The following is a 115343-nucleotide window of genomic DNA, read 5'->3' as shown; positions in this document are numbered from 1 at the left end:
CGCAGCCGGTGAGGAGGCGATAGCGCGGGCCGGTTCGCTCATAGAGGGCGCTGTAGCGGCTGGCGCCCCATCCTCCCCCTACTTTGAGCCGACGGGCGGAGTCGCGCGTGGCCGCGGTCTCGTCAGTCGTGTCGCCGTCGTAGCTCGAGTAGTCGATTTCCGCCTCGGCTGCGAGCCTGCCGCCGAAGGGATCGACGGCGGCGACCAGCCCCAGCACGTCACCCTTTTCCGCGCCGGACGGCCAGCGCCCCTCGCTGTACAGGGACCTGCGGCCGCTCAAAAGGATGGTCTTGAACCGGGCGCTATCCCCCATGAGAGAGAGTTCTCCCGTCGCACCCACCAACAGGTCGTCGTGTGTGGCGCCGTGCTGGCCGGAGGCGGCGAAGGTCTCCAGTTTCGCGGTGTTGCCTGAGTTGCCGGTAAGAAGGGCGAAACGACCGCCGCGACCGGCGGCTTCGTTAAGGGTGTTGGGAGTCTGCTTGATGCGGATGTCCCCCATCTCGGCAAGGACGGCGTAGCCGCGGCCGCCGTACTCCCCCTGTTGCAGGACGAACGAGGGCGTAAGGTCGCCGAGCGCGGTCCAAGGCTCGATGGGGTACTCGGCGCGGAACTGGCTGCGAAAACGTGCGGTTTCAGCGTCCCGCGGCGCGGGGGCGAGTTGGAATCCGACGGCGTCGGCAGGCGCGGGCGACGCTGCGGCTTGGGAAGCGGATGCGGCAGGTGGGGAGGGTGCTGCGGTTTGAGGCGCGGATGCGGCAGGTATTGGAGGCAACTCCAGATAGGACGAGGAGGCCGGGCGCGCCGGGGCCAGAAGCGCCACGAGAAAAAGGGCAAGGGACGCGGCGAGGCCTCCCCATCGCAGGATGCTTCGACGGTCGGATTCGGGGTTTGACAGCTCTCTCATCCTCATGCGTCGCACCAGCGGTTCTTTGCGGCCTCGCACCGGCAGGTGCGCGGAGTTACCTCCAACCTCCATTGCATCCCCCGGGGGGGGGAAATTGAGTGCGGCGGGCTCCCGTTCGGGTGCTCGCCGCTGTTGCAGGTGCTGCAGGTAAGGCCTGTATATGTACGGATTGCCCCCGACGCGTGCGCCCTCTTCTCCCAACTCTCCTTCCCCCGGAGGGTGGAGGTCGGGAGGGGGGATGAACAGGAGGCCCCCTCCCTGACCCTCCCCCTCCGGGGGCGGGGACGTGTAAAGGGGGACTTTCCGCCGAAGCTCAACGGTAGCAGAGCAGCGATAGATCGAAGTTTATCGGCTAACTACTTAAGGAACCCGAATTTCTTCATCCGGTAACGGAAGGCGTCGATGCCCAGGTTCAGCTTCTTGGCGGCTTTGGACTGGTTATAGTCGGTCATCTCCAGCGACTGCTTGATCAACTCGCGCTCCACCTCTTCGATGTCGATCCCCTCGGGGGGGAGCTTGAAGGTGGTGAGCGGCACGGTGACTTGACTCGCCTTGGCGACGATCTCCAGCGGCAGGTTCTCCAAAAGGAGGTTCTCGTCGTTACCCAGGATGATGGCGCGCTCGATGACGTTCTTCAACTCGCGGATGTTGCCGGGCCAGTTGTATTCCACCAGGAGCTTCTCCGCCATGCTGGAGATCCCTTTGGTCGGCTTGCCGAACTCCTTGGAGAAGACCTCGATGAAGTAGTTGGCCAACACCAGGATGTCCTCCTTGCGCTCGCGCAGCGAGGGGAGGAAGATCGGAATCACCTGGAGCCGGTAGTAGAGGTCGTTCCTGAAGCTCTTGTCCTCGATCGCCTTCAGGAGGTCCTTGTTGGTCGCTGAGACGATCCTGACGTCGACCGGGATCATCTTCGAGCCGCCGATGCGCCGGAAGGTCCGGTCCTCCAGGAAGCGGAGCAGCTTCGCCTGCATCCCGATTTCCATGTCCCCGATCTCATCAAGGAACACGGTCCCGCCGTCGGCCAGCTCGAAAAGACCCTTCTTGGAGTTCTTCGCATCGGTAAAGGCCCCCTTCTCGTGGCCGAAAAGCTCGCTCTCCAGAAGGGTGGCAGGTACGGCCGCACAGTTGATGGCCACGAACGGCTTTTCGGCCCGGGCTGACTCGTAGTGGATGTACTTCGCCACCAACTCCTTCCCGGTTCCCGATTCCCCCTGCACCAGCACGGTGGAGGCGTCGCTCTTGGCGACCTTGGCCATCATCTCCAGCACGTTTTTCATGTGCTTGGAATTACCCAGGATTGTGGGCGGTCCCTGCTTCTTGTGCTCGCTCCTTAACTGCACCACCTCGCGGCGCAGCTCCGAGGTCTCCAGCGCCTTGCGGATCACCAGCGCCATCTCGTCCAGGTTGAACGGCTTGTTGATGTAATCATAGGCGCCGTGGCGCATGGTGTTGACGGCCGTCTCCAGCCCCCCCTGCGCCGTCACCATGATGACCAGGATGTCCTCGTCGAGCTCCTTGATCCGCTGCAGGACCTCCAGACCGTTGATCCCGGGAAGATGGTAATCCAGAAGCACTAGGTCGGGCTGCTCCTCGCGGGCCAGACGGAGCGCGTCTTCGCCGGTCCCCGCGGTGACCACTTCGTATCCCTGCTTCTTCAGGTTTTGCTCCAAAGACCAGCGGATCAGGTGCTCGTCATCGACGACCATAATCTTTATCTTGCGCATTCCGGCTCCTTAAGGTTATTTCCCGCTGCAACTGATCCGGTGGCGGACCGGTTGTTGTCGTTTCTGCTGGCGCTCTTTACTGGCACACCGTCGGGGGGGGCGCGTCAGGCCCGGAGTACCCCGGCTGCCCGGGGCAGTAGGCGGGGAGTTCCACGGTGAAGGTGGTTCCCATTCCGTCCTGGCTCACCACGGAAAGCCTCCCGCCGTGCTGCTCGATGAGGCGGTGGCTGATGGCGAGGCCGAGACCGGTCCCCTGCGCCTTGGTGGTGAAAAACGGGGTGAAGATCTTCTCCAGGATCTGCGGCGGAATCCCCTGGCCGGTGTCGGTCACCCGCACCTGCACCATGTCGACCCCCTCGACCTTGGCCAGCCCGCTCTTCACGGTGAGCGTCCCCCCAGCCTGCATCGCCTGGACCGCGTTCAGGAACAGGTTCAGGAAGACCTGCTGGATCTGCTTCGGGTCCACATAGACGGTGGGGAGATTTTCGGACAGTTCCAGGCGCTTTTCGATGTTCTTGCCGCCACGGTGCTGCGAGGCGAAGACCAGTATCTTTTTGAGCGCCGAGTTGATGTCGGTGCAGGTCGGCTCGGCGACGGTGGGCTTGCCGAAGAAGAGCAGGTCGTTCACCGTCTTGTCCAGCCGGGAGATCTGCTCCAGCACCTCGCCGATGATCTGGATGCGGCCGTCTTCCGGGGCGAAGTCGTCTTTGAGCACCGTGATGGCGGCGGCGATGCCGGTAAGCGGGTTCTTGATCTCGTGGGCGATGCCGGCGGCCATCTCTCCCACCGAGGCGAGGCGGTCGGCGCGCTCCATCTGCTGGAAATGGAAGTTCTCCAGCTCCTTCTTGGCCCGGTCCAGCCGATCCACCATGGAGTCGAAGGAGACGATCAGGCGCCCGATTTCGTCCTTCCCCTCGGGGGTCATGCGCACCGAGAGATCCCCCGCCTCCACGCGCGCCATGTTCTTGGCAAGCTGGGTTAACGGCTTCTTGACGAACTTCAGCATGACCAGCGAGATGGCAAGGGAGAGAAAGCCGATGATGGCGACGGTGGACATCACGAAGAGCTTGGTCAGTTCCACGATCCGGTTCCGTGTCTCGGTCAGGGAGTAATTGACGTTCAAAAGACCGATGATCCGGCTCTTGGAACCATGGCAGAGGTTGCACTGACGGTCGTTGTAGATCGGCTTAACCATCCCCAGCACCTCGCCGTGCCCGTCAAGGTTGAAGACGCCTTCGCGCTTGTTGTCAAGGAAGAGCTTGTAGTCGCGCTCGTCGACCACCCGCCCGACCTCGTTGGGGTTGGAGGACTTCAGGATGACCCCGTGGGGATGGAAGATGCGCACCCCCACCAGGTTCTCGCTCTGCCCCACCATCTCCAGGATCACCTTCACGTCCTCGGTGTTGCCGATCCTCATGGAGTTGTAGAGGGAGCGTTCGATGGTGTTCAAGAGGAGTTCGCTCGATTCGCGAGCGGAATTGACGAGCTGCATCTGCTCGCGCCGAAGCGTCAGGAAGGCGAAGGTCCCGATACCGAAGACGAGCAGACAGATGGAGAGCACGATGACCCGCGATGTCAGACTCTTGAAAATCAGGAGTGCCTCCGGTTGAGTGGGTGAATCTTTTCACAACGCCCCCGGTTCCAGGATTGGACGGGGGCGCGGCATCAGCCTTTGCTTCTTTTATCTTCCAGCGTTCCCCGGGAGTGCCGGCTGGCCGGCGGGCGTGGCGCCTGGGATGGCTGTCGTCTTGGTGCCAGGGGGGGGAGCAACGCGTTTGTAGCGGAACTCCCACTCGCTGTACTTTTTCTTCTTCTCGAAGTCGGCCGGGTGCAGGTCCAAGGGGAAGTTCCCCTGCTTGAGCGGCTCCTTCTCGCTGCTGCTCTTGACGCCGACGATCTTGCCGTTTTCCCTGATGACGTCCCATTCCTTCTCGGGCTTCTCGCTCATCGGGTCGATGAGGGCGATGGGCCTGAGGTATCGTACGTTCCCGGGGAGGTTGGGGTCCTTCAAGAGCGCCTTCAGCTCCGGGGGGCTTGGAGGTTCTGGCACCCGTGGGTCGATCTGTGTGACTTCCGTCGCCCCCGGGACCACCTTCACCTTGTACCAGCGCCTCAGCGCGTCCCGGATTTGCGTGCCGCGGGAGAGGAGTTCGATCTCCTTCTCCCGCTGCATGGCTGTCTTCCAGACGATGGCGCCACGCGACGCCGCGATGCCGACCACGACCACGATGACGAGAACCGTCATGTAGGTGAAGCCGCCGCTGGACGCAAGCACCCTGCGCATCATTTCTTCCTCGAAACGATCTCCCTCGCCTGCTCGATCAGCGTCTCGGCGTTCAGCCCGAAATACTTGAGGAGTTCGTCGGATTTGCCGGAAAGCCCGAACCGGTCGTAGATGCCGACCCGCTTCATCAGGGTCGGGCATTCCTCGCCCAGGAACTCGGCTACGGCGCCGCCGAGCCCGCCAACGACGGAATGCTCTTCGGCGGTGACGATGGCTCCGGTTTCCTGTGCTGCTTTAAGCACCAGCTCCTTGTCGAGAGGCTTGATGGTCCCCAGGTGCAGCACCCGCGCCGAGATCCCTTCTTCCTTCAGCTTCTCCGCGGCGATTACCGCCTGGGCGGTCATGAGGCCGGTGGTGATGAAGGTTAAGTCCTTCCCTTCGGCAACGACGTTCCCCTTGCCGATCTCGAACTTGTGACCTGCCGGGAAGACGTTGGCGACCTTGTTGCGCCCAAGGCGCACGTAGACCGGCCCCTTGTAGGCCGCGGCGGCGCGGATGGCCCCCTTGGTCTCCTCGCCGTCGGCGGGGACGATAACGGTCATGTTGGGGATGGCGCGCATGATGGCGATATCCTCGACCGACTGGTGGCTCCCCCCGTCCTCGCCCACGGTGACGCCGCCGTGGGTGGCGACGACCTTAACGTTGGCCTTCGGGTAGGCGAGCGACTGGCGGATCTGCTCCCAGGCGCGGCCGGCGGCGAAGATGGCGAAGGTGGAGAGGAAAGGGATCTTCCCTACCGAGGCTAAGCCTGCGGCGGTTCCCACCATGTTGGCCTCGGCGATTCCCATGTTGAAGAAGCGGTTGGGGAATTTCTTGGCGAAGACGCCGGTCTTGGTGGACCCGGAGAGGTCCGCGTCCAGCGCCACTATCTTATCGTTCTCGCCTCCCAGCTCGGCCAGCGCCTCGCCGTAGGCGTCCCTCGTTGCGATCATATCGATTCCCTTTCTGGTATGTGGTCTGCCGCCCAACGTCCCCGCCCCCGGAAGGGGAGGGTCAGGGAGGGGGCTGTTTCCTGTCCCGGCAGCATGCCGATGAAGTTTAGTCGCAGCAGCCAAGGCACCTGAGCGCCTCGGGAAGCTCCTCGTCGTTCGGGGTGACGCCGTGGTAGGAAGCCTTGTTCTCGAACAGGTGAACCCCCTTGCCCTTGACCGTCTTGGCGATGATGGCGGTGGGTGCCCCCTTGTGCGCCTCGGCCTTATCCAAAGCGGAGATGATCTGACCCATGTCGTGCCCGTCGATCTCGATCACGTTCCAGCCGAAGGCCTTGAACTTATCGCCGATGGAGGCCACGTTCATGACCTTGGAGACGTCGCCGTCGATCTGCAGGCCGTTGGAGTCGATCAGGGCGCAGAGGTTGTCGCTCTTGTAGTGACCGGCGGCCATGGCGGCTTCCCAGATCTGCCCTTCCTGGAGCTCGCCGTCGCCCAGGACCGCATAGACGCGGTTGTCCTTGCCGTCGAGCTTGAAGCCGAGCGCCATGCCGTTGGCCATGGAAAGCCCCTGCCCGAGCGAGCCGGTGCAGACGTCGACGCCGGGAGTTCCCTTGCTGTCCGGGTGCCCCTGGAGGTGGCTCCCCAGGCGGCGCAGCATCATCAGATCCTCGGCCGGGAAGTAGCCGCACTCCGCCAAGGTGACGTAAAGCGCCGGCGCCGCGTGCCCCTTGCTGAGCACGAAGCGGTCCCTACCCTCCCAGGACGGGTCCTGCGGGTTATGGCGCATCTTGTGGAAGTACAGGGCGCACACCATGTCGATGGCCGAGAGCGACCCGCCGGTGTGGCCGGACTGCGATTTGTGCAGCGTCTTCACGATGGCGACGCGCAGGCGCCTCGCCTTTTCCTCCAGATCTGCAATCTTTTCTTTCACGAAGGTTCCTTTCAGGCTGGCTTTATTTGTCTTCGCCCGTGATGAGGTAATCGAGGATCACCTCGTCCAGGCTACGGTTGGCTGATTGTGCCGGGGGTATGACTTTGGCTGCGGGCGCGGACTGTTGCTTGGGCGCCTGTTCTGCCGGAGGGCTCTGCTTTTCGGGGGGCGGCTCCTTGGCGGCGGGTTCCTCCGCGCAGGCCGGAGCCCCGTCCGGGAAGATCCTGGCGTCGAACTCCCCGTTTTTAAGGCGCCGCATCATCTCCTTGTGCTGCTCTTTCATGATCGATTCGACCACCAGCTCAAGCTGTTCGGTCTTGATGATGTCGGCGTAGCTCGTTTTCGCCGAGGCAAGGATGGTTCCGCCCCGGTAAAGAAGGGTGATGATATGGGGGTTTGCTATGCCGCTGTCCTCGGTCTGGACGTGGAACAATTCCCCTTTGTACCTGATGTTATGGTTGAAACCTACGACCATCGTGTTACCTCTACGCCAAATGGCGGAACCCGACCGCAAGTTAGCACAGCAGAAGGATCGTTGCAAGCGATATTAGGGCGCTCCCCCAGCCGGGTTGCCGCCGAAAAGCTTTATTTTGCCAGCAGTTTCTTGATGCGGGCTACCGCCTCCATGGCGTCCTTGGCGTAGAGGTCGGCGCCGATCTCGTCGGCGTATTCCTGGGTGACCACGGCCCCGCCGACCATGGTGAAGCTCTTCACCCCTTCGGCCTTCAGGAGTTTGACCACCTTGTCCATCTGCGCCATGGTCGTCGTCATCAGCGCGGAGAGCCCGACGGCATCCACCTGGTGGGCACGCGCCTCGTACAGGATGCGGTCGGCCGGGACGTTCTTGCCCAGATCTATCACCTCGAAACCGTTGTTCTCCAGGAGGGTGACCAGGATGTTCTTGCCGATGTCGTGAATGTCCCCCTCGACGGTCGCCATCAGGATCTTGCCGATGCTCTGCAATCCGCCGGTGGAAAGTTCCATCTTCAGCCGGGCGAAAGCGGTCTTCATGGTGTCGGCTGAGACCATCACCTGCGGCAGGAAGAATTCACCGGAGCCGAAACGCTTTCCCACCTCGTCGAGCCCGACCAGGAGCGCCTCGGAGCTGATCTGCATCGGGGTCAGCCCCTCGGCCAGCGCCTCTTCCACCAGCGCCACCACGTTGTCCGCTTCGCCGTTGATGACCGCCTTGGCCAGGCGCCCGCGGACACCTTCCGGCTCGACGGCTGCGACCCGGGTTCCGGTTGCGCCGGCGGCAGCGGCTGGCTCCACCGTGGCGCCGACCGCCTGCCCCTTGTAGGCCTCGATGTAACAGGCCGCGTTGACGTCCTTTTCCAGCAGCACCATGGAGCTTCTCCAGGCCGCCATCATCGGCGCCTCCTTCACGTTGACGATGGCCGAGGTGAGCCCGGCGGCCATGGCCAAGGAGAAGAAGGTGGAGGAGATGAGGGGGCGGCAGGGAAGGCCGAAGGAGATGTTGGAAACGCCGAGCGTCGTGTTGAGCCCGAGCGCGCTCACCTGGCGCACCGCTTCCAGCGCCACCAGCGCCCCCTTGGGCTCGGCGCTCACCGTCAGGGTGAGGCAGTCGACCACGAGATCGCTTCTTTTCACCCCTGCGGCCTTAGCGGCAGCGGCGATCTTCTCGGCGACGGCGACCCGCCCCGCAGCCTCCGCAGGGATCCCCGCCTCGTCCAGCGTGAGGCAGACCAGCGCCGCGCCGTACTTCTTGGCCAGGGGGAGGACGGCGGCGAGGCTCTTTTCTTCGCCGTTCACCGAGTTGATGAGCACCTTGCCGTCGGCGGCCTTAAGCCCCGCCTCCAGGGCGGCAGGGGAGGATGAGTCGAGTACCAGCGGCGTCTGGACTGCGCCGGTGATGCAGAAGACGGCGCGTTCCATGGCGGCCGGCTCGTCGATCCCCGGGGTGCCGACGTTCACGTCGAGAAGCGTCGCGCCGAGCCCGGTCTGCTCCAGCGCCTCGCGCCGGATGTAGCTCACCTTCCCTTCCCTGAGTTCCTGCGAGTAGAGCTTTTTGCCGGTCGGGTTGATGCGCTCGCCGATGAGCGCCACCGGATGGGCGGAGCCGACTGCGGCGAAGCTGCCGCGGCTGGAGAGCCAGGTGGTGCCGTCCTCCTTCTTGGGGACGAAGGGAGTCTGCTTCGCGGCGAGCGCTTTCTTGATGGCGGCGATGTGGGCGGGGGTGGTGCCGCAGCAGCCGCCGATGATGCGGACGCCGAGTTCGATCAGCCGGTCGTGGTAGGAAGTCATCTCGTCCGGGGTCGCCGGGAAGATTGTGACTCCGTCCTTGAGGATCGGGAGCCCCGCGTTCGCCTGGGAGATGAGCGGGAGCGCGGTGACCTCCCTCATGCCGGAGAGGATCTGGTAGATCCCTTCAGGGCCTAAGCCGCAGTTGGAGCCGACGATGGTCGCGCCCACCGCCTCCAGGGTGATGGCGGCAGCCTCGGGCGGGGTGCCGAGGACGCTTCTCCCCTTCTCCTCGAAGGTGAGCATGGCGATGACCGGGATCTCCTTGGAGATCTCGCGCACCGCGATGACACCGGCGCGGATCTCCTTGATGTCGAGGAAGGTTTCGAAGCTGATCAGGTCGCAGCCGGCGTCGACGAGCGCCTGTGCCTGCTCGCGGAAAAGCGAGACTGCCTCGTCGAAGCTCATGTCGCCGACCGGCTCCAGGAAGCGGCCGGTGGGGCCGATGGAACCTGCCACGTAGGCCTTTTCGCCAGCCACCTCGCGGGCGATCCTCACCGCCTCGGCGTTGATGCGCGCCACTTGGTCGCCGAGGCCGTAATGTTCCAGCTTCGCCTTGGTCCCGCCGAAGGTGTTGGTGACGATGATGTCGGCGCCGGCGTCCAGATAAGCCTGGTGCACCCCGGCGACCACGTCGGCTGCGGTGAGGTTCATCTCCTCCGGGGACTGCCCCGGCTTCAGCCCGCGTTCCTGCAGCATGGTCCCCATGGCGCCGTCCAGAACCAGCACCCGCTCTTTAACCGCCTGCATAAAAGGCATCTTCATCTAACCTCCCAAAATCCGTTCAAGGTTCAAGGTTCAAAGTTCAACGTTCGACGCGCTCACCCCGTCCGGCCACCGGAGGAGGTACGGCGGCTGCCCCGCAGGTCCCCTAACGTCTCCTGGTTTCCAAGCTCCAGCTTGGGAACCCAATGCGGCGCAAAAGCTTCAGCTTTGCCTAGGGAGACATTGCCAAGGGGGACAGGCACCTGGCGGAGCCAGTCCCCTGGAAGCTGGAGCTTCGGCAGGCCTTGCGTTCCCAAGGTGGACCTCGGGAACGAGATCAAAAAATCCGTTCAACGTTCGAAGTGCAACGTTCGACGCGTTCACCCCGTTCCGGCCACCGGAGGAGGTACGGCGGCTGCCCCGCAGGTTCCCTAACGAGAGGAAAAGCTGCTGGCAACGTTGAACGTTGAACCTTGAACGGTAGTTATTTTTTCTCCAGCGTGTAGTCGGGCGAGATAGGGGCGGAGAGGTCGAGATGCCCCTTGAGCTCCTTCGCCGGCTGGCCGTCGATCAGGAACCGCACCCCCTTCACCTGGGGAAAGTTGGTGGCAACCGTGTCGACCACAGAGTAGACCGCAGTCATCTCGGCGGAACTTCCCTCAGGAAGCCCTTCCACCAGCTCGTGGCTGAAGTTCACCTCCGCCAGGTCCCCTTTCAGGTGGGCACCTAGCACGCGCGCGTTATGCGGCAGGGTGGGGGCGAGGCTCCCCAAGGGGCCCACCACCAGCTCGTCCACTACGCTGGCAAGCATGTCGTCCGTCGTGTCCTCGACCGCGATCTCGCGCCCCTCGCGCAGGAGGCCGGAGCCGTCGGGCGCGCCGAAGAAAAGCGCGACCAGCCGGATGTCGGGTGCCCGTTCCGCGGGAGCGGGCGGCTTCACCCGCGTGGCCGTCTCGTATTTCCTGAACACCAGCAAGCCGACCACGACCGCGAAGACCAGGAAGGCTATGAGCAGGGTCCCTTTGGCTCTGTTAGTCCGTTTCTTCAACTTCTTCCTCCTGCTGTTCCTGCTCCAGGTTCACCTGGTAGACGTCTCCGAAATCCCCACCCAGGAAGCGGTTGCCGATCCTGATGAAACCTGCAGGGATGTCGGTCACGTAATAATGGTGGTTTCCCCGCTCCCCCTTGGGGCGCAAAAGCCCCTGCTCGGCCAGAATCCCGGCCACAGTGAGCGCCGTCTGCTCCGCAGCGTCGACCAGGGTCACTTCCGGCCCCATCACCTCGGCGATCACCTTCCTGAGGATCGGGTAGTGGGTGCACCCAAGCACCAGCGTGTCGACGCCGTGCTTCTTGAGGTCCTCCAGGTAGATGCCGGCGGTCAGCCGGGCCACCTCGTTATCCACCCACCCCTCCTCGGCCAGCGGCACGAACAGGGGGCAGGCGCGGCTCACCACCTCGATCTCCGGATTGATCCGCTTGATCGCCTTGGTATAGGCTGAGGAGGCGACCGTCGCCGTGGTGCCGATGACGCCGACCTTGCCGCTCTTGGTGACGGCGGCTGCGGCGCGCGCCCCGGGCTCGATCACCCCAACGATGGGGATGGAGAACTCCTGCTGCAGAGCCGAGAGCGCCACGGCCGATGCGGTATTGCAGGCGACCACCAGGACTTTAATGTCGCGGCTCAACAGGTAACGGGTGATCTGGCGCGAGTAGCGCACCACCGTCTCCGGGGACTTGGTCCCATAGGGGACCCGTGCCGTGTCGCCCAGGTAGATGGTGTCCTCCTGGGGGAGCGCGCGCACCACCTCCTTAAGGACGGTGAGTCCGCCGACGCCGGAATCAAAAATGCCGATTGCTTTCCAAGCCAAAGTTATTCTCCCTGCATTTACTTAATCTAAGCGACAGCCTGTCGCTACCGATGGGTGTTGCACGCTACCCACCTGAAAAGGGGACTTCTGCGGAGCCTCAGCGAAAGCGTCGCTGGTTCTGAAAGAGTCATCTTAGCTCACGAGTCCCCGCCCCCGGAGGGGGAGGGTCAGGGAGGGGGCAGCCATCTTCTTCACCCTGTTCTTCCCGCTGGCTCTTCCCCCCTCCCGACCTCCCCCCTCCGGGGGGAGGAGAGTTGGACTAAGGGCGACGTGTCCACCGAAGCCCGTAGGCGAAGGTGGAACGCCGAAGCAAACACGGCATGTTATTCAATTGCACAAGTGATTGTCAAGGTTTTGAGTCCCGCGAGGCGGGTCAGGAGGAGGCAAAGAGCATGACCAGGGGGGGCGCCAGGAACACGGCGGGAAGAAGGTTTCCCACCGGAACCCGTTTCATCCCCAAAAGATCGAGTCCTATGGCGAGGATCAGCAGCCCTCCTACGGCGTTCATCTCCTGCACCACTGCAGGCGTCATCAGCTGCTGGGCCAGCGTCGCGCTCAGGGTGATGGCCCCCTGGTAGACGAAAACGGCCAATGACGAGAAGAGGACGCCGACGCCTAGTGTGGAGGCGAGAGCCACGGAGGTGATGCCGTCGAGGGCGGCCTTGGCGTAGAGGATCTCGGGGCGGGAACCCAGGCCGTCCTGCAGCGACCCCATGATGGCCATGGCGCCGACGCAAAAAAGAAGGCTCGCGGTGACGAACCCCTCGGCCACCTGCCCGCTTCCCTGGAAACGGTCGCCGATCCAGTTCCCCAGCTTCTCCAGGCGCTCCTCGATGCGCAAAAGCTCGCCGATGATGCCGCCGCCGATCAGGCAGCCGATGATGATCATCGGTTCCCGGCTCTTCAGGGCCAGTTGGCACCCGATGAGAAGTACGGCGAGCCCCACTCCCGCCATCACGGTGCCCCGCACCCGGGTGGGGATCAGGTGCCCGGCCTTTAGGCCGACTACGCTGCCGATAACAATTGCCACCGCGTTTACCGCTGTTCCTTGCATGATCATCGCGCCAAGATAGATAGTCGGCCGCCTAAAGGCAAGCAAAATTGCCTTCCCTGTTTCGGCTGCCGGAAAACAAGTACGGCAAGACGGAAGGTATACAATAAAACACAGTTCCAAGTTGACAAAGGGATTGCAAAAATGCTTATATGGGCCGGCCTTCTGGTAGGGTACTAAGCCCTCATTTTTTAAACGGAAATTGGCTTTACCAATCTGGCCACTTTGTTTTATTCTCGTAAAAAAATTGCCCTCAAACTTTTACTCACGGTAAAAAAATTACCCCCAAAGGAGAAGCAATGGAAGCAAGGAAATTCAGGAAAGTGATGGCGGCAAACCGCGGAGAGATCGCAATCAGGATCTTCCGCGCCTGCACCGAGCTCGGCATCAGCACGGTGGCCATCTACTCGGAAGAGGACAAGCTATCCCTGCACCGCTACAAGGCGGACGAGGCGTACCTGGTCGGCAAGGGGAAAGCGCCCATCGACGCCTACCTCGGCATCGACGAGATCATCGCGCTGGCGAAGAAGCGCGAAGTCGACGCCATTCACCCGGGCTACGGGTTCCTTGCCGAAAATGCCGAATTCGCCGAGAAATGCGAGGCCAACGGCATCGCCTTCATCGGACCGACCGCCGAGATGCAGCGCGCCCTGGGCGACAAGGTCGCCGCCAGGAAGGTCGCCAAGGCGGCGGGCGTCACCACCGTGCCCGGGACCGAGGAGCCGATCACCCACGAGGAAGACGCCCTCATCTTCGCCAAGAATCACGGCTACCCCATCATCATCAAGGCGGCGGCGGGAGGCGGCGGCCGCGGCATGCGCGTCGCCACCGACAAGAAGGAACTCCTGGAGGGGCTGCAGTCCGCCTCCAGCGAGGCAAAGGCCGCCTTCGGCGACCCTTCCGTCTTCCTGGAGCGCTACCTGAAAAACCCCAAGCACATCGAGGTGCAGGTTCTGGGCGACGCCTACGGGAACCTGGTGCACTTCTACGAGCGCGACTGCTCGATCCAGCGCCGCCACCAAAAGGTGGTCGAATTCGCGCCGTCGCTGGCGCTTCCCGGCGCCACCCGCTTAGCGCTTTGCACCGACGCGCTGAAGATAGCGAACCAGGTGGGGTACCGTAACGCCGGCACCGTGGAGTTCCTGCTCGACGAGGACGGCAAGTACTACTTCATCGAGATGAACCCCCGCATACAGGTGGAGCACACGGTGACCGAGATGATCACCGGCAGAAACCTGGTGCAGGCCCAGATCCTGATCGCGGAAGGGAAGAGGCTCTCCGACCCGGAGATCAACATCCCGAATCAGGGGTCCATCGAGATGCGCGGCTACGCCATCCAGTGTCGCATTACCACCGAGGACCCGGGGAACAACTTCGCCCCCGACTTCGGGACGCTCTCCACCTACCGCTCCTCGGCCGGATGCGGCGTGCGCCTTGACGCCGGTAACGCCTTCACCGGCGCCCAGATCACCCCGCATTACGACTCGCTGCTGGTCAAGGTGAGCGCCTGGGGCCTTACCTTCGCCGAGGCCGCGCACATCATGGACCGAAGCCTCCAGGAGTTCAGGGTGCGCGGGGTGAAGACCAACATCGGCTTCCTGGAGAACGTGATCACGCACCCGGTGTTCCTCGCGGGGGGCTGCAACACCTCGTTCATCGACCAGCACCCCGAGCTCCTCGTCATCCCGGAGAAGAAGGACCGCGCCAACAAGGTGCTGCAGTTCCTGGGGGACGTCATCGTCAACGGCTCCCCGGGGGTCGCGAAGCCTTTGCGCTCCGCGGAGCTCATCGAGGCCACCGTGCCGCAGATCGCCCCCTTCGCCCAAAGGCCGAAAGGGACCCGCGACATCCTGCGCGAGAAGGGTGCCGAGGGGCTTTCCAAGTGGGTCATGGAACAAAATCACCTGCTCTTGACCGACACCACCATGCGCGACGCGCACCAGTCGCTGCTGGCCACCCGCGTCAGAACCCACGACCTGTTGAAGATCGCCGAGCCGACCTCGCACCTGGCCAGCGACCTCTTCTCGCTGGAACTCTGGGGCGGGGCGACCTTCGACGTCACCATGCGCTTTTTGAAGGAAGACCCCTGGCAGAGGCTGCACGCGCTCTCCGAGGCGATCCCCAACGTGCTGTTCCAGATGCTCCTTCGCGGCTCCAACGCCGTGGGGTACACCAACTACCCGGACAACGTGGTGCAGCGCTTCGTGGCCCAGGCGGCCGAATCCGGCGTCGACGTCTTCCGCGTCTTCGACTCGCTCAACTGGACCCGCGGCATGCAGGTGGCCATGGAGGCGGTGCAGAAATCGGGCAAGATCTGCGAGGCCGCCATCTGCTACACCGGCGACATCTCCGACCCCACCCGCACCAAGTACCCTCTCTCCTACTACGTCTCCATGGCAAAGGAGCTGGAGAAGATGGGGGCGCACATCCTCGCCATCAAGGACATGGCCGGGCTCCTGAAGCCGTACGCCGGCTACCAGCTGGTCAAGGCGCTCAAGGAGGAGATCGGCATCCCGGTGCACCTGCACACCCACGACACCTCCGGAAACGGCGGCGCCCTCCTCGTGATGGCGGCGCAGGCGGGTGTCGACATCGTCGACGCGGCGCTTTCCTCCATCTCCGGCCTCACCTCGCAGCCCAACCTGAACGCGCTGGTGGCGACCCTCAAGGGGACCGAGCTCGATCCCAAGGTGAACGAGCACGGCCTGCAGCAGCTCGCCAACTACTGGGAGACGGTGCGCGACTTCTACGCCCCGTTCGAATCCGGGCTCAAAAGCGGCACCGCCGAGGTGTACCACCACGAGATCCCGGGCGGGCAGTACTCCAACTACAAGCCGCAGGTCGCGGGACTCGGGCTTTTGGAGCGCTGGGAAGAGTGCAAGGAGATGTACCACAAGGTAAACGTGCTCTTCGGCGACGTGGTGAAGGTGACCCCTTCCTCCAAGGTCGTCGGCGACATGGCGATGTTCCTGGTCAAGAACAACCTGGAGCCCGCAGACGTCTTCGTGCCGGGCGCGGATCTCGCCTTCCCCGAGTCGGTGGTCGGCTTCTTCAAGGGGATGATCGGCCAACCGTACCAGGGGTTCCCCGAGGAGCTGCAGAAGATCGTCCTGAAAGGGCAGGAGCCCATCACCTGCCGCCCGGGCGAGCTCCTGGAGCCGACGGATTTCGAGAAGGAGCGCGCCACGGCTGAAGCCAAGGCGGGGCACCCGGTGAACGACGAGGAACTGATGTCCTACATCATGTACCCGAGCGTCTACGTCGAATACGCGAAGCACCGCCAGGAGTACTCCGACGTCTCCGTGATCCCGACCCCGGTCTTCTTCTACGGCCTTGAGCCGGGGCAGGAGACCTCCATCGAGCTCCAGCCCGGAAAGACCTTGATCGTCAAGCTGAATGCGGTCGGCAAGACCCAGCCCGACGGCACCAAGCAGATCTACTTCGAGCTCAACGGCAACTCAAGGAGCGTCACCGTGCGCGACCAGTCGGTGCAAAGCGACGACTGCGGCCACGAAAAGGCCGACAAGTCGAACCCCAAGCACGTAGGGGTGCCGATGCCGGGGAAGGTGATCAAGATGAACGTGAAGACCGGCGACTCCGTCAAGGCGGGGGATATCCTCGCCGTCACCGAGGCCATGAAGATGGAGACCAACATCAAGGCCAAGGAAGACGGGACCGTCTTCGAGGTGCGCTGCAAGGAGGGGGGCAAGGTCGAGAAAGAGGAACTTCTGATCGTGATGGCCTGACTTTTGAGACATAAATGAAGTGGAAAAGGGGGGCGGCCGCCCCCCTTTTTTTACGCCGTGCCCAAGCGTCAATGGAATGTCAGAGCCCCATTCCGCGCGGTTTTGGCGTGCCTAAATTTGCGGCAATTTGCTGGAGATGTCTCCATTACTGAAACTTCCCGGCACAAGGGGTGTGTTATCAACATGGTTTTCCACATCTGCAGTGGATACGAGAGCTACTCCCACCACTGCTCTACGCGTAAACACCTGGAATAGCCTGAAGGTTGTCCACTTTAGGCCACAAAAGCAGGGATGGCGACAGATTGTTGACGGTTTTGCTGCGTAGGCCTTCGAGCGCCACTCCCGCTGCCGCGCCGCCCCGCAAAATAAGCTCAAGCATTCACTGTTTGAAGCCGTATCTTTATTGAATATGGTTAGGCATCACTGTCAAACCGTCTACCGCCTGACCCTTCATTGTGTTTCATTCTGTGGCATAAGCTGATTCAAATTATAGTATTGTTATTTCTTCAAAAACGTATATAACGTGTTTGGTATTGGTTGAAGCCACTTCCGTGAGGCACTGAGACAGTGGTGCCTGCCTCTGTCCCATCTACGCCGTGTGAACACACTGGGTCCTCCGTCTGGCCCAGCCTAGCCGATTTGGAGTTTCCGTGCTCGTCACCAGCATGAAAACCAAAATGACACTAGCCGTCTTCCTGCTGGTCGGCTTCCTGATGTCGGTGACGGCCGTGAGCTCGGTGCTGTACTACGAGCAAAGATTCAGACGCAACATTTCCCTGCAGCAGTCCACGCTCCTCGATTCCCTGGCCTATCAGGTAGACAACCGCATCTTCGACTTCATGTCGGACCTAGACCAGCTCGCCGCCGGCATCACCCCTGAAACGCTGGGCAGCCAAAAGCTGGCACAGCAGCTGCTCGATGCGCATAAAAAGCAGCGCGCTTTCTTCGACAATTCCCTCTTCATCTTCTCGAACACCGGGAGGCTCATCGCCGCCAACCCGGAGGGACTCAACTTCATCGGCAAAGACTTCTCCTTCCGGGACTACTTCAAGCAGACCATGCAGACGGGGAAGATGTCCGTCTCAGCGCCTTTCGTCTCGATCCAGAAGCAAAGCTACCCCATCATCATGTTCAGTACCCCGGTATACGATTCCAAGCACCGGATCATCGGCATATTGGGGGGGAGCATCGACCTGCGCCGGCAGCGGTACCTGCAGTCGCTGGCCGCGCTGAAACTGGGGCAGAAGGGTTTCCTCTCCCTCTACGACAGCAACCGCTACGTGCTGATGCACCCGAACCCCAAGCGGGTGCTGCGCCGCGACCCCCCCGGAAGCAACGACATGGTGGACCGGGCGATCGCAGGGTACGAGGGGACCAGGGAGAGCGGCACCGTAGCCGGGCTGCCGGTGCTGCGCTCGGTGAAGCGGTTGAAATCCACCAACTGGATCATGGCTGTCAGCTACCCGCTGAGCGAGGTGTACGGGCCGCTTTACACGGCGAGGAACTACTTCCTGGCGGGCTCGCTCGCCGCGTCGCTTCTCTCCATCCTGATCGTCTGGCCCTTCATGGGGTACCTGACCCGGCCTCTTTTGTCGTTCACCCGCCACCTGGAGCAGCTCCCCTCGCTTAAGGGCTCCCGGCGGCTCGCGCCGGTGATTTCCGACGACGAGATCGGTCAGATGGCGCGGACCTTCAACAAGATGCTCTTGGAACAGGAACGCTCCCGCGACTTCTACCTGACGCTGTTCGAGAACTTCCCCGCCATGGTCTGGCGCGCGGGAACCGACGGCAAGTGCGACTACTTCAACCAGACTTGGCTGGAGTTCACCGGGCGGCCCCTGGAAGAGGAACAGGGAGACGGCTGGATGCAAGGGGTGCATCCGGAAGAGCTGGATTTTTGCTGCCGCACCTACCTCGACGCCGTCGAAAACCGCAGGCCCTTCCAGATGGAATACCGGCTGCGGCACAGAAGCGGCAGCTACCGCTGGATCACCGACATGGGGCGCCCCTTCTACGGTATCGACGGCGAGTTCGTCGGGTACATCGGCACCTGCTACGACGTGACCGAACGGCAGGAGGCGGCCGACAAGATCCTCAAGCTGTCGCGGGTGATCGAACAAAGCCCAAACGCGGTGCTGATAGCGACGCTCGACGGCACCATCGAATACGTCAACCCCATGACGGTCGAGGCCACAGGATATGAAGTCGCGGAGCTGGTGGGGAGCGACATGAAACGGCTCCTGCCGCACGAGGCCCAGCTCGGCTTCAAGCTGGCATTGCGCGAACTGGTGCGGCGAGGCAAGGAATGGCGCGGCGAAATCCCGGCCCGCCGGAAAGAGGGCGCCATTTTCTGGGAACAGGTCACCCTTTCCCCCATCAAGACCATGGACGGCAAGGCCACGCACCTCGTCTGCATCAAGGAGGACATCACCCAGCGCCGGCAGTTCGAGCTATCGCTCAAGGAGTCGGAAGAGCGATACCGCCTGCTGTTCGAGAACAACCCGCACCCGATGTGGGCCTACGACCTGAAGGCCCTCTCCTTCCTGGCGGTGAACAACGCGGCGCTCAGGCACTACGGTTACTCCATGCAGGAGTTCCTGGAGATGAAGCTGAACGACCTGTCGGCGCACTCTTCTGAGGGGTTGGAACTGCTCCCCCAGGGGGAGACAAGCACAGCGGGTGCCCCGCTCAAGCGCCACGTGAAAAAAGACGGTAGCGTCATTTTGGTGGAGACCATATCGCAGGTGATGAAATTCGCCGGGGTCGACGCCGAGATCGTCATGGTGCACGACGTAACCGAGAAGCTCCGGGCGGAGCAGGAGAAACTGGCGCTGGAGCACCAGCTCACCCAGTCCCAGAAGATGGAGGCCATCGGCACCCTGACCGGCGGCATAGCACACGACTTCAACAACATCCTCACCGCCATCATCGGCTACACCACCATGATGCAGCTGGAACTGGACGAGGAGCACCCGCTGCAGCGCAAGGTAGGCGAGATCCTGCGAGCTTCCGAGCGCGCGGCGAGCCTGACCCGGAGCCTTTTGGCCTACAGCAGGAGGCAGGCCGGCAACCCCGCGCCCACCGGGCTCAACGCCATCATCAACAACGTCGACATCCTTTTGCAGCGCCTGATCCCGGAGAACATCGAGTTGAGGTCGCAGCTTGCGCCGGAGGAGCTCTCCATCATGGCGGACTCCGGCCAGATCGAGCAGGTGATCATGAACCTGGTGGTGAACGCCCGGGACGCCATGCCGGAGGGGGGGGTGCTGAGCCTGTCGACTGAGAGCATGGCTCTGGACCGGGAGTTCGTGGCCAAGCACGGCTACGGCCGCCCGGGGAGCTACGCCCTTTTGGCGGTCGCCGATTCCGGGGTCGGCATGGATGAAAAGACCAGGGACAGGATCTTCGAGCCCTTCTTCACCACCAAGGCGCCGGGCAAGGGGACCGGCCTGGGGCTGGCCATGGTGTACGGGATAGTGAAACAGCACGCCGGCTTCATCAACTGCTACAGCGAGCCGGGGCACGGCACCGTTTTCAGGATCTACCTGCCGCTCATCGATGCGCCTGCCGAGATGGAGGCGGCCCAGGCGGACCAGGAACTGCGGGGTGGGGACGAGACCATCCTGCTGGTCGAGGATGACGCGGTAATCAGGGAGATGGTGGGAGAGCTCCTGGAGGAATTCGGCTATCGGGTGATCAAGGCAGTGGACGGGGAAGATGCGGTGCAGACGTTCCGGGGGGCAGCCGCGGAGGTGCAGTTGGTGATCCTGGACGTGATCATGCCCAAGCGAAACGGCAAAGAGGCGTACGACGAGATCTCCCGGATCAGGCCGGGGGTGAAGGCGTTGTTCATGAGCGGTTACACCGCGGACATCATCACCGACAGCCTGATCAAGGGCGACCCGCGCCACTTCGTGTCCAAGCCGATCAGCATCAGCGAATTGCTGGGTAAGGTGAGGGACCTGCTGGACGAGCAACTTAACTGCAGATAAAGATAAAGATAAAGAAGGCTTTTAGGCTTTCCTCAATCTCTATCTCTATCTTTATCTGCTTTTCGGTTTTGAGAGCTTTTGGGGTTTTCTTTATCTCTATCTCTATCTTTATCTGTTTTTCAGATTTTCTTCACCTCCGCCAAAAGCTGCGGCAGGGTGAGCCCCTGCTGCACCGGCTCGGCAAAGGGGCCGGCGCCGGGACGGTACAGGTCGAAACGCGACGCACGCCCGGCCGGATCGGTCACGAGGCGGGAGGAGACGATACCCGCCTGCGCCAGCTGGGGCTGCGCGCAGCAGTTGGGGCAGCCGGAAATGGCCCAGGTAAGCCCCAGCGCCTCCTCCCCCATCTGCTCCACCACGGCCGCCGCGACCTCGCGGGTCGCAGAGAGCCCCATGACGCACTCGTGTGTCCCCGGGCAGACCCGGAAGATTACTTTCTCCCTGGCGCTCTCCCCGGCAAACCCCGCTGCGGCCAGGGCGGCGACAGCCTTCTCGCGCTCCCCACCCTCGGAGAGATGCATCTTCACGTTCTGGTCGCCGGTTATCATCAGGATCCCGCCGCAGTACTCCCGGGTGATCTCCGCCAGCGCAACGAGACCTTGGCAGGAAAGTTCGCCGGCGAAGACATGCGCCTCCAGGCGCCCCGACGTGTCCGCCGGCACGGGAACGAGGCTCCCCGTCAGGGTCGGCGCGCTGGAAATCTCCTCTGCGTCTCCCAAGACCCTCAGCCGAAACTCGTCCTGCCCGATCTCGCGTATCAGGTGCTTCAGACGCTTCCCCGCCGGGGTATTGGCCTGGTAAACCCGGGCCACCCGCTCGATCAACGGAATCAGCGCATCCTCGGCCACGTCCCGCGCCAGCAGGAAGCCGGGGATCGGCTCGCGCCCAAGGCCGCCGGCCGCCCAGACGTCGAAACGCGAAGGTTCCCCCGACGCCGCCGGCACGAGCCCCAGATCCTGGATCAGGTGCCGCCCGCTTGAGACGTCCGCCTCCACGCCCACCTTGAACTTCTTGGGGAGTTTTTCGAAGCGCGCGTTGCCGGTGAAGTGCCGGTGGATCCTACGCACCAAGGCCTCCAAGGCAGGGGCCCCGGCCGCCGCCAGGCTGCCGCAGACCACGCCGCGTACCGCGCCGCCGCAGGCACCCCGGTTGTAAAGCCCCACCATCGCCAGCTGGCCCGCCACGAACTCAAGATCGCCTTCGGTGAGCCAATGCAGCTCGATGCTCCCCCTGGTGGTCAGGTGCACCAACCCTTTGGCGAAGCGCTCTGCGAGTTGCGCCACCTTGAGCGCCTGCTCCGCGGATATGATCCCCGCGGGGAGCTTCACCCGCTGCATGTAAAATTCCTTCTGGCGCTGGGGGTAGATCCCCTCCAGGCGCAGGTTCTTCTCCACGGTCATGATCTGTCTCTCCTTCCAAGCTCTGCCGGCTGGCTGCGGTGGCGGTGGCTGACGATAGTAACAGTGTTGCTCCCCTCCTGTCATCCGAAAACCCGCTCACAGCCGCCGCTCAGGAGGCAGCGCCTGCGAGACCTGCGCGGCACGCGGCGAAGGGTTCCTTGCAGACAAAGGTTCATCGGGGAATTCCCGGAAAGGTCGCTTTGGTCCCCCCTCCCCTTGCGGGAGGGGGTCAGGGGGTGGGGGAAGGTGCCATCGGGGTGAGAAACGGGTGAAAAGAGGCGGCGGGGAAGGCTCGCCGAGCCTGTAGGCGATCAGACTACCCGGTCGCGCCCAGCGCTTTTAGCGGCGTAGAGCCTCTGGTCCGCCCGCTTGAGGACATGGAGCAGGTCGGCGTCCCCCTCTTTGACGGCGGCGGCGCCGAGGCTCGCGGTCAGGTCGATTTCACGCCCATCGACGAGGTAAGGCTCTTCCCGAAGCAGGGACCAAATTTTCTGCGCGACTGCCCGCGTCTGCTCGAGGTCGGAGCCTGGGAGCATCACCAGGAATTCCTCGCCGCCGAAACGCCCGATGGAATCGTAGTTGCGCAGCGAGCGCGCGATCCTGGCCGCGAACTGCTGCAGCAGGACGTCCCCCGCCAGATGCCCGTAGTTGTCGTTTACTTCCTTGAACCGGTCGATGTCGATCATGATGAACCCCAGGTCCGCGTCCCCGAGCCCTTTCTCGTTTCTGCGGACACAGCGGGCGAACTCCTTGCACGCCAAAAGCTCGATTTGGCCCTTGTTGAAGGTCCCGGTGAGGGCATCGGTCATGGTCTGCTTTTTCAGCACCTCCTGGATCTCCTTGATCTCCCTCGTCCCCTTTCGGACCAGGAAGTAAGAGATGCCGAAAACCACGACCAGGATGCCCGCCAGGGCGCCGAGCGCCAAGGACGCGGTATTCGCCGTATCGTGGCGGTACTCGGTGACGTCGATGTAGACCTCGAAGCTCCCGATCACTTGGCCGTTATCCCAGATCGGGATGTACGTTTCCACTACGTCCACGTTGAACTTCATCTCGGAGGCCAGGTCTTTCACCTCTTCCTTCCTCTCCAGCTTCGAGTCGAAGAGCCCCTCCAAGGCGTGGTCCAGCCGGGAGTTGTGGTTGTCGACCTTGCCGATGAGGCTTGCCTCGGTGCTGTAGACGATGGTGCTGTCGGCGGAGTAGATCTTGATCTTGACGATGTCGAAGGGGGAAAGGAACTTCCTGAAGTGGCGGTCCATCTCCGGCAGGTCGGCCGAGGCGACCGCAACCTTGACGCTGCCGTCGGCCTGCCTGGCGGTAAGGCGCGCACGGTCAGTCGCGAGGAGGGCGCTGCTTACCTTTATGGCATCTTCTTCGGCGTTGCGGATTACATGGCGCTGCAGCACCTCGACGAAGACAAGACCCGCCGCTATGGTGATGACGAAGGTGGAAACTAGCGCGATGATAACGAAAAGGCGCAGCAGGGAATCGGGATTTCTTATGGAACTGCTCTTGGGGAAAATGCGGAGTTGCTTCACGACCCTTCCTTCTTCCCGGTTTTGCCGGGGATCTATCTAAGCCCAGCGCCAAAGGGCAAGTATCAGCACCACGAGGAAAACGATGCTGAGATTCATGTAGGCCATGAAGAAGAAAACACGCTCGTGCAGCGGAGCCTTGCGGTCGGTCTGCGCCACGAGCGCCCCTACCGCAGGCATGATGGCTACTTTTTCCGATCCGTGCGGCGCGAGCTTCAGCGCTTCGGTCAGATCTTCCCCGGCGTTGTGCCGCCCCATGTGCACACCCTGCTTCCAGAGCCTGCTCGCGGTGGCGTCATAGAGCTTCCCCTGGTAGGCGAACCAGGCGGGACGCCCCTCCTTGCCGTCGCAGGAGGCCAGCTCGTCGATGGTCAGGTCCCCTCCCTGCGGGAGCGTCGCCGGTTCCCTGCGCTTTGCCTTCAGCTTGGGGCCGATGAAGAGCACCACGTAAGCCGCGGTGCAGACCATCACCAGGTACAGGCCTATCTTGATCATGAGCAGCACCCCGAAGCGGGTGTGCAGCAGCATGTCCCACGAGGTTACGCGGAAGTAGGTAAGGACTATTCCGGTGATTCCCATGACCGCCATGGAAAGCACCCCCACGCGAACCTCCCCGCGCGGCAGGCCGCCGGCCGCGTAGGCGGGCTTCAACACCAGGTGCACGTATAGGATGGTGCCGAACCAGAGGATCGCGGTCAGCATATGGATGTAACCGATGACGAATCGGAAAACCTTGGCGGCTGCGGTGATGCCGGAGGCCTGGGCGGGAGCGGAGACATTAGGGGCCTTGGCAGGTGCGGAAACGCCGGGAGCTTTGCCGGGCGAAGCTTTCGAGGCCGAAAACGCCTTCCCCTCGGCGGTGAGCTCGCCCCCGCCTGCCGGGTCCAGATGGCAGGCCGAGCAGCTCTTGCCGGTCTGGGCGGCGTATTGCTCGGTGGCATGACAGGGCCAGGAGAAAAGGGCAAGAAGCAACAGGGCTAGGACGATTTTCATGCGGCAACTTATAGCCTTATCGCCTGACAAAGTCAACATCGCTATGACAGTAAGCCCGGTTATTGAGGTGCCTTTGCCACCGCTTCATCATGGCCGGCCCGCGAGTTAAGTACGACTAAGCCGCAAATGCCGCGCTGAGGCTCGCTGAAAACCAACCCCTCGACGTGCTAAGACATTGAAAACAATTGCTCGCGCCGGTACAATACTTCCTTTGCCATTCCTACATCCTTTGAGAGGGAGCCTATGCATACCTGCCAGCACCAGACCGTTTACCAGAAAGATTATTCCGCGCCTGACTACCTCGTTGAGACAGTTGAATTGTCCTTCGACCTGGACCCAGAACTGACCTGGGTTGCGTCCCGGCTCAAGATCCGCTCCAACTACGACCGGGCGCAAGGCTTGCGGCCGCTGGTTTTGGACGGAGAGGAGCTGACCCTGGTGTCGCTCAAGCTGGACGGGGTCGAACTGGAGCCGGCGCGATATACGGCAGGGGACGGCGCGCTCACCGTGACCGATCCGCCGGAGAGCTTCCTTTTGGAGGTGACCACGCAGATAAGCCCCAAGGCGAACAGCGCGCTCTCCGGGCTCTATGCCTCCGGCCCCATGCTCTGCACCCAGTGCGAGGCCGAGGGGTTCCGCCGCATCACCTACTTCACCGACCGCCCCGACGTCATGGCGGTCTACACCGTCATCTTGAAAGCGGACAAGGGGTCCTGCCCGGTGCTCTTGGCCAACGGCAACCTGGTGGAAAAGGGGGATCTCCCGGACGGGCGGCATTTCGCCACCTGGCACGACCCGTTTAAAAAGCCGAGCTACCTCTTCGCCGTGGTGGCGGGGGACCTGGTCCACATCTCGGACCGCTTCACCACCATGAGCGGCCGGCAGGTCAACCTGGAGATTTACGTCGAAGAGAAGAACCAGGGGAAGTGCGACCACGCGCTCAGGTCGCTCATTGAGGCGATGCGCTGGGACGAGGAGCAGTTCGGCCGCGAGTACGATCTGGACACCTACATGGTCGTCGCCGTGGACGACTTCAACATGGGAGCGATGGAGAACAAGGGGTTGAACGTCTTCAACTCGCGCTATGTCCTCGCCAGCCCCGAGACCGCTACCGATGACGACTACCAGGCCATCGAAGAGGTGATCGGGCACGAATACTTCCACAACTGGACCGGCAACCGGATTACCTGCCGCGACTGGTTCCAGCTCTCCTTAAAGGAAGGGCTCACCATCTTCCGGGACCAGGAATTCTCCGCCGACATGCAGTCGCGCCCGGTGAAGAGGATCGCCGACGTGAGGCTATTGCGCTCCTCCCAGTTCCCCGAGGATGCGAGTCCCCTGGCCCACCCGGTCCGCCCCGACTCCTACGTGGAGATCAACAACTTCTACAGCATGACGGTCTACCACAAGGGTGGCGAGGTGATCAGGATGCTGCAGACCCTCCTGGGGCGGGAGGCCTTCCGCGCGGGAATGGACCTGTACTTCGAACGGCACGACGGCCAGGCGGTCCGGGTAGACGAATTCGTCCAGGCCATGGCGGACGCGGGAAAGCGCGACCTCTCCCAGTTCATGCGCTGGTACAACCAGTCCGGCACCCCGGTCCTTACCGTGAGTGACGATTTCGATCAGGCAAGCGGCGTCTACACGCTGACCGTGACGCAGAGCTGCCCCCCCACCCCGGGGCAGGCCGAGAAGGAGCCGTTCCACATACCGCTCTCCATCGGGCTTTTGAACCGGCAGGGGCGCGAGCTGCCGCTGCAGCTTGAGGGAGAGAAGAGCCAGGGAGCGATCACCAGGGTGCTGGAGCTGCGCCAAGAGACGCAAAGCTTCCGGTTCACCGGGATAGCCTCCAAGCCGGTGCCGTCTCTCTTGCGGAACTTCTCCGCCCCGGTGAAGCTCGTGTACCCCTACAGCCAAGACGACCTCACCTTGCTGATGACCAGCGACAGCGATCCCTTCGTGCGCTGGGAGGCGGGGCAGGTGCAGGCGGTGCAGGTGATCATGGGGCTGGTGCGCGAGATACAGGCGGGGGGGACTCCGACGGTGCCGGAAGCCTTCATCGGCTCCTTCGGCACGCTCCTTACCGACCAGCGGCAGGACCGCGCCTTCCTAGCCGAGGCGCTCACCCTCCCCGCCGAGGGCTATCTCGCCGAGCAGATGAAGGTAATCGACCCGGCCGCCATTCATGAGGCGCGGGAACTGGTGCGCGCGACGGTGGGCGAGCGGCTGCGGGCGCAGTTGGTGGGGGCGCGCGCGGCGTGCGCCCCCAAGTCCCCTTACCACCCCGACGACGGCCTCGCCGGTTGCCGCAGGCTCAAGAACCTCTGCCTCTCCTACCTGATGGCGCCCGGATCCAGGGAGGCGATAGGCATGGCGATGGAACAGTTTAAGAACGCCGACAACATGACCGACAGCCTTGGCGCGCTCGCCACGCTGGCCGGCTGCGACTGCCCCGAGCGCGAGGAGGCGCTGGAGGCCTTCTACCGGAAATGGCGCGACGACCGCGGCGTCATCGACAAGTGGTTCAGCCTGCAGGCGACTTCCCGTCTGCCGCAGACGCTCGACCGGGTCCTCGAGCTTTTGGACCACCCCGACTTCGACATCCGGAACCCCAACCGGGTCCGCTCTTTGGTCGGCGCCTTCAGCCAGGCGAACCAGGTCCGCTTCCACGACGCCGAAGGAAGGGGGTACCGCTTCTTGGGCGACCAGATCCTGCGCCTGAACGGCATCAACCCGCAGATCGCGGCCCGCATGCTGACCCCCTTCAGCCGCTGGCGGCGCTTCGACGCGGGGCGGCAGGAGTTGATGAAAAAGGAGCTGGAGAGGATCTTAGCCGAACCGGGCTTGGCGCGGGACGTCTACGAGCTCGCGGCGAAGAGCTTGTAGATAGGGTTACATCGCAGACGCAAAGAGGGCCGGAGATTTCCCCGGTCCTCTTTGCTTTTGTGGAGAGCGTTCCTAGATCCACCGTCTCTTTTTGAAATAGACCAGCATTCCCCCACCGATGAGGGCGGAAAGGAACAGCACCATATAGTAGCCGTAATGCCATTCCAGCTCGGGCATGTATTTGAAGTTCATGCCGTACAGCCCGACGATGAAGGAGAGGGGCATGAAGATGGTGGCGATGATGGTCAATACCTTCATGACTTCGTTGAGACGGTTGGAAACGCTGGAAAGGTAGATGTCCAGCATCCCCGAAAGCATCTCGCGCAGGGTCTCCAGAGTATCCAGGACCTGCACGGTGTGGTCGTACAGATCCCTCAGGTAGATGACGGTGGTGTCCCGGATCAGCTGGGAGTCGCGCCGCTGCAGGCTGCTCACCGCTTCGCGCAGCGGCCAGAACGCCTTGTGCAGGAACAGCAACTGCCGCTTCAGGCGGTAGATGGCCTGGACCGTCGCGGTGGTCGGGTTGTCGATCAGCTCGTCCTCGATGTCCTCGATGCGGTCCGATATCTCCTCCAGCACCAGGAAGTAGTGGTCCACGATGACGTCGAGAAGCGCGTGCAGCAGGAAGTCGGGACCCATTGCGCGCAGCCGCGCCTTCTCGTTGTTGAGCCGGCTTCTCACCTGCTCGAAGACATCACCCTCAAGCCCCTCCTGGAACGAGACGAGGTAGTTTTGCCCCAGGACCAGGCTCACCTGTTCCGACTTCAACTCGCCGCTCTCACCATCCAGCGTGATCATCTTGAGAACCACGTACAGGTATTCCCCGTAGTCCGCGGCTTTCGGCCTTTGGTCGGTGGCAAGGATGTCCTCCAGCACCAAGGGATGGATGCCGTAGCAACTGCCGAAATGCCGCAGCACCTCAAGGTCTGCCAGCCCGTCCACGTTGACCCAGGTCACCGTGGGGAGCGGCTTCTTCACCAGGCATTGCTCGATCGACTCGACCGACCGCGCCTCCAGGTGCGACTCGTCGTATTCGACCAGGTCGATCCTGGTGGCGCCGGTCTTGGCGCGCCCCATGTGGATCAGGGTTCCGGGGGCAAGTCCCGCTTTCTTCGAACGCTTCCTTATAGACATGAGTTCCTCGGTCAGGTTGCCGCGATCACAGCTATACTGCGGCCAGCTTAAGTATCAGGTCCCATTCTTCCTTGCGGACCGGTTGGATGGAGAGGCGGCTCCGGTTCAGGAGCGCCATGCCGGAGAGCTCCGGCACCGTTTTCAGTTCGGACAAGGTGACCGGGCGCGGCAGTTCGCGAACGAATTTCACGTCCACCATGAACCAGGCGGGCTTTTCCGGGTTGCTCTTCGGGTCGAAGTAATTGCTCTCGGGGTCGAAGGCGGTGAAGTCGGGATACCCCGCCCTTACTACCTCGGCGATCCCCACCACCGCCGGCTCGGCTATGTTGCTGTGATAGAAAAGCACCTGGTCGCCTACCTGCACCTCATCGCGCAGGAAGTTGCGTGCCTGGTAGTTGCGCACCCCATCCCAATGCTCGGTCGCGTTGGGTCGGTGTTTCAGGTCCTCCAGCGAGAAACTGGAGGGCTCGGATTTGAATAGCCAATAGTTGGGCATGGTCTTGTTCACCTTTCTTGGTTCGTACACTGCCGAGGCAAAATCCCCCCTGTCCACAGCGTTGTCCGGTTAGGTATTGCACAAGCAGTTTCCAGCTCTCCCCCAGGGGGGTGGGTGAACTTGGCAGCAGCTCAAAAGGTGGCACCTACCCCCACCCCCTAACCCCCTCCCACCGGGGGAGGGGGGACCTAGAGCGACGTTTCCCGATGACCTTTATTTTCGAGCCATCCTCTTCCTTTTCTCTCTGAGCTTCTTCAGCAGCTGGTCGGGATCCAGCGTGTTCAGCACGTCCGCAGGTTCGAGCCAGCCGCGCTGGGCGACCGAGATCCCGTAGGGGAGAAAATCGAATTGCAGCTTGGCATGGGTGTCGGTGTTGACGGCTATCATGATGCCCAGCTCCTTGGCGCGGCGCACGTGCTTATCCTCCAGGTCCAGCCGCATCGGGTAGGCGTTTATCTCCAGCGCCGTCCCGGTCTCCTTGGCTACCCGCAGCACCTCGTCCATGTCGATCTGGTACCCTTCCCTCTCTCCTAGGATGCGCCCGGTCGGATGCCCGATGATCGAGATGTAGGGGTTACGCATGGCGGCCACTATGCGCGAGGTCATGACTTCCTTCGAGTTGTTGAACCCGGAGTGGATGGAGGCGACTACTATGTCGAGACCCTTCAGCACCTCGTCGGGAAAATCGAGCGCTCCATCCCCCAGGATGTCCATCTCGGTGCCGTGCAGGACCCGGAATCCCTTGAGCTCCCGGTTCAATTCCTTTATCTCCGCGGCCTGTTCCCGAAGCCGCTCCACCGTAAGACCGCGGGCCACTCCTAGCCCCTGCGAATGATCGGTTACCGCGATGTAGGACAGGCCTCGTTCCCTTGCCGCCTCCACCAGCTCGGCGATGCCGTGGGCGCCGTCGCTCCACCTGGAGTGGACGTGCAGATCCCCCCTGATATCGGCCTGGGTCACCAGCTGCGGCAGCTTCCCCAAAAGGGCCGCTTCGATCTCGCCGCGGTCCTCACGCAGCACCGGGGGGACAAAGGCCAGGTCCAGCAGGCGGTAGACGTCTTCCTCGTCCACGCCCCCCAGGCGCTGGTTGTCCTCCTCACGGAAGATCCCGTATTCGTTGATCTTCAGCCCCCGTTTCTGGGCCATCTCGCGCAAGCGCACGTTGTGGGCCTGGCTGCCGGTGAGGTAGGCAAGGGCGGCGCCATAGGAGGCAGGATCCACCACGCGCAGGTCCACCTGCACCCCCTCGCGAATAGTGACGCTGGCACGGGTCGGGCCGCGCATGATAACGTCGTGCACCTGGGGCAAATCGACAAAAGCCGCCATGACGGCGGCCGGATCGGGCGAGGTGGCGACAATGTCGATGTCCTTGATGCTGTCCCTGCGCCTCCGGATGCTTCCGGCGACCTCGATCCGCTCCACCGGAGCCCGCTCTTTGAGCGCCTCCACCAGGTCCTGCGCCGCAGGGAGCATGCGCCCCAGCGGCTGGCGCTCGCGCCCGCGCTTCACCGCCGCTATCCCCTTGAGGATGTTCTCCTCCGTCTTCTGCTTAATCCCCTTGATGCCGATCAGCTTGTGTTCGAGTGCGGCCTTTTCCAGCTCCTCGATGCTCGCTATCTGCAGGGCGTCGTAGATCGCCTTCGCCGTCTTAGGGCCCAGGTCCGGGATGGCCAATAGCGCGAAGACGCCGGCGGGGACCTCCTGTTTCAACTCCTCGTAGGCAGCCATGGTGCCGGTCTGGAGGTATTCCTCTATCCTCCCGGCAAGGTCAGCCCCCACCCCCGGAATCTCCAGGAGTTCCTTGTGGGAGAGCTGCGCCAGGTCCCTGCTGAAGCCGTCCAGGTTGAGCGCCGCGCGCCGGTAGGCCCTTATCTTGAAGACGTTCCCTTCCTTGATCTCCAGGATGTCGGCGATCTCGGCAAAGATCCGTGCGATTTCCCTGTTTTTCATAGCCTCTCTCGTTAACGCCCCCACAGCTCCTTCAGCCGCCGGTCGCGCCCGCAGCTCGAGCGGTAGTAGAAGTAGCGGATCGGGTTCTTCTTGTAGTAGTGCTGATGGTACTCCTCGGCGGGGTAGAACACCCCCGCCGCCACGATCTGGGTGGCGATGGGTTCTTTGAACCTCTTGCTTGACTCCAGCGCCTTCTTGGACTGGAGGGCCAGGCGTTGCTGCTCCTCGTTATGGTAAAAAATGGCACTCCGGTACTGCTCGCCGCTGTCGCAGAACTGCCGGTCCTTGGCCAGCGGGTCGATGTTGTGCCAGAAGACGTCGAGGAGCTTGTCGTAACCTATCTTCGCCGGGTCGTACACCACCTGGATTGATTCTGCATGCCCGGTGGTCCCGGAGGAGACCTCCTCGTAAGTGGGGTTTATCTTATGGCCGCCGGTATAGCCTGAGGTGACGGAGACGACACCGGGCAGCTCGTCAAAGGGGTGCTCCATGCACCAGAAGCACCCCCCGGCAAAGGTCGCCTTCTCCAGGTGCCCGGCGGACTGGGTACCCTTGCCCCCAGGCGCCGTGGCGCTTGCTGCCAGGGTTGGTCCCGCCGCGCAGAAAAGCGCAGTTAGGGTAAGAATTGCGAATCGAATACGTTTCATCACTCTTCTCCTCTGCCAGACCCCGCCGTAGCTCCTGCCCCCCCCCGGCATCGGATTCCTTCCGGCGCGGCAGGTGGGCTGGGGAGCCGCAGCTACTTCGTGGCCACAAACTGCAGCGCCGCCGAGTTCATGCAGTAGCGAAGCCCGGTCGGTTTAGGCCCATCGTTGAAGACGTGCCCCAGGTGTCCGCCGCAACGGCGGCAAAGGATCTCGGTGCGCGTGCTGAACAGGCTGCGGTCCACCTCGGTCTTGACGTTCTCCTTGGCTATCGGCGCGGTAAAGCTGGGCCATCCGGTACCGGATTCGAACTTGTCCTCGGACCGGAAGAGGTCGAGGCCGCATCCCGCGCAACGGTAGATGCCATGCTCATGGCTGGTCGCGTATTTACCTGAGAAAGCGCGCTCGGTCCCCTTCTCCCTCAGTACATGGTACTGTTCCGGAGTCAGTATTTTCTTCCACTCATCTTTGCTTTTCACTATTTCGTCGCTCATGACATAGGTCCCCTTCTCGGCTGAAAAGACCTTGATCCGCGAAGCAGCGTTAACTATTGCCGAATCTTTACCAGATTCAAGAACAACCAGAACTGACGCCACTAAAACTGTCAGCAATCCTGCAAAAAATGTTGCTTTCCTCATGGCTTTTTTCTCCTATAGGCTCTTCGTTGCCCCTTTTCTCATAGCCCTTAGGATATCACAATGGGGTTAATTATTCATGACAGTTGCACTGAGATGGAGCTAAGGCATTGCTGGATATTGCCGATACCTTTTAGGTCTATTTTTAGGTTGAACGGACGCCGGTTATCCTCAATAATAACCAGGTTCAGATTGCAGGCCCTGGAGGAACAATGAAGACACTCGTGATGCTGCTGGCTTTCGCCCTGACTGCGTCCGCCGCCGCGGCGGAGATGTACACCTGGAAGGACTCAAAGGGAACCACCTTCTATACCAACAGCCTCCACGAGATCCCGGCCCGGTACCTCAAAAGAGCGCGGGTGCTCGACGTTGCGACCGGCAAAAAGGGGGGACCAGCCCTCGCCAGCCCGGGCACGCCGACGGCACCGACAGCGCCGGGCGGCGCAGCGTCCTCCCCGCCACAGGCACCTCAGTTAGTGCAGTCGGCGCAGGTCCCTCAGCCTCAGCCCATAGCGCCCGCGGCCGCGCCCATCGCAGCTCCTGCTCCGGCGGCCGCCGTAGCGCCGGTACCGGCGGCACCTTCCCGCTCCGTTTCCGCGGAACGGCAGCAGCGGTCGGCAGGGGGAGACCAGAGGGCTCTCAGGAGGCATCGCCGCACCCTGGAAGAGTGACCCAGCAGGATAAAGGAGCTCAGATGACCAAGATATTACCGATAGCGATACTCCTCCTTACGGCCGGGGCCGCTCAGGCCGAAGAGCTGGTCTGCCAGGGGAACATCGTCAGCACCCAAGGGGAAGGGATAGTGGCCCGAAAGCACCGGTTCGAGGTCAGCGGCATCGCCGGTGCCGATATTGGGGCCGTACTGGAGCAGTGCCGGAAAATTGCACTGGAGCGGCAGGTGCGGGCAGCCAGGAAAAACCCGGGAGGGAGTTTCAGGAGAATCTCGGAGGTCGAGTTGGAGTGCACCCGGGGGCCGGAGAAAACCAAGGTTCGCCGCAATATCCAGACGGAGTAGGGGGGCTGATGAAGGCGCGACCTAGGGGACTGGCTCCGAAGGTGCCTGTCCCCCTGCGATCCGGTCCCTTTCCCGTAGACGCCCCCCTTTGACGGCACCTTCCCCCCCACCCTGTCCCTCCCCCGCAGGGGGGGAGGGGACTCTGAGTTTACCGGAATCACAGATGAGCTTTTTACTGCCACTCTTTTGCTCTAATGGGAAGAGCGGTTGCTCCCCCCTTGTCACTCCCCCTACCAGCTTCTAGTTTTTCACTCCTATTCCAAGACCTTACGCGACCTCCCCTGCCCTGTCTGCCAGTCCGGGATAAAATTAAAAGGCTGCGCCACTTTTTTTCTTAGAAAAGGCTGGTAGAACAATAACGTGCGGCGCCGTCCGGTCCGCAACCGAACCACAAGCTGCAGGACAGGAGATCATGATGAACATCCATGAATATCAGGCGAAGGAAATACTGAGCACATTCGGGATCCCGGTGCCCCGCGGGCGTGTGGCCCTGACCGCGGACCAAGTCGAGCGCGCCGCGAAGGAGATGGGCGGGCGCTGCGTGGTCAAGGCCCAGATCTACGCCGGCGGACGCGGGAAGGCCGGCGGGGTCAAGCTGGTGCACCACCCCGAACAGGCCCAGGACCTCGCCAAGGAGCTGTTCGGAAAGACCCTGGTGACCCCGCAGACCGGGCCGGAAGGGCTCAAGGTGAGGCGCATCCTGGTCGAGGAGGCGGTCGACATCGCCCGCGAATTCTACCTCTCCATTACCCTGGACCGCGGCACTTCCCGCTACATCCTGATCGCCTCCGCAGAGGGGGGGATGGAGATAGAGGAAGTGGCGACGAGGAGCCCGGAAAAGATCCACACCCTAACCATCGACCCCTTCACCGGGCTCAGGTCGTTCCAGGCGCGCCACATCGCCCTGCAGCTGGGCCTCTCCGGGAGCGTCTGCGAGGACTGCGTCAGCCTCATCCTCAACCTCTACCGCGTCTGCCTGGAGAAGGACTGCGCCCTGGTGGAGATCAACCCGCTGGTGGTGACCCGCGCCGGTTGGCTCATGGCCATGGATGCCAAGATCACCTTCGACGACAACGCCATCTTCAGACACCGGGAATACCCCGACATGATGGACTACTCCCAGTTGGACCCCCTGGAGATCAACGCAGGGAAATACGATCTCGCCTACATCAAGCTCACCGGCACCATCGGCTGCCTAGTGAACGGCGCAGGCCTCGCCATGGCTACCCTAGACGTCCTGAAGGAATTCGGCGGCGAGCCTGCGAACTTCCTCGACGTCGGAGGGGGGGCCACCCGCGAGAAGGTGGCCGAGGCGTTCAAGATCATCCTTCAGGACAGCGACGTGAAAGGGATCTTCGTCAACATCTTCGGCGGGATCATGCGCTGCGACGTGATCGCCCACGGCATCATCGAGGCCGCCAGCGAGGTGAACTGCACCCTCCCCATAGTAGTCCGCATGGACGGGAGCCAGGTCGAGGAAGGGAAGAGGCTTCTTACCGAGAGCGGCCTCAACGTGCAATGCGGCGACAACCTTGGGGACGCGGCCGCGCGAATCGTGAAGATGCTGGCGGGGTAGCTTCGGCGACTGCGACAGGTCTTCCCTCACCCTGTCCCTCCCCCAAAGGGGGAGGGGACGCCAGGTTCCGAGGAATCCCGTTTATGACCCATACTTAACCGGAGAGTTCATATGTCCATATTGATCAATAAGTCGTCGAGAATCGTGGTGCAGGGGATCACCGGCCGCAGCGGGCTCTTTCACACCCAGCAGTGCCGCGAGTACGGCAGCAACGTGGTAGCGGGGGTCACCCCCGGCAAAGGGGGGATTCACATCGAAGGTATCCCGGTCTTCAACACGGTGGCCGAGGCGGTGAAGTACACCAGCGCCAACGTCTCCATGATCTTCGTGCCGCCTCCCGGCGCCGCTGACGCCATCCTGGAAGCGGCTGCCGCCGGTCTTGAACTGGCAGTTTGCATCACCGAGGGGATTCCGGTGCGCGACATGGTGCCGGTGAAGGCGGTCCTGCAGCAAAGCAAGCTGCGCCTGGTCGGCCCCAACTGCCCCGGCGTCATCACCCCCGGGGAATGCAAGATCGGCATCATGCCGGGTCACATCCACAAGCCCGGCAAGATCGGCGTCGTCTCCCGCAGCGGCACCCTCACCTACGAGGCGGTCAAGCAGCTCACCGACATGGGGCTCGGCCAGTCGACCTGCGTCGGCATCGGGGGGGATCCCATCATCGGGATGAACTTCGTGGACGTGCTGAAGATGTTCAACGAGGACCCCGGCACCGAGGGAGTTTTCATGATCGGCGAGATCGGGGGAGCCGCGGAGGAAGAGGCGGCGGTCTGGATTCAGACGCACATGAAGAAGCCGGTCGCGGCGTTTATCGCAGGCGTGACCGCGCCGCCGGGAAAGAGGATGGGGCATGCCGGCGCCATCATCACCGGCGGCAAGGGAAAAGCTGCGGACAAGATCCGCACCCTCACCGAATGCGGCGTAACCGTCGCGACGAGCCCCACCAAAATGGGGGAGGCGATGCAGACGGCGATGGGTTCAAAGGGAAACGGCAAGAAGCAGAAGTGACGTTGGGCTGCAGTCGCGGCAAAAAAAGGGGGACAGGCTACTTTTTCAAATCAAAAAGTAGCCTGTCCCCTTTTTCTCGTTCAGCTTCCAGTAGATGCGAAGCTGGAGCTTCGCGCCGCATTGGGTTCCCAAGCTGGAGCTTGGGAACCAGGAAAAGGCCTGCCGAAGCTCCAGCTTCCGGAAAAACCTTTCCCCCTCCCGCGGCCTTCCCCCCTCCCGACCTCCCATACCATCTCATCACGCTGCGGCTGTCTCGTCCCCTCCCCAGGAGGGGGAGGGACAGGGAGGGGGCATCCGATGGCAACGCAGCGGTTGCACGCCTTTCCCCCCGCAACTGGGAGGGGTCCCCTTTTGGCAGCGCCCGGTTACGGAATCTTTCCCTCGCAGGGAACCCTGGTCTGGCAGAGACCGCAGCCGGTGCTGGCGACCTGGTATTGCTCGGCCACCTTGGCAGGGATGGTGCCGTAGACGTGGTCGCGGCAGATCCGCTTGTCGTGCCCCTCCTTGGAAAGTGCCCCAACCGGGCAGCGGCCGATGCAGGCGCCGCAGGTCCCGTTGCGGTGCCACAGGCAGTTGATCTTGTGGTGCAGATAGGGGCGCGGCGAAGGCGTGAGGGCCAGGTCGGTAATCACCGTTCCCAACCGGTGCGCTATGCCGCGCTCGGTTATGAGCGCGTCGTTCAGGCTGAAGGTGCCGAAACCGGCGGCGTAGGCGGCATGGCGCTCGGACCAAGATGAAGCGATCCCGACCGGAGTTTCGCCGTACTCGCGCCAGCCTGGGTGCAGTTGCGGTGCTAAAGCGCGGTGGCCGCGCTCAACCAAAAACCGGACCAGGTGTCGGCGCAGCGAGGTGTTGAAGGTTTCGCCGTGGTGCCGGGTTTGCGCCCAGGCACGTGACGGGTACATCGTCTCCGGCCGGTTGCTGGCGCGCGTGGCCTCGGTGATAGGAAGCACCCAGCAGATCACGGTACGGGGATGCCAGCAACCTCCTTCCGCGGTTTCAGCCAGTTCCTCAGGGGTTAAGTGGAATTCCCCGATCACCTCTTTGTATTTGAGGAAAAGGGGATCGTCCGCCGCGGCGAACCCGACTAGGGGGTCGTCGAAATAGCGCTCCCCGCTCTCACCGAACCGGTTGCCGCTTTCTTCCTGAACGAAGCGGCGTATCTCTGCAGAAATGATCTCGTCCATTCCCGACCTCCCTTCAACCTCTTGGATTCCCTGGCGGCGTCTAGACTACCATGTTTTGCGGGCGCCAAGGCACAACTTTTTCCCGGACCCGGCTTGTTTTTTGCCTCAGCTCTAAAACAGCTCCCCCCTCCCCCTTGCCAGATTATTTTATGCAAATTCGCCATCTTTTGTTTACATGACCCGTCAAGTTTTCTCGACCCTCCCCGATAAGGCAGACGTATCAAAACATCGTTCGCCACCTGTAACGCGTTGGCGCATCACCGGCAAGGAGAAAGGCATGAACCGGATCTGGAACTATTATCTCGACCTCACCATTAAATTCAGGCTGGGCCTGCTCTGCGTCTGCTACAGCCTCTGCCTCGTTGCTTCGGTGATTGCCTCGCAGGCCGACTCGCCGCTGATCAAATACGGCTCCGTCACCCTCTTCATTGTCGCCGGGGGACTGTTTGGCTGGGTCAACATCTGGTCCATCAGGAATCCCCTCGCCAGGGCCGTCTGTTATCTGGAGACCATGGGCCACGGGGACCTGAGCGAGCAGATCGTAGTGAACCGCCATAACGAGATCAGCCAGATGCTGCACGCGGTGAAGAAACTTCAGGAATCGATGCGGGGGATGCTCGCCGGCATCAAGCAGACCGCCGACCATCTCACCCTGGCGTCTTCCGAACTGAGCGCCACCTCGCAGCAGATGGCGCAAGGAACCGAGCATGCCTCGCGGCAATCCAACTCCGTCTCCAGCGCCGTGGTCGAGATGGCGGGGGTGAGCAACGACATAGCTTTGAGCTGCCAGCAGATGGCGGACCGCGCGGGTAGCACCAGCAGCGCCACGACAAGGGGGGAGGAGACCATCACCCGGATGACCTCGGTCATGGAGGAGATAGAGCGGATGGTGATCGGGACGGTGGACGCGGTCAAGGCGCTGGGAACCAACTCCGACAAGATAGGCGACATCGTGGTGGCCATCGAGGACATCGCGGACCAGACCAACCTTTTGGCCCTCAATGCGGCGATCGAAGCGGCACGTGCCGGGGAGCAGGGTCGGGGCTTCGCGGTGGTGGCCGACGAGGTGAGAAGGCTCGCGGAACGGACCACCGCCTCGACCCATGAGGTGCAGAGCATCATCCGCAGCCTGCAGGGCAACGTGAAGAACGTGGTGGGGCTGATGGAGCGGAGCGCCGGCAGTGTCAGAAGTGGGACGGAGGACGTGCAGCATTCCAGCCGCGCCATCGGGACCATCAAGGAGCAGATAACGCCGCTTCTGGAGTACGTGTCGCAAGTGGCGATCGCGGCTGAGGAGCAGTCGGCGACCACGTCAAACATCACCGACAGCATGAGGGAAATAATCGGGGTGGTCGAGGAAGCGGCGAGCGGAGCGCAGAACTCGGCCCGCGCGGCGGCGGAACTGGCCGCTTCGGCGCGCTCGTTACAGGAGATGGTGAACCGGTTTAAAACCGTCTAAAACCAATTGACAATTGACAATGGATAATTGACAACGAAAAACCGAAACCCCGGTTCGTCGGGCATGGCATAGGCTGGCGAGGGAGGCTTCAGGACCAAAGACAAAGGGGAATGACCGCTGCCGGAGGTTGGCTGTCATTCCCCTTTCTTTGATGTCCAGGTTTTAGTTGTCAATTGTCAATCGTCAATTGTCAATTGCTTCTAAACGTGGAACTTGCGGGCGAGGTCGTTGTCTATCACGTAGACGCAGATTTCTTTGGCGAACTGCTTGGTGTACTTGAACTTCTCTGAGCTGAGGTTGTTGATCAGGAAGGTGACGTCGTCCCGGATCCTCTTGTCGTAGGTCTTAAAAGCTTCGGTATCGAAGTCCTTGATGGCGCGCCGGAAGTTGGCATTCTCCAGGAAAGGCTCCAGCACCTTCTCCTTCAGGTTGAATACGTAGCGGTCGTGCAGCGACTGGAACAGCGTCGTATCCTGTGCGGGCTTACCTTCGACCATGATTTCTTGGGTCAGGGTGCGACCGGTGTACTCCCTCTGGGTCTCCTGCCGGAACGCCAGCCTCGCCTCGTCCTCCGCCTTGGGCCCAATGAGCCGCCTTTCAATGCCGGCCAGGAAGTCCTCGGTTATCTCCAGCTTCTCTCCGGTGAAGCGGCAGACCTCGACCGCGCCGGGCTCGAAGTTGACGGCGAACATGTAGTGCAGGATGTCGCGCTCGATCTGGGACTCGTTGTAGTAGTAGAGCGCCTCCTTCACCTCCTGGAGCACAACGTAATCGTAGTTGTGCACCAGCGACTCCATGAAACCATCGGGGATCGATTCCTTGAGCTCCTTGTGCCACCTGGTGAAGAAGGTGGAGAGGTGGCTCATGGTGATCATTTTGTCTTTTCTGGCGTAGGCGGCGTAAAAGTCGGAGAAGATCTTGATCGATTCACGCCCGGAGAAGCCGTGGTCCCCCTCGTGCTCGCTCTCGGCGATGATCTTCTTCCTCCGCTTGGCGTTGAGCCTCTTTCTGTCCTCTTCGGTGAGCCAGTCGGGGATGTGCCCGGTGTAAATCTCCATTTTCAGTATCTGCAGGTTCTCGTCGCAGTAGAACCTGTACTTCTCCGGGTCACCGATCCATTCCAGGAGGGCGTCGGACTTCACGTTCATCCGGGTCGAGATGATGACACGCGCGAAGTTGTGCAGCACCCGGGGGAGGAAGCTCCCGTCGATATGCTTGCCGAAGATGTTGCGGTAGATCTCCACCTCGGTGTTCAAGTCCATGACATAAGGGATGTTGATGAACTCGATGCGGTCGGAGAATGACTGCACCCCCTCGATGCTCCGCTCGTCTTCCGGGTTCATCAGGGCGATGAAGAGGCTCCTCACGTTCTCCTCGATGTCCTCGACCTTGTGGATCCCCTCGCTGATGATGTTGTGCAGCTCCAGCAGGCGCTCCGCGTTGTGGGACTTCACGTCCATGAGCGCGTAGATGCCGTTGTTGGTCTTGGCGAAGTTGGAGAAGATGTATTTCACCTCGTTGCTGTCGCCCAAAAGGAGGTCGATCTTTCTCTGCAGCATGTCGTTGGTGAGGATGTTCTGCTTCATCGACTTGTCGCCGGGGTTGAAGACGGTGATCCCCTCACCCAGCCTGCGGTTGAAGCGGTAGGGACGAACCTTGATCATGCTGAAGATATCGGCCGGGTCCTCCAGCCTCGCCGAAAGCGCCTGGAAGATGGAGGTGCAGATGGTGCAGGGGGAATCGCGGAAGACCCAATCGTACTCTTTCTCGGTGAAGAGTTTCCACTTGAAAGAATCGTTCTGGAACAGGTCGTCGAAAAACGCCCTGCGCTGCGCCTTGTCGATCATCAAGAGCGGGGAGTCGTGCGAAGGGCAGGGTACCTCGACCACATCGCCGCCGCGCAGAAGGGCCCGGGTGTCGATATGCTCGTGCGACTCCAGCTCGTACTCGTCCAGGAGGTGGGAGAGCTTCTCGACGAAAGCGCTCACCTGGTGCTCCTTAAAGCTCCCCAGCACGCGGCGGTCCAGGTGCCACACCACCTCGTGGCAGGTGCCCTGCTCCGTGCTCGCATACTCCTCGAACTTCATCAGGATGTTGTTCAAGAAGGTGCTCTTGCCGGAGCCTGGGGGGCCCTCGAAGATGTAGATCTTGTTCTGGCGTGCCCCGCTCTTCATGGCGGCCACGTGGTTGATGAAGCGGTTGGCGAACAGGCGGTCCGCGAAGAAGGGACGGTCCGAGTTTTCCACGAAGAGCTTCCGGGTATCGTAGGGGACGAAGTTGATTGATTCCGGATCCTCCGGATACTCGTCGGTCCCCTCGCTGACGTAGTTCTTCACCATGTCGTGGAAGAGCTGGAAGATGTTGCGCATCACCCTTTCCGGCTGCTCGGTGGCGAGCTGCATAAACTCCTCGAAGGACATGTGCGCCGCGTTCTTGTGCTCCACGATGGTGCGGCTCAACTGCTTTATCACTGTCTGTAGATCTGGCATGAGCTTATCCGCCTGTCACAGTACCTGCCGGCTCAAGGTTTTTTCGTTCATGGTATAGACTACGCGCTGCCAGGTGATGTCCGCTTCCTCACCACCCTCCTTGCCGGCGGTGCCGCGGGTCTGTTCGATCACCGCCTCGCTGGTCTCAAGCTGTACCGGCGCCCCCCAGAGGTACTCTATACCCACCATGGTGTTGGCGATGTACTCCGAGACCAGTTGTTTCCCCTCGAAGTGGTGCACGAGGTACAGAGAGCCGTCCTCGCCCCGCTCCGGTGCTATCTCTATATGCGGCGGGTGGTACAGCGAGGCAAGCACCATGTCCCGGTACTCGCGCGCGTCGCGGCTCTTCACGTAGTACTGCCAGACCATGCGCTGCGGGTCCAGCCTCTTTCCGGTGACGAAGAGGTCGTAGCGGTTGGTGAAGTCCTGGTCCACGAACTCCTTGATGAAGAGGTAGTCGCAGTAGTTGCTCCTGACCTTGAACAGGAACTCGTCCCCCTGCTCGGTCTTCGCGTCGAACTCCTTCCGCTGGTTCGCGTCGGAGAGGCGGTGGAAGTCGTACCCTGTCCTCCCCTTGTCCCCCATATCCTTCAACTGGTACATGAGGCGCATGCCGAGCGCGTACGGGTTCATACCCACTCGGGGCATGGACGTGACCCCGGCATGCACGCGGGCAAAGTCGACCTCGTGCCCCTTGATGCGGTCATCCACAAGGAAAAGCTTCTCATGCCAGTAGCTCGCCCACCCCTCGTTCATGATCTTGGTGCGGATCTGCGGCTGAAAGAAAATGGAGGTTTTCCTCACCACCTCGAGCACCGAGCGCATCCAGCGGTTCTCGTCACGGGCCAGGAATTCCGAGTTCTCGATCAGGAAGCGAAGCAGGTCGCGCCGCTCCACCCTTTTCACGTTCCGGCTCTTAGCGAAATGCGCCTCCATTTCCGGATACTTGGTCGTCACCTCCGCGAAGAAGACCCGCTCCCCTTCCTCTTTGTCCTGGAGGACCGCTTCGTTGTAGCGCGCCACCTCCTTCAGGTATTCGGCCACCGGCAACTTCTTCTCCACCTGCAGGAAGACGTCGAAATAGTAGTCGAGCCGGCTCGAAGTAACGGTATCGGGAGACTTGAAGAGCGGCGACAGTTCATCGTGGTAGGCGACCAGGTTGTCGATGGATCGGGCGAACTCAAGGATGTAATCCACCCAGCGCCCCTTCTCTGCGCGCAGCTTGGCGATCACCCTCTTGTCCGAAAGCGCCTGCCCGGTGAAGTCGTACTCCCAGGTATGGCGGAAGTAGAGGTTGTTCTGGAAGAAATCGATGTGCCCCAGCACGTGGTAGAAGATCATCACGTTGAGCCAGTCGGGATTGTTGTCGTTGTAGAACGAAATCGGGGGACGGGTATTGATCACCGTCTCGTAAGGGTTATGAGGGTAGAGTTCGTACTCCCCCTTCCCCCGGAGCACCTCGACGTCGTGCACCCAGTAGTCGTAAAGAGTAGGGATCATGACCTTGGGGGAGAGCTCGATCAGGTCGCGGTTGGTCACGATATATTCGAGGCTCTCGTCGGTGAAAGAGAGTCCGGCGGCGCGCGCCCGCTCCTTGCACCCTTCCATGATCTCTTTGGTATGTTGGTTGATCAGTTCCATAACGGCCTCAAAGGCTAACAGCGAGATTAAGATTAAGATTGAGAAGAAGCGTTATAAGTCGGCCTTATCTTGTCTCAATCTGCTTCACCTCTTATTCTTAATCTGCTTTACCTGCTCACCGGCTCATTTGCTCACCCGCGTCACCTCTTAATCTCAATCTGCCTCACCTCTTAATCTCAATCTGCCTCACCTCTTAATCTCAATCTGCTTCACCTCTTAATCTGCCTCATCTCTGTCTCTAAGAGATGAGCTTTTTGATCCCCTCGATCACCCGCGACTCCTCGGCGTCCTCGTGCATCACGTCCAGCCGCAAGAGGTCCGGCTTGTCGCGCAAAAGCCCAGAGTTCTCCAGGTAACGCGCCACCTCGGTCCATTGGGTCCCCGCGTGCTCGGCGATGGTCACCCCCATGCGGCTCACGTAGGAAAGGATCTTGACCAGCTCCGGGATTGACTTGTCTCCGCCGGTGTCCCAGTCGTCGCCGTCGGTGCCGTGGAATACATAAATGTTGTAGTCGGCGGCGAGGTTCTCCTTGGCCACGATCTCGTTGACCAGCTTGTACGCGCTCGCCACTTCTGTCCCCCCGGCGACCCGGGAGTTGTAGTAGGTGTCGAAATCGGGAACCTCTTTGGCCTCGGTATCGTGCAGGATGAAGCGCGATTCTACCTGCCCGGCGTACTGGTACAAAAGCCAGCTGTAGATCATCACGTGCTGGGTCGCGACCAGTTCGGTCACCTTGCCGGCCATCGAACCGGAGTAGTCGCGCAGGAAAAAGACCATAGCCTGCGGCTCGTAATCCTTTTCCTGGGAAAAGATGCGGTACACCTTGTCGCGCGGCGAGATGAGAAAGCGGGTCGGATCCATGTCGCCTGGGTCCGGTACGTTCCCGAGCGAGATATTGGTCTCCACGATCTTTCTAAGTGTCGCCTTCTTGTCCAGCACCTGACCGGAGCCGCGGTTGCGGTCGGTGAGATCGTAGATGTAACGGGTGAAGGAGCGCTTTTTCCCTTTTTCCTTCAGGTTGGGGAGCTGGAACTGCTCGGTCAGCACTTTGCCCAGCTCGTAGGCGGAGGCCCCCATCTCGTGGGATTCCCCCTCTCCCTGTCCCGGACCCTGCCCCGGCTCCTCGCCGGTCTCCCGCACCTTCTGTTCGCCGATGACCTCCCCTTCGTCACCCTTGCCGCTCCCCCCGGTGGAACCACCCTCTCCCGGAGGCCGTATGGTGGGGTCGTGCAGGAACTTCTCCTCTTCGGTGGAAGGAACAACAACGATCTTCCCCTTCCCCCCTTTGCCCGGCTTGATCAGCCGCCCCACTTTGATCTTCCTGGGGAAGCCGTCCTTCTCGCGCTGCCGGTCCCGCTCCAGGAGTTCGTCCAACGCCTTCATGTGGCACTGGTAAGAGTTAGGGACCCTCCCCTGGTCTTGCAGCACGGCCAAGTCCTGCCAGGAGTAGAGACTCTTGGAGAAGTTTGGAAAAGGACCGCGCCTGTCGGACGTTGGGACGTCGCGAGTGACCGCGAGTTCGTCGAGATACCGCGCATACCGCTCGGGATCCAGGCCCTTCTCCTTCAGTTCTTCGAGGTATTTTCCCAGATCTTTCATCCGCCTTCGCCTTATCAGGCTACGGTGGACAAGTCCTTCGTCCGCCTTCGCCTTATCAGGGTACGGCGGACAGGTCCTTTCGTTGCCCGTGTCCGCCGTCAGCCCCTAGTCCCTCAGTCTCTAGCCCCTAGCCCCCAGTCCCTAGCCCCTGCTTTACCCCCGCCTTTAGCTCTCGTCTTCCTGGGTGCAGAAGTACTCTATGGTCTTCTGGGCGCAGGTGCGGCAGTAGCCGAGCTTGCCGAGCATGGTGACGATCATGCGGTCGTAGAGCTTCTGATTCTCCTCGTTGGTCCGGTTGGCGAGCGCGCCGATCAGGCTCCCTGCGCCGGCGATGTCGGATTTGAGCCGCACGTCGGTTACCGCCTTCACCAGCTCCAGGTTGTCCATAAAGTCGTAGCTCGGATCTACGGAAATCTTTTGACCGTAGATCTTGCGGATTGAGGTCCTGAAAGAGGCGCGCTGCTCCTCGGTCTTGAGCCCTATGCGCTCCTCGACGCTCTTCACGTAGCGCTCGTCGATCTTCAAGGCCTTCAGCTCGCCGGTCTGGGGATCCTTGTACTTCCACATCCGGTCCGGCCCCAGGTTCTCGGCGTCGATCCCGATGATCATGTTGACGTAGTTCTGCACGTCCTTTTTGATGGCGAAGGGCTCATCCATGTAGGCGTTGAACATCTCAGTCATGATCCGCTCGCGGTAGAGCTGCTTCCCAGTCTTCAGATCCTCCAGGTATTTGGCCCGCTCGTTGGGCTCCACCACGTAGTCGAGCACCACCCGCTCGAGGCTCCTGAATACGTCGTAGGCCACCATGCAGCGCCCCTCGTTGGTCTCGGAGCTCTCTTTGAGGATCTGGATGCTGCGCCCAAGGCTCCTGTGCCCCAGGCCACGCTGCCCGAAGCGCTTGGTTATGTCCGGCTCCTGCCCAAGTGTGTCGATCACCTCGGCCAACGCCTTGATGCTCTTCTCGCCGGCGACCTCGCCAGCCGCAAGCTTCATGGTCTCGATGGGAGTGAGCTTCTCACTCCTGGGAAGCCTGGTCAGCACCACGCCGACGGAAGCTGCATAGTTGAGGTTCGGGTCCTGGTGCAAAACTTCCCGGGTCAGGGTGGTCTTGGAGTCGCTCCCGATGGCGTAGCCGGTGAGCCCTTCCTGCATCCGGTAGTTGGTGTTGTGCGAGACGTAGCAGATCCTGCAGCGGTCGACGATAGGTGCTTCTTCCTTCTCCGCCAGGAAACGGTTGAACTCGGAGTTGTTGCTGGTGGCGATGATCATGGAGTCGATCGGCCACTTGTAGCCGTCGATCTCGATGGCGCGGTTCTGGATCACCCCGAGGTACACCTGGACCAAGTCCTTCTTGTTCTTGAAGATCTCGTCGCTGAAATGTACGCCACCCCCGGCCACGCGCGCCAGTGCTCCGCGGCGCAGGTCGAAGCGGTACGGGTTGTTGGTATCGGAGAGGTGCAAAAGCCTCTGTATAGATTCCTCTCCCAAAAGGTCCACAGCCGACGAGGTGATCTTATCCTTGGCCGGGTATTTGCCGGTGAGGGTGCCGAGGCTCTCGCTCATCGGAACAGGCATGATGGCGATGCTCTCCAGGATCTTGTCGACGTCGTTGTCCAGGTAGTCCCGGATCTCGTTCAGTATGTAACCGGTGCTGGCGCCAAGCGGCCGGTAGTTGCGGTAGAGGGTGTCCAACTCGGCCTCGGAGAAACCCTGCTCAGCGATGAAACGGCGGCTCTCGTCCGGGTCCTCGAAGAGGTTCATCGCCAGGATCATCGGGTCCTCGTAGGTCTCCGAGTCGATTTCCCGGATCCTGCCGTAGTTGCCGAGCCGGTCCATATTGAGGAACCGGAAGCTGTATTTGCGGTTTTTCCCCTGGAGGAAGTTCCGGTACTTGCCGCACAGGAACTCGACGAAGAAGGTCTTGCCGTTGCCCGGCTCTCCCACCAGAACGAAGGCCATCTCCTTGCTGGACCCCCCTTCGGCTGCATCCTTGACGAAGGAGACGAAACTGTTGATCTCGTCGTACATCCCGATGGTGTGCTTGCGGCCGGTCCGGAATATGTTGAAATCGTAGGTCGTCTTGCCGTTGACGACCACCTTTTCGAAACCCGGCTCCAGGATCATGCGGATGATCCCCTGGAAGGCGTTCTCAAAGACCCTTTCTCCCGCCTTGACGGCGGCCAGGTGTTGACGGAGCGTTTCGTTCTTCGCAGTCATGGTGTCCCTCCGCGTTCTTTACGTATGGTGCGGTTCTCTCTCATTGGTTTTGGCATCCAAGAAAAATTATACGCCCGGCAAAAATTTTTTGGCAAAGTCTTTACTGGCGGGGCTCTACGCACCTAGCCCCCTGCTAAAAATTAGGCATCAGCATGAATAAGCAAGGCTAGTGTTGCGCATACATTAGAATTGAGCTAATGTATTGTACCCGGACCTGCTCCATGTGCAAGAGGAGGGAATTCGTATGGGCCAATAAAATCAAGGTCCTTTTCTTTTCCCCTCCCTTTGATACCATTGAGCACTGTTGGGCGAGGTGACTTTTAATTAGAAGATAGAGCAGGAGGCAAACATGAAAGGAAAACTTCTCGGACTGGTGCTGGTGGGGCTGCTGCTGGTCATGGCCGGGTGCGGCGGGGGGCACGACGAACGCCCGGTCATCGAGACCACGATACCAAGCGACGTGGCGGTTGACGCCGATATCCTCAATTCCAGAGGAGTTCTGACCGTGACGCCGGCGTCCACGGTTAACGGAGTCTTCGCCGGGGTGGATCCCAATCCTACTAAAGACGACGTGTACCGCGCGTTCCTGCACTTCCCGCTCGCCACGGTCCCCCTGAACGCACGGATACGCTCCGCCGATCTCAGCATTGTGATCAAAAGCCTGACGGTGCTGCCACCGGCGACTACCGTACCGATCAGGATCGAACTGGTTTCCTTCACCCCTCCCGTCGAGGCCACCGATTTCAACCAGCTGCTGCCGCTGCAAAGCGTTAGCATCTTCCCGCCTATCTCGTCGGCCGACGTCAACCGCGAGGTCGTGGTCGACGTGACGCCGCTCATGGTCGAGGCCCAGATCAGGGGTCTCAGGTTCTTCCAGGTCCGCATCTTCCAGGAGAACGACCTCACCACCCCTGTGCCGGGACTGGTCGAAATAGACGAGGAGACCAAGGTGAACGCTCCGCTGCTTACCGTGGTCTATGACTAGCTTCAGTTCTTGCGGCAGGTATGACTAATAGAAATAGCGGCTCACGTCGAGGTCGTAGAGGTAGGGGTCGAGGGTGGCGGAAATGGTCCTGAAGCAGGTGGGATGGCCTAAGTCGATGATCTCCCCCTCGACCTCGCGCCCTTTGGCGTCGGCGATGATGCGCACGCGGGGATTGTCCCACTGGGTAGGGTCCGCGCTGTTACCCACCACGACCGCCAACTCGTTGCTGTCCAGAAGCAGCAAGGAACCGATGGCATGTATGCCGATGCAGTTGATGAAGAGCTTCAAAAGCGGTTGGTCGTACGCCGTTCCCGCCTGGGCGAGCATCACCCTGAGCGCCTTGTGGGGGGGATAGGCGTTCCTGCCGCTGACCCGGGACGAGGTAAGCCCGTCGTAACAGTCCGCGATGTTGATGATCCTGCCGAAGAGGCTGAGCCTTTGGTAGGGAAAACGCGGATACCCCGAAAAATCCGCCTGCAGGTGGTGCTCGAAGATCCCGGTGATGATCCGGGACGATAGCGCATCGAATCCCTTCAGCTTCATCACCTTCTTCACGCCGTAAAGAACGTGGTTCTCCATGATGCGCCGTTCCTCGCGCGTCAGCGCGCTGGGCTTGTCCAGTATCTCCTTGGGGACGTCGGCTTTGCCCAAGTCGTGGAACAGCGCGGCGAGCCCCAGTTCGCAGAGATGGAACTTGGACATGCCGAGCCTTTTGCCCATCACCAGCGAGAGGATGCAGACGTTGGCAGCATGGTGCTGCGAGGAGCGGTCGTGGGAGCGCATGGTGCTGAGCCCGAGGAGATCCGACTCGTGGCTGAAGAGCAGGTCGATCATCTGCTGCACCACCCGCTTCGACTCCCGAAGCCTCAGGCTCCGCCCGGCCACCATCTGCGCCGCCACCTCGTCCATGGCGGCCAGCACCTTCTTGTACAGAGGGCGGGCCTTGAGGTTGTTCTCCTGCAACTGCACCGTATCCGGAATCAGCACCTCGTCGTCGCGCAGAACCTCCACCTCGATATGGGCGACCATCCTCTGCTGCATCCCATCCAGAAGGCCGGTGTAAGCGTCGAGGAGTTCGGCGGCATCCACCTCCCGCAAGGCGTACACGAACCGGCGCAGGTCGTCCGCGCTCACCTCCGGCATGAAAGAGAGCCTTCCCACCAGATGGCGCTTCATCTCCTCGATTACGTATCGCGGCGCCTCGAAATTGGCGATGTCCGGCTTTAGCCGCAGTTCGCCAAGGTAGAGGTGCCCTCCACGGAGCCTCAGCGAGGCGTCCTCGTTTCTACGGGCGATATCCCGCACCACCTTCAGCAGGTTGGCCAGCGGCAGGTCCAGCGCCGCGTGCCCTTCGCTGTAGTTACTGGAAGTCTTGAGCAGTATGAAGAGCTGCAGGACCAGTGCCTTGCCGAGCCTGGCCATCTCGTTGCTCAGGCTGTCGCGCTCTTTCTCAAGTTGCATGTTCACACCTCGCCCGCATTAACCGCTCCTCTTAGCCCGCGCTAGAGCCAAGGCGGCGATGGCCTGCTCCAAAAGATCCCTTACCTCGCCTGAACGCTTGCTGTTACGCGCCTCCTGCAAAAGCGCCAAAGCCTGGCCCGTCTGCATCCGTACCAGCCCTGCCGCTGCCAACTGCGCGCTTTCCTTCTCGGCCGTCTTTTGAAACCAGAACTTTTTCAGCAGCATATCCCTGAACATGGGGAGCATCTCCTCGCCCCCCAGTTCCCCCAACGCCTCGTACACCGCCTTTTTCTCCGACAACTCGCGACTGGCGAACTCTTCCGCGGTGGTGAGCGCAACGATAGGCTTGAGCGCGAATGGGAGCTTCTCCCGCGCCAGGACCTGGAGCGCCTTGATGCGAAGCGCGCTGGAGTCGTCCCGCAGGTACTTCACGATGTACGCCTTAGCCTTGAGGTCTCCGGAGCGCTCCAGGTAGCCAAGCACCTCGCGCCGGATCCTCGCCTCCTTGTGGGGGATCAGCTTGATGATCATGTCCAGGGCCACTGGGGTTCCCACCAGTGAAAGAACGAGAACCATATTGCGTACCAGGTACCAGCGGGAATCGTTCAGGAAAGGAGCGAACACGGCGGGATTTTCGCGGCCCAGTTCAACCAACACCTCGATGATCACCTTGCGCACCTTGAGCTTCTCCACCCTTCCCAGCAGTTCGCAGATCGCCCCGAGCGAGGGTAAGCCAAAGATAAGTAGAAGTTCCTTCAGCTCCTGGTGCGTCACCGCCTCGCTGCCGTCCAAAGTCTCCTGCAGTACCTGCACCGTCTGGAGGTTGAGTATGCCGGCAAGGGCCTCGGCTAAAAGCCTTTGCTGCTCCGGCAGGGTGGATCCCAGCTTCATCAACTGGTCCATGAACCGGATCAGGCGCAGCGCCTGCCCGATCTCGCCGCCGAGGAACATGTTGGTGGTGAGGTTCCCCATGATCCCGACGAAATCCCAGAATATGACCGGCTCCTTCACCCCGGCCAGGATGGCGGAGAGGATGTTGACCACGTCGTCGAGGCCGTTTCTGCGCGCCTCGACCTGCCGGGCCTTTCTGAGCCATTTTTCCTCTTCGCCGGTCAGCATGAGCAGGTGCTTGGGAATCATCCTCGGCTGGGGTGGGATCTGCTGAGCCAGCGCCTGGTACACCCTGGTCACCGCCGCCTGCTGGGACCCCGGATCGGTCAGATCCTCCTCCAGGTGCCCCTCGATAAAGTCCTCCTCCAGTAGATAGCGCAGGTGGGGGAGATCTCTCTCCCAAAGCTGGGTCACCACGTCCTCGTCGCTCGTGCTCAGTTCGAAACCCGCCACCCCGAGGAATGCCATCAGTTCACTCGATTCCACCCCCGGCAGGAAAAACAGCGCCCTGATGCCGTCCGCGAACATGCGACAGGCCATGCTCTCCTTGGGGTCCTGGTTCTGGTAGATGTCCTTCCCCTTGTAGCGCAGGACGAACGGTTCCACGTCGAGGGTGAACTCTCCGTATTTTTCCAGGTGCCCCGTCATCTTGCCGTTCAGGTCGTCCGTGAAACCGATCAGTATCGGGTTGTTAGGCAGGTAGATCCGGAGCGCTTTCGAGGTCTTCACCATGGCGGTCATGACCAGGTTAGCCGAGGCGTACTCTTCCTTGCTAACCTCTTCGTGCTGCCCTCCCGGGTTGGCCATGCGATCCTCTATATTTTTCTCGTGTCTAGTTTTTTGCCGCATTTACTCATGAATGTGAAGAAGAGGGTGACGGAAATCTGACGCTGGTCGGCCGAAATCCCCGTCAGTATACGTGGATGCAAAATTTGTGTAAAGCCGGAGGATTAATGAAAGGAAAAAGCTGCGACCACTTGGGAACCAGGAGAAGCAAGCTGCCGATAAAAAAGGGAGCCGGCACTGGGGCCGGCTCCCTTCATTTTTGCTGCGGGTTTCGGGGGCAGGACTACATCATGCCGCCCATGCCACCCATGCCGCCCATGCCACCCGGCATTGCCGGCATCGCGCCTTCTTCCTTCGGTTTGTCTGCGATCATTGCTTCGGTGGTCATCATGAGACCTGCCACGGAAGCGGCGTTCTGCAGCGCGCTCCTGGAGACCTTGGTCGGGTCGATGATGCCGGCCTCGATCATGTCGACATAGACGTCGTCGGCGGCGTTGTAGCCGAAGGCATCCTTGCCGTTTTTGACCTTGTCCACGACAATGGAGCCGTCGACGCCGGCGTTCTGGGAGATCTGACGGATCGGCTCTTCGAGGGCGCGCTTGATCACGTTGACCCCGAACTGCTGCTCCGGTGCGAGCTGAAGTTTTTCCAGCACCTTCAGGGCGCGCAGGTAAGCCACGCCGCCTCCGGGGACGATCCCCTCGTCGACCGCTGCGCGGGTTGCGTGCAGTGCGTCTTCGACGCGTGCCTTCTTCTCCTTCATCTCGATCTCGGTGGCAGCACCGACCTTGATGACGGCAACGCCGCCGACCAGTTTCGCCAGGCGCTCCTGGAGCTTCTCGCGGTCGTAGTCGGAGGAGGTCTCATCGATCTGGGCGCGGATCATCTTGACGCGGCCCTGGATGTCGGCCTCGGCGCCGTAGCCGTCGATGATGGTGGTGTTGTCCTTGTCGACGGTGATCTTCTTCGCCTGGCCCAGCATGTCGAGGGTGGTGTTCTCGAGTTTGAAGCCGACTTCCTCGGAGATCACCTTGCCGCCGGTCAGGATGGCGATGTCTTCGAGCATCGCCTTGCGGCGGTCGCCGAAGCCCGGGGCCTTGACGGCGCAGACGTTAAGGACGCCGCGCAGCTTGTTGACCACGAGGGTTGCCAGGGCTTCGCCTTCGATGTCCTCGGCGATGATCAGCAGCGGACGGCCGGACTTGGCGGTCTGCTCGAGAACCGGGAGGAGGTCCTTCATGTTGGCGATCTTCTTGTCGTGGATCAGGATGGCGACGTTGTCCATCGCGGCTTCCATGCGCTCCGGATCGGTCACGAAGTAGGGGGAGAGGTAGCCGCGGTCGAACTGCATACCCTCGACGGTCTCAAGGGTGGTTTCCATCGCCTTGGCTTCCTCGACGGTGATGACCCCTTCCTTGCCGACCTTCTCCATCGCCTCGGCGATGATGTCGCCGATGGTCTTGTCGTTGTTGGCGGAGATGGTGCCGACCTGCGCGATTTCCTTGTGGTCCTTGATCGGCTTGGAGATGTTCTTCAGCTCGGCGACCAGGGCCTCGACAGCCTGATCCAGACCGCGCTTGATTTCCATCGGGTTGTGACCTGCCGCGACCAGCTTGGCGCCCTGGCGGTAGATCGCCTGTGCCAGCACGGTTGCGGTGGTGGTGCCGTCGCCGGCTACGTCGGAGGTCTTGGAAGCGACTTCCTTCACCAGCTGCGCGCCCATGTTCTCGAACTTGTCTTCCAGCTCGATTTCCTTGGCGACGGTGACGCCGTCCTTGGTGATGAGCGGCGCGCCGTAGGATTTCTCGATGACGACGTTGCGCCCTTTGGGGCCCAGGGTCACTTTAACGGCATCTGCCAGGGTGTTGACACCTTTGAGGATGCAGTTGCGTGCTTCCTGGTCGAACTTGATGATCTTTGCTGCCATAACGTATATCCTCCTTGGAATTAATGAATGGTGGCGAAACTGCTTCCCCCGGCGGACCGGGAGGCGGTGATTACTTCTCGACGACGCCGAGGATGTCGTCCTCGCGCATGATGAGGAAATCCTCCCCTTCGAGCTTCACTTCGCTTCCTGCGTACTTGCCGAACAGCACCTTGTCACCCACCTTCAGGTCGATCGGGTACACCTTGCCGTCCTCGCCCCTCTTCCCGTTGCCAACTGCCACCACTTCGCCCTGCTGCGGCTTTTCTTTGGCGGTTTCCGGGATATAAAGCCCACCGGCGGTCATGGTAGCTTCCTCAACCCTCTTCACTATGATACGGTCCTGCAGCGGTCTAAGATTCATGCTTGCTCTCCTTTCTTCGAGATCATCGATCTCCGGTAATTGAAAAAAATATTAGCACTCAAAACAGCTGAGTGCTAAGGCCTGCTAAATATAAACAGCATGATCCTAAAAATCAAGGGTAGAAGGAAAAATAAAATTCACCCCCCGCGCGTGGCGTCTCACCACTTCCTTTTGGCAAGCTCCTCGGCATAAAACTTCTGGTACAGGATCTCCCATTCCCGGCTGCCGGGCACCTTGGCCTGGCTGTAGGAGGCCAGCTTCGCCCTCACTGCCTGGTCGACCTGTTCCATCACCGAGAAGAACCCCTCGATGGCACCCTTGACGGCATCCAGCGCGCGCCGCTCGTCCGGGAAGTCGGCGAGGTCGTCGCGCCAGAGCTTGTCGTAGATCCTGTGAGCGATATGGGAAATGCGGTCTTCGCTGATGTGCATGGGGTCTCCTTTCGATTCGGCCGCTGGGCGGGTTAGAGGACGATCTTACGTTCCTTGGCCAGTTTCTCCTTGATCATTCGAAGCATCTTGTGCCTGTCGATCCCCTGACCTCCGACCGCCTTAAGGGTCTGCTCAAGCAGCGCCTCGGCGTCGCGCTCCAGTGCCTCCTCAAGCCTCAGGTCCTCGGCTATGGCCGACTTGATGCCGGCCAATACGGCCGCACGTCCCTGCTTTTGCTCCACGAGTTGGGCACGTTCCAGGTCGCCCAGCACCTTTTCCGCCAGGCGTGCGATCTGCTCTTCCTTAAGGCGCATCTTTCCTCCCGGTCGCTGCGAAAATTGGTGGGCGCATTGTACGACAAAGGCCCAAAATTGCAACCTATTTACCCGGGGATTTCTCCTACAAAGGATTAGACAAATCGCTCTTGATTTCTCATTTTGCCGGTACTACAATGCAGCCACTTACTTACTTGCTCTCTCTGCCCTGTCCGTGAGGTTACTAACGCCCCTGCGGAATAATTTATTGAACGGGTGACTGTTTCGACCGTGGTGAGCTGCCCCATTGCGCGGGAATTGCCTAAAGCGGTCCACAGGAGCCCACCTGAATGGGAACTCGCTGTGAGGCCCCCGAAACCAACGGCACGGCGGAGAGAGTAGTTGCAGGCAGCACTAGGGGAGCCCCACCGGGTTCCCCTATTTTTTTGGCTTGCGCCGCAGCATTAATGGTTATATAGCAGACGGGACCGTACCCAAACTAGAAGGAGCCCGCGCCATGACACCGCACTTCCTGCCGGCCCTGGTGAACCCTCCCTTCGGCGACCCCGGCCTCTACGTCGACTTCCTCTTCGCGCGCCGGGCCGTCCTCTTCGACCTGGGGGACCTGGCGCCGCTTCCCACGCGCAAGCTCTTGCGGGTGAGCGACATCTGCATCTCGCACACGCACATCGACCACTTCATCGGCTTCGACCTTGTGCTACGCATCATGCTGGGACGGGACAAAGAAGTGAGGCTGTACGGTCCCTCAGGCATCCTGCGGCAGGTGGAGCACCGCCTCGCGTCCTACAGCTGGAACCTGATTCAAAGCTATCCCACCGAGTTCGTCCTCACCGTCACCGAACTCCATCCCGACGGCAGCGCGCAAAGGGCAAGCTTCAGCTCCCGGCGCATCTTTGAAAGGGAAAACCAGCAGGAACTCATGCTCCCCGAGGGCGTCGTGCTGGACGAGGGGAACCTGCGCATCCGCGCCACCTTCCTGGAGCACAGCATCCCCTGCCTCGCCTATGCTTTCGAGGAAAAGCTCCACGTAAACTTCATGAAGAACCGGCTGGCCGAGCTGGGCCTGCCGGTCGGCCCCTGGCTTTCCGAAGTAAAGCGCGCGGTGCTCAGGGGAGAGCCGGACGATACCCTGGTCTATCCCGCGGCTGCGGGCGAGGAGCGCCCGGCTTCCGGCTGGACCATAGCAAAGCTGAAAGAAAAGGTGCTGCAGGTGGTGCCGGGGGAAAAGATCGCCTATGTCACCGACACCGCCTTCACCAATGAGAACCGCCGGCGCATCGTGGAGCTGGCGCGGGACGCAGACTACCTCTTCATCGAGGCGGTCTTCCTGCACGTCGACTCTGAGCGGGCGCGCGACCGTGCGCACCTGACCGCCCGGCAGGCCGGGGAGCTGGCCCGGGAGGCGGGGGTGGCGAGGGTCCTCCCCTTCCACTTCTCCCCCAGGCATTTGGGGGCCGAAGCGGAGCTTCGGCGCGAGGTTAATCTGGCGTTCGCGGCCTCCCCCCTCCAAGAGGAGGAGAGCGGGTAGAGCCGTGGCCGGCTCGCAATGCGGCCAGGTGTTGTGGTAATAGAAAAGGGGGCCAGTCACCTGTGCCCCCTTCGATACCGCAACGACCTTCTTATTACCTATTCCAGCCTGAGCGCGACGAACAGGGAGGCTTCTCCCCGCCTAAGCAGCATCTTCAGATACCCACCCTTCTTCGCCGCCGCGATCAACTTGCTGTAATCGCTCACGCCGCTTACACGCACTCCGTTGATCTCCCTGATCAGGTCCCCCTCCAGGATGCCGGCCCGGTCGGCAAGGCTGTCCGGCTCCACATCGGTCACCACGACCCCTTTGTCCCCCTGCAGCCGCAACTGCTGCGCGCGCTCCGGGGTAAGCTCCGTCACCTTCACCCCGAGCCGGTCGCTGGTGACCGCACTATCCTCCTCGCCGCCCTCCTTCAGCTGCTCGACGGTCACCTGCAGCGGCTCTTGACGCCCCTCGCGCAGCACCACCACTTTCACCTTCTTTCCTACCGGGGTGGCGGCTACGCGGCGCGGAAGCTCCCCCATCTCCTTGATGGGATGCCCGTCGTACTCGAGGATGATGTCGCCCCCCTTGAGGCCCGCCTTCTCCGCGGGGCTGCCTTTCACCACGTCGGCAACCAGCGCCCCCTTCTCGGTGTCGAGCCCGAAGGATTTGGCGAGATCCGGGGTCACCAGCTGCACCGAAACGCCGAGCCAGCCGCGGGTCACCTTGCCCGCAGACTTCAGCTGCGGGAGGATCTCCTTCGCCATGTTGACCGGTATGGCGAATCCTATCCCCTGGCCGCCGGCGACGATCGCCGTATTTATGCCGATCACCTCCCCTTCGGTGTTGAAGAGCGGCCCCCCCGAGTTGCCGGGGTTGATGGAGGCGTCGGTCTGGATGAAGTCGTCATACGGGCCGGAACCGATCACGCGCCCCTGGGCGCTGATGATCCCTGCCGTCACGGTCTGGGAGAGCCCGAAGGGGTTGCCGATAGCCATCACCCAGTCCCCCACTTCCATCTTGTCGCTGTCCCCCAAAGGCGCCACGGGGAGGTGATCCTTGGCGTCGATCTTCACCAGGGCAAGGTCCAGCTTTTCGTCGCGCCCCTTGACATCGCCCGCGAACTCCCTGCCGTCGGAGAGCTTCACCTTGATCTCGTCGGCATCCTTCACCACGTGGTTGTTGGTGATGATGTAGCCGTCGTCGCTGATGATGAAGCCGGTCCCCAGGTTCCTCTGCTTTTGCGGACGCTGGTGCGGCCCCTCGAAAAATTTGTCGAAGTATTCCTGGAAAGGGTCTTGCCCTGGGGCGATCTGCCGCTTCTTCACCGCTAGGGTCTTTGAGGTGCTGATGTTGACCACCGCGGGCTTCAGCTTCTTCGCCAGCTTGGCGAAGTCGGGAGTAAGCACCGAGGCGCCCGCGACGGTCGAGAAAATGGAGGAGAGAAATACGCTAAGTACCAGAAATCTTGCAACGATTGCTGCCTGCATGGCGACCTCCTGGGAATTTGAGTAGAGTTAAGCTAATACTGACCGCCTCCGGCGTGAGCCGGGAGCAGTCCGTTGTTCATGAAGAGCGTGACGCGCCTATTCTATTCTTCTTCCTTCAGGATGTAGCCTACGCCCCTGACGGTGTGGATCAGCTTCTTGTCAGCTTCGCGGTCGATCTTCTTCCTGAGGTAGTTGACATAGACATCGATGATGTTGGTGAAGCTGTCGAAGGTGTAATCCCAGACGTGCTCCGCGATCATGGTCCTGGTCAGCACCTGGTGCGGGTTGCGCATGAAGTACTCGAGCAGGCCGTACTCCTTGGCAGTGAGATCGATCTCCTTATCCTTGCGCCATACCTTGTGGGTAACCAGGTCGAGGCGCAGGTCGGCGAAACGGATCTCGGCACCGCGGTCGAGCTCGCTCCTCCTCATGAGCGCACGGACGCGGGCCAGAAGCTCGGCGAAAGCGAACGGCTTGGTCAGGTAGTCGTCGGATCCGGAATCGAGGCCTGCCACGATATCTTCCACGGAATCTTTGGCGGTCAGCATCAGGATCGGAGTGAGGTTCTTCCGCTCCCTCAGCTCCTTCAGGACGGAAAGGCCGTCCTTTTTGGGGAGCATCCAGTCAAGCACGATCAGGTCGAACGGCTTCTCGAGCGCAAGCTTGAGACCTTCCTCTCCGTCCGCGGCCGTATGGACTTCGTACTGCTCCTCCTCCAGCCCGCGCTTGATGAAGCTGGCGACCTTCTTCTCATCTTCAACTACCAAAATTCTCATGTTGATTTCCTCTCTTTGTTAATATGTCGACCTCTAATCGTGCCTAATATCACCATGAAGCCTGCTTAATATTTCTGCCGCAGACTCCTCCACGGACTTGTTGGTCACGTCTATAACCAGCCAGGCGGGATGGGCGCGGTAGAACCTGCGGCAGTACGCCAGCTCCTCTTCCACCTGCCGATAGTCCGCGTAGCTGCCGCGCGGGCTCTGGCGAAGGTTGCGCAACCGGGCGCTCCGTATATCCACCAGCCGCTGCGTATCGATGATCAGCCCTACCACCCGCTCCGGCTCTACTTCCTCTAACTCGCCCGGGGGATCGATTCCCTGGATGATCGGCACGTTGGCGACCTTGTAACCCTTGTGAGCCAGATACATGGAGAGCGGCGTCTTGGAAGAGCGGGAAACACCGATCAGCACGATGTCCGCCTTGTGCAGGTTGCGCGGCTCCTGGCCATCGTCCTGCTTCACGGTGAAATCCACCGCTTCCATGCGCCGGTAGTACTCCGAGTTCATCTCGTACTGCAGGCCCGGCAACTTCTGCGGCCGCATCTCAAGAAATTCCGCCAGCTTGTAGAGGAGCGGCGTGATGAGGTCAACCGCCTCCAACTGCCTCGCCTCGACTTCGTTCCTGACGAACTGCGCCAGCTCGGTGTTGACCAGCGTATAAAAGATTATCCCCGGCGCCCGGTCCACCTCGTCCAGCGCTCGGAGGATGTCCTCCCGGTTCCGTATCTGCCCCATCCTGCGCAGGCGGATGTCGACGTCCCTGAACTGGGTCAGCGCGGCGCGCGCCACCCGCTCCACCGTCTCGCCCGTCGCATCCGATAAAAGGTACACATGGTACATCTTAATCACCCTAAACTGCTGCTCTTACTGGGGCTTATCGGCATCCCCACCAAATTCATTAGATATATACCATGTTTTTTTATTTTAGGCAAAACTAAAATTTAATGGGAAAAGTTTCCTCGAAGTTCTTATCGGCAGCCCCCGGAAAAATTTTAATTATAATTACTGCCGCAGTTTTATCCGATGTCAAGGTTTTCATTGCAATTTCCCTTATTTTCCTGCTAGTTTATGCCCATAATTTGTCTAAGAAAAGGAGCTGCAAACTCATTATGACTACTGACTGGGCTGAGATCGCCTGTGAAGTGCCCGCCGAAATGGTCGATTCCCTGGCCGACTTCCTGGTGGAGTTGACCGGTAACGGGGTCGGTATCGACAACCTGCACCTGGACACCTTCTCCCTCGACACCCTTGAGGATACCCCCCTGAAAAGCGTTAAGGGCTACCTCCCGCTCGACGACTCGCTGGAAGAGATGCGCATCCGCATAGAGCAGTTCCTGGCCCAGACCGGCCCCTCTTTCCCCGGGTACGTCTATGCCCCTCCAGTGGTGACGGTGATCAGGAACGAGGACTGGGCCAACAACTGGAAGGTCCACTTCAAGCCGGTGCGCATCGGCCAGAGGCTGGTGATCAAGCCGACCTGGGAGGAATACCTGAAACTTGAGGGCGACCTGGTGATCCAGATCGATCCCGGCATGGCCTTCGGGACCGGCGCCCACCCAACCACCAAGATGTGCCTGGAAGCACTGGAGCGGATCTGCTTCGACGCTAGCGGCGGTAAGCTCCCAAGCCCCGTCCTCGACGTCGGCACCGGCTCCGGCGTCCTCAGCATCGCGGCCGCGCTACTGGGTGCGAAAGAGATCGTCGCGGTAGACATCGACCCCGAAGCGGTGCGTGTCACGATGGAGAACCTTGAGTTGAACGGCGTGGCCGACCTGGTCGCCGCCTCCACCACCAGCCTGGAGCAGCTCCCGGGAGGATTCCGGGTCGTGGTCGCCAACATCCTCGCCGAGGAACTGGTGCGTCTTGCCGACGAACTCACCGCCCGCGTGGCACCTGGAGGATGGCTCATACTCTCCGGCATCCTCACCGAAAAAGAAGCCTTCGTCTGCGCGGCGTTCAATTCGCTGGAGCTGGTGGAAAACCCGAAGGAGCTCGAGTGGTCCTGCCTCAGCTTCAGGAAACCCCTGTAGACCATGCGCAGTTTCTTTCTCGGCGACAACGCCATCTGCGGCGACAGCGTGACCATCACCGGAGAGCTTTACCGCCACATGGCGCGCGTGCTGCGCATTAAACAAGGGAGCGAGGTGGAGCTCATCGAGGACGGCGACTCCCGTCACCGGGGAACCGTCGAGGAGGTGGGGGCGAAAAGCCTCACGGTGCGCATCAGCGCCAGCGCCGCTCCTGCCGCCGAGGAACCGGGGCTGCGCATCACGCTCCTGCAGGGGATGCCCAAGGGGGAGAAGCTCGACCTGATCCTGCAGAAATGCACCGAGCTCGGGGTCGCCGAAGTGGTCGCCTTTGACGCGGCACGCTCAGTGGTGAAGCTGCGCGGGGATCGAAGCGCCACCCGGCTCGCCCGTTACGAAAAGATAGTGCGGGAGGCCGCCCGGCAGTCCGGGCGGCGTTCTGCGCCGAAGGTGGCCCTGGGAGGGACCCTCGCCGATGTCCTGGCTGATTCACACCATGAGGTAAAGCTGCTTCTTTACGAGGGGGAAGAGAAGACGACCCTGCACGGCTGCTTCGGCGCTTTCGAGGCACCGGAGAGCGTGGCGGTCGTGGTGGGACCGGAAGGGGGATTGGCCCCCGAGGAGGTGCGGCAGGCGCTGGCGGCAGGGTTCACCCCGGTCACACTGGGAAAGAGGATCCTGCGCACCGAGACCGCCGGGCTCGCCATGCTGTCCATCCTGCAGTTTCACTGGGGGGACATGGGGTAGCCAGGCTTCAGCGCAGCGCCACCACCAGCGCCGCGATGGCGGTCAAAAGCGACACAGCCGTCGCGGTCATCATCATTTTCTGCCTGGCGACCACAACCTTCAGAGTCCTGATGGTCTGCTGCAGGTGCCCCGAGGTCTCCAACAGGGCCTGCTCCAGCTTGCGGTTTTCCTCCTGCAGGTGCCTGAGCTTCGCCTCGATGTCGCCCCCACCGTGCCCCCGAAAGCGTCCCTTGGCCCGTTCGGCCAGATCCACCACCGCCGGAATGTTCTCCATCACCCGCCCCCAGGGAATCCTCGTCGCCGCTACCTTGGCGATGCCCCAAATGGTTGCTATGTTCATATCCCCTCCCGTTTTGCCTGCCTGAGCCGTCGAAAACACTTTCTCACCGGGGCCGGCTCTTCCCGGCTCCCTGATCTTTTCCCCGTCCGCCCCCTGCTACTTCCAGAAAATTCCGCGCCAGGAGCGGCCCCCGCGCCGACTCCTCGTGCTTGAAGAAGACGAAGGCGTCCCGCCAGTTCTGCCTCGCCACCAGGTCTACCCACCGCTTCAACTCCGCCTCCCCGTATTCCTGGCGCCTGAGCCTCAAGTACCCCCAGGTCGCCGTCGCCACCGCCGGGGTCTCTACATCGTCCTCCAGGTCGGCGAGGCAAAGGGCCGCGTCGTTGCGCCGCAAAAGCTCGAACACCTCGTCGTCCATCCAGGTGCGATGCCGGAACTGGATCGAGGCGCGGGCGGCAGGAGGCAAAAGCGCCAGGAAGTCGCGCAGCAAGGGGAGGTCCTTCTTCAGGCTCGGCGGGAGCTGGAAGAGCACCGGCCCCAGTCTATCTCCGAGCCCTCCCGCCACGTCGAACAGATACGACACCGCATCGTCCACACCCTTAAGCCGCTGAAAATGCGTGATGCGCTGCGGCGCCTTGAGCGCGAACTTGAAGCCTGCCGGAACCTCCTGCGACCACGATTCCAAGAGGGCTGGGGTCGGCATCCGGTGGAAGGTGTTATTGATCTCGACGCTTAGGAACACCCCGCCGTAATAGTGCAGCATCTGCCGGTCCGGGAGGTCCGCGGGATAGAAGATCCCCTTCCATTCGTGGTACGAGTAACCGCTGGTTCCGACGTAAAGGGTCATCTCCCGCCTCCGTCCGGCGTCACAGAAAAGGGGACAGGCTACTTTTTCCTTTGAAAAAGTAGCCTGTCCCCCTTTTTTATACACAACAGTAGCGACCACGACAAGGCGCTCTAATCTAAAGACGAAAAAAAGCGGACCCCTTAATGGGAGTCCGCCCGGTACGTTTCTCCAGCGTCGACGTCAGGAGATGAGCGACGCCAGCTCGTCCCCGAATGCCTCGCGCTGCCAACGCTTCAAGAGAGTTATGTTCTGGGAGCCCGGCTCCGCCAGCGCCTCCAGGAGCGTGTTGTTGGCGACGAGCCCGATACCGAGACCCAGCTGCGCCGACTTCGCCTCGCGCCAGACCTTGAGGCGCTTCACCCTTTCGTCCTGCAGCCGGTCCAGAACCGGACGGCGTCCGGAATGCACTTGCGGCAACTTGTCCTGAGGGACCGCCAGCCCGTTGGCTACGGCCTGCAGCAGCCCGCGCCCCAGCCGCTCGATCAGCTTAGAAGACATGGTGTGGATGCCGACCAGCTCGAAGTTGTTCCTAGGCTGTTTCTCTGCCAGCTCCCGCAACAGGTCGTTGCTGAGGATCCTGAAGGGGGGAACGTCCGCCAGGCGTGCCTTCTCGTCACGAAAGCGCAGCAGCTCTTCCAGCACGGCGAGCTCGCGCGGCTTCATCTTGCTGGCCCCCTTGAAGCGCAGGCACATCAGCTCCCCCTCGCGGGAAGGGGAACGCACCCCTGCCACCAACTCCGACTCCTCCTCAACCCAGGCGAGCCTCCCTTTCTGCTTCAGCTCCGCCTCCAGCTGGCGGTAGAGCTCGATCAGGAGGGAAGTGTCCTTCATGGCGTAATCCAGCATCTCCTGGGAGAAGGGACGCTTGCTCCAGTCGGCCTTCTGGTAGCGCTTGTCCAGCTCGACGCCGAACCTCTTCTTCAGAAGCGCCGCCAGGCCGAACTCGCTCTCTCCCAGGAACTGGCTGGCGATCATGGTGTCGAACAGGTTCACCACCTCGATGCCGAAGTCCCGGTAGAGCGAGCGCATGTCGTAATCCGCGCCGTGGAAGATCTTTTTGATCGCCGGGTTGGCGAAAATGGGCGCCAGTACCTTGACGTCGATGGGGGCGAGCGGGTCGATCAGGCGGTCTTCCGATGTGGAGGAGACCTGGATCAGGCAGACCTTCTCTGTATAGTGATGGAGTGAGTCCGCCTCCAAGTCAAAGGCAAGGACCGACTCCCGGGAGAGCCGCTCAACGAGTTCGTCTAAAGTCTTTTGATCGGTGACCAGATGTGCCGCTGCGGGGTTTGTCACATTATTTTTCTTCTGCAAAAGTTCCCATCCGTTTCTGCATCTATTATATGCTTTCGTGGTTATCGATGAGGTCAAGGCTTACTGTCACCATGACAGCGCCCAGCCGCAAAGATTACAACCTTTTCACTTTCAGTACAAGTCCAAGGTGCCGTTCAGAGTAAAATTTTCTTCCCTGCACAGACAGAACGCTCTTTGCTACCGCCCGGGACCCAGTTCGCGTAGCGCCTTGACAGTCTGCTCCATCTCCTCCCTGGAGCCGATACTGATCCTGAGACCGTGGGCCAGCTTCGGGTCGGTGAAGTGGCGCACCAGGATCTTCCTGTCGTAAAGCCCCTGGTAGATACGGGTACCGTCTCGGTCGGGCGGGCTGGCAAAGACGAAATTGCCGCTGGAAGGTATCACCTGATACCCCAGCTGCTGCAGTTCCGCCGTGAACCAGGCGCGGGTCTCCTTGATCTTCCTTACGCACTCCTGGAAATACGGCTGGTCCGCGAGCGCCGCGGCGGCAGCGGCCTGCGCCAGGCGGTCCAGGTTGTAGTGGTCGCGAATCTTGTTCAGCGCCGCGATGATCTCCGGGCGGGCGATCGCGAGACCAAGCCGCATGCCGGCCAGGGAATAGCTCTTGGAGAAGGTGCGGGTCACCACGACGTTGTCGAAGCTGCGCACCAGTTCCAGCGAAGTCTCTTCGGCGAAATCCACGTACGCCTCGTCCACCACCAGCACCCCGGAGAGGCGCCCCGCCAGGTCAGCGATGTAGCGCTGGCTGTAGGTGAAACCAAGCGGTGCATTGGGGTTGGTCAGAAAGAAGAGCTTGCCGTCGTAATGCTCCGGGATCCCTTCCGGCTCAAAGCTCTCGGAAAGCCCGAAGGTCCTGACGCGCGCGCCCTGAACTTCCGCGAGGGTGCCGTAGTACGAGTAGGAGGGGTTTATGAAGGCGATTTCCTCCCCTTCGCCGGCACAGGCGCGGATCAGGTTGTTGAGGACCTCGTCCGAGCCGTTGGCCATGATGATCCAGGAGGGATCGAAGCCGTACACCTTCGCCGCCTCCTCCCGCGCCAGGCGGCTCGCGGCGTCGGGGTACCGGCGCAGGCCCTCTCCGGCCTCCTTGGCGATCGCCTCCAACACCTTCGGTGAGGGGGGATAAGGATTCTCGTTGGTGTTCAGCTTGATGTACGAATCCACATCGAGCGGCTGGAAACCGGGGACATAGCCTGCCATTTCTGCGATGTTTTCCCGCAGGGCGATCATGGCAACTCCTTTCAGGGCAAAAGATCAGGTGAATATAACAAGAGGCAAAGGCAATTGACAATGGACAATTGACAATTGACAACGAAGAGGCGATAGAGCCACCGAGCGGCGGTCAGTAGCGCTCCAATTCCTGGTACAGGGTGGTGCGCCGGACCGGGGTGAACCCGGCGCCGCGGATCAGCGTGATCATCTCCTCGCGCGACATACGGAAGCGGCAGCCTGCGGCCGCCACCACGTTCTCCTCCAGCATGGTTCCGCCCAGGTCGTTGGCGCCGAAGAAAAGCGCCACCTGCGCCATCTTGGCACCCTGGGTCACCCAGCTCGCCTGCACGTTCGGCACGTTCCTGAGCACGATGCGCGACAGGGCCAGCACCTTCAGGTACTCGACGCCGCTGGCACCCTCCCCCCCGAGCTCGGTGTTCCCCGGCTGATAGGTCCAGGGGATGAAGGCGGTGAAGCTACCTCCCTCGTCCTGCAGGGCGCGCACCCGGAACAGGTGCTCGACGATGTCTTCGGCGCGCTCGCGGCTGCCGAACATCATGGTCGCCGTGGTGGGCATCCCTAACCGCGCCGCCTCGCGCATGACCTGCGCCCATCCCTGCCAGCCGATCTTCTTCGGTGAGATCTCGGCGCGGACACTGTCGACCAGAATCTCGGCCCCCCCTCCGGGAATGGAGTCCAGCCCGGCCCGCTTCAGCCGCGTAAGCGTTTCACCGATGCCAAGCCCGGAGAGCTTCGCCACCTGGGTCACCTCGGCCGGGGAGAGCGAGTGGTTTTGCACGCCGGGAAAGCGGCGCTTGATCTCCCTGAAGAGCTCCTCGAACCAGACGATGTCGAGCGAGGGGTGGAGCCCCCCCTGCATCAGGAGCTGGGTTCCTCCCTGGGCTACCAGTTCCCCGATCTTCGCCATGATGGCTTCGGTATCCAGGAGGTAGGCGTCCGCCGCATCGGCATCACGGTAGAACGCGCAGAACTTGCACCTGGATTCGCAGACGTTGGTGTAGTTGACGTTGCGGTCGACGACGAAGCTGACGCAGCCGTCCGGGTGCATGGCGCGACGGATCGAGTCGGCTAAACGCCCCACGGCGAGGAGCTCCCCTTCGGTGAGGCACCAGAGCGCTTCTTCTGAGGTTATGGCCGCACCTGCGGCGACTTTTTCAATTATGGCGTGGAACATTTTCGACATTGGCTTACTTCCGTGGTTTCGCAGGCTTCATTGCAATGGTCCGACGCAGGCGCGGTCCCCTTCTCAATAGACGCGCAGTTCCTGGTAGAGGGTGTCCCGCTCCACCGGGATGCGCCCGGCCTTCCTGATCATGGTGACGATGTTGTCGCGGCTCATGGTCTGCGGGGTGTCCGCTCCCGCCTCGTGCCCGATCCGCTCCTCGACCACGGTACCGTCCAGGTCGTTGACGCCGAAGGATAGCGATACCTGGGCTATCTTCTCCCCCAGCATCACCCAGTAGGCCTTGACGTTGGCGAAGTTGTCCAGGTAGATGCGGGCGACGGCCAGGGTGCGCAGGTCGTCCACGCCGCTCGTGCCGGAACCGGCGATCTTCAACTGCGAATGCTCAGGCTGGAAGGCGAGCGGGATGAAAACCTGGAAGCCGCCGGTTCGATCCTGCAGCTCGCGCAGCTGCCGCATATGGTCGACCCGGTCGGCCACGCTCTCCAGATGCCCATAGAGCATGGTGGCGTTCGACTTGAGCCCCGCCTGGTGCACCTGTTCCATGATGGAGAGCCAGGCCGCGCCGCTGATCTTTTCCGGGCAAAGCTGGTTGCGGATCTCCGGCGCGAAGATCTCGGCGCCGCCGCCGGGAAGTGAGCCGAGCCCCGCCTCCTTCAGCTTCTCCAGGGTGGCCGGGATGCCAAGGCCGGAGAGTTTAGCCAGATAAGCGATCTCCACTGCGGTGAAGGCTTTCACGTGCAGCGCCGGGGAGACCGCCTTGACGGTGGCAAGGAGCTCCAAGTAGAACTCGAAGGGGAGCTCCGGGTGGAGGCCTCCCACCACGTGGATCTCGGTGGCCCCTTCCTTGACCGCCTCTTCGGCACGGCCGCGGACCTCGTCCAGAGTCATCAGGTAGGCGCCTGGGTCGCCGGCTTTGCGGAAGAAGGCGCAGAAGCGGCAACGGTTCACGCAGATATTGGTGTGGTTGATGTGGCGGTTGACGTTGAAGAAAACCCTCTTCCCGTTGCGCCGCTCGTTGACGGACTGGGCCAGCTCTCCGAGCGCCAGGAGGTCCGGGTGCTCGAAAAGCACGAGCGCCTCTGGCTCCGTGATGCGTCCGCCCGCCCGCACCTTCTCCGCTATGGTGGCAAAAGTCATGGTTCTTTCCTTTTTCGTTTACGGCCGGCTTCCCCAGCGCCTGAAGAGCGTGTGCTCCACCTGCACTGCGTCCAGCACCTTTCCGGCCACGAAATCGACCAGGTCTTCTATGGTCTCGGGATCGTGGTAGAAGCCGGGCATGGCCGGCACTATGCGCACCCCGAGCCGGGCCAGCTTCAGCATGTGCTCGAGGTGAATCGCGTTGAAGGGGGTCTCGCGCGGCACCAGCACCAGTGGACGCCCCTCTTTGAGCATGACGTCAGCCGCCCGCTCCAGCAGGTTCCCCGAATTTCCGCAGCTGATCCGCGACAGCGTCCCCATGGAACAGGGGACCACCAGCATGGCGTCCGGAGCCGCAGAGCCGCTGGCGATAGGCGCGAAAAGATCGTTTAAGTCGTAGTAGCCAAGAAGCTCCCCAGGAAGCCCCAGGTGCGAGCGCACACCGTCCAGGATTTCGCCCGGGGTACCCGCTAGATCTAGCCCGCATTCCTGCCGCAAGACCGCGAACCCCGCCTCCGAGACCAGCAGGCTTACCCTGGACCCGCCGCGCAGCAGTTCCTCGACCACCTTGAGGCCGTAGACGACGCCCGAGGCGCCGGTGATGGCGACGGTGAAGTGTCTGGGCTTCACATCCCCCCCGCCGAGACCCTATCCAAGAGCGTCGCCGCGAAGAGCGTCACGCTGATGTAGCCGTTCATGTTGAAGAAAGCGGCATCCAGGCGGCTTAAATCCCCCCCGCGAAGCAGATGGTGCTCGTACAGGAGCATGCCGCAGGTGGCTGCCAGCCCGGCGAGGAAGAAGGTGCCAAGGTGCATGAAAATATAGAGCGCCGCGAGGAAGAGGCAGGCGACGAGATGGAAGATGCGCGAGGTCCAAAGCGAGCCGTTAACCCCCAGCTTCGCCGGGATGGAGTGCAGCCCCGCGGCCTGGTCGAATTCCATGTCCTGCAGCGCATAGAGGATATCGAAGCCGGCGACCCAGAAGAGAACCGCGAAGGCAAGGAGGTATGCCGGGAGGTCGGCGCTGCCGCGTATGGCGATCCAGGCGCCCAGCGGAGCCCCCGCGAGGCAGATACCGAGGACCACGTGCGCGAGCGCCGTGAAGCGCTTGCAGTAGGAGTAGAGCAGGATGAAACCGAGGGCTACCGGCGAAAGGTAAAGGCAGAGCGGGTTCAGCATCCGGGCGGCGAAAAGCATGAGCAGCACGGAAAGAACGATGAAGCAGATCACCGCGCCCCGACCCAGAAGCCCCGCGGGGATGGCGCGACCGGCGGTGCGCGGATTCCTGGCGTCGATCTCCGCGTCTATCACCCGGTTGAGCCCCATGGCCGCGGTGCGCGCACCCACCATGGCGCAGACGATCCACCCCGCCTGGGATACCGTGGGAAGCCCGCCTGCCGCCAAGAGCGCCCCGGTGAAGGCGAAGGGTAGTGCGAAAATGGTGTGGCTGAACTTTATCATCTCCAGGAAGACTCTGGTCCTGGCGTACAATGTCATCTCGACTCCTGCTTGGGTACTCATACCTGCCTTTCCGCCCGCGCTCTAGAAAAAGCCGTACTCCCGCCATCTCTTCTGCACCTGGGCACTAACCGATGCATCCTGTTTCAACTCCTTGTACTGCCCGCCCCCCTCTTCCGGGAACTTTCTCGTCGCGTCGACCCCGAGGCACCCGTCGGGGGTGACCGCCAGATCGCGCGGAAAATTGACCGCATTCAGCGCGCGCCAGAAACCTTCCGACAGCGTGAGGGGCATTTCGGCGGCGTCGACCACCACCAAAAGTTTTCCCCGCTTCAACCATCCCTCCGAGCGCAGCGTCTCCAGCACGCGCCGCCCCTGCCCGGGAAGGCTCTTCTCTATTGCAATCAAGGCGCAGCCGTGGAAGATTCCCTCCAGCGGCAGCAGCAGGTCGACGATCTCCGGGCACTGCCTGCGGATAAGCGGCAGCAGCAGCCTTTCGGCAGCCTTGGCCATCCAACAGTCCTCCATGGGAGGAGGGCCCACCACCGTCGCCTGGCAGATGGGGTCGCGCCTGCGCGCGATGCAGGTGAGCGTCAGCAGCGGCACCTCTTCGCCCGGGTCGTAGCTCCCGGTGTGGTTGCCGAAAGCTCCTTCGTTGCGGGTCACCCCCGGCTCGACAAACCCCTCGATTACCAGTTCGGCATCCGCAGGAACCAAGAGGTCCGAATCGAGGCAGCGGAGCATCGGCACCGGCTCGCCGCGCAGGTACCCGGCAAAGGAAACCTCGTCCAGGCCGGCGGGGAGCGGGAGCGATGCGGCGAGCGTCAGCGCCGGGTCGGCGCCTATGGCGATCGCGACCGGCATCCGCTCTCCGGATGCGAGGTACTTCCGGTGATGCTGCCAGCCGCCGCTGCCGTTTTTCCATCGCACCCCGGCACTTCGCTCACCGAAGATCCGGACCCGGTACATGCCGCAGTTGTCAGCGCCGGTCTCCGGGTCCCTGGTGAACACCAGCGGGAGCGTGATGAAGCGCCCGCCGTCGCCGGGCCAGCTCTTCAGGAAGGGGTAGCGCAGCAGATTCGGGGCCCGCTCCACGACCTCCCGGCAGGGGGCTCGATCGGACAGCAGCGGGAGGGGTGCCCGCCCCGGGCAAAGGAGCAGTTCGTCCATCGCCTCCGAGAGCCGGTCCAGCTTTGGAACGCCCAGTGCGAGTGCCATGCGAGCCGGCGAACCGAAGAGATTGGTGGCAACCGGAAAGGGACTCCCTTTCACGTTCTCGAAGAGAAGCGCCTTACCGCCGCCGGGGAGCTTGCTCTGGCGGTCGGTGATACAGGCGATTTCCAGGTCGGGATCGACCTCCGCAGCCACCCTCTGGAGTTCCCCGGCAGCTTCCAGTCCGGCGATGAAACCTCGCAAGTCCTTAAATGCCATGGCAACTCCAGGAAATAAGCTGAACTGCAAGTTTCTATCACTTCCACAGGGGTATGACAACGTTTTTCTCGATCTCTCGCGATCATGCCCGAACCGGCGGGATCTCGAAAATGCCGCATAAGCTGCCGAAATTTTTGTCGATCATTGCCCATCCTAGGAAAAAATGAAGCATCTACGTCATAAAGCTTGACATTATGGCGACAATGCTGGTATACCTCTCCATCTGATTGACCCGTCAGAGTTTCACTTCTCGGAATGTAGCGCAGCCTGGTAGCGCACCTGCTTCGGGAGCAGGGGGTCGGAGGTTCGAATCCTCTCATTCCGACCATTTATTGAAAAGGCCCTTGGAGAAATCCAAGGGCCTTTTTCGTTCTCGCTCTTTCGCAAGCTTCCGATTCGCTAGATGAGTTCGACAATTCCGCGGGGGAAGGTAACCACGAGGCTGCATATAGTGACACTATCTTTTCAAGATTGGCCTTTCTCCCTGCAATGTCAGACTTTCGAGTTGTTGCTCTTCTCTTTTCGAGGAACCAATTCGTCGTGAGCAATTAAACCCTTTACGGAAGTCTCGATGGGCTAACCTGCAGCGATGAACAACCTCCCCTTCCAAAGGACATGTTGCCCCGGCAAAAAACATGTTTGTTTTTTTGCCGGAACAGTTGATTTTTCTCGCCCCCAAGTTGCCGATCCCATTACAGATTCGGCCAGGGCCCAAAAAACAAGTCTGACAAAAGAAAAAACAAGTCTATCAAAACAAAAATTAGGTCTTACAAAAGGGAAAAAATGTTCAGCATCGAGTCCGTCTCCCCCCCACTACCCCTCTTCTTGTTTTGCGGAAAAACGAAGCAAAATGATATTTGCCATATCGAATAGGGTCAAAGCGACGCCACATCCTCCCGGACCTGGTCTGCGCGTCTGCTCGCAACGTGGTGGGCGAGGAACTCGTCATAGCTGCGGGTTTTTTGCGGGCTGAGCGCGTTGTTCAGACAACGCATGGTAACAAGTTCAAACTCTTCATAGCTACTTACATTTTCAGCAATATCGCTGATCCCGAGCCATAGAAAATCTCCACTGTCGGGATGACGGCTAATCATGTGACAGAACTTTGCCGCACTCTCAAAGTAACGTATCGGTACGGTGAGAAGCCCTTCCCGCCTCCCATGGTCAAATCCCGGCATTGACACCAAACTTACCTTGCATCTCTCCAGTACTTTCCAGAAGTTGTCACGCACATCACTGGACCCGACCATCCCCCCAAAATTGGAATGAAAATAGTGCCTGTTCCTGTTGCTGTCGTACTCGGTCCGGACGTAGTGCAGCTGAGGATTTTGCCGCAACAGCGTCTCGGTGTAGCTTTCAAGAACCGTATCTCTGCGGCCATAGTGAATGATATCAATATCCTTCACCGGACATCCATCTGCGACATGCGCATCGGACACGGAGAAGGGCATGAAGCGAACCTGGCCGCACCCCATGGACTGCAGCCTGCGACAGACCGCCGTGTCGGTCAGATAGACAATTTTGAACTTGGCTATATCCAGCCTGAACTGCTCAAAGTCTTTGGGGAAAACGTCGAAAACCCAAGGAATTACTCGGTCGTTATCGCTGAAGTAACGAATATCGCTCGCCATCGGAACCATGACGAAGTCATAGTCATCCGGTCCATAGTGTGCGTCCTTGCCGATGCACTCTTCGATCCCACACGAATCAAGACAGAGTCGTTCCACGAAGATGTCTTCCAACTCGGCTATGTACTGAAAGATTGGATCAGGAAATTTCCTGAAGGAAACAACCCTTCGAAGAACTGCCATGATAACTCCAGTTTTTCAAGCGCCTTGAACTTTGACCAAAGTTTATGACAATCCTAATTATTTATCAATAGTGAACCCGCCCAAAAAGCGCCCGCTGTCGCAGTCGTTTTCGGTCGAGGCTTTTGTCTCGAGCGGGAATACTCCATTTCGCCTCACGGCCTTCGCGAATGTCACATCTGTTTCCTCTCAAGAAACCGACGATTGCCACCGATAACCGTACAATGCGCGTGGAAATAGACAGGTGCAATCCCACGCTCAAAAGGAGCCTTTACGTGACTATAAAAGCAAAACTGATTTTGAACTCATGCATAGTACTGGTTGCTGTCGGCGCAGTTTCCGTCAGCAGTTTCTTCAGCATGACCTCGATCAAGGGAAAACTTTCCTACCTCACCGAGAAGAGCACCCCCTACCAGGTCAGAACCGTCGAATTCCAACGCGCACTTCAGGGTGCGACCGCGGACCTGATTAAGGTGGGCGCGGCACATGACGATCTAGCATATGCCGCGGCCAAAAAAGAGGCGGAGAAATCGCTGGAGGAGGTCCAAAAGACCCTGGAGCGGCTGGAGAAAATCTCGGGGGAGAAACTCGAAGCGTCGGCGGAATTGAACGGCGTCGCTCAGGAGCTTTTCTCCACCATGGCTGCGAAGCTTAAATCGGAAAAGGAATCCGGCGAGGCCCGTGCGGTCATCGTACAGAAGGCCCAGGAAGCCAATGGCAAGATCCGGGAGCTGGAGAACAAGGTCCGATCGCTGCAGCAGTCGAGTTCCGCCGCCTACTCAAGCGCCAACGAGGATGCCGACAAGTTGTCGAAGAAGCTCGCCAGCATCGAAACCCTGAAGGTATCCCTGAAGGATCTGCAGTTCATCTTCTACGATATACTCCGCACGCCCGAAAAGAAGGCTTTACACGACCGTTTCGCGGGGACGCTGACCAGGATCCAGCAAAACGGCAACATTAAGAATAACAAGGCGCTAGGATCAGGATTCGCCGATTTCCTGATTAAGGCCAACACGGCTATCAAGGCACGTACAGAGGGGGCGGACCCGCGCCAGGTCGACGCCCTCATGAAGGAGCCAAACGCCGCGCTTTCAGAGATGTGGGACTTGATCGAGGACGAAGTCGACAAATCCCAGCTCCAGGTCAGCAAACTCTCCGCCCGGCTTCCGGGCTACGTCACCAAAGCAAACGCCGCCGTTAACGTCCTCTCCACCAACACCGAGATCGTCTCCTTAGGCAAGTCCCTTGAATCCCTTTCCAGCCGGCTGTTCCTCGCTACCAGCGAAAAGGAGCTCGACGCCATTGCCGCCGACTTCGGCCAGCAATACCAGAAGCTTGCCGTGGCGGAAAGGTCGGTGGAGACACTTATAAAAACGGCAGGTACTGCACGGGAAACAAGGATACTAAGGGAGGCTTCAGTCTCCCTGGCGGGGATCAGGGACACCGTCTTCATGCGCAACGGCATTCTGGAGAAGCTGCACCAGAAGATGCAACTTGAGGCGAAGGCGGATAGCGCCGCTATCAAGCTGCGCGATATCGTCTCGAAACAGGCGGAAAAAGGAAAGAAAACCGTGTCGGTGGCCCAGGAAGGGCAGGAAGTTGCCATAGGCACGGTCAACCGGACCATCCGCTACAGCATGATGCTTATCATCCTCATTGCCATCGGCTCCGCAGTGATCGGGACCCTGGTGGGGATGTGGATCTACCGCAGCATCACAGGGCCGATCGAGCACCTCATCACGGTCGCCGAAGAGGTCGCCGAAGGCAATCTTGCCGTGGATCTGGCAGCCACACGAAACGACGAGGTGGGACATGTGCAAAATGCCATGTCGAGGATGCTGGTGAGCATCAGGAACGTGGTCAAAAGTATCGGAGAGGCCACCGACACCCTTGCCGGCAGCTCGGTAGAGATGGCAGCCACAGCTGGCGCGCTGGAGACCGGCGCGGAACGCCAGGCCAGCAGGGTGGACGGATCCGCCGCCACCATGGCCCAGATGAACCAGACCACGATGGACATGGCTAAGAACACCGCCGACACAGCCAACGCCGCCGACACGATGAAGGCGATTGCCGCGGAGGGGAAAGGTGCGATGCAGCTTACGGCCGACGAGTTGCAGGCCTTCGCCCAGAGCTTCACCGAGACCGCAGTTATGGTCGAGGAACTGGGCGGCCAATCGGCGCAGATCAGCGAGATCGGCACCCTCATCAGGGACATCGCCGACCAGACGAACCTGCTGGCGCTTAATGCCGCCATCGAGGCCGCACGCGCCGGCGAGCAGGGACGAGGATTCGCCGTCGTCGCCGACAGCGTGAGGGAACTTGCGGAAAGGACAGCCACCGCCACCGCCGAGATCACCCAGACGGTGAAGAACATGCAGGTGAGCGTCGGGCGGTCGGTCGCCAAGATGAGCGAAGAACGGGAGGCGGTGGGGACCATATTGACACGCGTCAACACGACCGTCGGGGCCATTGAGCGGATCGCACAGTACGTGGATCAGGTTAACGATATGGTGCGAAGGATCGCCACCGCCACCGAAGAACAGTCTGCCGCAAGCAGCGAAGTTTCTGAGAACGTCGAGGAGATCGCCCTGCTGACGCGCGAGGTCCGCGCCTCGTGCAGCGGCATCAGGGAATCCTCCGACGGGCTCTCCCGGCTTGCCGGCGATCTCCATGGCATGGTCGCCTGGTTCAAGGTGTAGCAGTGGAAGTTTCGCAATTTTGCGAAATCAGGCCCGATTCGGCCTGATCCGTCGAACTAGCTAACTTACCGCCTTTTTCGCCTATCCCCGCGCAAGAGCGAAAAAGAGTTTTCGCAATCCTGCAAAAACGGCAGGAGCAGGAGCCCTCCCCCTGTAACGCCAAACCCTCGTTTTCACAGTGTTATTTTGTGAATACACAAAAGTATAACATTGGTATGTTCATTGCTTCCCGTTAAGCTGGCAGCGAATCCACATATCGCGAAGCAAAATTTGAACAATAGGGAGGATGTAATGAGTGATCTGAAATTGGGAAATCCTGCAGTAGTCGGCCTCGCCGGCTTCGGAATGACAACATTCGTGCTGCAATGCCACAACCTGGGATGGTGCGGTATCGCCCCCGTCCTCTGGCTCGGGCTCTGCTTCGGCGGCACCGCCCAGCTCGTCGCCGGTTTGATGGAGATGAGGACCGGTAACAACTTCGGTTTCTGCGCCTTTACCGGTTATGGAGCCTTCTGGATTTCCCTTTGCCTGATGATCATCTTCGGGAAGAACCCGACCCTGGTCGCCTCCTACCCGACCCTGGCCTTCAACGCCAACGATCTCGGGTTCTACCTGGTGGCCTGGACCATCTTCACCTTCATCCTCTTCATCGCCTCCATGAAGCATAATGCGACATTGGCCTTCATCTTCCTCACCCTGCTGCTTGGCTTCATCGGTCTCGATGTCAAAGAATTTACCGGCAGCGCCCTTGCCGGGACCTTCGCAGCTTACGACCTGCTGATCTGTGCATTCTCGGCACTTTACCTGATGGCTGTTGCCGTATATGCCGAATCCGGCATCAACCTTCCCGTCGGCGAGGCATGGATCAAGGACAAGCCCCAGACCGAGGAGGCCGTTGCCACCAGCAAGGTCACCGCATAGATATCCCTCTGCCAAGGCGGGCGCAACGCGCCGAGCAGGCAGACAAAACGATAAAGAGAGAAGGGCCATGGCAACCGCATGGCCCTTTTTCTTTGGCGTGAGCTCAAAACCGCAGATCGAATGCCTGCGAAACGCGGCGTGCATGATCGGGCGACCTTGAAGACCGGGGGGCAAACGCCGCCGGGCTCTGGAGACGCTTAGGAATCAAGCGGGGAGAAAAAAGAGGGAGAGAATGTCGCTCATGGCGGGGATGCCGGGCTAGCCGCCGGGACTATAGCCGACCAGTAAAGAGCAATCGGGACCGGCGGGGTTACCACAAGTAGATGGATTTATTATCGAAGCGGTCGCGATTGAAATAAAGGAAGACGTTCAGCAGCAGGAACAAGACGAAGACCGAGAAAGCGTTGATGCGGTAGTGGTAGTCGGGAACCATTGCACCCGAAGCAGTCATGATCTGCTGGACAGGGAGCAGAAGCAGGTTGGAGATGCCACTGGCGCTTTCCAGGAAGTTATAGGCGATAAGCAGCCAGAGGGTTAGCCTTTGCCGTTTCAGTATCCCTACTATGAGATACAAGGAGATGACGCTGTCGACAAAGATCAAGGATTCGCTGGAATCCCCAGTGTATATCTTCCCCATAAAGGGATAAGGCTCGCCAAGGTGGGAAAGAGTGAGGAGCATGCAAAGGAGGTAGATGCCGATCAGGGGGGTCAATCTAAAGTCTCTCCTCCTTTCTTCCGGCGATGCCACGACCTTCTGATCTGTTTGTTTCAAGCTGTCCCCCGTTTGTCCAACTCTTACTGCAGGATCGATGCGTCTGCAGTCTGTCACAAATACATGATCCTGTCACAACGCGGCTCACCCTATACAGCAAAATCAGCCCAGGCATTCATAAATAAACCGTTGTGATACTAGCAGGAGACGCAATTTCGCGCAATATGAAGTTCACCGTCAACCCGTAGTCCAGGAGAACCCTTCCGCCGCCTTTCTGCACTCAACTCCCCTCCACCCCGCCAGCAGCAGACCGGCGCCTTCCTTCGCGCGCCGTAAACCTTCTTAGACTCAGACTATCAGCCGGTGGTGCCCAGGCCTGCGGCGATGGCGTTTACCGTCTCCAGGAGCCAGAACAGGAGTTCCTCGCATTGTGCCCGGTTTTGCTGCGTCTCGGGGCGCCGCCACTGGCGCAGCAGGTCGATCTGGCGGTCGTGCAACACCTTCAGGGCTCCCTCGCGCCGCGCCAGGGAGGTGTACACCGAGGCCCGGCGCTCGGCGAGCGCTCCGCCGTAGATCTCCTCCAGAATTCTCGTGGTGCGCAGGTATTCGCCTTTCAGGAGCGCGAAGATCGGGTCCCTCACCGTTTGATCCAGCACCAGACCGGCGTATGCCTGCATGATCTGCAGGTCGGCAGTGGCGATACTGGTAGCGGTATTGCTGATGATGTAGTGCAGCGCCGTCCAGGACTGGCTGTGGCCGGCCAGCTCGCGAAAGGATCTCTCGTCCTCGTTCAGCAGCTCTTCCAGCGCAGACCCCACGCCGTACCACCCCGAAAGGAAATAGCGGGCCTGGCTCCAACTGAAGACCCAGGGGATGGCGCGCAGGTCGGAAAGGGTGGCGGACCTGCTGCGGCGGGCGGGACGGGATCCGATGCTGCTGCATTCGATGACGTCGATGGGGGTCGCCTGCCGAAAAAACTTGATAAATCCGGGCTCTGCCAGCAACTGCTCGTAGGCGAAGCGGCTTCGTTGCGCCAGCCGGTCCATGAGCGATTCCAGCCTTTCTTTGGGGATGGCGGGCTGGCGCGGCGGCAGGGTCACCACTGCCGTCCCAGCCAGGAGCAGCTCCAGGTTGTAGGCCGCGTTGAGGGGGTTGGAGTACTTCTGGGAAATCACCTCCCCCTGCTCGGTGAGCCGGAGGTCGCCCCCGGTGGAACCTTCCGGAAGTCCCCGCAGAAAACGGCTGGTGGGACCGGCCCCGCGGCTGATGGTGCCGCCGCGACCATGAAAAAACCGCAGCCGCACGCCTAAGCGCCGAGCAGTTTCCAGCATCGCCTCCTGACCCCGGTACAGGCTCCACAGGCTCGCCAGAATCCCGCCGTCCTTGTTGCTGTCGCTGTAGCCGACCATCACCTGCTGTACCGGTTGGTCGCCATGCAGATGCGCCAGAGTGCGGCGGGTGGCGGGATGGACCAGGAAGGCCTCCAATATGGCGGAACTGCCACGCAAATCGTCGATGGTCTCGAAAAGCGGCACCACCGGGAGCAGGCAGACCGCCCCTCCCTCCCCTGCGGCGGTGAGACCGGCCTCCCTGGCCAGGAGGTAAACGACCAAGAGATCCGAAACGCTGCGGGTCATGCTGACGATCAGGGGACCGATGGCATCGGTGCCGTAGAGGGCTATGTGGGCGGCGAGGACGCGGAAACATCCTAGCACCCCCTCCGCCTCGGGGCCCGGCTTCGCGTCGGCGCGGACAAAGGGGCGGGGGGAGGCAAGCTCCTGGTCGAGGAAGGCGAGGCGCTTTTCCTCGCTCCATTGCGAAAAGCGGTGATCGGAGATGCCGGCTGCGGCCAGCAGCTGGTCCACGGCCTTGTCGTGGTAGCTGCTGTTTTGACGGATATCCAGGCTTGCCAGGTGGAAGCCGAAGACCTCGACGGTGCGCAGCACCGGGACCACGTCGGCCAAGGCGAGACGGGAGGCCCCGGCGGCTACCAGGCTGTCCCTCAAAAGCCGCAGGTCGTGGGCGAGTTCGTCGCTGTGGCAGTAGCGTGTCCCCAGATCGCCGCATAGGATCTCCTCCTCCCCCGTGACGTCGACCGGGAGCCTTGCCTTGATCAGGTTCACCATCTGGCGCCAGGGTTCTTCGGGGTTGCGCCTGAGGGCTTCGCTCCCCGCTGGACCGGAGTGTGCCGCGAGTTGGTCCAACCGTCTTTGCAGACCTGCAGAGGGGTGGATCAGCCGGCGAGAGAGGCTGAGCCTGCTCCCCAGGGTGGTGAGCTGGCCGTGGATCAGCATGAGCGCGTTGAGCCTCAGTTCCTTAAGCGTCGCCTCCGTCACCTCCGGCGTCACCAGCGGGTGCCCGTCGCGGTCGCCCCCTACCCAGGTGCTGAAGCTTATCCGGGGCAGCGCGGTGGTGAGGGGGGAGATGGCGCCAGCTAAACCGGCCTCGGACCAGGCGCGGCAGATCCTCTGGTCGAGGATCGGGATCGCCTTGGGAAAGATCTCGCGCAGGTGGTAGATCATGCTGGCGAGCTCGTTCAGTACGTGCGGCTTCTCCAGGTGGATCTCGCCGGTGCGCCACAAGCGCTCCAGCATCGCGACGATATCGTCGCGGATGTCGTCCTTTTCCGCTGGAGTCCAAACGGTATTCTCGCGCTTAACCAGCAGCAGGTACAGTTCACGCAGGTGCCGCAGAACCGAGGCGCGCTTCGCCTCGGTCGGGTGCGCCGTCAGCACCGGCTCAACGCGGATCTGGCCGAGCTTTGCGGCAAGCTCCTCTGCGGTCACCCCGCTCTCCTTGATCTGCTCCAGGACCCGCCCCCAAAGCCCCGGCTCCGCCACGAGTCCTTGTTCGGCTTCCAGAGCCCGGCGGCTTTGCACGGCGAAGTTCTCCTCCGCCATGCTGAGGAGCTGGAAAGCTATGGACCACGCCCTGACGAAACGGCAGTCGGCGCCGGGCGCGAGGGAATCCGCTCGCGGCAGGCAGGCGGACAGTTCCTTCTCCTGAAGCCCCGAAAACATCTCGGCGAGGCAGTCCATCAGGTAATCGAGGTCTCGCTGCAACTTATCCGGTGTCTCTTTGGTGTCCTGCATGATGAAGCCTCCTTGCCCGCGGCCAAGCCCCCCGCCTCGGGCGAACAGTTAGGAATCATACCGTAGATTCCCGAACTGCACATCGTCCGGGCGCCCCGAAAAACAGCTCTATCCTGCGACTGCGGCCGCGCTTGTTCATGTGAATGGGGTTATGGTAAGGTCTTATTAGGAGGGAAAAGCAGGAGGTTCATTATGACAACGTTAATACTCATAATCCTGGCGATCGTAGCCATCGTACTGACGATATGGTTTTTGACCATTCCGGCAGAAGTGGTAGCGGGCACTTTCAAAGCTTTTCGCCACGGGGATTGGAAGCATCGTAAACCCGGCCCTCCTCGTGTCAGCGGGTGACCGGCGGGACGTAGCAGATTCCAGTGAAAAGGCCCTTGGCACGCGCCAAGGGCCTTCGTTATTTCAAATCGGGAAAGACTGCAGCCAAAGTGATGTCGAATACGGCCCCACCTTTTTCGGTTGTAGGTTGAAGATTTATGGTCTATGGTGCAGCCGGAATCGCAGTAATTAAAGCACCCGCCTCTTGGCAAGCGCCTGGCAAGCGTCGGCTTCCAGGCTCCCTTCCAAGGAGGAGCGTTGTGAGTAATCAGGCACCACGCGTACCTAATCGCGCGGCAGTTGCACCGGTTTTCGCTTGGTGGGCCCTCCAGTCAGCTATTTTTTATGGACTAACCCTCCTCGCCAGCAGCCTGCCGATATCCTTGAGCCGACGATTCGGCGCTTGGGGAGGGGCGTTCATCCCCCGGATCCTCCCGCGACGTCTCGATGTGGCTGTGGATAACATCAGCCGCGCGCTTCCTTTCATGCAGGCCCACCCCCTCTGGAACCCTCAAAATCCACCCGTTGAAGAACTGGCGCACCAAAACTTCAGGAACCTTGGTCGCAATCTGGTCGAGATCAGCCGGCTCTACCACGGCCGTGAAGAAGGTGTGCTGGACGTCATCGAACTGCGCGGCCGGGAAAATCTGGACCGCGCCAAGGGCAAAGGAAAAGGGGTGGTTTGCTTCAGCGGCCATTGCGGGAATTGGGAAGTGATGGCGCTGGCGCTGGGGAGCATTTTCGGCGACGGCGTGGTAGTGGCCCGGCGCCAGAAGAATCCTTTTCTGGAGAAGATGATCACCCGGATGCGCATGCGCTATAACAGCCGCGTCCTGGACAAGCAGGGGGCACTGAGGGGGATACTGAAAGCCCTCAAGAAAGGGGAACTGGTAGGGATCCTGGCTGACCAGGCTGTCCTCCCCGAAGAAGGAGTGCTCATCGAGGTGATGGGGCGGCAGGCTTGGGCCTCCAAGGCTCCCGTGATCATTGCCAGGGCGAGCGGAGCCGCGGTGGTGCCCGTCTTCATCCATCGTGAGGAGGGGCGGCAGGTAATAACCTTCCATCCGGAGTACCGCTTCAGCAGCGACGAGAGCGAGGCGGGAATCACCAGCGACATCCAGGCGTTGTCCCGGTACGTGGAGGATTTCGTAGTGGCGCACCCGACCCAGTGGTACTGGGTGCATCGACGTTGGAAGCGCGCCTTTGCGGCAGGCGCGGCGCCGTTGGACGAGGTCGCACTGTTGACAGCCGGCTGATCGCCGGCCACAGTCGTGTACCGCGCTAGCGGCAAAAGAGTCTTGCCGTACGGCAGGTAAAGAAATTGAAAGCCCTCGGCAATTGCCGGGGGCTTTCAATTTATGCTGAGGGGGTCCGCTCTTATCTGTCTGCTCGCTGCCAGCGTCTGTGGACTGCGGGACCAGACCGTTGTTCCCCCGGCTTTTTAGAGCGTCTGGGTAGCCGACTCTACCGCAACTACCAACGCCCCCCTGGCCCAGGCGTACTTCGCCTTGATGGTGTCGAAGTCCGGCCCGGACGAGACAAAGGCTGCGGTCCCCTTGAGCAGGAAGCCTGTTCCCGGACCCATCTTCCCCGCCACCTCGTGGCTCCCGACGGTGAGCAGGACGCGGTTGTCGCGCGCGAGGTTGGCCTCGGTCCGGTGCATGTACCCTGCAGGAATCAGGAGGCATCCCTCCCGTGGCAGCTGCAGGTAGCTGTTCCAGGTGTTCACCAGGTGCGGCCCATCTTCGCCCTGGGTGGCAATGGCTGCCACGCCTGGATGCTTAATTACGTCGAGAAGTTTTTCTGAAAACATGTGAACCTCCATTTTTTCTGTTTTGTCTGCTGCTGGTTCGTTGAGGTGAGGATGTCTGCTTGCCCTCTCCCTGCTGTACTGCCCCCTGCTTTTACAGCTGGATCCGCCCCGACGAGGGGTGCAGATTGCGTTTGACGCAAATATGGCCGCTGCATTACACTGCCGTGGTTGCCGGAAACCCTCTGCCTATGGATCTGGAGCCTTATGTTCATCCTGGACCATCACAGCAAGCTGCCGCTGTACACGCAACTCTATGATCAGATGAAAGCGGGCGTCCTCTCCGGGAAGCTGCCATCTCACTCAAAGCTGCTCTCGGTCCGGGAGTTGGCCGCCGAGCTCTCCATCAGCCGAAACACCGTCGAAAACGCCTACCTTGAACTCTGTGCGGAAGGGTATATCTACAGCAAGCCGCGCAGCGGTTATTTCGTTTCCGCGCTGGCGCCGGATGCCCTGCCTTTGCCGTCGCCCCGCATAAAGGAGCAGCGCGCCCACCTCCCCGAGCCTGAACCAAAGGGGAGCATCGACTTCCACCCCGCGCGGCTAGACCCGGACACCTTTCCCACATCGTTATGGCGCAGATGCTTCCTGGACTCATTGCGCCAGAGTCGCAGCGCGCTGGCCCAGTACGGCGCCCCCCAGGGCGAGCTGAGGCTGCGCTCCAGTATCCGGCGTTACCTCGAGCGGTCACGCGGAGTGGCCTGCGACCCTGAGCAAGTGGTGATCTGCTCCGGTCTCCAGCAGAGCCTCGACCTCGTTGCACAGATCTTGAAAGAGCGGCGGCCGGCGGTGGCGGTCGAAAACCCGGGCTTCCACCTTCCCAGGTCAATTTTCCGCAACCACGGCTTCGAGACAGTTCCCATAGCTGTTGGCTCCGGAGGCCTCGACCTCGATGCCCTGGAATCGAGCGGCGCCACCCTTGTCTACGTCACACCCTCGCATCAGTTCCCAACCGGATGCGTGATGCCCATCGCCAACCGGCTCAGCCTGATCGAATGGGCGAATGCGGGGGACCGGCTGGTGATCGAGGACGATTACGACAGCGAGCTTCGCTATCACGGCAAACCGATCCCCTCGCTGCAGGGGTTGCACCCCGACGGGAACATCGTCTATCTCGGAACCTTTTCCAAGGTACTGTCGCCGGCTTTGCGCGTCAGTTACCTGGTGCTGCCTTACGCGCTGCTATCCGCCTATCGGCGGCTTTTCCGCGACTATGCCTGCACCGTCTCCCTTTTGGAGCAGGCGACCCTTGCCAGGTTCATGGAGCAGGGGGACTGGGATCGGCACCTGCGGCGGATGCGCACTCTCTACCAAAAGAAGCACGATGCCATGCTGCGGGCGGTCGAGACCCATTTCGGCCCCAAAGCCCTTGTACTCGGACAGGGTGCGGGACTGCACATGGTGCTGGAACTCTCCCAGCACGACCTGAGCGAAAAAGAGCTCATCTCACGAGCCAGGAGCAAGGGGATCGAGCTATTTCCCTATTCCGCCACCTGTGCCGAAGAAGTGGGCAGTTGCAGCAGGGTCGTCTTGGGCTTTGGCGGCGTAAAACCGGACGTCATAGATCGGGGCGTCGAACTTTTGTCCCGGGCATGGTACTGATGCAGGATACGGAGAAACTGTACTGAAATAAAGGTGCAGTTTCGAAGATAATCATGGGGTCAGATGGGGCAAGAGGGGGGGCTCTCAACACGGGAAAGGCCCCCGAGGTTCATCCCCGGGAGCCTTCGACGCTTCGCCCTTACTTTGGCCTAGGCCCTGACGCTACCTTCCCTTGGCCAGCATCTTGAAAAAATCCAGCACCTTGTCCGGATGTTCCGATGCCTTGGGAATCTTGGGCCAGTGCTTGATCACCATCCCGTCGGGGGAGATGACCACGGTCGAGCGGATGCTGCCTATGGTGGTCTTGCCGTACTGCTGCTTCTCCCCATAGGCGCCGTAGGCCTTCATCACGGAAGCATCTGGGTCGGAGAGCAGGGTGAAGGGGAGTTTGAAGTCGGCGCTGAATTTCGCGTGTGATTTGAGTGAATCCTTGCTCACCCCTACCAGCACCGCGCCCAGTTGCTCGAACAGCGGCTGCAGTTTGGCGAATCCGACCGCCTCTGCGGTGCAGCCGGGCGTGTTGTCCCTCGGATAGAAGAAGAGGACCAGGATTCTTCCGGCGTAATCCTTGAGAGTGTGGGTTTTCGCATCGCTTCCCTGCAGGGAGAAATTAGGTGCGGGTTGTCCTTCCAAAAACATGCGTCCTCCTGTCTGCTTCTGCTTTATAGATTGGGGCGAATTGGCGCAGCATGAACGACTGCGGGTCCCGCCTTTCATGAACGGGTAAACCATAGCAGAGAGCGAGGGGGCGGGCAACCGCTCCTTTTCATTTGCGCGGTTGTCACGATGGCTGAATCAGGTTATGCTGCGCGCTCATTTGTCGAGGGGGGGAGATGGATCCGGAGCGTTGGCATCATTTTTCAGGGGTGCTGCTGGTGATACTGCTGGCGGTGCTGCAGGGAAGGGTTGGCCGGGCAGGGGCCTTTTGGCAGATTTGCTGGGCGCTGCCGGGGACGCTTTTGCACGAGTTGTCCCACCTAATTGTTGCCGCCGTGAGCGGCGGCAGGCCCGTGGGGTTCAGCATCTTGCCGCGGCGCGAGGGAAGGGAGAGGTGGGTGCTTGGTTCCGTCACCATCAGCCGCCCCGGGATGATTTCCGCCTTCCCTTCGGCCTTGGCCCCTTTGCTGTTGAACATGGTCGCCTACTATCTTTACCTGCAGTGGGGACGTTGGTTTCCGGCTGATCTGTGGCATACCCTGCTCATGTATGCCGTCATCTACGTTTTTTGCTACAGCTCAGTGCCGTCCGGGCAGGATTTCAAGGTCGCCTTTTCCAGGCCGTCCGGGGTCGCGCTCTATGCGCTGTTGGGGTGTGGCGCTTGGTATCTGGGGTCGTAGGGGGCGGTCAAGGGTTCTTTCTGGAGCTGGTGCGGGTGCGGTAGAGGCGTTCGGTGAAGCCTCCCTCTTTCTGGAAAGCCGCCGCCTGGGCGGCGAGCTGTCTTTCCAGCAGCGAGCAAGCCACCGCGATGAGCGTGAGAGCGGCATTGGCCGCAACCTCCGCGTAGCCGGAGCGAGCAGTGCCAGTGGACCTGGTGGACTCAATGGACCTGGACCCAATGGACCCTGTGGACTTTATGGACTCAGTTGCCGCACAGGGTCCATCAGGTCCATCAGGTCCATCAGGTCCATGTCCACAGCGTCCACTCAGTCCATTGTGTCCATTCCTGGTTTCCACCACCCACCGTGCCACCTCGTCAGCCGTTCGGCACCTCCTGGTTATCAGCGCAAGGCGGCGCGGGTCGGAGCGGTCCCACAGGGGAAGCCCCCGCTGGCGCAGAAAATCCTGGTAGTCCAGGCGCAGCTCTTCGAGGCTGGCGCGAGCCACACTTGTGAGTTTCATCTCGGTCTTTTTCGAGGTGCCTGAAGCCTGGCTCCCTTCGGCGATGTTCTGCACGCCGCTGCGCGCCGCCTGGACCATCTGGTCGTGGGTCCGGCTGCTTTTGCCTATGTAGCGGTCGCAAAACCTGACCGTCACATCATAGGCCAGTTGTGCCACCTGAAAACTCTTCAGGTTGCGATACCCGCCATGGGCCGGTATCAGCGCCTCATTTTCCATGACGACTCCCTCCCCGCGCCTGAACCTTTACCGCGTTCACGCGAAGTTCCAGATTCTACCACACAGGCCTCAAGCCCCTGCGGACGCAAAAAGGCCTCCGCATCACCTGAGGTGGGGGAGGCCTTTTCTTACGGTACTGTCCGATAGTCCAACTGCGAGCGCTAAAGCGCTGCCGTGAACCTCTCATATTCTTTTCTCGACCGCACGATGCAGTCCTCTATGGCCATGCCGGCAAAGTAGTTGCCGGTGACGTACAGCTTCTGGCCGGAGGTGATCTGGTCGATCCGGTCGGTCAGCGCCTTGTGCCCGACCACCGGCGATGGGAGCTGGCTTTCCCGCTGCACTACCTGTTCGAGGTCTTCCGGTTTCACGCGCAGCACTGCTGCCACCCGTTTGAGCTTAGCCTCCAGCGCCCCTCCCCCGGACTTGAAGTGGAAACTGAAGCCGCGGTAACTGTCGTGCGGCACGGTGTCCCGGGAAACGGCGGAATAGAAGTTCTCGCCGATGGGGATGATGCCGGCCATGGAGGGGAGCGTCAGCTTCCCTTTCTTGACCGCGGCACCTACCGTCTCTATGTTCTCCACCTTGATCTGCGTGAAGAGGCGGGAGAGTTCGGGGGAGATCTCGCCGGAAAGTTGCGCGGATGCGGGGGGCGGGGTGGCCAAAACCAGCCGCGGCGCCTCGAAACCCTCGCCGCCGGCGAGTTCAACGACGTAACCTTTCCCCCCCTGCGCCACCCGGGCCACCTCGGCGCCGGTTACAACGGTGATGCCGGCAGCGGCGGAGAGCTTGTCGATCACGGTGTTGAGCCCCCCCTGCAGGGTGAAGCTCTTGATGACGTCTTTTCTCCTGGGTCGCTTGTTGAAGAGCATGTCGGCGGGAAAGTCGTTGGCGCGCTGCGAGATGACCGCGTTGAAAGCCGGTGCGAAGACCCGGTCGTAATTCTTGCGCCCCACGATGCGCCCGTAGTAGGAGGCGACGCTCTCCCCCTCTTTTTTAAGGGTGAAGATCCGCCATGCGGAGCCGAACAGCTCGGGGAAGGAGAGTTGCGAGGTTATGCTCTTTATCTCGTTGTCGACAAGCATCTTGAAGGAGACTTTCTCCCTGGCCAGGATGCTCTCCATCATGCCGTGCCGCTCCATAAGCCCGATCAACCCCTGGTAGGAGTTGTAACAGGTGTGCGCCCCCAGTTCGAGCCAGAAGCCAGCCGCTTCACCGTCGAAGCGGTGCGAATGGAAGCACCCGCCCACCCGGCCGCTCTTCTCCAGGACCAGCGTGTTCAGTCCCGCGGCAGCAGAGTAGTTGGCAAAGCTGAGTCCGCTGATTCCTGCACCTATGACGATGGCGTCGAATTGCTTCATCTGACAGCTCCTCGCGTTAAAGAGTCGTTAATCACGCGCTTATATAAGCCCGGCTGCCGCAGCTTGTCAAGGTTTACAACATGTTGACAACCTTTGTTCCAGCTATTACATTCTGGACAGCTTATCCCACAGCAATAAGAAAGGACGTCACCCATGGCACAAAGAGATTATTACGAGGTCCTTGGCGTAAAGAAAGGGGCCTCTGTCGACGAGATAAAGCGGGCCTACCGCAAACTCGCCGTGAAATACCACCCAGACAAGAACCCGGGAGACAAACAGGCCGAGGAGCGCTTCAAGGAGATAAACGAGGCGTACGCGGTCCTGTCGGATCCCAAGAAGAAGGAGCAATTCGACCAGTTCGGTTCCACCAACTTCCATCAGAAATTCTCCCAGGAGGACATCTTCAGGGGGTTCAACGTCGACGACATGTTCCGCGACCAGGGGTTCGGCACCGACGACATCTTTTCCCGTATCTTCGGCGACGCCCTAAGGCGCCAGCGCGGCGGCGGGCACGGGCGGATGGCGGTAAGGGGCGAGGACTTCTCCATGGAGATCCAGGTTACCTTCCGCGAGGCGTACGACGGGGCCGAGAAGCGTGTCGCCTTCATGCGCGACGGCGCCCGCGAGGAACTGTCGGTGAAGATCCCGGCGGGGATCGAGAGCGGTGCGAAGCTCCGGGTCGCCGGGCGGGGAGGCGCGGGGCGCATGGGAGGGAACTCCGGGGACCTCTATCTCACCGTGACTGTGGGGGCGGATCCGCTCTTTACCCGCGAGGGGGCCGACCTGGTGCTGAACCACGAGGTGAAATTCTCCCAGGCGGTGCTCGGTGGATACATCGAGGTCCCCACCATGTCCGGCGCCAAGCGGATCAAGATACCGGCCAGCATCCAGGCGGGTACCAAGGTGAGGCTCAAGGGGCTCGGGTTCCCTCTGGTCGGGGAGCAGGCACGCGGCGACATGTACGTGAGGATCGCGGTTCATGTCCCGGAAAAACTGAGCCACCGCCAGCGTGAGCTGGTGGAGCAACTGGCGGCAGAAGGGTTGTAACTTCAGGAGCGAAAGCAAAAAGCCCCTCCGGGGATTCCGGGAGGGGCTTTTTTTGTGGTTGATCAGTGGGTTGCGGGAGAGGAGCTAGCGGAGTTCTATGGCTGCGCCGGCACGAAGCTCCTTTACCCACTGGGCGAAGCGCTCGTCGGACTTCTTCTTGTAGAGGGTGTCCTCGATGGAGTCCTTCACCTGCTCGAAGGGGCGTCCTGCGTCCTGCTTCTTCCCCTCCAGCTTGATGATGTGCAGCCCGGCTGGGCTGCGCACAATGGAGCTCACCTCGCCAGGCTTCATCGCGGACACGGTGTCCCCTATCTCGGGGAGCATGTCGGCCTTCTTGAAGGTCCCCAGGTCGCCGCCGTCTTTGGCTGCCGCCGGGTCGTCGGAGTACTTCTTGGCCAGAGCCGCGAAATCCTCTCCGGCGCGCGCTTTGGCCAGCACCTCGTTGGCGCGCGTTTCAGCCTTGGAGAGCTCCCCGGCGCCCCCCTTCTTGTCCACCTTGAAGAATATGTGGCGGGCGCTGTAAACCTCGCTGCCGCCGTAGGCGGCGATGTTCGCCTGGTAGTATTCGCGCATCTCCCGCTCCCCCACCTGGACCTTGGAGCGGACCTCCTGGCTCATCAGCCTCAGGCGCTCCATTTGTTCCTTCAACTGGGTGCGGTACTGGGCCAGGGTCAACCCCTGGGTGACGAGCGCCTGCTCCAGATTCTCCTGGGTCAGGTTGTTCTGCTTCTTCACGTCCTCTATGGCAAGCCGCACTTCCTCGTCGGAAACGTTGATGTTGAGCTCGCGGATCTTCTGCTCGATCAGTTTCCTCTCGACGAGGCGGTTCAACGCCGCTCCCCGAAGTCCGCTTTTGTCGGAGCCGGGAACCTTGTCCGCGTCCTTCTGGATCTGGAGGTACTCCTTGTCCAGTTCCTGGGTGGTGATGATTTCGTCGTTGACGATGGCGGCGATGCCGCTTACCTGTTTCGCGGTGGATGCTGCGGGGTGCAGCGCCAAAAGCGCCAGCACGGCGATGCCGATAATGATCTTGGACATGATGCTCTCTCTATTGCTTTTGCTGCCGGTTAGTAAAAACGGCCGGGCTCATGCCCGGCCGCCGTTGGTGCTGCCTGGTTCCTGCAGGCGCTAGCGCGCCTTGGGCTGTGCCGGCTGCTGTGCCGGCTGCTGTGCCGGTTTCGCGGGCTCTGCCCCGGGTGCGGCGCCCGCTCCCTTGCCCCCTTCTGCCGGCGCGCTTTTCAGCTCCTTCAGGGCATCTTCCTTGATGTTAAGCTTGGCGTTCTTCTTGAGCTCGTCCTTGAGCTTCTTGAAGGTCTCCTGCTGCCTTTCCGGCACCATGGCCGCCTTGATCTGGTCCTTCACATCCTCGAAGGAGCGTGCACCTGCGGGGCGGTCGCCGGTTTTCTTGATGATGTGGTAGCCGAACTGGGTCTTGACGATCCCGGAGGTCTCCCCCTCCTTCAGGCCGAAGGCGACCTTCTCGAAGTCGGGAATCATGGAGCCTTTGCTGAACCACCCGAGATCCCCACCTTTTTGCGCTGCGCCGTCTATGGAGTGTTTCTTGGCCAGCTCCTCGAAGCTTGCGCCCTTTTTCAGCTGGTTCTGGATATCTTTAGCCTCGGCTTCGCTCTTGACCAGGATATGGCTCGCCCTGATCTGTGCGCCGCTTTGGAACTTTTCCTTGTTCTTCTCGTAGAAGGCCTTCATGTCGGCGTCGCTGATGTTGCCGGACTCTTCGACCTTCTTCTTGAGGAAAGCTTCGACGATGACGCGCTTTTTCAGGTCTTCGAGCTTCGCCGCCACTTCAGCGCTGCTGTCGATGCCCTCTTTTTTAGACTGCTGCAGGATCAGCTCGCGCACCACCATGGTGTCCAGCATCTCCTTTTTCCCTTCCGGGGTCTCGGTCATCGGCTTGAGGTAGGGGGGGAGAGCGGCCTGCTCCTTGTAGAAGTCGTTATCGGTGATCTTCGCGCCGTTGACCTCTGCCAGAACGATACCGTTACCCGGTCCCTTCTTAGCTTCGCTCTCTGCCTTTTGCTTGCATCCGGTCGCGGCTACGCAAAGCGCGAGTAACAGCACTGCGGCGGTCTTGGTGAAATGCACGGTTAGCTCCTTTTTCCAAAAAATGTAAGTGTATTCAAATGCGGTCGAACGCTAGCATATCAGCCTAGGCATTTCAAGAGATTTCTGGCCTCGGAAAGGACCCCCTCGAAGGAGCCGTCGGCCAGGCGCGCGTATAGGCGGAAGTCCGGCGTGAACCGGTATTTCCCCTTCTCCTTCCTGAGCAAAGCCATGATGGCGTCGGGCGAGACGGGGGTCCGCTCGTGGAAGGAGAGGACCAGCTCGTTGCCGGCCAGCTCGATCTCCTTCACCAGGAGCCGCTTCAGCGTCACCCGCAGGCGCATCACCTCCAACAGGTAGACAGCTGCCATGGGGAGCTGGCCGAAGCGGTCGGCGAGTTCCGCCCGGATATCGTCTATCTCGGCCTCGTCGGTCGGCTGAGTCAGCTTCTTGTAGATCATCAGGCGCTGGTTCGGGTCCCGTACGTAATCCTCCGGGATGAAGGCGGGAACCTTGAGCTTGATCTCCGGCTCGACCCGCTCCGGCAGGGCCTCACCCTTCAGGGTGCGCACCGCCTCGTCCAGAAGTTCGGTGTAGAGTTCGAATCCCACCGCCGCGATGTCCCCGCTTTGCCGCGCCCCCAAGAGGTCGCCCGCCCCCCTGAGCTCCAGGTCGTGGGTGGCGATCCTGAACCCCGCCCCCAGCTCGGTCAACTCCTGCAGGATCTTCAACCGCTCCCGGGCCTCAGGCGAAATGGCCCCCTCGCCGGGGATGAGGAGATAGGCGTAGGCGCGGCTTTTGGAGCGCCCCACCCTGCCGCGCAACTGGTAGAGCTGCGACAGCCCGAAGGTGTCGGCCCGGTTCACGATCAGGGTGTTGGCGGTCGGGATGTCGAGGCCGCTTTCGATGATGGTGGTGCAAAGAAGGAGGTTGGTCTCGCCATGCATGAACGAGAGCATCACCTGCTCCAGCTCCTTCTCGGCCATCTGGCCGTGCCCCACCGCGATCTTCGCTTCGGGGACTATCCGCTTCAGTTCCTCGGCCATGGCCCCTATCGTCTGCACCCGGTTGTGGACGAAGAACACCTGCCCGCCGCGCCTAAGCTCCCTGAGCACCGCCTCCCGGATCAGCTCGTCCGAGGAGCGGGAGACGAAGGTCTTGATGGCGAGCCGGTCCACCGGCGGCGTATCGATGATGGAGAGGTCGCGTATCCCCATAAGTGACATGTAGAGGGTGCGCGGAATCGGGGTAGCGGTGAGGGTGAGTATGTCGACCACGGCGCGGAACTGCTTGAGCCTTTCCTTGTGGGCCACGCCGAAGCGCTGCTCCTCGTCGACGATCAAAAGTCCCAGGTCCTTGAAGACCACGTCCTTTTGCAAAAGCCTGTGGGTGCCGATGACGATGTCGACCTCCCCTTTCTTCACCCCCTCCAGGATCTGCTTTTGCTGCTGGGGGGTCCTGAAGCGCGAGAGCATCTCCACCCGGACCGGGTAATCCTTGAGGCGCGAGGCGAAACTCTCGGCGTGCTGCTGGGCGAGGACCGTGGTGGGGACCAGGATCGCCACTTGTTTCCCGTCCAAGGTCGATTTGAAGGCGGCGCGCATGGCCACCTCGGTCTTGCCGTAGCCGACGTCGCCGCAGACCAGCCGGTCCATGGGGCGCGGGCTTTCCATGTCCGCGATCACCTGGTCTATGGCCTGGGCCTGGTCCGGGGTCTCCTCGAAGGCGAAGGAGGCCTCGAAGGCGCGGTACATGTCGTCGGCGGGGGAGAACTTGAAACCCTGCTGCACCTCGCGCGCGGCGTGGATCTTCAGGAGTTCTGCCGCCATCTCCTGCACCTCGGCCCTGGCCTTCGCCTTGGCCTTTTCCCAACCCGCCGCGCCGAGACGGTCGAGCCTCGGCTCGATCCCCTCGGCTCCCACGTAGCGCTGCACCAGGTTGATGCGGTCCACCGGGAGGTAGAGCTTGTCGCCGCCGGCGTACTCCAGGAGCAGGAAGTCCCCCTCCAGCCCGGTGAGGCTCAGGTGCTGGAGCCCGCGGTAGATGGCTACCCCGAAGTCGACGTGCACCATGTGGTCGCCCGGCTTAAGCTCCGCAAGCGAGGTAAGCAGCTGCTGCTTCTTCACCTCGGAGAGCCCGCGCCGCTTCACCCTCTTGCCGAAGATCTCCTCCTCGGCGACCACGACCAGGCGCTCTTCCTCAAGCCTGAAACCGCGGGAGATCTCCCCGGTCAGGATCTCGACACGGCCGGGGGGACGCGCGGCCACGTCCGCGAAGCAGTCCTGGGTGGAGTCGAGCGGGAGGCGGTAATGCGAAAGGAGCTCGTAGAGCCTTCTGGCCTGTCCCGCCTGGTGGCACGGGACCAGCACGCGGTTTCCCGCCGCGATCCAGGTCACCATCTTCTCGGTCAAGGGTGCCAGGACCCGATCCCCCTCAGGGCTCACCCCTAGCTTCAGGTCGCTGTTGGCGACACATCTGAGGCGGAGGGTCTCCCCCCCTTCGCCGGCTAGCTCCAGGCGGGGGAACTCCAGGCGGCGCCCGGCGTTCAGCGTGTCGTGAAACTCTTCGGGGGCGAGGTAGAGGTCGGCGGGGTCGCAGGTGATGGCGTCGCGCAGCTCGGCGCGGGCCGCCGCCTTGGCGAGATCCGCTTCGAAGCGCTCGCACGCCTCCGCTATGGCGGCCGGGTCGACGAGGACGCGGGTAGCGCCGGGGCCTGCGTAGTCGAAGAGCGTCTCCAGCCCCGGGTGGAAAAGCGGCTGCAGGAAATCCACACCGGGGGGATAGATGGCGTGCTGCAACTGCTCCAAAAGCTCGCGGCGCCGGTCGGCCCCGATCCCCAAGTGGTCGCAGCGCCGCTTCAATCTCGGCGTGAACTCCTTGACCACCCCCTCCGACAGGATCACCTCGCGGGAGGGGAGCAGCACCAGTTCGTCAAGAGGCTCCAGCGAGCGCTGGGTGGCCGGGTCGAAAAGGCGCATGGTCTCGACCAGGTCGCCGAAGAATTCGATGCGCACCGGCCTCTCCTGGTCGGGGGGGAATATGTCCAGGATCCCCCCGCGCACCGAGAAGCTGCCGCGGTCCTCGACGATGGGGACGTGGGAGTAGCCTAGCTTCACCAGCTTCTCGACCAGGGTCTCGCGCTCGAGTTCCTCGCCGGCCACAAGGTACTGGCAGACGCCCCCCAAAGTCTCGCGCGGAATCACCCGCTGCAGCGCGGCGGCAAGCGGCACCACGACGGCCCGGGCGCCGCCGTCCATAAGGCGCAAAAGAGCGTTCAGCCGCTCCCCCACGAGGTCCGGGTGGGGGCTCGCTGCCTCGAAGGGGGTGACGTCCCAGCCGGGGAAGGGGAGTACCGCGTTGTGGCTGCAGCTGAAAAAGCGGAGCTCGCGGGCAAGCTCGTCTGCGCTCTCCTGGTCAGAGGTGATAACCACCAAGGGGGGGCCGGACTCGGTCATGAGCCGCGACAAGAGATAAGCAGGGGCGGAGCCGTCCACCCCCGCGAGGCTCAACCGGCTCTTTTCGGGGGCGAGTTTTTCCTTAATGCTCTTCAGGTATTCGGGTACGGGTATGGTCATCGCTAGAGACAGGGCCTTTCTCGGGTGGTGGGTGGCGCGAACACCGGTTGAGCATAGCAAAAACGGGGCCGATTTTCCACAAAGATGGGTGGCAACTTTTGCCCTGAGAGCAGAAATATTTATAAAGAAAAAACGGGGGAGGCCGAAAAGTCATTTAAGTAAGGAAACCGCCACCGAAAGACCTGGTCAGGGGAGAACCCCAGTGCATATAGCCACACATATAGGTGAACCGATGAAACAAGAAGACATCCTGCACTCCGACGTGATCAATTACTTCGCTGGGGAGTTTGCCGCACTGGAAGAACGCCTTAAAGCGGGCCGTCTGGAGGACTACCGGGAACGTGTGCTGGTCAGCCGCAAGATCGCGGAAGCGTTGCACCTGCTGGCGCCGTACGTCCGCAGCGACCCCAGGGCCAGACACCTGGTGAAAAGCGCCGAGACGCTGAAAAAGGAGCTTCTCTCGGTCAAGTCCATCATCGAGAAACAGCTGCTGCAGCAAAAGGACCAGCAGTCGCTGTTGCAGGCCATCGTCAGCAAGCGCAAAAAGGCGCGCCACTCGGACGAAGCTGCCAACTGAACTCCCCCAGCGTCGCCGGGTGCGGCCTACGGGAAAGCCGACCCGGCAACTCTTTTCCTCCCAATGAAGAAATCGCTTTACAATTCCGACGGCGTATATTATATATCTCGCTCTTGTTGTGGAGAGATGTCCGAGTGGTTGAAGGAGCACGCCTGGAAAGCGTGTGTACGTTAATAGCGTACCGAGGGTTCGAATCCCTCTCTCTCCGCCATACTTACTAATTCCTTGCGGATAGACCTGATAGCTGGGTCCCGCGCAACGGAAGGTTATGAACCCCGTCAGGTCCGGAAGGAAGCAGCGGCAGTAACCGCCACCGTGTGCCGCGGGGTAGCCCAGCTATCAGCTCTTTCCGCAATCCCCCAGCCTCCCCCCGCCCCACGCGAACCATTGAACCAAACACCATGAACCACGACGCCATAGAGGTATGCCCCCTTGTCCTATCTCGTACTCGCTAGAAAATGGCGCCCCCAGACCTTCAGCGATCTGGTCGGCCAGGAGCATGTCAGTCAGACCCTGAAAAACGCCATCGACGGCGGGCGGGTCGCGCACGCCTTCCTCTTCACCGGGGCCCGCGGGGTGGGAAAGACCAGCTCGGCGCGCATCCTCGCCAAGGCGCTCAACTGCGAGAGCGGGCTGACCGTGGAGCCGTGCAATACCTGCTCCACCTGCCTGGAGATCACCGAGGGGAACTCTGTCGACGTCTTCGAGATCGACGGCGCCTCCAACACCGGCGTGGACGACATCAGGGAGTTGCGCGACAACATCAAGTACCTCCCGTCGCGCTCGCGCTACAAGATCTTCATCATCGACGAAGTCCACATGCTCACCACCAACGCCTTCAACGCGCTGTTGAAGACGCTGGAGGAGCCCCCCCCGCACGTCAAGTTCATCTTCGCCACCACTGAACCCCACAAGGTCCCCATCACCATCCTTTCGCGCTGCCAGCGTTTCGACTTCAAGAGGATCGCGCTGCCGCGCATCGTCTCCAGGCTGCGCTACATAGTGGACCAGGAGGGGGTGCAGGTCTCGGACGAGGCGCTTGCCGTTGTGGCCAGAAAAGGGGACGGGAGCATGCGCGACTCGCTCTCCACGCTGGACCAGGTGCTCGCCTTCTGCGGCAACCAGGTCGCAGACGCCGACGTCGCGGCACTTTTGGGCGTGGTGGACCGCCGCCTGATCATGGACGGCTGCCGCGCCGTGCTCTCGAAGGAGGTGCGCGAGGCGCTGCAGATCGTGGCGCAGGTGGATTCCTTCGGTTACAGCATGAGGCAGTTCTGCCGCGAGCTGATCGACCAGTTCCGCAACGTGGCCATCCTGAAGGCGGTCGGCGAACCGGGGGACCTCTTGGAACTCTCCGAGGCGGAGCTTGGCGAGTTGCGCACCCTGGCGGATGCCGCTACGGGGACCGACCTCCAGCGGCACCTGACGCTGCTCCTTAAGGCCGAGGCGGAGATGGCGCATGCGAGCTTCCCGCGCCTGGTGCTGGAAATGACCATGATGAAGATGGCGACACTGGCGCCTGCGGTCGCGGTGCAGGAACTCCTCTCCCGGCTGGACTCGCTGGAATCCGGAGCGCCCGCAGGTCCGCGCCCGGCCCGCCAGGAGGGCGCCCCTCGCGCCGCCGCGCCGCCGGTCCAGGCGCCCCCCGCCGCCCGGGACCAGCACGCCGCACGCCCGGCCGCGCCCCCTTCCGCTCCGGCTCCCCAGCCCCCCCCTGCCCCGCCGGCAGCTTCAGCTGCGCCGGCAGCCGCCGACGCAGGGAGCGGCGAGCTTTGGGGGAGCTTCGTGCAGTTCGTCAAAGGGAAGCGTCCCATGCTCGGCACCGAGCTGGAGCAGGTCTACCCGGTCCAGGTCTCCCGCCAACTGCTGGAGATCGGCTGCCTGAACGGGACCTTCGAGCTGAAGAGGATGCAGGACCCGGAGCGGGTGACGGAACTGAAGGAACTCGCCAAGACCCATTTCGGCGGAACCCCGGCGGTGAGGATAACGGTGTTGAGCGAACCCCCGAAGGACGCGCCGCCGAGCCTGTCGGAAAAAAAAAACCTTGAAAATGCCGAGCGACAGGCAACCCTGAGGCGCGAGGCGGAGGAGCACCCGCTGGTGGCCGCGGCGGTGGCGCTGTTCGACGGGGAAATCGCCGAAGTGAAGGAAATCCCCGGCAAGGATGTCATACAATCATAACGATGTTCCGCGGTACGCTTAGATCAATAAAAGGAAATCGGAGGATAAGATGTCGAAAGGTTTAGCGCAGATCATGAAACAGGCTCAGATGATGCAGCAGAAGATGGGGAAGCTGCAGGAAGAAGCCGCGGCCAAGACCGCCGAGGTAGCCACCGGCGGGGGTGCGGTCACCGTCGTGGTGAACGGCAAGAACCAGGTACTCTCCCTGGTGATCAAGAAGGAAGCCGTCGATCCTGAAGATGTCGAAATGCTTCAGGACTTGGTGCTGACCGCTGTCAACGAGGCCCTGAAGAAGGTGCACACCGAGATGAGCGAGGAGATGAGCAAGATCACCGGCGGGCTCAGCATCCCGGGCCTTTTCTAAGGTCCGGCCAGCTGACAGCGGGATAGGTATAAAGGATGAGGGTGCACGCCGCAAGGCATGCACCCTTTAATTATAGATTTCTTGACTGAAATTTTTTTTCGTAAAATTAACCAGTAAAAACTTGTTTTATCCGTGGTGGGAATATGCTACATTTTTCGGGCTCGCTGACCAGGCTGGTGGGGGAGCTGAAGAAATTGCCCGGGGTGGGCGAGAAGAGCGCGCAGAGACTGGCCTTTCATTTGCTGAAACATCCGAGCAATATCGAAGCCTTAGCGCAAAGCCTCCTGCAGGTGGGAGAAAGGGTGCATCTGTGCTCGGTCTGTTTTGCCATCACCGAGGACGATCCGTGCTGGATCTGTTCCGGCGAGCGCGATAGCGGCACCATCTGCGTGGTCGAAGAGCCGCAGGACCTTCTGGCACTGGAAAGAAGCCGCGCTTTTAGCGGCCGCTACCACGTGCTGCAGGGTGCACTTTCACCTTTAAACGGTGTTACGCCCAAGGACCTGAGGATCGCCGAGTTGATGCAGCGGCTTCAGGGGGGGGAGGTGCGCGAGGTGCTGATCGCCACCAATTTCACCGTCGAGGGTGAAGCCACCGCGCTCTACCTGACCAGACTGATAAAACCGCTGTCTATAAAGGTCACCAGGCTGGCACACGGCATACCTGTCGGCAGCGACCTGGAATATGTCGATGCCGCGACGGTGCAGCGGGCAGTCGAGGGGCGTTCCGAGTTGTAGCGGCGACCGGGAAGGAAGAGCCACCGGAAAACAACGTTTGTCGCGGGGCGGATCGCTGTCCGCTGCCACACCGCAACAGGTCTTCAGTCACGGTTTCAATGTTCCGAAAGCGTTTTTTCAAGGTCCAGTAATCTTCACCTACAGGAGGAAATCAATGTCCCGCAGAATGGTAACGATTGACGGCAACACTGCAGCAGCGCACGTGGCCCACGCCACCAACGAGGTGATCGCAATCTACCCGATCACCCCTTCTTCCGTGATGGGAGAGATCTCCGACGAGAAAAGCGCCAAGGGCGAGAAGAACATCTGGGGAACGGTTCCCTCCGTGTCCGAACTCCAGTCCGAGGGGGGCGCTTCCGGCGCGGTCCACGGCGCACTCCAGGCAGGCGCCTTGACCACGACCTTCACCGCCAGCCAGGGCTTGTTGCTGATGATCCCGAACATGTTCAAGATCGCCGGCGAACTCACCTCCACCGTGTTCCACATCTCCGCCCGCGCCATCTCGGCGGCCGCGCTCAACATCTTCGGCGACCACTCCGACGTCATGGCCGCCCGCGCAACCGGCTGGGGGATGCTCTGCTCCAACAACGTGCAGGAGGTCATGGACTTCGCGCTGATCTCCCAGGCTGCCACGCTGCGCGCCCGCGTCCCGTTCATGCACTACTTCGACGGCTTCAGGACCTCGCACGAGGTGCAGAAGGTCGAGGAACTGACCTTCGACGACATGCGCGCCATGATCAATGACGACCTGGTGCAGGCGCACCGCCTGCGCGCCCTCACCCCGGATCGCCCCGTGATGCGCGGCACCGCGCAGAACCCCGACGTCTACTTCCAGGGTCGCGAGACCGTCAACGCCTACTACCCCGCAGCCCTCAAGATCGTGCAGGAGGAGATGGAGAAGTTCGCCGGGATCACCGGCCGCAAGTACTCGGTCGCCGAATACGTCGGCGCCCCCGACGCCGACCGCGTCGTCATCGTCATGGGTAGCGCCGCCGACACCGTCCAGGAGACCATCGAGACCCTGGCGGCCAAGGGTGAGAAGATAGGCCTGGTCAAAATCCGCCTGTTCAGGCCCTTCCCGGTAGACGCCTTGGCAGCCTGCCTGCCTGCCTCCGTCAAGAAGATCGCCGTCCTCGACCGCACCAAGGAGCCGGGTTCCCTCGGCGAGCCGCTCTACCTGGACGTGAGAACCGCCATCGGCGAGGCCATGGCCGATGGGAAGACCTCCTTCAAGAACTACCCGATCATCGTCGGCGGCCGCTTCGGCCTGGGCTCCAAGGAGTTCACCCCGGGCATGGCCAAAGGGGTCTTCGACAACCTGAAAGCGGACAAGCCGAAGAACCACTTCGTCGTCGGCATCAAAGAGGACGTCACCAACTCCTCGCTCGACTTCGACAAGAGCTTCGTGAACCCCTCCGCCGGGACCTATGCGGCGATGTTCTACGGCCTGGGCTCCGACGGCACCGTCGGCGCCAACAAGAACTCCATCAAGATCATCGGCGAGAAGACCGACAACAACGTCCAGGCCTACTTCGTCTACGACTCCAAGAAGGCTGGATCCGTCACCACCTCGCATCTTCGTTTCGGCAAGGGGGCCATCCGCTCGCCGTACCTGATCGACCAGGCCGACTTCATCGCCTGCCACAACTTCTCCTTCCTCGAGAAGTACGACATGCTGACCAACGCCAAGCAGGGCGGCACCTTCCTCCTTTGCTCTCCGTTCGACAAGGAGCAGGTCTGGGACTCCATGCCGGTCGAAGTTCAGCAGCAGATCATCGACAAGAAGCTCAAGTTCTACGTGATCAACGCCATCGCGCTCGGCGAGAAACTCGGTCTGGGCGCCAGGATCAACGTGATCATGCAGACCGCCTTCTTCAAGATCTCCAATATCATGCCGCTTGACACCGCGCTCGCAGCCATCAAGGACGCCATCAAGAAGAGCTACGGCAAGTCCGGCGACAAGGTCGTCGACATGAACAACAAGGCGGTCGACGCGGCCCTCGAGAACATCTTCGAGGTAGCAGTCCCGGCCAAGGCGAGCAGCGCCCTCAGGAAGCCCCCGGTCGTCGGCGCCCATGCACCGAAGTTCGTCCAGGAAGTCACCGCGCAGCTCATCGCCGGCTACGGCGACGAGGTTCCGGTCTCCATGATACCGGCCGACGGCACCTTCCCGACCGGCACCTCCCAGTACGAGAAGCGCAACATCGCGGTCGACATCCCGGTATGGGACGAGCAGCTCTGCATCCAGTGCGGCATCTGCTCCTTCGTCTGCCCGCACGCCTCCATCAGGATGAAGGTCTACGACGCCGACAAGCTCTCCGGCGCCCCGGCAACCTTCAAGTCGGCCGACGCGCGCGGCAACGAGTTCAAAGGGATGAAGTGCACCGTGCAGGTAGCTCCCGAAGACTGCACCGGCTGCGCGGCCTGCGTGGCCAACTGCCCCGCGAAGTCCAAGGAAGACGCCAACAAGAAGGCGATCAACATGCAGTTCCAGGCGCCGCTTCGGACCTCGGAAGCCGCCAACTACGACTTCTTCCTGGCGATGCCCGAGACCGATCCCAAACTGGTGAAGCTGGAGACCCTGAAAGGGAGCCAGCTGGCACGGCCGCTCTTCGAGTACTCCGGCGCCTGCGCGGGTTGCGGCGAGACCCCTTACCTGAAGCTCATGTCGCAGCTCTTCGGCGACCGCGCCATGATCGCCAACGCCACCGGCTGCACCTCCATCTACGGCGGCAACCTCCCCACCACCCCGTGGGCGAAGAACGCCGACGGCCGCGGCCCGGCCTGGTCCAACTCCCTCTTCGAGGACAACGCCGAGTTCGGCTTCGGCATGAGGCTTGCCGTCGACAAGTTCAACCAGGCCGCAACCGAGCTCCTGGACGTGGTCTCGCTCCCGGCAGAACTGGTAGCCGAGATCAAGGGGGCCGACCAGCAGACCCAGGCCGGCGTCGAGGCGCAGCGCGCACGCGTCGCCAAGCTGAAGGATCTCCTGGCAGGCTCCAAGGACGCAGCAGCCAAGAAGCTCCTCTCCATCGCCGACTACCTGGTGAAGAAGTCGGTCTGGATCGTGGGGGGCGACGGCTGGGCCTATGACATCGGCTACGGCGGCCTGGACCACGTCATCGCCTCCGGCAAGAACGTGAACCTCCTGGTCCTCGACACCGAGGTCTACTCCAACACCGGCGGCCAGGCCTCCAAGTCCACCCCGATGGGCGCCGTGGCGCAGTTCGCTGCGGGCGGGAAGCCGCAGGCGAAGAAGGACCTCGCCATGATCGCCATGGCCTACGGCAACGTCTACGTCGCCAAGGTCTCCCTCTCCAACCCGGCCCAGGTGGTCAAGGCGTTCATCGAGGCGGAAGCCTACAACGGACCGTCCCTCATCCTTGCCTACAGCCACTGCATCGCCCACGGCATCGACATGGCAACCGCGGTCGAGACCCAGAAGCGTGCGGTAGCCTCCGGCCACTGGCCGCTGGTCCGCTACAACCCGGACCTCGCCGAGCAGGGCAAGAACCCGCTCCAGCTCGACAGCAAGGCTCCGAGCATCTCCCTCGAAGAGTACGCCTACGGCGAGAACCGCTACCGCGTGCTGAAAAAGAGCAACCCTGAGGCTGCTGCCACCCTCATGGCACGCTCCTCCGAGCTCACCGCCCGCCGCTTCGATCTCTACAAGCGGATGGCGGAAATGGATTTCGAGAACAAATAATACTCAAGAGCGCTTGACACCGGTAAAAGCGCTGCATAAAATCTTCACCTGTGCCGGGGCCGGTCCCGGCAGATCAACCGTAGAGCAGCAACAGGAGATGTGGTAATGGCTAAAGGCGTAGTGAAATGGTTCAATGACAGCAAGGGGTTTGGTTTCATCGAGCAGGAGAACGGCGAAGATGTCTTCGTGCATTTTTCCGCGATCCAGGGCGACGGGTTCAAATCCTTGGCAGAGGGCGATTCCGTCACCTTCGACGTCCAGCAGGGTCCCAAAGGCCTGCAGGCCGCCAATGTGACCAGGGTTTAAAGGAAGCTTTAAACGTGAAAAAGCCCCCGGAGCTTAGAGCTCCGGGGGCTTTTTTTATTTTGCGGGGACTAATGGTCCCGGCGCTACTCGATGCAGCTTCCGAGCGAACCTTTCCGGCAGACCGTCTTGTCGGTCCAAAGCGCCCCCTCAAGCTTCGCCCCCGCGAGCCTCGTTCCCCGCAGGCGTGCCTGGCTCAGGGAGGCGCCGCGCAGATTGGCGCCGGTCAGGTCAGCCAGTTCCAAGTCCGTCTCATCAAGCTTGGCCCGCTCCAGATTGGCGCCATGGAGGTTGGCCCTGCTTAAATTGGCCCCGGTCAGGTCGTAGCCGACCAGGTTCACCCCGCTCAGGTCGGTGCCGGAGAAGTCGCGCGTTGTGGATAGGATTCCCTGCAGCTCGGCCTGCGTCATGTGCCGGTTCAGGACCTTCACCTTTACCTCTCCTGACTTAGCCCCTTTCTTTGCCTTCCCTTTAGCTTTCGAGCCCGCCTTGGCCGCTCCCTTTTTCTTCTTTTTAGCCGGCGCCTTTTTCTTCACCTGAGCCTTTTTCTCAGCGGCAGCCGAGGGACCTTCGCTAGCCCCCTCCTTGGCCAGCGCCGCCAGCTTCGCCTTGGCCTCATTGAGCGCGCGGGCGTCAGCACTGGCGGCATCTTTGGGCGCGGCACCGGTCGTAGCGGGAGCGACACCAGCCTTTGCCGGAGCTGCGGGGGCCGCGGAGGATGCGGGGGCTGTCGGCGCTGCCGCGTGGGCGTCGCCGACAGGGACAGCAACGGCAACCAGCCATGCTGCCAGCGAAACAGATGCGGTATGGGATATAAGACGGCGATTCATGGACGCCTCCGTGCTGAATATATGCTGTCCCCGGGGCAGCCGGGGAAGGATGAAACTTTTCCCCTTATCGGCAGAAGGCCCAAAAACTGAAAGACGAATACGTTAGCCCCCGTGTCTGCGGAGTCTCATTACATTGGCGGATGCATTAGCAAGGGGGGCTGTGCTATATTTGTCAATCGTGCCGCGCTGGGCACGACCTAAGACAACTGTTACGGGAGCAACATGGCAACGGACAAGATCATCATCAAAGGTGCCTGCGAGCACAACCTCAAATGCATAGACGTGGAAATTCCCCGGGACCAATTGGTGGTGATCACCGGCATCTCGGGGTCGGGAAAATCCACCCTCGCCTTCGACACCATCTACGCCGAGGGGCAGCGCCGCTACGTGGAGTCGCTCTCCGCCTACGCGCGCCAGTTCCTGGAGCAGATGGAAAAACCCGACGTGGAGTCGATCGAGGGGCTTTCCCCTGCCATCTCCATAGAGCAGAAAACGACCAGCAAGAACCCCCGCTCCACGGTAGGCACCGTCACCGAAATCTACGACTACCTGCGCCTGCTCTTCGCCCGGATCGGCAAGCCGCACTGCTACAACTGCGGCCGGATCATAACCTCTCAGACGGTTTCGCAGATGGTGGACCAGATAGCGGCGCTGCCGCAGGGTGCGAAGCTAACGCTCCTCTCCCCCATCGTGCGCGGCAGGAAAGGGGAGTACAAAAAGGAACTGACCCAGTTCAGGAAAGACGGCTTCGCCCGTGTCGTCGTTGACGGCGAGACCCACGACCTCTCGGAAGAGATCACCCTGGACAAGAAGAAAAAGCACGACATAGACATCGTCGTCGACCGCCTGGTGGTGAAGCCGGGGATCGAGAAGCGGCTCGCCGATTCGCTGGAGACGGCACTCTCGCACGCAGAGGGAATCGTCAAGGTGGCCCTCTCCCCGGACGCGGAGCGCGGCATCAAGGATGAAACGCTCCTTTTCTCCGAGTCGGCCGCCTGCATCGAGTGCGGCATCTCCTATCCCGAGATGACCCCCCGCATGTTCTCCTTCAACAACCCCTACGGCGCCTGCCCCGACTGCACCGGCCTCGGCACCAGGATGTATCTGGACACCAACCTTGTGGTGCCGGACCACGACCTCACCCTGGCCGAAGGCGCCGTCGCCCCCTGGGAGACGCGCTTCTCGGGATGGTATCAGCAGACCCTCGCCGCCCTGGGGAAAAGCTACGGCTTCGACCTGCACACCCCTTACAAGCAGCTCTCCAAGAAGGCGAAGGACGTGATCCTCAACGGTTCGGGGGGGGAACTGGTCGATTTCTGGTGGGTGGACGACGCCGGCAAGCGGCACACCTACAAGAAGGCGTTCGAAGGGGTGCTGAACAACCTGGAGCGGCGCCATCGCGAGACCGACTCCGAGCAGGTGCGGGAGGAGCTTGAGAAGTACATGGACGTGATGCCCTGCCCCACCTGCCAGGGGGCGAGGCTCAAGAAAGAGGCGCTCTTCGTCAGGGTGGGTGGAGAAAACATTCAGCAGGTAACCGCCTATTCCATCCAGGACGCGCTCTCCTTCTTCGACTCTCTGGCGCTCACCGAGAAGGAAGAGGACATCGCCCGGAGGATTCTCAAGGAGATCAGGGAGCGGCTTAACTTCCTGGTCAACGTCGGCCTCGACTACCTGTCGCTGGATCGCTCCTCGGGAACCCTCTCCGGCGGCGAGGGGCAGAGGATACGGCTCGCGACCCAGATCGGCTCCTCGCTGGTCGGGGTGCTCTACATCCTGGACGAGCCTTCCATCGGCCTGCACCAGCGCGACAACGGCAGGCTCTTGTCTACCCTGAGGCACCTGCGGGACATCGGCAACACGGTCCTCGTGGTTGAGCACGACGAGGAAACCATCTCCGAGGCGGACTGGGTCATCGATATGGGACCGGGCGCCGGGATCCACGGCGGCGAGGTGGTGGCCGAAGGCACCCCCGCCGAGATCATGGCCAACCCCCATTCGCTCACCGGGCGCTACCTCTCCGGCGCGCTGACCATAGCGATCCCCAAAAAGCGCAGGAAAGGGAGCCGGTTCCTCTCCATCGAGGGGGCCAACGAGAACAACCTGAAGGACGTCTCGGTCGACCTGCCGCTCGGAGTAATGACCTGCATCACCGGGGTGTCGGGGTCGGGAAAGTCTTCGCTCATCATCGATACCCTCTACAAGACCCTGAACCAGCGGCTCTATAAAAGCAGGGAAAAGGCCGGCGCGGTCCGGGCCATCCACGGCATGGAAGTGCTGGACAAGGTGATCAACATCGACCAGTCCCCCATCGGCCGCACGCCGCGTTCCAACCCCGCCACCTACACCGGCCTCTTCACCGAAATCAGGGAGATCTTCGCCCAGCTCCCCGAGTCGAAGATGCGCGGCTACAAGCCCGGGCGCTACTCCTTCAACGTGAAGGGGGGGCGCTGCGAGGCCTGCGCCGGGGACGGCATCATCAAGATCGAAATGCACTTTCTTCCCGACGTGTACGTGCAGTGCGAGGTTTGCAAGGGGGCCCGCTACAACAGGGAGACGCTGGAGGTCCGCTTCAAGGGGCGTTCCATCGCCGAAGTCCTGGATATGACGGTCTCCCAGGCCCTGGTCTTCCTGGAGCATATCCCGCGCCTGAAGACGAAGCTGCAGACCCTGGAGGAGGTTGGGCTTGGTTACATCAAGCTGGGGCAGTCCGCGACCACACTGTCAGGCGGGGAGGCGCAACGCGTCAAGCTCGCCAAGGAGCTTTCCAAACGGGCCACCGGGCGCACCATCTACATCCTGGATGAACCGACCACCGGCCTGCACTTCGCCGACATAGCGAAGCTCTTGGAGGTGCTGCACAAGCTGGTGGACGCCGGGAACACCATCGTGGTCATCGAGCACAACCTCGATGTGATCAAGACGGCGGACTGGATCGTCGATCTGGGTCCGGAGGGGGGAGATCGCGGCGGCGAGGTGATAGCAGTGGGTACCCCGGAGCAGGTTTCCAGGGTGGAGCGGTCTTACACCGGGCAGTATCTCAAGAAGATGCTTCCACACGAGTAACGGCACGCGGTGAATCTAGGAGAACTCGATGAAGGACAAGCACGACCAACAATGCGGCTGCAGCATTGAGCCAAGACATAAAAGTTGCGCCGCCTGCAGCGGCGAGGATATTTTCTCTTACTGGTGCAAGACTTGTGACCGTTCCGTTCCCGAAGGACGCTGCCCGTACTGCGGCTTAAAGGCACAGAAAAAGAAAGGAGAAATGGGGGAGCTTTCAGGCAAAATGTGAACAATTTATAACCAGGCCTGACGCTCAAAATTTTTGCGTTATAATTGCCACGTTCTTTCCCCGGCTGTATAAGTCGCCTTTATATAAGGCATTTATCATGCGAAAATTCATCCTCACACAAGCCGTGCTGTTTTTGCTTTTACTCACCCAGGCGGGATGCACCCACTTGCTGCCGCGGGGCAAAAGCATCACCGAGTCCCCTTTCCAGAACTATTCCGACGCGAAGACGGCCTTCGACCAGATAGAGATCGGCAAGACCACCGTCGAGGATCTGCAGAAGCTGGGGTTCGACGTGACCTCGGCTCCCAACCTGAAGCTCTTGAACTACCTGGACATAGCCGCAACCGTCCAGGCGATCCCGAACAAGGACCTGGATCCTGGCCTGCAGGCCTGCCTCAAGGCCAGGGCCGACTGCCGGGCCTACCTTTTCGAACCGAAGAGAACCTATACCAAACGGATAGGGAACTTCTGGCTCGATATCTTCAACTTCAAGCGCAAAAGCCAGGAGACAGGGTGGCGTTTCAAAGCCCTCATCGTCTTCGTCAACCACCACGTAGCCTACAAACTCTCCAGCGGCGAACCGAAGATCGATCAGGTCAACGACCAGGTCAATCCTCTCGGCCCGTTCCAGGCCCCCGCAGACATGGTTACCCGCGCGCTTTAACCCCCCCTACAGTTACACGGCAAGAGTTTTCCCCAGCCGGCCAGCCCCGCGGGTTCCGCGGCCGCGCCCGTCTCTTCGCTTGGTTTTCCGCAATGAATGGTGCTATCTTAGGGGCGCTGGGCCGATCAGGGCGCCACGCAGAGGAGAAGCGCCATTTATGAAAGAAACCTCCCATCCCTTTTCCACCCTCACCCCCAACTTCATCATGGACGCCGTCGAAAGCCAGGGATTCCGTTGCGACTGCCGCACTTCCGCCTTGAACAGTTACGAGAACCGCGTGTACCAAGTGGGGATCGAAGAAGAAAAGCCGCTGATCGCGAAGTTTTACCGCCCTGGGCGCTGGAGCGACGAGCAGATCAGGGAGGAGCACCAGTTCTGCCTCGAACTGGCGGAACACGAGCTGTCGGTGGTCGCTCCTTGGGTGAACCCTGCTGGCGAGACCATATTCCATTTCGACGGGTTCCGGTTCGCCCTCTACCCGCGCCAGGGGGGGCACGCCCCCGAGTTCGACAACGACGAAAACCTGGTGATCCTCGGGAGAATGCTGGGGCGCATTCACAGCATCGGCGCCATACGCCCCTTCAAGGTGCGCCCCACCCTGGAAAGCCGCAGCTTCGGGCACGACAGCGTAGCCCTCATCAAGGAACGCTTCATCCCCGAGGAGTACCGTGCAAGCTACACGGCGGTCACCGACCAGCTCCTTTCCGCCATCGACGCTGCCTTCGCAAACGCGCAAGGGGTGACCCAGATCAGGGCGCATGGCGATTGCCATGCCGGCAACATCCTGTGGCGGGACGGCGCACCGCATTTCGTCGACTTCGACGACGCCCGCATGGCGCCGGCGGTGCAGGACCTCTGGATGATGCTTTCGGGAGAGCGGTCGCGCCAACTGGTGCAACTGGAACAATTGGTGAAGGGGTACACGGAATTCCGCGATTTCCACCCCGGAGAACTCAGGCTGGTGGAGCCGCTACGCGCCCTGCGCATGCTGCACTACAGCGCCTGGCTGGCCCGGCGCTGGGAGGATCCCACCTTCCCCATCACCTTCCCCTGGTTCAACACGGTGCGCTACTGGGGCGAGCATATCCTGCAGCTGCGCGAGCAGTTGTCTGCGCTCGACGAGCCGCCCCTGGAACTTCCTTGAAAGCATAGAAAAAGGCGATCGTGACCGATCGCCTTTTTCTATAACCACCGCGACAGTAGCAGCTTGCAGCCGCCCCCCGCGCCATTTCCGTCCGGGCGCCCCGACAATCAGCGCGCGCTTTTTTCCAGTTCCTGATCGAGCTGCTTCAGCCGTTCGAGGTTCTTGTTCAGGTCGTTGATCTCCTTATTGAGGGACTGGTTGTTCCCCTTGAGGCTCTTGTTCTGGCGCCTCAAATCGTCCGCCACCTCGATCAGGTCGTTCAGGTGGTCCGCCTGCGCGGTCCAGGGGCTCTTGGGGTACTCCTTTGCCAGACGCTTGAGAAGCTGCTGGGCCTGTGCCGATGCCGGGCGTTCCAGCCCAGGCTTCAAGGTCAAAAGGGCCAGACGGAAAAGCGCCTGATCGGTTACTCCGGGAGCCGCGGGTGCACTGACCACAGCATGGAGCGCTTTGACCGCACCGGCCTTATCCCCCTTCTCCAGCATCTCATCGGCCTGCTCCAAATGCCTGGACGCCGTATAACGCTGCACCAGGTTGCCCTGAGGGTTCTTGCCTGTGATGGCGCATCCCGAGCAAAGCGAGATGACGATAAACAAAGCTGCTTGCTTTTTCATGCTGCATCCCCTGGTGTACCTACAAGATAGTTGCTTCCCGGGGTCTCCTTGGCGCTGTCCTTCACTTTGGCCGCTGCCCTGGCAATGTCTACGGCCGAGGAGAATTGGTCCCTGCCGCAGATGATCGCGGCGATGGAAATGGTGACAACCGGGAAGAAACGCTGCACCCCGTAGCGGTCGCATCCCTCAATGCCGCCTGCCTTCAGGTCCTGCTGGCTGTAGTGCTTCACAACCTCGGCGCTGAAGTTCGCAATCACCGTCTCGCAGACGGGTTTTACCCTGTCGGTCGGGACCACCATCACGAAGTCGTCGCCTCCCACGTGGCCGACGAACCCGGCGCCGCCTGCTTGCGCCTTGACCGCCGCCTGGATCAGGTCGCCTGTCAGCCGAAGCAGCTCGCTCCCTTTGGCATAACCGTAGTGGTCGCCGAACGGCTTGAAGTTACCCAGGTCGGCGTAGCAAAAGGCGAAGGATGCCCCGCTTTTCAGCCGCTCCTCCAGTTCCCGTTCGATGGCGAAGTTGCCGGGAAGCCTGGTCAGGGGGCTGGCATCGAGACTCATCTGTTCGAGTACCTTTAGCCTCGCCGCCATCTTGGTGAAATCCCTCGCCAGGTCGCTGATCTCGTCCCCGAGCGGGATCTGCGGGTCGTAGTCGAAATCCCCGGCGGCGATCCTGTGCGTTGCGCTTTGCAATTTCCTGATGGCCCCGAAGATGCGATAGGTGACGAAGGGGGCGACCCCTATGGCCAGCAGGAACCCGGTCAGGGAGATGGCCACCGTCCACCAGATGGTGGCCTTCTGCTGCTCGTTCGCCTTCGCCAGCACCGCGTGCAGGATCGCTTTGCGCTTAATGTAGGTGGCGTCCACCGCGTCCAGAAGCTGCCGCGCCGACCGCCGTAAGCCAATTTCGCTCGCCGGGGTACCGGAGAACAGTTTCGCCGACGCCCCCTGATAGCTTAGGTAAAGCTGCTTTAGATGTATTGCGTCCTGCTGCGCGCCTGAACGCTCCAAGACCGCGAGGTTATGAAGCGCTTCCGACTCGCGCTGCCGGAACAGCTCGATGAAAGCGGGATCGTGCAGGATAGCGTATCTGCCGGCGAACCCTTCCTGGGCCAGAAGCGAGGTGCGCAGTTCAATCAGGGCGCTCATTACCGGAAGGTCGTTGTTTGCGATCTGCCTGGAAGTGTTGTTGCTCTTGTAGATGTTGAAAGTAGAGAAGACTAGTGCTGCCATGGTGAAAAAAGCCATGGCAGCATAGCCCGCGCCGATCTTCTGTATCAGGGTCAGCCTTGGCAGGCTGAGCTTCGCGGGAGCATTTGTATTCGTGGGTGATGACATGGGCTAGATATTAGAGGACGCTGAGAGCAAAGTCAACGCTGTCGGTCCGAAGCAACATACTCCTTCCACTGTGACAGTACCCTTGCTGCCGCCTCTTCAGTCGTACAGCTGTCTAGCAAAACCACTATCTGCGCATGCCTGTGGTAAAGCGGGAACCTCTGTTCATAAAGTAGTTCCAGTCCGCCTTCATCCATTCCGACGATGCCGCGCGGCGCTTCCAAAGATATGTGGCTCCGAATGGCATCAATGGGAAGATCGAGAAAAACAACCGTGGAGATGGAGCAAAGGTGGCGCATGGCGGCCTCCGAGTAGACAACGCTCCCGCCGGTGGAAATCACGGTCCGCTCCGCGGGGTCCAGGCTCAGTACCGTTTCCTCCTCTATCCGGCTGAAGGCCTCAGTCCCCACCTGGTCGATCACAGCCTGCAGCTTGAGGCCAAAGCGCTGCTCTATGAGCCGGTCCGTGTCCAGGAAATCCCATCCCAGCCTGTCGGCGATGATTCTACCCACAGCGCTCTTACCCGACCCGGGCATCCCTATAAGTGCCATCGTCTGCATAACCGCTCCAGCGCCGAAATTGTTGTCGACGCGCTGCCGCAGGCCTTATCCCTGAAGCCGCCTCAAGTCCTAGCCAAACTCAAGGCAGGATTCGGTCAGTTCTTCGCCGGCAGCAGCGTCGCTTCCAGAAGTTCGCGCAGCATCTTGTTGGCGCCGGCCTCGCGGTTCACAATCGCCTTGCGCTCCCGGCGCGACAGGAAAGCGCAGAGATGGTCCGCCGCCTCTGCGGTGCTTCCCGCGACAGAGGTGGAGAGGTGGCAAAGGATCTGCACCGGCAGGCCGTTTTTGAAACCCTCAACCAACTTGCCGATCTCCTCGTGCCGCTGTTCGTAGCTCCATGTCTGATAGACATCATCCCCGATATTGTTAAGCTGGTTCAGCATTTCTCCTCCAGGTCTGTTCTCTCGTCGCTACTTCTTATGCTCGTGGCTGAAAATATGATCCCTGCAGTAGCCGTACTGTCCGTTGCACTTGGGGCAGTAGCGGAAATCCATCTCGGGGTCGGTTTTGTCGGTGATGCCGCAGGTGGTGCACTTGTGGGTCAGGGGCTGCTCCTTCCTGGGCGCCTTTGCCACCTTCTTTGCTATCTGCCGCCGCCCCTGCCTCAGATTCAGCAGGATGTCCCTGGCGAAAAAGATCAGGAAGTTGGCAGTCGCCGCCAGCACCATCACCCGCGCCGTCCAATCCCCGAAAATGAACTGGTAGGCGTAGCCCAGCCAGGTGAGCAGGGCAAGCCACTTGATCTTCACCGGGAGTATGAAGAAGAGCAGGATCTCGAATTCCGGGAACAAGGCGGCGAACGCAAGGAAAACCGAGCCGGCGAGAAAGGCGTTGCTGATCGGGTAGGCCGGCACCAGGAAGGACGCCCCCAGCGTGATCAGGCACCCAAGGAAAAGGTAGGCGTTGTAACGGAAGGCCCCCCAGTACTCTTCAAGCGCCGAGCCGAGCATGTAGAAAAAGTACCAGGCGATCAGCGTGAAGAGCACGCCGGAACGCGGTGGGTCGAAAGGGATGGTGAAGATGCGCCACCACTCTCCCGCCATCAGCAGATCGGCCGAGAAGTAGGTAGAACTCCGCTCCAATTTGCCGGTGAGGTACATGACGTAGAAAAACGACTGCCCAGCGATCAGATATAGGGTCAGATTCGGGATAGCGAAGCGCCCTAGCTTTCTTTCCAGCAGGTCTATGATTCTCATTGCGCGGGATCGGGTCCTTTTTGAGCCGGCAGCACGCTGCCGAGAGTTAGCCAATCGGCCCTCATGGTCGGAATACGTCGCGCAATCTACCACATTACTTTATTAAAGCGCAACCATCGCTCTCGTTATCAGGCAGGTGCCCTGGAGCTGCAATTTGATCCCATGGGTTGAATAATATTGATTATTGCGCTCCCCTCCCCTAAAATGTCGCGAATTCTAGATGAAAAGGAAAACATGACCAGCGTCCTCTTAATATCGGATACCGAAAGGGTGCAGCGCATCTTCCAAACCCTGGAAGGGAAGGAAGTGCTGAAACTGCATACGGCATCGACCCTCCCCTCGGGCGAGGCGCAGATCACCGCTTCCCCGTGCGACTTCACCTTCGTGCAGAGCCGCATCTCCGGTTTTTCCGGGGACATACTGCTGCGGCACTTGGAGAAGATGCTGCACAAGGGTGCCGTGCTGGTGCTTTTGGCAGGCGATGCCGAGGATGCTGAACAAGCGCGCAAGCACGGCAGACAGTCGGTCGACCTCACCCTTGCGGACGACCTCCTGGCGCAGACTCTGCTGGCGGTAGTGACCGGCGCTCCACTCCCGGAGCAGGGGACAATCGAAGCGCCTGCTGCGACCAAGCCTGCCGCCGCGAAGCAAGAGGCCGCGCCGTTCGCGTCGCCACCGGATACGGAAGAGAAAGAAGCCGAGCGCTCTGCCGCTTTCGCGGTTTCCCCCTCCCGGACCACTGACCCGCAAGCCTCCCCTTTCGAGGAGGCGATGCAACGTGCTGCATCTAACGTCGCCCCCATCAAGGCAAGCCTCCTTGAGGTTGAGGAGCGGGTCGAGATCGGCAAGGGCGGCGCCGGGGCGGGAAATACGCCAGCTCCGCCCGTCCCTCCTGCCGGGCAACCGGTGCGGCCGGACGACATTTATGCCGGAGAGACCCTGCTGGAAGCGATGCGCCGCGCGGAAAAGAAAAAGAGCCGCCGCCCATACCTTCTCATCCTGCCGGCCCTGGTGCTGATCGCCATCCCGTTCATCTCCTACACCGTTGGCAAGAGGTCGCCGGCAAATATCGAAATCGCACCGGCTTTCAAGCCGGCAGCGAAGCCGTCAGCCTCCCCCCAAGCCCTGCCGCCGAAGGCAGCGCCTGCCGCTCCGCCGGCCGCCCTTGCGGAAAAGCCCGGCACCCCCCCAGCGCAACCGGCTCTACCGCCGGCTACTCCCCAGACGGCAAAACCAGCGCCGCCACCGCCACCCGCTACGGCTGCGCGTCCCGCGCCGACCGCGCCGGCTGCACAAAAGGCGGCTCCGCCTGCCGCCACTGCAGCGAAACCTGCCGCCAAGCGCGGAGCCGAGCGGCTCCCCCCGGTGCTGGAAGGAACCAAACCCGACCCGCAATATGGCAAGACCCACCCGGGGTGGGAGCGATACCTGGGGCTCAGGGCGGAATACAAGCTCTTCCGTGAGAACAACCTGTACAAAGCCCTTCAGGTGGTTTCTGTCGACGGCGGGACGATTTCCGAGGACCTCTTCAGGAGGATCCTGCGGGAGTTCGGCGGGGCGGACGACTACCGCGTCGAGTCGAGCGAAAAGAAAGGGGGCTACCTGGTCGAGCAGTGCAGCACCAAAGGGAACACCGCGCTCACCATCTATCGCAACCACAATAACCGCAAGATGAAGGGCTTTGTCGTTTATTACCGTTGATGGCCCCGCCGGTCCTGAAATAAAGGAAGTGAGGTAAATTGATGACCAATCCGACCAAGGCCAAGGGAATGCTCCTCTTGGCGCTCCTTTCGCTGCCGTGCCAGTTGCACGCAGCGCCCCCCCAGTATGAAATCGACCTGAAGGAGTTGGACCGGCAAAAGCCGGCCCCAGCCCCGAAACCGGCAAAGAAAGAGGCTCCGGCCCAAAAGCACGCCCCGACAAAAAGGGAAGCACCCGGGGAGACTCCTCGTCCCGCCAAGGGAGCAGCACCTTCCAGCGCTTCCGGGGAGTACGTCCGCTATACGGTGAAGCCGGGGGACCACATCTTCAAGATCCTCATGGTGAACTTCGGGATGTCCAACGAGGCCGCGGAACGGCTGATCCCTGAGATCGTGCGGATCAACAACATCAGCAACATCAAAGCGCTGACAGTGGGACGCACCTTGCTGATACCCGCACAGGGAAAGCAGACAACAAGCGGACACCATCCCCGGAAAGAGAAACACAAGGAAAAGCCGCGGGCAGCCGCCCCCGAGGCTAAGACATCCCACGAGAAAGCGCCTGCCGCGCCGTCCGCCCCTGCCCCGCAGGCACCTGAGGCGGCACCGAGGGCTCCGGAGCCTGCCCCGAGGGCACCTGAACCGGTACCGGCACCTGCGCCTCGCCCTGCTGAACCTGCACCTGCCGCACCCGCGGCGAAACCTGCTCCGGCTCTTGTTCCCGTTCCGGCTCCGGCTCCTGCTGTAAAGGCTCCTGCTCCGGCTCCGGCTGTAAAGGCTCCCGCTCCCGCTCCCGCTCCTGTTCCCGCGCCGGCAGCGCCGGCCGCCGTGCCGGCTCCTCTTGCTGTGCCGCAGGCTGCCACCTGGGTCTGCCCCGCGGCTAAGAAAAACACGGCAGCCATCGTCGACTCGCTGCTCAACGCCCTCTCCGCCTCCTGGAGCAAGAGCAAAATCATCCACTCCGGCAGCGGCGCCCCCACTACCTTCAGCATCAGGGTGGACCGCTACTTCGAGTACAAGGGCGCACGCTACGTCATCAGCCTCGGTGAAAGCGACCCCTACAACTACACCCTGATCAGGCTGCTTGAGGCGGCAGGGTACCGCGTACTCATGCTGAGCGGGGGCGAGGACTTCAAGACCACCTCTGAGAAGCTATTCAAGCTCGTGGGCATCGAACCGGCGTTCGGAAACTATCCACTGTCAGGGGGGAATCAGGCGGCGGGTTACCTGCTCCAGCAGGAAGACGCAGGGGGGAGACGGGTGTTGCTTACGGAAGGCGCGCCGCCCCCGGGGCACAAGTGGGTGCTGCCCCTGGGATGCGGCCCGAAATAGGGATGGCCTGAATTACGGAATGGGGGATGCTGCGGTGCCCCCCTGTTCCATGCCGGAGTCACCGGCACTGGGGGCCAGCGAGTTCTGCTGGATGCTGCCGGGGAGCGCGCTCTGCAGAGACGAGTCTGCCAAGGAAGGGGTTTCCTCCTTCAGCACCTCTTTGGGGGACGGAATCGACCCTTTCACCTTCACGGTGAATTCTTCCCCTTTTCCCTGGGCTGCCTCGTCGACCCAGCCCTCAACCTTGTCCCGTACCAGGTCCTCGATCCTCCTGTTGAGCGGCGTATAGGCCGCTTCCTGCTTCAACGGCTTCACGCGCTGCAACTGGTCGAACACCTTCTTGGAATATTTATCGCGCTTTTCGGGGGTCTGACTGTTGTAGCAGCCGATGGCCTTCCAGGTGTAGCCGTACTTCTCCATGCACATGGAAAGTATCCAAGCGCCGGTCTTCACGCTGTTGCACGGGTCGCCGAGCGAGTTCCAGCGCTCCTTGCCGATGGTGGGAGCCCAGATGGAGTTGATCTGCATCAGCCCGAAATCGTAGGAACCGTTGGTGTTGTAGTTGACGGCGGCGGGGTTGAAATTGGATTCGACCTTGGCTATGGCGCGTAGGATCTGCGGATTGATGCCGTATTGCTGGCCCGCCTCTTCAAAACAGAAGGCGGAAGCATCGTTTGCCAGCGCCAGGTTCAAGGCGGCAACCGCAAGAAGCAGTTTGGCTTTACCTGTCATCGGGACCTCTTTTGGGGGTGTAGGGTCATCTGCAGGAGGCTTGCTGAGGTGAGTTTTACCTGCGGATGTCAGGCCGGGCCTCTGTTCGCGGCCGGGCACAATCCGGCCAATAATACCTTTTCCGGCTGATGATGTCACCAGCTAATATACCGAAGCCCCCGCACCTGGCCGTGCGGCGCTTCCGGCCACCCCCCTGGGGCAGAAGGAGCAGCTGATGAGAATGAACCTGAGCGAGCTGGAAATAAGGATCCTGGGGTGCCTCATGGAGAAGGAGCTGGCCACTCCCGAGATCTATCCCCTGACCCTCAACGCCTTGGCCAGCGCGTGCAACCAGAAATCAAACCGCGATCCCGTGATGTCCGTAACCGAAGCCGACCTGCTGCGCGGGTTGGAAGCGCTAGGCGCACGAGGCCTCGCGCGGCTCACCACGACCGGAGGACGGGTCGCAAAGTACTGCCATTCGGCAACCGACAACCTGCGGCTTGCCGCCGCCGAGCGTGCGGTGCTGGCGGAACTGATGCTGCGGGGGGCCCAGACTGCGGCCGAGTTGCGCAGCCGCGGCGAGCGCATGACCGAAATGGGAGACATCGAATCGGTGGAGGAGACCCTGCGGAAGCTGCAGCAACACGGCCCCCCCCTGGTGGTGAGGCTGCCGCGCCAACCCGGGCGCAAGGAGCAGCGTTACCTCCAGGTCTTTGCGGGGTTGCCTGAGTTCCCCGACGAGCTGGACATATCGGAGGAGATGGAGCCGGCGGCAGGCCCAAGAGCGGCTGCCGGGCGTCCCGCAGTAGGAAACGAGCGGCTGGAGCGGCTGGAGGAAGGAATAGGCTCGCTGCGGCAGGAGATCGCCGCACTGCGCCGGGAGGTGCAGGAGATGATGGACGCCTTCGCCTAAGCCCCAGATCTTGTTCTCAAGGAGGACCCTGGGAACAAGGCAAGAGCAGGCAAAAAAGAAAGCCCGGCATCTCTGCCGGGCCTTCTTTTTTGAAACGGCGCAGCTAGCTACTAGATCAGGCCGTGTGCGACCATTGCCTGGGCGACCTTGATGAAGCCGGCAATGTTGGCGCCGTTCACGTAGTTGCCCGGGGTGCCGTACTCTTCGGCGGTCTGATAGCAGGTGTCGTGGATATTCTTCATGATCTGCGCCAGACGCTGCTCGGTGTATTCGAAGGTCCATGCGTCGCGGCAGGCGTTCTGCTGCATCTCCAGAGCGGAGGTAGCCACGCCGCCTGCGTTGGCTGCCTTACCGGGGCCGTAGGCGATATTCGCCTCGAGGAACACCTTGACCCCTTCCGGAGTAGTCGGCATGTTGGCGCCTTCGCCGACCGCGATGCAGCCATTTTTGACCAGGGTCGCTGCATCCTTGCCATTGATCTCGTTCTGGGTCGCGGAAGGCATCGCCACCTGGCAGGGGATATCCCAGATCTTGCCGTTGGGGATGTATTTTGCGTCCTTGTGGTACTTGGCGTAGTCCTCGATGCGGCGGCGCTCCACTTCCTTGAGCTGCTTGATCAGGTTGAGGTCGAGCCCTTTTTCGTGGTAGATCACGCCGTTGGAGTCGGAGCAGCTGATGCACTTGCCGCCCAGCTGGTGGATCTTCTCAATGGTGTAGATGGCCACGTTGCCGGAGCCGGAAACGGTACAGACCTTGCCATCGAAGGATTCCTTGCGCACCTTAAGCATGGCATCTACGAAGAAGGTGGCGCCGTAACCGGTCGCCTCAGTGCGCACCAGCGAGCCGCCCCAGTCGAGGCCTTTGCCGGTGAGGACGCCGGGCTCGTAGCGGTTGGTGATGCGCTTGTACTGGCCGAACATGTAGCCGATCTCGCGCCCGCCCACCCCGATGTCGCCCGCCGGAACGTCTGTGTGCTCGCCCAGGTGACGGTAGAGTTCGGTCATGAAGCTCTGGCAGAAACGCATGATTTCGTTGTCGGACTTCCCTTTGGGATCAAAGTCGGAACCGCCTTTGCCGCCGCCGATCGGAAGCCCGGTCAAGGAGTTCTTGAAGATCTGCTCGAAGCCCAGGAACTTGATGATCCCGAGGTAGACCGAGGGATGGAAACGCAGGCCGCCCTTGAAGGGGCCAAGGGAGCTGTTGAATTCAACGCGGAAGCCGCGGTTGATGTGCACGTTCCCACCGTCGTCCTGCCAGGGCACTCTGAAGATGATCTGGCGC

General features: G+C 61.2%; 91 protein-coding genes, 2 tRNA genes, 2 other RNA genes and 1 pseudogene (2 of these 96 running past the window's edge). 35 read left to right on the top strand and 61 right to left on the bottom strand.

Features of this window, described 5'->3' with window-relative positions; all coding sequences use genetic code 11:
• From GBEM_RS01430 to GBEM_RS01380, 11 genes are all read right to left on the bottom strand, one after another.
• On the bottom strand, positions 1-976 hold the 5' portion of the coding sequence (locus GBEM_RS01430; RefSeq protein WP_012528723.1) for a hypothetical protein. It extends 761 nt beyond the left edge of the window; the window shows 976 of its 1737 coding nt (coding positions 1-976); the start codon lies at positions 974-976; the stop codon falls past the left edge of the window.
• 284 nt (positions 977-1260) lie between these two features.
• Positions 1261-2631: a sigma-54-dependent transcriptional regulator gene (locus tag GBEM_RS01425; protein ID WP_012528722.1), complete on the bottom strand. Its 1371-nt coding sequence runs from the start codon at positions 2629-2631 to the stop codon at positions 1261-1263.
• 76 nt (positions 2632-2707) lie between these two features.
• Entirely contained in the window at positions 2708-4192 is a 1485-nt protein-coding gene (locus GBEM_RS01420) for a two-component system sensor histidine kinase NtrB (RefSeq protein ID WP_012528721.1), read from the bottom strand.
• A 120-nt stretch (positions 4193-4312) separates the two neighbouring features.
• Positions 4313-4918 (bottom strand): hypothetical protein, encoded by a 606-nt coding sequence (locus GBEM_RS01415; RefSeq protein ID WP_012528720.1) that lies wholly within the window; start codon positions 4916-4918, stop codon positions 4313-4315.
• Positions 4915-5847, bottom strand: a complete 933-nt coding sequence (locus GBEM_RS01410) for a transketolase family protein (protein WP_012528719.1) — start codon at positions 5845-5847, stop codon at positions 4915-4917. Before GBEM_RS01410 ends, GBEM_RS01415 begins: the two co-directional genes overlap by 4 nt.
• Positions 5848-5953: 106 nt before the next feature.
• On the bottom strand, positions 5954-6778 hold the full coding sequence (locus GBEM_RS01405; protein ID WP_012528718.1) for a transketolase: 825 nt from the start codon (positions 6776-6778) through the stop codon (positions 5954-5956).
• 22 nt (positions 6779-6800) lie between these two features.
• Positions 6801-7253: a hypothetical protein gene (locus GBEM_RS01400; RefSeq protein ID WP_012528717.1), complete on the bottom strand. Its 453-nt coding sequence runs from the start codon at positions 7251-7253 to the stop codon at positions 6801-6803.
• Positions 7254-7363: 110 nt separating this feature from the next.
• Entirely contained in the window at positions 7364-9805 is a 2442-nt protein-coding gene (locus GBEM_RS01395; protein WP_041262513.1) for a homocysteine S-methyltransferase family protein, read from the bottom strand.
• A gap of 424 nt (positions 9806-10229) precedes the next feature.
• Positions 10230-10793, bottom strand: a complete 564-nt coding sequence (locus GBEM_RS01390) for a GerMN domain-containing protein (RefSeq protein ID WP_012528715.1) — start codon at positions 10791-10793, stop codon at positions 10230-10232.
• Positions 10777-11613, bottom strand: coding sequence for a glutamate racemase (murI, locus tag GBEM_RS01385; RefSeq protein WP_012528714.1), 837 nt, complete (start codon positions 11611-11613; stop codon positions 10777-10779). Before murI ends, GBEM_RS01390 begins: the two co-directional genes overlap by 17 nt.
• Before the next feature lie 373 nt (positions 11614-11986).
• Positions 11987-12667 carry a DUF554 domain-containing protein gene (locus GBEM_RS01380; protein ID WP_226373911.1) on the bottom strand — a complete coding sequence of 227 codons (681 nt, stop codon included), beginning with the start codon at positions 12665-12667 and terminating at the stop codon, positions 11987-11989.
• Positions 12668-12963: 296 nt separating this feature from the next.
• Here GBEM_RS01380 and GBEM_RS01375 point away from each other — a divergent pair, with 296 nt between their 5' ends.
• Positions 12964-16410 carry a pyruvate carboxylase gene (locus GBEM_RS01375; protein ID WP_012528712.1) on the top strand — a complete coding sequence of 1149 codons (3447 nt, stop codon included), beginning with the start codon at positions 12964-12966 and terminating at the stop codon, positions 16408-16410.
• Positions 16411-17087: 677 nt separating this feature from the next.
• Complete coding sequence (locus tag GBEM_RS01370) at positions 17088-20402, top strand: PAS domain S-box protein (protein WP_226373910.1); 3315 nt, start codon at positions 17088-17090, stop codon at positions 20400-20402.
• A 119-nt stretch (positions 20403-20521) separates the two neighbouring features.
• Here GBEM_RS01370 and GBEM_RS01365 read toward each other — a convergent pair whose 3' ends face one another.
• The 3 genes from GBEM_RS01365 to GBEM_RS01355 all read right to left on the bottom strand — a co-directional run bounded on the left by GBEM_RS01365 (position 20522) and on the right by GBEM_RS01355 (position 24330).
• Positions 20522-21802, bottom strand: coding sequence for a nitrite/sulfite reductase (locus GBEM_RS01365; RefSeq protein WP_012528710.1), 1281 nt, complete (start codon positions 21800-21802; stop codon positions 20522-20524).
• Positions 21803-22113: 311 nt separating this feature from the next.
• On the bottom strand, positions 22114-23340 hold the full coding sequence (locus GBEM_RS01360) for a GGDEF domain-containing protein (RefSeq protein ID WP_012528709.1): 1227 nt from the start codon (positions 23338-23340) through the stop codon (positions 22114-22116).
• A 36-nt stretch (positions 23341-23376) separates the two neighbouring features.
• Positions 23377-24330: a CopD family protein gene (locus tag GBEM_RS01355; RefSeq protein WP_041262510.1), complete on the bottom strand. Its 954-nt coding sequence runs from the start codon at positions 24328-24330 to the stop codon at positions 23377-23379.
• Positions 24331-24573: 243 nt separating this feature from the next.
• Between GBEM_RS01355 and pepN the strand changes: the two genes are divergently transcribed.
• Complete coding sequence (pepN, locus tag GBEM_RS01350) at positions 24574-27216, top strand: aminopeptidase N (protein WP_012528707.1); 2643 nt, start codon at positions 24574-24576, stop codon at positions 27214-27216.
• A 72-nt stretch (positions 27217-27288) separates the two neighbouring features.
• Here pepN and corA read toward each other — a convergent pair whose 3' ends face one another.
• The 5 genes from corA to msrB all read right to left on the bottom strand — a co-directional run bounded on the left by corA (position 27289) and on the right by msrB (position 31934).
• Entirely contained in the window at positions 27289-28350 is a 1062-nt protein-coding gene (gene corA / locus GBEM_RS01345) for a magnesium/cobalt transporter CorA (RefSeq protein ID WP_012528706.1), read from the bottom strand.
• Positions 28351-28381: 31 nt separating this feature from the next.
• Positions 28382-28846 (bottom strand): EVE domain-containing protein, encoded by a 465-nt coding sequence (locus GBEM_RS01340; protein ID WP_012528705.1) that lies wholly within the window; start codon positions 28844-28846, stop codon positions 28382-28384.
• 213 nt (positions 28847-29059) lie between these two features.
• A complete protein-coding gene (polX, locus tag GBEM_RS01335) occupies positions 29060-30796 on the bottom strand; it encodes a DNA polymerase/3'-5' exonuclease PolX (RefSeq protein WP_012528704.1) in 1737 nt (578 codons plus the stop codon).
• A gap of 11 nt (positions 30797-30807) precedes the next feature.
• Complete coding sequence (gene msrA / locus GBEM_RS01330; RefSeq protein ID WP_012528703.1) at positions 30808-31443, bottom strand: peptide-methionine (S)-S-oxide reductase MsrA; 636 nt, start codon at positions 31441-31443, stop codon at positions 30808-30810.
• A 92-nt stretch (positions 31444-31535) separates the two neighbouring features.
• Positions 31536-31934, bottom strand: coding sequence for a peptide-methionine (R)-S-oxide reductase MsrB (gene msrB / locus GBEM_RS01325; RefSeq protein ID WP_041262507.1), 399 nt, complete (start codon positions 31932-31934; stop codon positions 31536-31538).
• A gap of 353 nt (positions 31935-32287) precedes the next feature.
• On the opposite strand from msrB, the gene GBEM_RS01320 reads away from it, so the two are divergent.
• The 4 genes from GBEM_RS01320 to sucD all read left to right on the top strand — a co-directional run bounded on the left by GBEM_RS01320 (position 32288) and on the right by sucD (position 35674).
• On the top strand, positions 32288-32746 hold the full coding sequence (locus tag GBEM_RS01320) for a DUF4124 domain-containing protein (protein WP_012528701.1): 459 nt from the start codon (positions 32288-32290) through the stop codon (positions 32744-32746).
• A 23-nt stretch (positions 32747-32769) separates the two neighbouring features.
• Complete coding sequence (locus GBEM_RS01315) at positions 32770-33090, top strand: hypothetical protein (RefSeq protein WP_012528700.1); 321 nt, start codon at positions 32770-32772, stop codon at positions 33088-33090.
• A gap of 415 nt (positions 33091-33505) precedes the next feature.
• Positions 33506-34666, top strand: a complete 1161-nt coding sequence (gene sucC, locus GBEM_RS01310) for an ADP-forming succinate--CoA ligase subunit beta (protein ID WP_012528699.1) — start codon at positions 33506-33508, stop codon at positions 34664-34666.
• 111 nt (positions 34667-34777) lie between these two features.
• Positions 34778-35674 (top strand): succinate--CoA ligase subunit alpha, encoded by an 897-nt coding sequence (gene sucD / locus GBEM_RS01305; protein WP_012528698.1) that lies wholly within the window; start codon positions 34778-34780, stop codon positions 35672-35674.
• A 365-nt stretch (positions 35675-36039) separates the two neighbouring features.
• On the opposite strand, the gene GBEM_RS01295 is transcribed toward sucD, so the two are convergent.
• Positions 36040-36861, bottom strand: coding sequence for a (Fe-S)-binding protein (locus GBEM_RS01295; RefSeq protein ID WP_012528697.1), 822 nt, complete (start codon positions 36859-36861; stop codon positions 36040-36042).
• Between the two features lie 277 nt (positions 36862-37138).
• Between GBEM_RS01295 and GBEM_RS01290 the strand changes: the two genes are divergently transcribed.
• Entirely contained in the window at positions 37139-38320 is a 1182-nt protein-coding gene (locus GBEM_RS01290) for a methyl-accepting chemotaxis protein (protein ID WP_012528696.1), read from the top strand.
• A 200-nt stretch (positions 38321-38520) separates the two neighbouring features.
• On the opposite strand, the gene GBEM_RS01285 is transcribed toward GBEM_RS01290, so the two are convergent.
• The 4 genes from GBEM_RS01285 to GBEM_RS01270 form a co-directional block, all read right to left on the bottom strand.
• A complete protein-coding gene (locus tag GBEM_RS01285; protein ID WP_012528695.1) occupies positions 38521-40809 on the bottom strand; it encodes a serine protein kinase PrkA in 2289 nt (762 codons plus the stop codon).
• 15 nt (positions 40810-40824) lie between these two features.
• A complete protein-coding gene (locus tag GBEM_RS01280; RefSeq protein WP_012528694.1) occupies positions 40825-42450 on the bottom strand; it encodes a SpoVR family protein in 1626 nt (541 codons plus the stop codon).
• A 238-nt stretch (positions 42451-42688) separates the two neighbouring features.
• Entirely contained in the window at positions 42689-44050 is a 1362-nt protein-coding gene (locus tag GBEM_RS01275) for a DUF444 family protein (RefSeq protein ID WP_012528693.1), read from the bottom strand.
• 165 nt (positions 44051-44215) lie between these two features.
• Positions 44216-46267 (bottom strand): serine protein kinase, encoded by a 2052-nt coding sequence (locus GBEM_RS01270; protein WP_012528692.1) that lies wholly within the window; start codon positions 46265-46267, stop codon positions 44216-44218.
• A gap of 349 nt (positions 46268-46616) precedes the next feature.
• On the opposite strand from GBEM_RS01270, the gene GBEM_RS01265 reads away from it, so the two are divergent.
• The gene (locus GBEM_RS01265; RefSeq protein WP_012528691.1) at positions 46617-47252 is read left to right on the top strand and encodes a lipoprotein; all 636 of its coding nucleotides are present in this window, start codon (positions 46617-46619) and stop codon (positions 47250-47252) included.
• 24 nt (positions 47253-47276) lie between these two features.
• Here GBEM_RS01265 and GBEM_RS01260 read toward each other — a convergent pair whose 3' ends face one another.
• From GBEM_RS01260 to GBEM_RS21890, 6 genes are all read right to left on the bottom strand, one after another.
• Positions 47277-48713, bottom strand: a complete 1437-nt coding sequence (locus GBEM_RS01260) for an HD-GYP domain-containing protein (RefSeq protein ID WP_012528690.1) — start codon at positions 48711-48713, stop codon at positions 47277-47279.
• 18 nt (positions 48714-48731) lie between these two features.
• Positions 48732-50411: a HEAT repeat domain-containing protein gene (locus tag GBEM_RS01255; protein WP_012528689.1), complete on the bottom strand. Its 1680-nt coding sequence runs from the start codon at positions 50409-50411 to the stop codon at positions 48732-48734.
• A gap of 262 nt (positions 50412-50673) precedes the next feature.
• Positions 50674-52317 carry a chaperonin GroEL gene (gene groL / locus GBEM_RS01250; RefSeq protein ID WP_012528688.1) on the bottom strand — a complete coding sequence of 548 codons (1644 nt, stop codon included), beginning with the start codon at positions 52315-52317 and terminating at the stop codon, positions 50674-50676.
• A gap of 70 nt (positions 52318-52387) precedes the next feature.
• Complete coding sequence (gene groES, locus GBEM_RS01245; RefSeq protein WP_012528687.1) at positions 52388-52678, bottom strand: co-chaperone GroES; 291 nt, start codon at positions 52676-52678, stop codon at positions 52388-52390.
• Positions 52679-52836: 158 nt separating this feature from the next.
• Positions 52837-53109, bottom strand: coding sequence for a DUF507 family protein (locus tag GBEM_RS21895; protein WP_012528686.1), 273 nt, complete (start codon positions 53107-53109; stop codon positions 52837-52839).
• 32 nt (positions 53110-53141) lie between these two features.
• The gene (locus GBEM_RS21890) at positions 53142-53423 is read right to left on the bottom strand and encodes a DUF507 family protein (RefSeq protein ID WP_012528685.1); all 282 of its coding nucleotides are present in this window, start codon (positions 53421-53423) and stop codon (positions 53142-53144) included.
• A gap of 158 nt (positions 53424-53581) precedes the next feature.
• On the opposite strand from GBEM_RS21890, the gene ssrS reads away from it, so the two are divergent.
• Together ssrS and GBEM_RS01230 are read left to right on the top strand one after the other, a co-directional pair.
• Positions 53582-53763, top strand: a non-coding RNA gene (ssrS, locus tag GBEM_RS20560) — 6S RNA.
• Positions 53764-53880: 117 nt separating this feature from the next.
• Positions 53881-54912 (top strand): ribonuclease Z, encoded by a 1032-nt coding sequence (locus GBEM_RS01230; RefSeq protein WP_012528684.1) that lies wholly within the window; start codon positions 53881-53883, stop codon positions 54910-54912.
• Positions 54913-55010: 98 nt separating this feature from the next.
• Here GBEM_RS01230 and GBEM_RS01225 read toward each other — a convergent pair whose 3' ends face one another.
• The 3 genes from GBEM_RS01225 to GBEM_RS01215 all read right to left on the bottom strand — a co-directional run bounded on the left by GBEM_RS01225 (position 55011) and on the right by GBEM_RS01215 (position 58009).
• Positions 55011-56387 (bottom strand): DegQ family serine endoprotease, encoded by a 1377-nt coding sequence (locus tag GBEM_RS01225; protein ID WP_012528683.1) that lies wholly within the window; start codon positions 56385-56387, stop codon positions 55011-55013.
• A gap of 101 nt (positions 56388-56488) precedes the next feature.
• The gene (locus GBEM_RS01220; RefSeq protein WP_012528682.1) at positions 56489-57163 is read right to left on the bottom strand and encodes a response regulator transcription factor; all 675 of its coding nucleotides are present in this window, start codon (positions 57161-57163) and stop codon (positions 56489-56491) included.
• Between the two features lie 33 nt (positions 57164-57196).
• Positions 57197-58009, bottom strand: coding sequence for a pyruvate, water dikinase regulatory protein (locus GBEM_RS01215; protein WP_012528681.1), 813 nt, complete (start codon positions 58007-58009; stop codon positions 57197-57199).
• Between the two features lie 269 nt (positions 58010-58278).
• On the opposite strand from GBEM_RS01215, the gene prmA reads away from it, so the two are divergent.
• A complete protein-coding gene (gene prmA / locus GBEM_RS01210) occupies positions 58279-59199 on the top strand; it encodes a 50S ribosomal protein L11 methyltransferase (RefSeq protein WP_012528680.1) in 921 nt (306 codons plus the stop codon).
• A 3-nt stretch (positions 59200-59202) separates the two neighbouring features.
• Positions 59203-59943: a 16S rRNA (uracil(1498)-N(3))-methyltransferase gene (locus GBEM_RS01205; protein WP_012528679.1), complete on the top strand. Its 741-nt coding sequence runs from the start codon at positions 59203-59205 to the stop codon at positions 59941-59943.
• 7 nt (positions 59944-59950) lie between these two features.
• On the opposite strand, the gene GBEM_RS01200 is transcribed toward GBEM_RS01205, so the two are convergent.
• From GBEM_RS01200 to GBEM_RS01160, 9 genes are all read right to left on the bottom strand, one after another.
• On the bottom strand, positions 59951-60283 hold the full coding sequence (locus GBEM_RS01200; protein WP_012528678.1) for a hypothetical protein: 333 nt from the start codon (positions 60281-60283) through the stop codon (positions 59951-59953).
• A 43-nt stretch (positions 60284-60326) separates the two neighbouring features.
• The gene (locus tag GBEM_RS01195; RefSeq protein ID WP_012528677.1) at positions 60327-61070 is read right to left on the bottom strand and encodes a DUF72 domain-containing protein; all 744 of its coding nucleotides are present in this window, start codon (positions 61068-61070) and stop codon (positions 60327-60329) included.
• A 180-nt stretch (positions 61071-61250) separates the two neighbouring features.
• Positions 61251-62384, bottom strand: a complete 1134-nt coding sequence (locus GBEM_RS01190; RefSeq protein WP_012528676.1) for a ribonuclease D — start codon at positions 62382-62384, stop codon at positions 61251-61253.
• A 177-nt stretch (positions 62385-62561) separates the two neighbouring features.
• Positions 62562-63614 (bottom strand): histidinol-phosphate transaminase, encoded by a 1053-nt coding sequence (hisC, locus tag GBEM_RS01185; protein WP_012528675.1) that lies wholly within the window; start codon positions 63612-63614, stop codon positions 62562-62564.
• 112 nt (positions 63615-63726) lie between these two features.
• The gene (gene mqnC / locus GBEM_RS01180) at positions 63727-64800 is read right to left on the bottom strand and encodes a cyclic dehypoxanthinyl futalosine synthase (RefSeq protein WP_012528674.1); all 1074 of its coding nucleotides are present in this window, start codon (positions 64798-64800) and stop codon (positions 63727-63729) included.
• 63 nt (positions 64801-64863) lie between these two features.
• A complete protein-coding gene (mqnE, locus tag GBEM_RS01175; RefSeq protein WP_012528673.1) occupies positions 64864-65940 on the bottom strand; it encodes an aminofutalosine synthase MqnE in 1077 nt (358 codons plus the stop codon).
• 18 nt (positions 65941-65958) lie between these two features.
• The gene (locus GBEM_RS01170; protein ID WP_012528672.1) at positions 65959-66570 is read right to left on the bottom strand and encodes a UbiX family flavin prenyltransferase; all 612 of its coding nucleotides are present in this window, start codon (positions 66568-66570) and stop codon (positions 65959-65961) included.
• A complete protein-coding gene (locus GBEM_RS01165; RefSeq protein ID WP_012528671.1) occupies positions 66567-67436 on the bottom strand; it encodes a 4-hydroxybenzoate octaprenyltransferase in 870 nt (289 codons plus the stop codon). Before GBEM_RS01165 ends, GBEM_RS01170 begins: the two co-directional genes overlap by 4 nt.
• Before the next feature lie 45 nt (positions 67437-67481).
• Positions 67482-68828, bottom strand: coding sequence for a UbiD family decarboxylase (locus GBEM_RS01160; RefSeq protein ID WP_012528670.1), 1347 nt, complete (start codon positions 68826-68828; stop codon positions 67482-67484).
• A gap of 251 nt (positions 68829-69079) precedes the next feature.
• Between GBEM_RS01160 and GBEM_RS01155 the strand changes: the two genes are divergently transcribed.
• Positions 69080-69156 (top strand) — tRNA-Pro (locus GBEM_RS01155).
• A gap of 547 nt (positions 69157-69703) precedes the next feature.
• Here GBEM_RS01155 and GBEM_RS01150 read toward each other — a convergent pair.
• Positions 69704-70639, bottom strand: coding sequence for a hypothetical protein (locus GBEM_RS01150; protein WP_012528669.1), 936 nt, complete (start codon positions 70637-70639; stop codon positions 69704-69706).
• A gap of 272 nt (positions 70640-70911) precedes the next feature.
• On the opposite strand from GBEM_RS01150, the gene GBEM_RS01145 reads away from it, so the two are divergent.
• Together GBEM_RS01145 and GBEM_RS01140 are read left to right on the top strand one after the other, a co-directional pair.
• Entirely contained in the window at positions 70912-73335 is a 2424-nt protein-coding gene (locus GBEM_RS01145; RefSeq protein WP_012528668.1) for a methyl-accepting chemotaxis protein, read from the top strand.
• Between the two features lie 291 nt (positions 73336-73626).
• Positions 73627-74256: an acetate uptake transporter gene (locus tag GBEM_RS01140; protein WP_012528667.1), complete on the top strand. Its 630-nt coding sequence runs from the start codon at positions 73627-73629 to the stop codon at positions 74254-74256.
• 310 nt (positions 74257-74566) lie between these two features.
• On the opposite strand, the gene GBEM_RS01135 is transcribed toward GBEM_RS01140, so the two are convergent.
• Positions 74567-75028, bottom strand: coding sequence for a hypothetical protein (locus GBEM_RS01135; protein WP_012528666.1), 462 nt, complete (start codon positions 75026-75028; stop codon positions 74567-74569).
• Positions 75029-75324: 296 nt separating this feature from the next.
• Positions 75325-78060, bottom strand: coding sequence for a phosphoenolpyruvate carboxylase (locus GBEM_RS01130; RefSeq protein WP_012528665.1), 2736 nt, complete (start codon positions 78058-78060; stop codon positions 75325-75327).
• 590 nt (positions 78061-78650) lie between these two features.
• On the opposite strand from GBEM_RS01130, the gene GBEM_RS01125 reads away from it, so the two are divergent.
• Positions 78651-79646 (top strand): lysophospholipid acyltransferase family protein, encoded by a 996-nt coding sequence (locus GBEM_RS01125; RefSeq protein WP_012528663.1) that lies wholly within the window; start codon positions 78651-78653, stop codon positions 79644-79646.
• A 185-nt stretch (positions 79647-79831) separates the two neighbouring features.
• Here the strand turns inward: GBEM_RS01125 and GBEM_RS01120 are convergent, their stop codons facing one another.
• Positions 79832-80203 carry a pyridoxamine 5'-phosphate oxidase family protein gene (locus GBEM_RS01120; RefSeq protein WP_012528662.1) on the bottom strand — a complete coding sequence of 124 codons (372 nt, stop codon included), beginning with the start codon at positions 80201-80203 and terminating at the stop codon, positions 79832-79834.
• A gap of 204 nt (positions 80204-80407) precedes the next feature.
• Between GBEM_RS01120 and pdxR the strand changes: the two genes are divergently transcribed.
• Entirely contained in the window at positions 80408-81802 is a 1395-nt protein-coding gene (pdxR, locus tag GBEM_RS01115; protein WP_012528661.1) for a MocR-like pyridoxine biosynthesis transcription factor PdxR, read from the top strand.
• Between the two features lie 162 nt (positions 81803-81964).
• Here pdxR and GBEM_RS01110 read toward each other — a convergent pair whose 3' ends face one another.
• Entirely contained in the window at positions 81965-82441 is a 477-nt protein-coding gene (locus tag GBEM_RS01110; RefSeq protein WP_012528660.1) for a peroxiredoxin, read from the bottom strand.
• Positions 82442-82635: 194 nt separating this feature from the next.
• Between GBEM_RS01110 and GBEM_RS01105 the strand changes: the two genes are divergently transcribed.
• The gene (locus GBEM_RS01105) at positions 82636-83139 is read left to right on the top strand and encodes a hypothetical protein (RefSeq protein ID WP_012528659.1); all 504 of its coding nucleotides are present in this window, start codon (positions 82636-82638) and stop codon (positions 83137-83139) included.
• Between the two features lie 7 nt (positions 83140-83146).
• Here the strand turns inward: GBEM_RS01105 and GBEM_RS01100 are convergent, their stop codons facing one another.
• Positions 83147-83857 (bottom strand): four helix bundle suffix domain-containing protein, encoded by a 711-nt coding sequence (locus GBEM_RS01100; RefSeq protein ID WP_012528658.1) that lies wholly within the window; start codon positions 83855-83857, stop codon positions 83147-83149.
• Positions 83858-84018: 161 nt separating this feature from the next.
• Positions 84019-85218 carry a protoporphyrinogen/coproporphyrinogen oxidase gene (locus tag GBEM_RS01095; RefSeq protein ID WP_012528657.1) on the bottom strand — a complete coding sequence of 400 codons (1200 nt, stop codon included), beginning with the start codon at positions 85216-85218 and terminating at the stop codon, positions 84019-84021.
• Positions 85219-85371: 153 nt separating this feature from the next.
• Between GBEM_RS01095 and GBEM_RS01090 the strand changes: the two genes are divergently transcribed.
• The gene (locus tag GBEM_RS01090; protein WP_012528656.1) at positions 85372-86265 is read left to right on the top strand and encodes a DnaJ C-terminal domain-containing protein; all 894 of its coding nucleotides are present in this window, start codon (positions 85372-85374) and stop codon (positions 86263-86265) included.
• Between the two features lie 84 nt (positions 86266-86349).
• Here the strand turns inward: GBEM_RS01090 and GBEM_RS22160 are convergent, their stop codons facing one another.
• The 4 genes and pseudogenes from GBEM_RS22160 to mfd form a co-directional block, all read right to left on the bottom strand.
• Positions 86350-86838, bottom strand: coding sequence for a peptidylprolyl isomerase (locus GBEM_RS22160; RefSeq protein WP_318842312.1), 489 nt, complete (start codon positions 86836-86838; stop codon positions 86350-86352).
• A gap of 63 nt (positions 86839-86901) precedes the next feature.
• A pseudogene (locus tag GBEM_RS22155) lies at positions 86902-87309 on the bottom strand (SurA N-terminal domain-containing protein); the annotation flags it as partial.
• An 84-nt stretch (positions 87310-87393) separates the two neighbouring features.
• Positions 87394-88368 (bottom strand): peptidylprolyl isomerase, encoded by a 975-nt coding sequence (locus GBEM_RS01080; protein ID WP_012528654.1) that lies wholly within the window; start codon positions 88366-88368, stop codon positions 87394-87396.
• Between the two features lie 59 nt (positions 88369-88427).
• Positions 88428-91901, bottom strand: a complete 3474-nt coding sequence (gene mfd, locus GBEM_RS01075) for a transcription-repair coupling factor (protein WP_012528653.1) — start codon at positions 91899-91901, stop codon at positions 88428-88430.
• Positions 91902-92133: 232 nt separating this feature from the next.
• Here mfd and GBEM_RS01070 point away from each other — a divergent pair, with 232 nt between their 5' ends.
• From GBEM_RS01070 to GBEM_RS01040, 8 genes are all read left to right on the top strand, one after another.
• Positions 92134-92478: a hypothetical protein gene (locus GBEM_RS01070; protein ID WP_012528652.1), complete on the top strand. Its 345-nt coding sequence runs from the start codon at positions 92134-92136 to the stop codon at positions 92476-92478.
• A 120-nt stretch (positions 92479-92598) separates the two neighbouring features.
• A tRNA-Ser gene (locus GBEM_RS01065) sits at positions 92599-92689 on the top strand.
• 31 nt (positions 92690-92720) lie between these two features.
• Positions 92721-92819, top strand: an RNA gene (gene ffs, locus GBEM_RS20555) — signal recognition particle sRNA small type.
• 91 nt (positions 92820-92910) lie between these two features.
• Complete coding sequence (dnaX, locus tag GBEM_RS01060; protein ID WP_012528651.1) at positions 92911-94659, top strand: DNA polymerase III subunit gamma/tau; 1749 nt, start codon at positions 92911-92913, stop codon at positions 94657-94659.
• A 49-nt stretch (positions 94660-94708) separates the two neighbouring features.
• Positions 94709-95023 carry a YbaB/EbfC family nucleoid-associated protein gene (locus GBEM_RS01055; protein WP_012528650.1) on the top strand — a complete coding sequence of 105 codons (315 nt, stop codon included), beginning with the start codon at positions 94709-94711 and terminating at the stop codon, positions 95021-95023.
• Positions 95024-95166: 143 nt separating this feature from the next.
• Complete coding sequence (recR, locus tag GBEM_RS01050; RefSeq protein WP_012528649.1) at positions 95167-95760, top strand: recombination mediator RecR; 594 nt, start codon at positions 95167-95169, stop codon at positions 95758-95760.
• Between the two features lie 154 nt (positions 95761-95914).
• Positions 95915-99466, top strand: coding sequence for a pyruvate:ferredoxin (flavodoxin) oxidoreductase (nifJ, locus tag GBEM_RS01045; RefSeq protein ID WP_012528648.1), 3552 nt, complete (start codon positions 95915-95917; stop codon positions 99464-99466).
• A 105-nt stretch (positions 99467-99571) separates the two neighbouring features.
• Positions 99572-99772 carry a cold-shock protein gene (locus GBEM_RS01040; protein ID WP_012528647.1) on the top strand — a complete coding sequence of 67 codons (201 nt, stop codon included), beginning with the start codon at positions 99572-99574 and terminating at the stop codon, positions 99770-99772.
• Between the two features lie 83 nt (positions 99773-99855).
• Here GBEM_RS01040 and GBEM_RS01035 read toward each other — a convergent pair whose 3' ends face one another.
• A complete protein-coding gene (locus GBEM_RS01035) occupies positions 99856-100599 on the bottom strand; it encodes a pentapeptide repeat-containing protein (RefSeq protein WP_012528646.1) in 744 nt (247 codons plus the stop codon).
• Positions 100600-100821: 222 nt separating this feature from the next.
• On the opposite strand from GBEM_RS01035, the gene uvrA reads away from it, so the two are divergent.
• From uvrA to GBEM_RS01020, 4 genes are all read left to right on the top strand, one after another.
• Positions 100822-103665, top strand: coding sequence for an excinuclease ABC subunit UvrA (gene uvrA / locus GBEM_RS01030; RefSeq protein ID WP_012528645.1), 2844 nt, complete (start codon positions 100822-100824; stop codon positions 103663-103665).
• 28 nt (positions 103666-103693) lie between these two features.
• On the top strand, positions 103694-103894 hold the full coding sequence (locus GBEM_RS20550; protein WP_012528644.1) for a hypothetical protein: 201 nt from the start codon (positions 103694-103696) through the stop codon (positions 103892-103894).
• Positions 103895-103991: 97 nt separating this feature from the next.
• Positions 103992-104558 carry a hypothetical protein gene (locus tag GBEM_RS01025; protein WP_012528643.1) on the top strand — a complete coding sequence of 189 codons (567 nt, stop codon included), beginning with the start codon at positions 103992-103994 and terminating at the stop codon, positions 104556-104558.
• Positions 104559-104715: 157 nt separating this feature from the next.
• Entirely contained in the window at positions 104716-105702 is a 987-nt protein-coding gene (locus GBEM_RS01020) for a serine/threonine protein kinase (RefSeq protein WP_012528642.1), read from the top strand.
• Between the two features lie 107 nt (positions 105703-105809).
• Here the strand turns inward: GBEM_RS01020 and GBEM_RS01015 are convergent, their stop codons facing one another.
• The 5 genes from GBEM_RS01015 to GBEM_RS00995 form a co-directional block, all read right to left on the bottom strand.
• Positions 105810-106313 (bottom strand): outer membrane protein assembly factor BamD, encoded by a 504-nt coding sequence (locus GBEM_RS01015; protein ID WP_012528641.1) that lies wholly within the window; start codon positions 106311-106313, stop codon positions 105810-105812.
• On the bottom strand, positions 106310-107560 hold the full coding sequence (locus tag GBEM_RS01010; protein ID WP_226373909.1) for a sensor domain-containing diguanylate cyclase: 1251 nt from the start codon (positions 107558-107560) through the stop codon (positions 106310-106312). Before GBEM_RS01010 ends, GBEM_RS01015 begins: the two co-directional genes overlap by 4 nt.
• 122 nt (positions 107561-107682) lie before the next feature.
• Entirely contained in the window at positions 107683-108207 is a 525-nt protein-coding gene (locus GBEM_RS01005) for a shikimate kinase (protein WP_012528639.1), read from the bottom strand.
• Between the two features lie 95 nt (positions 108208-108302).
• A complete protein-coding gene (locus GBEM_RS01000; protein WP_012528638.1) occupies positions 108303-108590 on the bottom strand; it encodes a hypothetical protein in 288 nt (95 codons plus the stop codon).
• A 27-nt stretch (positions 108591-108617) separates the two neighbouring features.
• Entirely contained in the window at positions 108618-109403 is a 786-nt protein-coding gene (locus GBEM_RS00995; protein ID WP_041262491.1) for a rhomboid family intramembrane serine protease, read from the bottom strand.
• A 234-nt stretch (positions 109404-109637) separates the two neighbouring features.
• Between GBEM_RS00995 and GBEM_RS00990 the strand changes: the two genes are divergently transcribed.
• Positions 109638-111104 carry a hypothetical protein gene (locus GBEM_RS00990; protein WP_012528636.1) on the top strand — a complete coding sequence of 489 codons (1467 nt, stop codon included), beginning with the start codon at positions 109638-109640 and terminating at the stop codon, positions 111102-111104.
• Positions 111105-111145: 41 nt separating this feature from the next.
• Positions 111146-112435, top strand: a complete 1290-nt coding sequence (locus GBEM_RS00985) for a LysM peptidoglycan-binding domain-containing protein (RefSeq protein WP_012528635.1) — start codon at positions 111146-111148, stop codon at positions 112433-112435.
• Positions 112436-112447: 12 nt separating this feature from the next.
• Here the strand turns inward: GBEM_RS00985 and GBEM_RS00980 are convergent, their stop codons facing one another.
• Positions 112448-113167, bottom strand: a complete 720-nt coding sequence (locus tag GBEM_RS00980) for a lytic transglycosylase domain-containing protein (RefSeq protein ID WP_012528634.1) — start codon at positions 113165-113167, stop codon at positions 112448-112450.
• A 214-nt stretch (positions 113168-113381) separates the two neighbouring features.
• Here GBEM_RS00980 and GBEM_RS00975 point away from each other — a divergent pair, with 214 nt between their 5' ends.
• The gene (locus GBEM_RS00975) at positions 113382-114062 is read left to right on the top strand and encodes a YceH family protein (RefSeq protein WP_012528633.1); all 681 of its coding nucleotides are present in this window, start codon (positions 113382-113384) and stop codon (positions 114060-114062) included.
• A gap of 110 nt (positions 114063-114172) precedes the next feature.
• On the opposite strand, the gene gdhA is transcribed toward GBEM_RS00975, so the two are convergent.
• On the bottom strand, positions 114173-115343 hold the 3' portion of the coding sequence (gene gdhA / locus GBEM_RS00970) for an NADP-specific glutamate dehydrogenase (RefSeq protein WP_012528632.1). It continues 179 nt past the right edge of the window; only the last 1171 of its 1350 coding nucleotides appear in the window; its start codon lies off the right edge, out of view; its stop codon occupies positions 114173-114175.

The sequence above is a fragment of the Citrifermentans bemidjiense Bem genome, from assembly GCF_000020725.1.
Taxonomy (GTDB): Bacteria; Desulfobacterota; Desulfuromonadia; order Geobacterales; family Geobacteraceae; genus Geomonas; species Geomonas bemidjiensis.
Note: the sequence above shows the minus strand (reverse complement) of the source record. Positions and strands in the feature narration are given on the sequence as shown.

Bases quoted from the DNA above. Each gene is read 5' to 3' on its own strand.
- GBEM_RS01035 (WP_012528646.1), bottom strand. From the start codon at position 100,599: ATGAATCGCCGTCTTATATCCCATACCGCATCTGTTTCGCTGGCAGCA.
- pdxR (WP_012528661.1), top strand. From the start codon at position 80,408: ATGTTCATCCTGGACCATCACAGCAAGCTGCCGCTGTACACGCAACTC.
- GBEM_RS21890 (WP_012528685.1), bottom strand. From the start codon at position 53,423: ATGCGCCTTAAGGAAGAGCAGATCGCACGCCTGGCGGAAAAGGTGCTG.
- GBEM_RS01005 (WP_012528639.1), bottom strand. From the start codon at position 108,207: ATGCAGACGATGGCACTTATAGGGATGCCCGGGTCGGGTAAGAGCGCT.
- GBEM_RS00975 (WP_012528633.1), top strand. From the start codon at position 113,382: ATGAGAATGAACCTGAGCGAGCTGGAAATAAGGATCCTGGGGTGCCTC.
- groES (WP_012528687.1), bottom strand. From the start codon at position 52,678: ATGAATCTTAGACCGCTGCAGGACCGTATCATAGTGAAGAGGGTTGAG.
- GBEM_RS01320 (WP_012528701.1), top strand. From the start codon at position 32,288: ATGAAGACACTCGTGATGCTGCTGGCTTTCGCCCTGACTGCGTCCGCC.
- GBEM_RS01365 (WP_012528710.1), bottom strand. From the start codon at position 21,802: ATGACCGTGGAGAAGAACCTGCGCCTGGAGGGGATCTACCCCCAGCGC.
- msrA (WP_012528703.1), bottom strand. From the start codon at position 31,443: ATGAAACGTATTCGATTCGCAATTCTTACCCTAACTGCGCTTTTCTGC.
- msrB (WP_041262507.1), bottom strand. From the start codon at position 31,934: ATGAGCGACGAAATAGTGAAAAGCAAAGATGAGTGGAAGAAAATACTG.
- GBEM_RS01340 (WP_012528705.1), bottom strand. From the start codon at position 28,846: ATGCCCAACTATTGGCTATTCAAATCCGAGCCCTCCAGTTTCTCGCTG.
- GBEM_RS01285 (WP_012528695.1), bottom strand. From the start codon at position 40,809: ATGCCAGATCTACAGACAGTGATAAAGCAGTTGAGCCGCACCATCGTG.
- hisC (WP_012528675.1), bottom strand. From the start codon at position 63,614: ATGATCGCCCTGCGGGAAAACATCGCAGAAATGGCAGGCTATGTCCCC.
- GBEM_RS01220 (WP_012528682.1), bottom strand. From the start codon at position 57,163: ATGAGAATTTTGGTAGTTGAAGATGAGAAGAAGGTCGCCAGCTTCATC.
- GBEM_RS01415 (WP_012528720.1), bottom strand. From the start codon at position 4,918: ATGATGCGCAGGGTGCTTGCGTCCAGCGGCGGCTTCACCTACATGACG.
- GBEM_RS00980 (WP_012528634.1), bottom strand. From the start codon at position 113,167: ATGACAGGTAAAGCCAAACTGCTTCTTGCGGTTGCCGCCTTGAACCTG.
- GBEM_RS01260 (WP_012528690.1), bottom strand. From the start codon at position 48,713: ATGCAACTTGAGAAAGAGCGCGACAGCCTGAGCAACGAGATGGCCAGG.
- GBEM_RS01025 (WP_012528643.1), top strand. From the start codon at position 103,992: ATGCGAAAATTCATCCTCACACAAGCCGTGCTGTTTTTGCTTTTACTC.
- GBEM_RS01400 (WP_012528717.1), bottom strand. From the start codon at position 7,253: ATGGTCGTAGGTTTCAACCATAACATCAGGTACAAAGGGGAATTGTTC.
- pepN (WP_012528707.1), top strand. From the start codon at position 24,574: ATGCATACCTGCCAGCACCAGACCGTTTACCAGAAAGATTATTCCGCG.
- GBEM_RS01380 (WP_226373911.1), bottom strand. From the start codon at position 12,667: ATGCAAGGAACAGCGGTAAACGCGGTGGCAATTGTTATCGGCAGCGTA.
- GBEM_RS01120 (WP_012528662.1), bottom strand. From the start codon at position 80,203: ATGTTTTCAGAAAAACTTCTCGACGTAATTAAGCATCCAGGCGTGGCA.
- mqnC (WP_012528674.1), bottom strand. From the start codon at position 64,800: ATGTCGAAAATGTTCCACGCCATAATTGAAAAAGTCGCCGCAGGTGCG.
- groL (WP_012528688.1), bottom strand. From the start codon at position 52,317: ATGGCAGCAAAGATCATCAAGTTCGACCAGGAAGCACGCAACTGCATC.
- GBEM_RS01070 (WP_012528652.1), top strand. From the start codon at position 92,134: ATGAAACAAGAAGACATCCTGCACTCCGACGTGATCAATTACTTCGCT.
- GBEM_RS01100 (WP_012528658.1), bottom strand. From the start codon at position 83,857: ATGGAAAATGAGGCGCTGATACCGGCCCATGGCGGGTATCGCAACCTG.
- GBEM_RS01425 (WP_012528722.1), bottom strand. From the start codon at position 2,631: ATGCGCAAGATAAAGATTATGGTCGTCGATGACGAGCACCTGATCCGC.
- GBEM_RS00985 (WP_012528635.1), top strand. From the start codon at position 111,146: ATGACCAATCCGACCAAGGCCAAGGGAATGCTCCTCTTGGCGCTCCTT.
- polX (WP_012528704.1), bottom strand. From the start codon at position 30,796: ATGAAAAACAGGGAAATCGCACGGATCTTTGCCGAGATCGCCGACATC.
- GBEM_RS01105 (WP_012528659.1), top strand. From the start codon at position 82,636: ATGGATCCGGAGCGTTGGCATCATTTTTCAGGGGTGCTGCTGGTGATA.
- GBEM_RS01375 (WP_012528712.1), top strand. From the start codon at position 12,964: ATGGAAGCAAGGAAATTCAGGAAAGTGATGGCGGCAAACCGCGGAGAG.
- GBEM_RS01150 (WP_012528669.1), bottom strand. From the start codon at position 70,639: ATGGCAGTTCTTCGAAGGGTTGTTTCCTTCAGGAAATTTCCTGATCCA.
- GBEM_RS01110 (WP_012528660.1), bottom strand. From the start codon at position 82,441: ATGTTTTTGGAAGGACAACCCGCACCTAATTTCTCCCTGCAGGGAAGC.
- GBEM_RS01265 (WP_012528691.1), top strand. From the start codon at position 46,617: ATGAAAGGAAAACTTCTCGGACTGGTGCTGGTGGGGCTGCTGCTGGTC.
- GBEM_RS01160 (WP_012528670.1), bottom strand. From the start codon at position 68,828: ATGGCATTTAAGGACTTGCGAGGTTTCATCGCCGGACTGGAAGCTGCC.
- GBEM_RS01270 (WP_012528692.1), bottom strand. From the start codon at position 46,267: ATGACTGCGAAGAACGAAACGCTCCGTCAACACCTGGCCGCCGTCAAG.
- uvrA (WP_012528645.1), top strand. From the start codon at position 100,822: ATGGCAACGGACAAGATCATCATCAAAGGTGCCTGCGAGCACAACCTC.
- sucC (WP_012528699.1), top strand. From the start codon at position 33,506: ATGAACATCCATGAATATCAGGCGAAGGAAATACTGAGCACATTCGGG.
- GBEM_RS01355 (WP_041262510.1), bottom strand. From the start codon at position 24,330: ATGAAAATCGTCCTAGCCCTGTTGCTTCTTGCCCTTTTCTCCTGGCCC.
- GBEM_RS01000 (WP_012528638.1), bottom strand. From the start codon at position 108,590: ATGCTGAACCAGCTTAACAATATCGGGGATGATGTCTATCAGACATGG.
- GBEM_RS01165 (WP_012528671.1), bottom strand. From the start codon at position 67,436: ATGACATTGTACGCCAGGACCAGAGTCTTCCTGGAGATGATAAAGTTC.
- GBEM_RS01200 (WP_012528678.1), bottom strand. From the start codon at position 60,283: ATGAACATAGCAACCATTTGGGGCATCGCCAAGGTAGCGGCGACGAGG.
- nifJ (WP_012528648.1), top strand. From the start codon at position 95,915: ATGTCCCGCAGAATGGTAACGATTGACGGCAACACTGCAGCAGCGCAC.
- GBEM_RS01395 (WP_041262513.1), bottom strand. From the start codon at position 9,805: ATGAAGATGCCTTTTATGCAGGCGGTTAAAGAGCGGGTGCTGGTTCTG.
- GBEM_RS01015 (WP_012528641.1), bottom strand. From the start codon at position 106,313: ATGAAAAAGCAAGCAGCTTTGTTTATCGTCATCTCGCTTTGCTCGGGA.
- GBEM_RS01215 (WP_012528681.1), bottom strand. From the start codon at position 58,009: ATGTACCATGTGTACCTTTTATCGGATGCGACGGGCGAGACGGTGGAG.
- GBEM_RS01225 (WP_012528683.1), bottom strand. From the start codon at position 56,387: ATGCAGGCAGCAATCGTTGCAAGATTTCTGGTACTTAGCGTATTTCTC.
- mqnE (WP_012528673.1), bottom strand. From the start codon at position 65,940: ATGACTTTTGCCACCATAGCGGAGAAGGTGCGGGCGGGCGGACGCATC.
- GBEM_RS01290 (WP_012528696.1), top strand. From the start codon at position 37,139: ATGAACCGGATCTGGAACTATTATCTCGACCTCACCATTAAATTCAGG.
- GBEM_RS20550 (WP_012528644.1), top strand. From the start codon at position 103,694: ATGAAGGACAAGCACGACCAACAATGCGGCTGCAGCATTGAGCCAAGA.
- GBEM_RS01205 (WP_012528679.1), top strand. From the start codon at position 59,203: ATGCGCAGTTTCTTTCTCGGCGACAACGCCATCTGCGGCGACAGCGTG.
- GBEM_RS01090 (WP_012528656.1), top strand. From the start codon at position 85,372: ATGGCACAAAGAGATTATTACGAGGTCCTTGGCGTAAAGAAAGGGGCC.
- sucD (WP_012528698.1), top strand. From the start codon at position 34,778: ATGTCCATATTGATCAATAAGTCGTCGAGAATCGTGGTGCAGGGGATC.
- GBEM_RS00990 (WP_012528636.1), top strand. From the start codon at position 109,638: ATGACCAGCGTCCTCTTAATATCGGATACCGAAAGGGTGCAGCGCATC.
- GBEM_RS01020 (WP_012528642.1), top strand. From the start codon at position 104,716: ATGAAAGAAACCTCCCATCCCTTTTCCACCCTCACCCCCAACTTCATC.
- GBEM_RS01130 (WP_012528665.1), bottom strand. From the start codon at position 78,060: ATGCAGGACACCAAAGAGACACCGGATAAGTTGCAGCGAGACCTCGAT.
- mfd (WP_012528653.1), bottom strand. From the start codon at position 91,901: ATGACCATACCCGTACCCGAATACCTGAAGAGCATTAAGGAAAAACTC.
- prmA (WP_012528680.1), top strand. From the start codon at position 58,279: ATGACTACTGACTGGGCTGAGATCGCCTGTGAAGTGCCCGCCGAAATG.
- GBEM_RS01195 (WP_012528677.1), bottom strand. From the start codon at position 61,070: ATGACCCTTTACGTCGGAACCAGCGGTTACTCGTACCACGAATGGAAG.
- GBEM_RS01230 (WP_012528684.1), top strand. From the start codon at position 53,881: ATGACACCGCACTTCCTGCCGGCCCTGGTGAACCCTCCCTTCGGCGAC.
- GBEM_RS00995 (WP_041262491.1), bottom strand. From the start codon at position 109,403: ATGAGAATCATAGACCTGCTGGAAAGAAAGCTAGGGCGCTTCGCTATC.
- GBEM_RS01295 (WP_012528697.1), bottom strand. From the start codon at position 36,861: ATGGACGAGATCATTTCTGCAGAGATACGCCGCTTCGTTCAGGAAGAA.
- GBEM_RS01275 (WP_012528693.1), bottom strand. From the start codon at position 44,050: ATGAAAGATCTGGGAAAATACCTCGAAGAACTGAAGGAGAAGGGCCTG.
- GBEM_RS01010 (WP_226373909.1), bottom strand. From the start codon at position 107,560: ATGGCTTTTTTCACCATGGCAGCACTAGTCTTCTCTACTTTCAACATC.
- GBEM_RS22160 (WP_318842312.1), bottom strand. From the start codon at position 86,838: ATGCGCGAATACTACCAGGCGAACATCGCCGCCTACGGCGGCAGCGAG.
- GBEM_RS01280 (WP_012528694.1), bottom strand. From the start codon at position 42,450: ATGGAACTGATCAACCAACATACCAAAGAGATCATGGAAGGGTGCAAG.
- GBEM_RS01315 (WP_012528700.1), top strand. From the start codon at position 32,770: ATGACCAAGATATTACCGATAGCGATACTCCTCCTTACGGCCGGGGCC.
- GBEM_RS01370 (WP_226373910.1), top strand. From the start codon at position 17,088: ATGACACTAGCCGTCTTCCTGCTGGTCGGCTTCCTGATGTCGGTGACG.
- corA (WP_012528706.1), bottom strand. From the start codon at position 28,350: ATGTCTATAAGGAAGCGTTCGAAGAAAGCGGGACTTGCCCCCGGAACC.
- GBEM_RS01410 (WP_012528719.1), bottom strand. From the start codon at position 5,847: ATGATCGCAACGAGGGACGCCTACGGCGAGGCGCTGGCCGAGCTGGGA.
- GBEM_RS01095 (WP_012528657.1), bottom strand. From the start codon at position 85,218: ATGAAGCAATTCGACGCCATCGTCATAGGTGCAGGAATCAGCGGACTC.
- GBEM_RS01040 (WP_012528647.1), top strand. From the start codon at position 99,572: ATGGCTAAAGGCGTAGTGAAATGGTTCAATGACAGCAAGGGGTTTGGT.
- GBEM_RS01255 (WP_012528689.1), bottom strand. From the start codon at position 50,411: ATGGCCAACCCGGGAGGGCAGCACGAAGAGGTTAGCAAGGAAGAGTAC.
- GBEM_RS21895 (WP_012528686.1), bottom strand. From the start codon at position 53,109: ATGCACATCAGCGAAGACCGCATTTCCCATATCGCTCACAGGATCTAC.
- recR (WP_012528649.1), top strand. From the start codon at position 95,167: ATGCTACATTTTTCGGGCTCGCTGACCAGGCTGGTGGGGGAGCTGAAG.
- GBEM_RS01055 (WP_012528650.1), top strand. From the start codon at position 94,709: ATGTCGAAAGGTTTAGCGCAGATCATGAAACAGGCTCAGATGATGCAG.
- GBEM_RS01140 (WP_012528667.1), top strand. From the start codon at position 73,627: ATGAGTGATCTGAAATTGGGAAATCCTGCAGTAGTCGGCCTCGCCGGC.